General features: G+C 35.0%; 119 protein-coding genes, 1 tRNA gene and 7 pseudogenes (2 of these 127 running past the window's edge). 78 read left to right on the top strand and 49 right to left on the bottom strand.

Going from position 1 to position 115,343, the window contains the following annotated elements:
- The 16 genes from rplF to ABWU48_RS04095 all read left to right on the top strand — a co-directional run.
- Positions 1 to 420, top strand: the 3' portion of a protein-coding gene (gene rplF / locus ABWU48_RS04170) for a 50S ribosomal protein L6 (protein WP_007551152.1). It extends 126 nt beyond the left edge of the window; only the last 420 of its 546 coding nucleotides appear in the window; the start codon falls outside the window, past its left edge; the stop codon is at positions 418 to 420.
- Between the two features lie 5 nt (positions 421 to 425).
- Entirely contained in the window at positions 426 to 797 is a 372-nt protein-coding gene (gene rplR, locus ABWU48_RS04165) for a 50S ribosomal protein L18 (protein WP_006279867.1), read from the top strand.
- A gap of 12 nt (positions 798 to 809) precedes the next feature.
- Positions 810 to 1,322, top strand: a complete 513-nt coding sequence (rpsE, locus tag ABWU48_RS04160) for a 30S ribosomal protein S5 (protein ID WP_010962748.1) — start codon at positions 810 to 812, stop codon at positions 1,320 to 1,322.
- Between the two features lie 3 nt (positions 1,323 to 1,325).
- Positions 1,326 to 1,796 carry a 50S ribosomal protein L15 gene (gene rplO, locus ABWU48_RS04155; RefSeq protein WP_006279863.1) on the top strand — a complete coding sequence of 157 codons (471 nt, stop codon included), beginning with the start codon at positions 1,326 to 1,328 and terminating at the stop codon, positions 1,794 to 1,796.
- Between the two features lie 3 nt (positions 1,797 to 1,799).
- Positions 1,800 to 3,128 carry a preprotein translocase subunit SecY gene (secY, locus tag ABWU48_RS04150; protein ID WP_010962747.1) on the top strand — a complete coding sequence of 443 codons (1,329 nt, stop codon included), beginning with the start codon at positions 1,800 to 1,802 and terminating at the stop codon, positions 3,126 to 3,128.
- Positions 3,125 to 3,766, top strand: coding sequence for an adenylate kinase family protein (locus ABWU48_RS04145; protein ID WP_007550178.1), 642 nt, complete (start codon positions 3,125 to 3,127; stop codon positions 3,764 to 3,766). Before secY ends, ABWU48_RS04145 begins: the two co-directional genes overlap by 4 nt.
- Positions 3,767 to 3,825: 59 nt before the next feature.
- A complete protein-coding gene (gene rpsM, locus ABWU48_RS04140; RefSeq protein ID WP_010962745.1) occupies positions 3,826 to 4,194 on the top strand; it encodes a 30S ribosomal protein S13 in 369 nt (122 codons plus the stop codon).
- A 24-nt stretch (positions 4,195 to 4,218) separates the two neighbouring features.
- On the top strand, positions 4,219 to 4,605 hold the full coding sequence (gene rpsK / locus ABWU48_RS04135) for a 30S ribosomal protein S11 (RefSeq protein WP_015589137.1): 387 nt from the start codon (positions 4,219 to 4,221) through the stop codon (positions 4,603 to 4,605).
- Positions 4,606 to 4,626: 21 nt separating this feature from the next.
- A complete protein-coding gene (locus ABWU48_RS04130; RefSeq protein WP_353288276.1) occupies positions 4,627 to 5,694 on the top strand; it encodes a DNA-directed RNA polymerase subunit alpha in 1,068 nt (355 codons plus the stop codon).
- A gap of 7 nt (positions 5,695 to 5,701) precedes the next feature.
- The gene (gene rplQ / locus ABWU48_RS04125; protein ID WP_007550873.1) at positions 5,702 to 6,130 is read left to right on the top strand and encodes a 50S ribosomal protein L17; all 429 of its coding nucleotides are present in this window, start codon (positions 5,702 to 5,704) and stop codon (positions 6,128 to 6,130) included.
- A gap of 23 nt (positions 6,131 to 6,153) precedes the next feature.
- Positions 6,154 to 6,504 carry a YraN family protein gene (locus tag ABWU48_RS04120; protein ID WP_012673177.1) on the top strand — a complete coding sequence of 117 codons (351 nt, stop codon included), beginning with the start codon at positions 6,154 to 6,156 and terminating at the stop codon, positions 6,502 to 6,504.
- Positions 6,505 to 6,545: 41 nt separating this feature from the next.
- On the top strand, positions 6,546 to 7,106 hold the full coding sequence (gene atpH, locus ABWU48_RS04115) for an ATP synthase F1 subunit delta (RefSeq protein WP_010962742.1): 561 nt from the start codon (positions 6,546 to 6,548) through the stop codon (positions 7,104 to 7,106).
- A complete protein-coding gene (atpA, locus tag ABWU48_RS04110; RefSeq protein ID WP_182320407.1) occupies positions 7,103 to 8,644 on the top strand; it encodes a F0F1 ATP synthase subunit alpha in 1,542 nt (513 codons plus the stop codon). The genes atpH and atpA overlap by 4 nt, the downstream gene beginning before the upstream one ends.
- A 9-nt stretch (positions 8,645 to 8,653) precedes the next feature.
- The gene (gene greA, locus ABWU48_RS04105; protein ID WP_007549342.1) at positions 8,654 to 9,148 is read left to right on the top strand and encodes a transcription elongation factor GreA; all 495 of its coding nucleotides are present in this window, start codon (positions 8,654 to 8,656) and stop codon (positions 9,146 to 9,148) included.
- A gap of 6 nt (positions 9,149 to 9,154) precedes the next feature.
- Positions 9,155 to 9,799 (top strand): 3,4-dihydroxy-2-butanone-4-phosphate synthase, encoded by a 645-nt coding sequence (ribB, locus tag ABWU48_RS04100; protein WP_353288275.1) that lies wholly within the window; start codon positions 9,155 to 9,157, stop codon positions 9,797 to 9,799.
- A gap of 71 nt (positions 9,800 to 9,870) precedes the next feature.
- Complete coding sequence (locus ABWU48_RS04095) at positions 9,871 to 11,151, top strand: M48 family metalloprotease (RefSeq protein WP_174515763.1); 1,281 nt, start codon at positions 9,871 to 9,873, stop codon at positions 11,149 to 11,151.
- A gap of 27 nt (positions 11,152 to 11,178) precedes the next feature.
- On the opposite strand, the gene ABWU48_RS04090 is transcribed toward ABWU48_RS04095, so the two are convergent.
- A complete protein-coding gene (locus tag ABWU48_RS04090; RefSeq protein WP_155968336.1) occupies positions 11,179 to 11,508 on the bottom strand; it encodes a TrbC/VirB2 family protein in 330 nt (109 codons plus the stop codon).
- Positions 11,509 to 11,596: 88 nt separating this feature from the next.
- Positions 11,597 to 12,331, bottom strand: a complete 735-nt coding sequence (fabG, locus tag ABWU48_RS04085) for a 3-oxoacyl-[acyl-carrier-protein] reductase (RefSeq protein ID WP_015589136.1) — start codon at positions 12,329 to 12,331, stop codon at positions 11,597 to 11,599.
- A 266-nt stretch (positions 12,332 to 12,597) separates the two neighbouring features.
- Between fabG and ABWU48_RS04080 the strand changes: the two genes are divergently transcribed.
- Both ABWU48_RS04080 and ABWU48_RS04075 read left to right on the top strand, forming a co-directional pair.
- Positions 12,598 to 14,118 (top strand): HlyD family type I secretion periplasmic adaptor subunit, encoded by a 1,521-nt coding sequence (locus ABWU48_RS04080; protein WP_174516815.1) that lies wholly within the window; start codon positions 12,598 to 12,600, stop codon positions 14,116 to 14,118.
- 142 nt (positions 14,119 to 14,260) lie between these two features.
- Positions 14,261 to 14,563 carry a transposase gene (locus tag ABWU48_RS04075; RefSeq protein ID WP_264339442.1) on the top strand — a complete coding sequence of 101 codons (303 nt, stop codon included), beginning with the start codon at positions 14,261 to 14,263 and terminating at the stop codon, positions 14,561 to 14,563.
- A gap of 131 nt (positions 14,564 to 14,694) precedes the next feature.
- On the opposite strand, the pseudogene ABWU48_RS04070 reads toward ABWU48_RS04075, so the two are convergent.
- Positions 14,695 to 15,527: pseudogene (locus tag ABWU48_RS04070) on the bottom strand (IS5 family transposase).
- A gap of 41 nt (positions 15,528 to 15,568) precedes the next feature.
- Between ABWU48_RS04070 and ABWU48_RS04065 the strand changes: the two are divergent.
- The 5 genes from ABWU48_RS04065 to ABWU48_RS04045 all read left to right on the top strand — a co-directional run bounded on the left by ABWU48_RS04065 (position 15,569) and on the right by ABWU48_RS04045 (position 19,010).
- Positions 15,569 to 16,099, top strand: a complete 531-nt coding sequence (locus ABWU48_RS04065) for an ankyrin repeat domain-containing protein (protein ID WP_353288274.1) — start codon at positions 15,569 to 15,571, stop codon at positions 16,097 to 16,099.
- Positions 16,100 to 16,283: 184 nt separating this feature from the next.
- On the top strand, positions 16,284 to 16,865 hold the full coding sequence (locus ABWU48_RS04060) for an ankyrin repeat domain-containing protein (RefSeq protein WP_319803536.1): 582 nt from the start codon (positions 16,284 to 16,286) through the stop codon (positions 16,863 to 16,865).
- 43 nt (positions 16,866 to 16,908) lie between these two features.
- Positions 16,909 to 17,343, top strand: coding sequence for a DUF2924 domain-containing protein (locus ABWU48_RS04055; protein WP_264705707.1), 435 nt, complete (start codon positions 16,909 to 16,911; stop codon positions 17,341 to 17,343).
- Positions 17,337 to 18,839 carry a recombinase family protein gene (locus ABWU48_RS04050; RefSeq protein ID WP_209473001.1) on the top strand — a complete coding sequence of 501 codons (1,503 nt, stop codon included), beginning with the start codon at positions 17,337 to 17,339 and terminating at the stop codon, positions 18,837 to 18,839. The genes ABWU48_RS04055 and ABWU48_RS04050 overlap by 7 nt, the downstream gene beginning before the upstream one ends.
- A gap of 12 nt (positions 18,840 to 18,851) precedes the next feature.
- A complete protein-coding gene (locus ABWU48_RS04045) occupies positions 18,852 to 19,010 on the top strand; it encodes a hypothetical protein (protein ID WP_209472999.1) in 159 nt (52 codons plus the stop codon).
- Positions 19,011 to 19,043: 33 nt separating this feature from the next.
- Here the strand turns inward: ABWU48_RS04045 and ABWU48_RS04040 are convergent, their stop codons facing one another.
- From ABWU48_RS04040 to ABWU48_RS04030, 3 genes are all read right to left on the bottom strand, one after another.
- Positions 19,044 to 19,337: a hypothetical protein gene (locus tag ABWU48_RS04040; RefSeq protein WP_209472997.1), complete on the bottom strand. Its 294-nt coding sequence runs from the start codon at positions 19,335 to 19,337 to the stop codon at positions 19,044 to 19,046.
- Positions 19,338 to 19,509: 172 nt separating this feature from the next.
- Entirely contained in the window at positions 19,510 to 20,313 is an 804-nt protein-coding gene (locus tag ABWU48_RS04035) for a hypothetical protein (RefSeq protein WP_353288273.1), read from the bottom strand.
- Positions 20,297 to 21,643, bottom strand: a complete 1,347-nt coding sequence (locus ABWU48_RS04030) for an IS110 family transposase (RefSeq protein ID WP_353288272.1) — start codon at positions 21,641 to 21,643, stop codon at positions 20,297 to 20,299. Before ABWU48_RS04030 ends, ABWU48_RS04035 begins: the two co-directional genes overlap by 17 nt.
- A 328-nt stretch (positions 21,644 to 21,971) precedes the next feature.
- On the opposite strand from ABWU48_RS04030, the gene ABWU48_RS04025 reads away from it, so the two are divergent.
- A complete protein-coding gene (locus ABWU48_RS04025) occupies positions 21,972 to 22,556 on the top strand; it encodes a hypothetical protein (RefSeq protein ID WP_264705745.1) in 585 nt (194 codons plus the stop codon).
- 121 nt (positions 22,557 to 22,677) lie between these two features.
- On the opposite strand, the gene ABWU48_RS04020 is transcribed toward ABWU48_RS04025, so the two are convergent.
- Both ABWU48_RS04020 and ABWU48_RS04015 read right to left on the bottom strand, forming a co-directional pair.
- Positions 22,678 to 22,845 carry a hypothetical protein gene (locus tag ABWU48_RS04020; protein ID WP_167471207.1) on the bottom strand — a complete coding sequence of 56 codons (168 nt, stop codon included), beginning with the start codon at positions 22,843 to 22,845 and terminating at the stop codon, positions 22,678 to 22,680.
- A gap of 40 nt (positions 22,846 to 22,885) precedes the next feature.
- Positions 22,886 to 23,827, bottom strand: coding sequence for an IS5 family transposase (locus tag ABWU48_RS04015; RefSeq protein WP_208571731.1), 942 nt, complete (start codon positions 23,825 to 23,827; stop codon positions 22,886 to 22,888).
- Between the two features lie 34 nt (positions 23,828 to 23,861).
- Between ABWU48_RS04015 and ABWU48_RS04010 the strand changes: the two genes are divergently transcribed.
- Positions 23,862 to 23,996 (top strand): hypothetical protein, encoded by a 135-nt coding sequence (locus ABWU48_RS04010; RefSeq protein ID WP_256433050.1) that lies wholly within the window; start codon positions 23,862 to 23,864, stop codon positions 23,994 to 23,996.
- Positions 23,997 to 23,999: 3 nt separating this feature from the next.
- Here ABWU48_RS04010 and nusB read toward each other — a convergent pair whose 3' ends face one another.
- The 3 genes from nusB to yidC are packed head-to-tail and all read right to left on the bottom strand — an operon-like array spanning position 24,000 to position 26,597.
- Positions 24,000 to 24,482 carry a transcription antitermination factor NusB gene (gene nusB, locus ABWU48_RS04005; protein ID WP_007549265.1) on the bottom strand — a complete coding sequence of 161 codons (483 nt, stop codon included), beginning with the start codon at positions 24,480 to 24,482 and terminating at the stop codon, positions 24,000 to 24,002.
- The gene (locus ABWU48_RS04000) at positions 24,482 to 24,910 is read right to left on the bottom strand and encodes a 6,7-dimethyl-8-ribityllumazine synthase (protein WP_353288271.1); all 429 of its coding nucleotides are present in this window, start codon (positions 24,908 to 24,910) and stop codon (positions 24,482 to 24,484) included. Before ABWU48_RS04000 ends, nusB begins: the two co-directional genes overlap by 1 nt.
- A complete protein-coding gene (gene yidC, locus ABWU48_RS03995) occupies positions 24,888 to 26,597 on the bottom strand; it encodes a membrane protein insertase YidC (protein ID WP_264705747.1) in 1,710 nt (569 codons plus the stop codon). The genes ABWU48_RS04000 and yidC overlap by 23 nt, the downstream gene beginning before the upstream one ends.
- A gap of 134 nt (positions 26,598 to 26,731) precedes the next feature.
- Between yidC and ABWU48_RS03990 the strand changes: the two genes are divergently transcribed.
- Positions 26,732 to 27,247, top strand: coding sequence for a TIGR02281 family clan AA aspartic protease (locus ABWU48_RS03990; protein ID WP_006279648.1), 516 nt, complete (start codon positions 26,732 to 26,734; stop codon positions 27,245 to 27,247).
- Between the two features lie 6 nt (positions 27,248 to 27,253).
- Here the strand turns inward: ABWU48_RS03990 and secF are convergent, their stop codons facing one another.
- From secF to ABWU48_RS03970, 3 genes and pseudogenes are all read right to left on the bottom strand, one after another.
- Positions 27,254 to 28,129 (bottom strand): protein translocase subunit SecF, encoded by an 876-nt coding sequence (gene secF, locus ABWU48_RS03985; RefSeq protein ID WP_010082185.1) that lies wholly within the window; start codon positions 28,127 to 28,129, stop codon positions 27,254 to 27,256.
- A 200-nt stretch (positions 28,130 to 28,329) separates the two neighbouring features.
- Positions 28,330 to 30,539, bottom strand: a pseudogene (locus ABWU48_RS06305) (hypothetical protein).
- A 174-nt stretch (positions 30,540 to 30,713) separates the two neighbouring features.
- A complete protein-coding gene (locus ABWU48_RS03970; protein WP_022626230.1) occupies positions 30,714 to 32,717 on the bottom strand; it encodes a heme lyase CcmF/NrfE family subunit in 2,004 nt (667 codons plus the stop codon).
- Between the two features lie 22 nt (positions 32,718 to 32,739).
- On the opposite strand from ABWU48_RS03970, the gene ABWU48_RS03965 reads away from it, so the two are divergent.
- The 11 genes and pseudogenes from ABWU48_RS03965 (at position 32,740) to ABWU48_RS03915 (ending at position 49,862) form a co-directional block, all read left to right on the top strand.
- Positions 32,740 to 32,928: a hypothetical protein gene (locus ABWU48_RS03965; protein WP_022626229.1), complete on the top strand. Its 189-nt coding sequence runs from the start codon at positions 32,740 to 32,742 to the stop codon at positions 32,926 to 32,928.
- An 80-nt stretch (positions 32,929 to 33,008) separates the two neighbouring features.
- On the top strand, positions 33,009 to 34,250 hold the full coding sequence (locus tag ABWU48_RS03960) for a hypothetical protein (protein WP_006279654.1): 1,242 nt from the start codon (positions 33,009 to 33,011) through the stop codon (positions 34,248 to 34,250).
- Positions 34,251 to 34,372: 122 nt separating this feature from the next.
- A complete protein-coding gene (locus tag ABWU48_RS03955) occupies positions 34,373 to 35,698 on the top strand; it encodes a dihydroorotase (RefSeq protein ID WP_022626228.1) in 1,326 nt (441 codons plus the stop codon).
- Positions 35,699 to 35,896: 198 nt separating this feature from the next.
- Positions 35,897 to 37,081 (top strand): dicarboxylate/amino acid:cation symporter, encoded by a 1,185-nt coding sequence (locus ABWU48_RS03950; RefSeq protein WP_010082165.1) that lies wholly within the window; start codon positions 35,897 to 35,899, stop codon positions 37,079 to 37,081.
- 3 nt (positions 37,082 to 37,084) lie between these two features.
- Positions 37,085 to 37,681, top strand: coding sequence for an orotate phosphoribosyltransferase (gene pyrE / locus ABWU48_RS03945; RefSeq protein WP_006279657.1), 597 nt, complete (start codon positions 37,085 to 37,087; stop codon positions 37,679 to 37,681).
- Between the two features lie 105 nt (positions 37,682 to 37,786).
- Positions 37,787 to 39,616, top strand: coding sequence for a translational GTPase TypA (typA, locus tag ABWU48_RS03940; protein ID WP_264705752.1), 1,830 nt, complete (start codon positions 37,787 to 37,789; stop codon positions 39,614 to 39,616).
- Between the two features lie 62 nt (positions 39,617 to 39,678).
- Positions 39,679 to 39,924 (top strand): annotated as a pseudogene (locus tag ABWU48_RS03935) (PD-(D/E)XK nuclease family transposase); the annotation flags it as partial.
- Between the two features lie 969 nt (positions 39,925 to 40,893).
- A complete protein-coding gene (clpB, locus tag ABWU48_RS03930; RefSeq protein ID WP_353288268.1) occupies positions 40,894 to 43,455 on the top strand; it encodes an ATP-dependent chaperone ClpB in 2,562 nt (853 codons plus the stop codon).
- A 27-nt stretch (positions 43,456 to 43,482) separates the two neighbouring features.
- The gene (locus ABWU48_RS03925) at positions 43,483 to 48,207 is read left to right on the top strand and encodes an NAD-glutamate dehydrogenase (RefSeq protein ID WP_353288519.1); all 4,725 of its coding nucleotides are present in this window, start codon (positions 43,483 to 43,485) and stop codon (positions 48,205 to 48,207) included.
- 4 nt (positions 48,208 to 48,211) lie between these two features.
- On the top strand, positions 48,212 to 48,508 hold the full coding sequence (locus tag ABWU48_RS03920) for a hypothetical protein (protein WP_209472739.1): 297 nt from the start codon (positions 48,212 to 48,214) through the stop codon (positions 48,506 to 48,508).
- Positions 48,480 to 49,862, top strand: coding sequence for a PleD family two-component system response regulator (locus ABWU48_RS03915; protein WP_353288267.1), 1,383 nt, complete (start codon positions 48,480 to 48,482; stop codon positions 49,860 to 49,862). Before ABWU48_RS03920 ends, ABWU48_RS03915 begins: the two co-directional genes overlap by 29 nt.
- Before the next feature lie 122 nt (positions 49,863 to 49,984).
- Here ABWU48_RS03915 and ABWU48_RS03910 read toward each other — a convergent pair whose 3' ends face one another.
- The 4 genes from ABWU48_RS03910 to ABWU48_RS03895 form a co-directional block, all read right to left on the bottom strand.
- Positions 49,985 to 50,149, bottom strand: coding sequence for a hypothetical protein (locus ABWU48_RS03910; RefSeq protein ID WP_010962440.1), 165 nt, complete (start codon positions 50,147 to 50,149; stop codon positions 49,985 to 49,987).
- 172 nt (positions 50,150 to 50,321) lie between these two features.
- On the bottom strand, positions 50,322 to 51,044 hold the full coding sequence (gene recO / locus ABWU48_RS03905) for a DNA repair protein RecO (protein ID WP_010082260.1): 723 nt from the start codon (positions 51,042 to 51,044) through the stop codon (positions 50,322 to 50,324).
- On the bottom strand, positions 51,028 to 51,174 hold the full coding sequence (locus tag ABWU48_RS03900; RefSeq protein ID WP_007548499.1) for a hypothetical protein: 147 nt from the start codon (positions 51,172 to 51,174) through the stop codon (positions 51,028 to 51,030). The genes recO and ABWU48_RS03900 overlap by 17 nt, the downstream gene beginning before the upstream one ends.
- 76 nt (positions 51,175 to 51,250) lie before the next feature.
- Complete coding sequence (locus ABWU48_RS03895; protein ID WP_353288266.1) at positions 51,251 to 52,282, bottom strand: YhcG family protein; 1,032 nt, start codon at positions 52,280 to 52,282, stop codon at positions 51,251 to 51,253.
- 172 nt (positions 52,283 to 52,454) lie between these two features.
- Between ABWU48_RS03895 and ABWU48_RS03890 the strand changes: the two genes are divergently transcribed.
- Both ABWU48_RS03890 and ABWU48_RS03885 read left to right on the top strand, forming a co-directional pair.
- Positions 52,455 to 53,075, top strand: coding sequence for a hypothetical protein (locus ABWU48_RS03890; RefSeq protein ID WP_353288265.1), 621 nt, complete (start codon positions 52,455 to 52,457; stop codon positions 53,073 to 53,075).
- A 437-nt stretch (positions 53,076 to 53,512) separates the two neighbouring features.
- Positions 53,513 to 53,641, top strand: coding sequence for a hypothetical protein (locus ABWU48_RS03885; RefSeq protein ID WP_255325705.1), 129 nt, complete (start codon positions 53,513 to 53,515; stop codon positions 53,639 to 53,641).
- A 131-nt stretch (positions 53,642 to 53,772) separates the two neighbouring features.
- On the opposite strand, the gene ABWU48_RS03880 is transcribed toward ABWU48_RS03885, so the two are convergent.
- Complete coding sequence (locus ABWU48_RS03880) at positions 53,773 to 54,111, bottom strand: outer membrane protein assembly factor BamE (protein WP_006279908.1); 339 nt, start codon at positions 54,109 to 54,111, stop codon at positions 53,773 to 53,775.
- A gap of 131 nt (positions 54,112 to 54,242) precedes the next feature.
- Between ABWU48_RS03880 and ABWU48_RS03875 the strand changes: the two genes are divergently transcribed.
- From ABWU48_RS03875 to tsaB, 3 genes are all read left to right on the top strand, one after another.
- On the top strand, positions 54,243 to 55,232 hold the full coding sequence (locus ABWU48_RS03875) for a ribonucleotide-diphosphate reductase subunit beta (RefSeq protein ID WP_006280119.1): 990 nt from the start codon (positions 54,243 to 54,245) through the stop codon (positions 55,230 to 55,232).
- Positions 55,233 to 55,360: 128 nt separating this feature from the next.
- The gene (locus ABWU48_RS03870) at positions 55,361 to 56,491 is read left to right on the top strand and encodes a cation:dicarboxylate symporter family transporter (protein WP_209472733.1); all 1,131 of its coding nucleotides are present in this window, start codon (positions 55,361 to 55,363) and stop codon (positions 56,489 to 56,491) included.
- Positions 56,491 to 57,066: a tRNA (adenosine(37)-N6)-threonylcarbamoyltransferase complex dimerization subunit type 1 TsaB gene (gene tsaB / locus ABWU48_RS03865; RefSeq protein ID WP_010962437.1), complete on the top strand. Its 576-nt coding sequence runs from the start codon at positions 56,491 to 56,493 to the stop codon at positions 57,064 to 57,066. Before ABWU48_RS03870 ends, tsaB begins: the two co-directional genes overlap by 1 nt.
- Here the strand turns inward: tsaB and ABWU48_RS03860 are convergent.
- Positions 57,061 to 57,684 (bottom strand): hypothetical protein, encoded by a 624-nt coding sequence (locus ABWU48_RS03860; protein ID WP_353288264.1) that lies wholly within the window; start codon positions 57,682 to 57,684, stop codon positions 57,061 to 57,063. The two genes, tsaB and ABWU48_RS03860, sit on opposite strands and share 6 nt — an antisense overlap.
- A gap of 280 nt (positions 57,685 to 57,964) precedes the next feature.
- Here ABWU48_RS03860 and ABWU48_RS03855 point away from each other — a divergent pair, with 280 nt between their 5' ends.
- The 8 genes and pseudogenes from ABWU48_RS03855 to ABWU48_RS03820 all read left to right on the top strand — a co-directional run bounded on the left by ABWU48_RS03855 (position 57,965) and on the right by ABWU48_RS03820 (position 62,277).
- Positions 57,965 to 58,675: a class II aldolase/adducin family protein gene (locus ABWU48_RS03855; protein WP_010082280.1), complete on the top strand. Its 711-nt coding sequence runs from the start codon at positions 57,965 to 57,967 to the stop codon at positions 58,673 to 58,675.
- A gap of 105 nt (positions 58,676 to 58,780) precedes the next feature.
- Positions 58,781 to 58,915, top strand: a complete 135-nt coding sequence (locus ABWU48_RS03850) for an IS3 family transposase (protein WP_007548354.1) — start codon at positions 58,781 to 58,783, stop codon at positions 58,913 to 58,915.
- A complete protein-coding gene (locus ABWU48_RS03845) occupies positions 58,912 to 59,046 on the top strand; it encodes a hypothetical protein (RefSeq protein WP_007548509.1) in 135 nt (44 codons plus the stop codon). Before ABWU48_RS03850 ends, ABWU48_RS03845 begins: the two co-directional genes overlap by 4 nt.
- A gap of 59 nt (positions 59,047 to 59,105) precedes the next feature.
- Positions 59,106 to 59,252, top strand: coding sequence for an IS3 family transposase (locus ABWU48_RS03840; RefSeq protein WP_080717648.1), 147 nt, complete (start codon positions 59,106 to 59,108; stop codon positions 59,250 to 59,252).
- 255 nt (positions 59,253 to 59,507) lie between these two features.
- Positions 59,508 to 59,678 carry a DDE-type integrase/transposase/recombinase gene (locus tag ABWU48_RS03835; protein ID WP_080717647.1) on the top strand — a complete coding sequence of 57 codons (171 nt, stop codon included), beginning with the start codon at positions 59,508 to 59,510 and terminating at the stop codon, positions 59,676 to 59,678.
- 256 nt (positions 59,679 to 59,934) lie between these two features.
- A complete protein-coding gene (gene rmuC, locus ABWU48_RS03830; protein WP_038199773.1) occupies positions 59,935 to 61,266 on the top strand; it encodes a DNA recombination protein RmuC in 1,332 nt (443 codons plus the stop codon).
- A gap of 84 nt (positions 61,267 to 61,350) precedes the next feature.
- Positions 61,351 to 61,544 (top strand): annotated as a pseudogene (locus ABWU48_RS03825) (IS256 family transposase); the annotation flags it as partial.
- A 589-nt stretch (positions 61,545 to 62,133) separates the two neighbouring features.
- Positions 62,134 to 62,277: a hypothetical protein gene (locus ABWU48_RS03820; RefSeq protein WP_153296793.1), complete on the top strand. Its 144-nt coding sequence runs from the start codon at positions 62,134 to 62,136 to the stop codon at positions 62,275 to 62,277.
- A gap of 27 nt (positions 62,278 to 62,304) precedes the next feature.
- Here ABWU48_RS03820 and ABWU48_RS03815 read toward each other — a convergent pair whose 3' ends face one another.
- Positions 62,305 to 63,477, bottom strand: a complete 1,173-nt coding sequence (locus tag ABWU48_RS03815; RefSeq protein ID WP_010962676.1) for an NADH-quinone oxidoreductase subunit D — start codon at positions 63,475 to 63,477, stop codon at positions 62,305 to 62,307.
- A gap of 275 nt (positions 63,478 to 63,752) precedes the next feature.
- Between ABWU48_RS03815 and ABWU48_RS03810 the strand changes: the two genes are divergently transcribed.
- The 5 genes from ABWU48_RS03810 (at position 63,753) to folD (ending at position 68,013) form a co-directional block, all read left to right on the top strand.
- Complete coding sequence (locus ABWU48_RS03810; protein ID WP_353288263.1) at positions 63,753 to 64,931, top strand: aspartate aminotransferase family protein; 1,179 nt, start codon at positions 63,753 to 63,755, stop codon at positions 64,929 to 64,931.
- An 88-nt stretch (positions 64,932 to 65,019) separates the two neighbouring features.
- Entirely contained in the window at positions 65,020 to 66,303 is a 1,284-nt protein-coding gene (locus ABWU48_RS03805) for an HlyC/CorC family transporter (RefSeq protein ID WP_010962674.1), read from the top strand.
- A gap of 13 nt (positions 66,304 to 66,316) precedes the next feature.
- Positions 66,317 to 66,583, top strand: a complete 267-nt coding sequence (locus tag ABWU48_RS03800) for a DUF2312 domain-containing protein (RefSeq protein ID WP_010082293.1) — start codon at positions 66,317 to 66,319, stop codon at positions 66,581 to 66,583.
- Entirely contained in the window at positions 66,576 to 67,151 is a 576-nt protein-coding gene (locus tag ABWU48_RS03795; RefSeq protein ID WP_010082294.1) for a UbiX family flavin prenyltransferase, read from the top strand. Before ABWU48_RS03800 ends, ABWU48_RS03795 begins: the two co-directional genes overlap by 8 nt.
- Entirely contained in the window at positions 67,135 to 68,013 is an 879-nt protein-coding gene (gene folD / locus ABWU48_RS03790; protein ID WP_353288262.1) for a bifunctional methylenetetrahydrofolate dehydrogenase/methenyltetrahydrofolate cyclohydrolase FolD, read from the top strand. Before ABWU48_RS03795 ends, folD begins: the two co-directional genes overlap by 17 nt.
- Before the next feature lie 523 nt (positions 68,014 to 68,536).
- On the opposite strand, the gene ABWU48_RS03785 is transcribed toward folD, so the two are convergent.
- The 4 genes from ABWU48_RS03785 to ABWU48_RS03765 all read right to left on the bottom strand — a co-directional run bounded on the left by ABWU48_RS03785 (position 68,537) and on the right by ABWU48_RS03765 (position 69,580).
- Positions 68,537 to 68,701 carry an IS3 family transposase gene (locus ABWU48_RS03785; protein ID WP_353288252.1) on the bottom strand — a complete coding sequence of 55 codons (165 nt, stop codon included), beginning with the start codon at positions 68,699 to 68,701 and terminating at the stop codon, positions 68,537 to 68,539.
- Positions 68,691 to 68,855, bottom strand: a complete 165-nt coding sequence (locus ABWU48_RS03780) for a DDE-type integrase/transposase/recombinase (protein ID WP_265037971.1) — start codon at positions 68,853 to 68,855, stop codon at positions 68,691 to 68,693. The genes ABWU48_RS03785 and ABWU48_RS03780 overlap by 11 nt, the downstream gene beginning before the upstream one ends.
- A gap of 3 nt (positions 68,856 to 68,858) precedes the next feature.
- Entirely contained in the window at positions 68,859 to 69,155 is a 297-nt protein-coding gene (locus tag ABWU48_RS03775) for an IS3 family transposase (RefSeq protein WP_094189604.1), read from the bottom strand.
- Between the two features lie 122 nt (positions 69,156 to 69,277).
- Positions 69,278 to 69,580, bottom strand: coding sequence for a transposase (locus tag ABWU48_RS03765; protein ID WP_353288253.1), 303 nt, complete (start codon positions 69,578 to 69,580; stop codon positions 69,278 to 69,280).
- A gap of 651 nt (positions 69,581 to 70,231) precedes the next feature.
- Here ABWU48_RS03765 and fsa point away from each other — a divergent pair.
- Entirely contained in the window at positions 70,232 to 70,873 is a 642-nt protein-coding gene (fsa, locus tag ABWU48_RS03760) for a fructose-6-phosphate aldolase (RefSeq protein ID WP_353288261.1), read from the top strand.
- Positions 70,874 to 71,209: 336 nt separating this feature from the next.
- A complete protein-coding gene (locus ABWU48_RS03755; RefSeq protein ID WP_209472768.1) occupies positions 71,210 to 72,319 on the top strand; it encodes an ankyrin repeat domain-containing protein in 1,110 nt (369 codons plus the stop codon).
- A gap of 9 nt (positions 72,320 to 72,328) precedes the next feature.
- Here ABWU48_RS03755 and secA read toward each other — a convergent pair whose 3' ends face one another.
- Positions 72,329 to 74,989, bottom strand: a complete 2,661-nt coding sequence (gene secA, locus ABWU48_RS03750) for a preprotein translocase subunit SecA (RefSeq protein ID WP_353288260.1) — start codon at positions 74,987 to 74,989, stop codon at positions 72,329 to 72,331.
- Positions 74,990 to 75,208: 219 nt separating this feature from the next.
- Here secA and ABWU48_RS03745 point away from each other — a divergent pair, with 219 nt between their 5' ends.
- Positions 75,209 to 77,878 (top strand): tetratricopeptide repeat protein, encoded by a 2,670-nt coding sequence (locus tag ABWU48_RS03745; protein ID WP_353288259.1) that lies wholly within the window; start codon positions 75,209 to 75,211, stop codon positions 77,876 to 77,878.
- Positions 77,866 to 79,338, top strand: a complete 1,473-nt coding sequence (locus tag ABWU48_RS03740; protein ID WP_353288258.1) for a tetratricopeptide repeat protein — start codon at positions 77,866 to 77,868, stop codon at positions 79,336 to 79,338. The genes ABWU48_RS03745 and ABWU48_RS03740 overlap by 13 nt, the downstream gene beginning before the upstream one ends.
- 38 nt (positions 79,339 to 79,376) lie before the next feature.
- On the opposite strand, the gene odhB is transcribed toward ABWU48_RS03740, so the two are convergent.
- Complete coding sequence (gene odhB, locus ABWU48_RS03735) at positions 79,377 to 80,549, bottom strand: 2-oxoglutarate dehydrogenase complex dihydrolipoyllysine-residue succinyltransferase (RefSeq protein WP_010962667.1); 1,173 nt, start codon at positions 80,547 to 80,549, stop codon at positions 79,377 to 79,379.
- Positions 80,550 to 81,428: 879 nt separating this feature from the next.
- On the opposite strand from odhB, the gene hemC reads away from it, so the two are divergent.
- Together hemC and murB are read left to right on the top strand one after the other, a co-directional pair.
- Positions 81,429 to 82,307, top strand: a complete 879-nt coding sequence (gene hemC, locus ABWU48_RS03730; protein ID WP_010962666.1) for a hydroxymethylbilane synthase — start codon at positions 81,429 to 81,431, stop codon at positions 82,305 to 82,307.
- Positions 82,298 to 83,185 (top strand): UDP-N-acetylmuramate dehydrogenase, encoded by an 888-nt coding sequence (murB, locus tag ABWU48_RS03725; protein WP_209472776.1) that lies wholly within the window; start codon positions 82,298 to 82,300, stop codon positions 83,183 to 83,185. The genes hemC and murB overlap by 10 nt, the downstream gene beginning before the upstream one ends.
- A gap of 174 nt (positions 83,186 to 83,359) precedes the next feature.
- On the opposite strand, the pseudogene ABWU48_RS03720 reads toward murB, so the two are convergent.
- A pseudogene (locus ABWU48_RS03720) lies at positions 83,360 to 84,192 on the bottom strand (IS5 family transposase).
- Between the two features lie 302 nt (positions 84,193 to 84,494).
- On the opposite strand from ABWU48_RS03720, the gene ABWU48_RS03715 reads away from it, so the two are divergent.
- Positions 84,495 to 86,093 (top strand): hypothetical protein, encoded by a 1,599-nt coding sequence (locus ABWU48_RS03715; protein ID WP_264374374.1) that lies wholly within the window; start codon positions 84,495 to 84,497, stop codon positions 86,091 to 86,093.
- 10 nt (positions 86,094 to 86,103) lie between these two features.
- Here the strand turns inward: ABWU48_RS03715 and ABWU48_RS03710 are convergent, their stop codons facing one another.
- The gene (locus ABWU48_RS03710; RefSeq protein WP_353288257.1) at positions 86,104 to 86,250 is read right to left on the bottom strand and encodes a hypothetical protein; all 147 of its coding nucleotides are present in this window, start codon (positions 86,248 to 86,250) and stop codon (positions 86,104 to 86,106) included.
- 34 nt (positions 86,251 to 86,284) lie between these two features.
- Between ABWU48_RS03710 and ABWU48_RS03705 the strand changes: the two genes are divergently transcribed.
- Complete coding sequence (locus ABWU48_RS03705; RefSeq protein WP_209472359.1) at positions 86,285 to 87,241, top strand: IS5 family transposase; 957 nt, start codon at positions 86,285 to 86,287, stop codon at positions 87,239 to 87,241.
- 19 nt (positions 87,242 to 87,260) lie between these two features.
- Here the strand turns inward: ABWU48_RS03705 and ABWU48_RS03700 are convergent, their stop codons facing one another.
- Positions 87,261 to 87,407 (bottom strand): hypothetical protein, encoded by a 147-nt coding sequence (locus tag ABWU48_RS03700; RefSeq protein WP_353288256.1) that lies wholly within the window; start codon positions 87,405 to 87,407, stop codon positions 87,261 to 87,263.
- Positions 87,408 to 87,440: 33 nt separating this feature from the next.
- Between ABWU48_RS03700 and ABWU48_RS03695 the strand changes: the two genes are divergently transcribed.
- A complete protein-coding gene (locus ABWU48_RS03695) occupies positions 87,441 to 88,382 on the top strand; it encodes an IS5 family transposase (protein WP_209472548.1) in 942 nt (313 codons plus the stop codon).
- Positions 88,383 to 88,694: 312 nt separating this feature from the next.
- Entirely contained in the window at positions 88,695 to 89,198 is a 504-nt protein-coding gene (locus ABWU48_RS03690) for a protein-disulfide reductase DsbD domain-containing protein (RefSeq protein ID WP_015589109.1), read from the top strand.
- 156 nt (positions 89,199 to 89,354) lie between these two features.
- Here the strand turns inward: ABWU48_RS03690 and ABWU48_RS03685 are convergent, their stop codons facing one another.
- The 4 genes from ABWU48_RS03685 to ABWU48_RS03670 all read right to left on the bottom strand — a co-directional run bounded on the left by ABWU48_RS03685 (position 89,355) and on the right by ABWU48_RS03670 (position 91,601).
- Positions 89,355 to 90,008, bottom strand: coding sequence for a transposase (locus ABWU48_RS03685; RefSeq protein WP_138264789.1), 654 nt, complete (start codon positions 90,006 to 90,008; stop codon positions 89,355 to 89,357).
- A gap of 37 nt (positions 90,009 to 90,045) precedes the next feature.
- Positions 90,046 to 90,252, bottom strand: a complete 207-nt coding sequence (locus ABWU48_RS03680; protein WP_182309225.1) for a hypothetical protein — start codon at positions 90,250 to 90,252, stop codon at positions 90,046 to 90,048.
- A 238-nt stretch (positions 90,253 to 90,490) separates the two neighbouring features.
- Positions 90,491 to 90,637: a hypothetical protein gene (locus ABWU48_RS03675; protein ID WP_190321476.1), complete on the bottom strand. Its 147-nt coding sequence runs from the start codon at positions 90,635 to 90,637 to the stop codon at positions 90,491 to 90,493.
- Between the two features lie 7 nt (positions 90,638 to 90,644).
- Positions 90,645 to 91,601, bottom strand: a complete 957-nt coding sequence (locus ABWU48_RS03670) for an IS5 family transposase (protein WP_353288255.1) — start codon at positions 91,599 to 91,601, stop codon at positions 90,645 to 90,647.
- Between the two features lie 40 nt (positions 91,602 to 91,641).
- Here ABWU48_RS03670 and ABWU48_RS03665 point away from each other — a divergent pair, with 40 nt between their 5' ends.
- From ABWU48_RS03665 to ABWU48_RS03650, 4 genes are all read left to right on the top strand, one after another.
- Positions 91,642 to 91,776: a hypothetical protein gene (locus tag ABWU48_RS03665; RefSeq protein ID WP_256437683.1), complete on the top strand. Its 135-nt coding sequence runs from the start codon at positions 91,642 to 91,644 to the stop codon at positions 91,774 to 91,776.
- Positions 91,777 to 91,976: 200 nt separating this feature from the next.
- Positions 91,977 to 93,320: an alanine:cation symporter family protein gene (locus ABWU48_RS03660; RefSeq protein ID WP_038198671.1), complete on the top strand. Its 1,344-nt coding sequence runs from the start codon at positions 91,977 to 91,979 to the stop codon at positions 93,318 to 93,320.
- A 35-nt stretch (positions 93,321 to 93,355) separates the two neighbouring features.
- On the top strand, positions 93,356 to 93,514 hold the full coding sequence (locus ABWU48_RS03655) for a hypothetical protein (RefSeq protein ID WP_153296804.1): 159 nt from the start codon (positions 93,356 to 93,358) through the stop codon (positions 93,512 to 93,514).
- Positions 93,515 to 93,666: 152 nt separating this feature from the next.
- Positions 93,667 to 96,345: a hypothetical protein gene (locus ABWU48_RS03650; RefSeq protein WP_209472823.1), complete on the top strand. Its 2,679-nt coding sequence runs from the start codon at positions 93,667 to 93,669 to the stop codon at positions 96,343 to 96,345.
- On the opposite strand, the gene ABWU48_RS03645 is transcribed toward ABWU48_RS03650, so the two are convergent.
- The 6 genes and pseudogenes from ABWU48_RS03645 to ABWU48_RS03620 all read right to left on the bottom strand — a co-directional run bounded on the left by ABWU48_RS03645 (position 96,337) and on the right by ABWU48_RS03620 (position 102,125).
- Complete coding sequence (locus tag ABWU48_RS03645) at positions 96,337 to 96,933, bottom strand: Maf family nucleotide pyrophosphatase (protein WP_010082554.1); 597 nt, start codon at positions 96,931 to 96,933, stop codon at positions 96,337 to 96,339. The genes ABWU48_RS03650 and ABWU48_RS03645 overlap by 9 nt on opposite strands.
- Positions 96,911 to 97,174, bottom strand: a complete 264-nt coding sequence (infA, locus tag ABWU48_RS03640; protein WP_007550159.1) for a translation initiation factor IF-1 — start codon at positions 97,172 to 97,174, stop codon at positions 96,911 to 96,913. The genes ABWU48_RS03645 and infA overlap by 23 nt, the downstream gene beginning before the upstream one ends.
- Before the next feature lie 112 nt (positions 97,175 to 97,286).
- Complete coding sequence (locus ABWU48_RS03635) at positions 97,287 to 98,129, bottom strand: hypothetical protein (RefSeq protein WP_264706055.1); 843 nt, start codon at positions 98,127 to 98,129, stop codon at positions 97,287 to 97,289.
- Positions 98,130 to 98,249: 120 nt separating this feature from the next.
- The gene (locus ABWU48_RS03630) at positions 98,250 to 99,764 is read right to left on the bottom strand and encodes a hypothetical protein (RefSeq protein ID WP_264706054.1); all 1,515 of its coding nucleotides are present in this window, start codon (positions 99,762 to 99,764) and stop codon (positions 98,250 to 98,252) included.
- Between the two features lie 251 nt (positions 99,765 to 100,015).
- A pseudogene (locus ABWU48_RS03625) lies at positions 100,016 to 100,744 on the bottom strand (IS5 family transposase).
- Between the two features lie 103 nt (positions 100,745 to 100,847).
- Entirely contained in the window at positions 100,848 to 102,125 is a 1,278-nt protein-coding gene (locus ABWU48_RS03620; RefSeq protein WP_070357042.1) for an adenylosuccinate synthase, read from the bottom strand.
- A 180-nt stretch (positions 102,126 to 102,305) separates the two neighbouring features.
- Between ABWU48_RS03620 and ABWU48_RS03615 the strand changes: the two genes are divergently transcribed.
- Entirely contained in the window at positions 102,306 to 103,910 is a 1,605-nt protein-coding gene (locus ABWU48_RS03615) for a hypothetical protein (protein ID WP_353288254.1), read from the top strand.
- A gap of 51 nt (positions 103,911 to 103,961) precedes the next feature.
- Here ABWU48_RS03615 and ABWU48_RS03610 read toward each other — a convergent pair whose 3' ends face one another.
- Positions 103,962 to 104,378: a GNAT family N-acetyltransferase gene (locus ABWU48_RS03610; RefSeq protein ID WP_264705717.1), complete on the bottom strand. Its 417-nt coding sequence runs from the start codon at positions 104,376 to 104,378 to the stop codon at positions 103,962 to 103,964.
- An 8-nt stretch (positions 104,379 to 104,386) separates the two neighbouring features.
- Complete coding sequence (ccmC, locus tag ABWU48_RS03605; protein ID WP_010962525.1) at positions 104,387 to 105,097, bottom strand: heme ABC transporter permease CcmC; 711 nt, start codon at positions 105,095 to 105,097, stop codon at positions 104,387 to 104,389.
- A gap of 135 nt (positions 105,098 to 105,232) precedes the next feature.
- Between ccmC and ABWU48_RS03600 the strand changes: the two genes are divergently transcribed.
- From ABWU48_RS03600 to ABWU48_RS03565, 7 genes are all read left to right on the top strand, one after another.
- Positions 105,233 to 106,063, top strand: a complete 831-nt coding sequence (locus ABWU48_RS03600; RefSeq protein ID WP_006280267.1) for a pyruvate, water dikinase regulatory protein — start codon at positions 105,233 to 105,235, stop codon at positions 106,061 to 106,063.
- Between the two features lie 49 nt (positions 106,064 to 106,112).
- Entirely contained in the window at positions 106,113 to 106,241 is a 129-nt protein-coding gene (gene ykgO / locus ABWU48_RS03595; RefSeq protein ID WP_006279631.1) for a type B 50S ribosomal protein L36, read from the top strand.
- Between the two features lie 49 nt (positions 106,242 to 106,290).
- Positions 106,291 to 106,605: an FtsB family cell division protein gene (locus ABWU48_RS03590; protein WP_010962526.1), complete on the top strand. Its 315-nt coding sequence runs from the start codon at positions 106,291 to 106,293 to the stop codon at positions 106,603 to 106,605.
- A gap of 79 nt (positions 106,606 to 106,684) precedes the next feature.
- On the top strand, positions 106,685 to 106,987 hold the full coding sequence (locus ABWU48_RS03585; protein WP_353288253.1) for a transposase: 303 nt from the start codon (positions 106,685 to 106,687) through the stop codon (positions 106,985 to 106,987).
- On the top strand, positions 106,972 to 107,406 hold the full coding sequence (locus ABWU48_RS06300; RefSeq protein WP_144078574.1) for an IS3 family transposase: 435 nt from the start codon (positions 106,972 to 106,974) through the stop codon (positions 107,404 to 107,406). The genes ABWU48_RS03585 and ABWU48_RS06300 overlap by 16 nt, the downstream gene beginning before the upstream one ends.
- Before the next feature lie 3 nt (positions 107,407 to 107,409).
- Positions 107,410 to 107,574, top strand: coding sequence for a DDE-type integrase/transposase/recombinase (locus ABWU48_RS03570; RefSeq protein ID WP_265037971.1), 165 nt, complete (start codon positions 107,410 to 107,412; stop codon positions 107,572 to 107,574).
- Positions 107,564 to 107,728: an IS3 family transposase gene (locus tag ABWU48_RS03565; protein ID WP_353288252.1), complete on the top strand. Its 165-nt coding sequence runs from the start codon at positions 107,564 to 107,566 to the stop codon at positions 107,726 to 107,728. Before ABWU48_RS03570 ends, ABWU48_RS03565 begins: the two co-directional genes overlap by 11 nt.
- Positions 107,729 to 107,828: 100 nt before the next feature.
- Here the strand turns inward: ABWU48_RS03565 and ABWU48_RS03560 are convergent, their stop codons facing one another.
- The 7 genes and pseudogenes from ABWU48_RS03560 to ABWU48_RS03530 form a co-directional block, all read right to left on the bottom strand.
- Positions 107,829 to 108,911: an efflux RND transporter periplasmic adaptor subunit gene (locus tag ABWU48_RS03560; protein WP_174515936.1), complete on the bottom strand. Its 1,083-nt coding sequence runs from the start codon at positions 108,909 to 108,911 to the stop codon at positions 107,829 to 107,831.
- A 201-nt stretch (positions 108,912 to 109,112) separates the two neighbouring features.
- On the bottom strand, positions 109,113 to 109,955 hold the full coding sequence (locus ABWU48_RS03555; RefSeq protein WP_353288251.1) for a Fic family protein: 843 nt from the start codon (positions 109,953 to 109,955) through the stop codon (positions 109,113 to 109,115).
- A pseudogene (locus ABWU48_RS03550) lies at positions 109,948 to 110,780 on the bottom strand (IS5 family transposase). Before ABWU48_RS03550 ends, ABWU48_RS03555 begins: the two are co-directional and overlap by 8 nt.
- A gap of 314 nt (positions 110,781 to 111,094) precedes the next feature.
- Positions 111,095 to 112,015, bottom strand: a complete 921-nt coding sequence (locus ABWU48_RS03545) for an Rpn family recombination-promoting nuclease/putative transposase (RefSeq protein WP_213862864.1) — start codon at positions 112,013 to 112,015, stop codon at positions 111,095 to 111,097.
- A 307-nt stretch (positions 112,016 to 112,322) separates the two neighbouring features.
- Positions 112,323 to 114,143: a glutamine--fructose-6-phosphate transaminase (isomerizing) gene (gene glmS, locus ABWU48_RS03540; protein WP_353288518.1), complete on the bottom strand. Its 1,821-nt coding sequence runs from the start codon at positions 114,141 to 114,143 to the stop codon at positions 112,323 to 112,325.
- 80 nt (positions 114,144 to 114,223) lie between these two features.
- Entirely contained in the window at positions 114,224 to 114,595 is a 372-nt protein-coding gene (gene yajC / locus ABWU48_RS03535) for a preprotein translocase subunit YajC (RefSeq protein WP_010081840.1), read from the bottom strand.
- Between the two features lie 137 nt (positions 114,596 to 114,732).
- Positions 114,733 to 114,809: transfer RNA gene (locus tag ABWU48_RS03530), tRNA-Asp, on the bottom strand.
- Positions 114,810 to 115,000: 191 nt separating this feature from the next.
- Between ABWU48_RS03530 and rpsB the strand changes: the two genes are divergently transcribed.
- On the top strand, positions 115,001 to 115,343 hold the 5' portion of the coding sequence (gene rpsB / locus ABWU48_RS03525) for a 30S ribosomal protein S2 (protein WP_010962661.1). 506 nt of this gene lie beyond the right edge of the window; only the first 343 of its 849 coding nucleotides appear in the window; the start codon lies at positions 115,001 to 115,003; its stop codon lies off the right edge, out of view.

Genomic DNA, 115,343 nt, shown 5'->3' with positions numbered 1-115,343 from the left:
TGTCAGATTATTGATAATCAGCTATTGCTTTCTGTTGATCAAGATAAAGATAATTATGATAAAATAAAGCCTATGTGGGGCACTTATAGGAGTAATATTAATAATATCATTAACGGCATGGTTGATGGTTTTTCTGTTAATCTTGAGATTAACGGTGTGGGATATAAGGCAGAGTGTGATGGTAAGTATTTGACTTTATATCTTGGTTATAGCCATAATGTTAAATATAAAGTGCCTAAAGATGTTGAGATTAAGTGCATAAAGCCAACTCACTTAGTAGTTAGTGGTATGGATAAGCAGAAGGTCTATATGGTGGCGTCTGATATATGCAAAATTAGAAAATATGATCCTTATAAAGGTAAGGGTGTTGTAATAAAAGGCAAATTTATGCTGCGTAAGGTTGTAAGTAAAAAGAAGTAATAAAAATGAAAAGATCGTATAATTTTTTAAGTAATTCTGAAAAAAGGAAGTTACGTAATAGAGCGAAGCTTGACAAGAGCGCTGAACGTTTACGTATATCCATATTTAAATCTAATAGGCATTTTTATGTCCAGTTAATTAATGATGTAAAAGGAATAACTCTCACTTCAGCTTCTACTTTGGATGCTAAAATTAAGGATGTATGTAAAGGGAAAGTCAACGCTGAAACTATAAAACAGGTTTCTTCTTTAATGGTTGAGCGTCTGTCTGGCATGAAATTAGAGCAGCAGCTTACGTTTGATCGTGGAGCGTATAAATACACAGGATTAGTTTCTCAATTTGCTGAGGCTTTAAGAAGTTCTGGATTTGAATTTTAGAAGGTTTTGAATATGGCTATAAAGAATTTACAAAATAATAATGATTTATCAGAGCTTTTAGTTTCGGTACGAAGAGTGACAACGGTTACCAAAGGTGGTAGAAGATTTTCATTTTCAATTTTGGTTGTTGTTGGCGATGAGAAGGGTAGGGTAGGGTGTGGAATAGGTAAGCACGCAGAAGTTGCTGAAGCAAGAGTCAAAGCTGTAAATGCTGCAAAGAAATCAATGATTAGAGTGTACTTGCGTGAAGGTAGAACTTTGCATCATGATATTAAAGCTAAATTTTGTTCTGGTGAGATAGTTTTAAGAACCGCAAGAGCCGGAACAGGTATTATTGCTGGTGGAGCGATTAGATCAGTTTTTGAGGTGTTAGGTATAAAGGATGTGGTAGCTAAATCCACTAGATCAAATAATCCTCATAACGTTATATGTGCGGTGTTTAAGGCTTTTGATAGTATGTTATCTCCTCGTCAGGTAGCAAGCAAAAGAGGCAAAAAGATTAGCGAGATAGTTGGAAACAGGTAAAGTATGAATAATGCTGTAAAATTAAACTCTATATTTACTAAATTATCTAAGAAAAAGAAGCCTAAGTTGCTGGGTAGAGGTATCGGTTGTGGTAAAGGTAAAACATCCGGTAGAGGGCATAAAGGGCAGAAGGCTAGAAGTGGAGTTTCTATAAATGGTTTTGAGGGTGGACAACAGTCTATATATACTCGTTTGCCTAAAAGAGGTTTTAAGCCTATACGTAGGAGCATATACTCTATAATTAATGTTGGCGATATACAGCGCTTAATGGAAGCTAAAAAAATAGTGAAAGACTCTGTTATAGATAAGGAGAGGCTGTATAAATTAGGTTTTATAAAGTCTATTAAGGATAAAATTAAACTTCTTAATAAAGGTAAGTTGAGCGAAAAATTTGTGTTTCATGTTGATTTTGCGTCAGAAGCTGCAAAAAAATCTGTAGCTTCAGTTGGTGGTAGTGTGGAAATACTATCGTAAGTCATGGGCAATAAATCAGCATTTAATAGCTTGGATCCTACGTTGTTATATAAAGGCGATTTATTAAAGCGTATATTTTTTACGCTAATAGCTTTAATTTGCTATCGCTTGGGTACTTATGTGCCTATTCCTGGAATTAATCTTGATGTAATTAATGATATATTTCCCAAAGATGGCTCAGGCGTTTTTGGAGTATTTAATTTATTTTCTGGTGGTGCATTGGCTAGAATGACAATTCTAGCATTGAACGTTATGCCATATATAATGGCTTCTATCATTATTCAGTTACTTTCTTCTGCGATTAAAGGAATGAAGGAAGTTAAGAATGATGGAGAGTCAGGCCGTAGAAAGATGAATTCTTATATACGCTATCTGACCATAGTAATTTGTGTATTTCAATCAATTCCAATTTTGGTTGGATTGGAAGGGATGAATAGGGAAGGGGTATTGGTTGTAATCGAACCTGGTGTTATGTTTCGTACAATAGGTGTTTTCAGCCTTTTAGGTGGAACTATGCTTTTAATATGGCTTGGTGAACGAATCAGCGCTAGCGGTATAGGCAATGGTATCTCATTAATCATTTTCACGGGTATAATATCAGAGTTACACAGCGCTTTGTCATCTTTGTTAACGTTAAATAAAAACGGTAGCGTATCGTTATTTATTATCCTTTTTGTTTTGGTATTGTTTTTTTTGCTGCTACTCTTAGTCATTTTTGTAGAGTCTTCTTATAGAAAGGTTATTGTTCAACATCCTAAAAAGCAATTTAAAAGATTACATAATGACGATTTTACTTATATTCCATTGAAGATTAATTTATCTGGTGTAGTACCAACCATTTTTGCTAATGCAATTTTATTGACACCTATTTCAATTGCAAATTTCTATAAGGGGCACGCTTTTTCTGATTTTATTTTGAATTACTTTATGGCAAATAAAGTAGTATATATTGTAGCCTATTTGGTGCTGATAGTATTTTTTAATTTTTTCTATACCAATTTTATATTTAATCCAGAGGAAAACGCAGATTTTCTTAAAAAAAATGGTGGTTTTATACCTGGTAGAAGGCCTGGGAAACATACTTCTGATTACCTTCAAGATATAGTTTTTAAGTTGACATTCATTGGCTCTGCGTATTTGGTAGTCATATGTACTGTACCTGAAGTTATGAGATATTATTATGATATACCATTTATTTTTGGTGGGACGAGCTTACTGATTATAGTGAACGTTATTACTGATACTATTATGCAAATACAATCTTATATTTTTTCAAATAGGTACGACAACTGGATAAAGAAATATGAGTCTAAAACGAGGAAAGTAAGATGATCATTACGATTTTTGGTCCTCCAGGTTCTGGTAAAGGTACTCAGTCAAGCTTGTTAATAGCAAAATATAATTTAAAATTAATTTCAGTAGGGGATTTATTAAGGAATATTATATCTAGCAGTAGTGAGTTAGGTAAAAAAATAAAGGGTACCGTGGAATCTGGTAATTTAATTCAAGATGAAATTATATGTGGATTATTACGTGACCAGCTTGCATTAGTGGATGATAATTGCTTATTAGATGGTTTTCCGAGAAATTTAAACCAGGCTCATTTTTTGACTCAAGTTTTGCAAGAAAAATATAATAGGGATGTTGACATTGTAGTTGAGCTGCAGCTTGACGATAATATTGCAATCGATAGGTTAAAAAATCGTCTCGCGTGTTTGGACTGTAAAAGCATATATAGTGTATCTTCTTTTAAGAGTACTACTTGTGCTAAATGTAAAAGTACGAGGTTAGAGAAAAGAATTGATGATGCTGATATGTCTGCAATTAATAAGAGAATAAGTGAATATCACCTTCAAATGAAAGGTTTACGCGAGTATTATAAAGGCAAATTATTAACAATTGACGCTAATTTGAGTGTTGATGAGGTAACGCAAGAGATTGAAAGTAAAATTTCTTGTAATTTGGTTTGACTCTGAGTTGTTTTATGGTATAAATTAAGAGTTGTTATTAATAAAGTATCGAGGTACCAGTGGCACGTATTGCAGGCATAAATATTCCAGTGAGGAAATGTGTTCCTTTTGCATTAACTTATATATATGGTATAGGTATTGCTACTGCGAATGTAATTTGTCACGCTTGCGAAGTTGATAAGCGCAAACGTGTTTCAGAATTACGAGATGAAGATATAGAAAAGATCAGCGGTTTCATTAGACAAAATTATGTTATAGAAGGTGAGCTCAGAAAAGAAGTGGCTATGAACATAAAATCTTTAGTGGAAATGGGATGCTATAGAGGGGTGAGACATAGAAAAGGTTTACCTGTGAGAGGGCAAAGGACTCATACTAATGCTAAGACTCGTAAAGGTAGATCTCGGTTGCCTATTGCTGGGAAAAAATAAAATTTATTATTATTGTGAGTTTTAATGAAAAAAGTCAAAACGGTTAGTAAGAGTAAGAAGGAGTTTATTACTGGTGTTGTCCATATTCGTGCAACTTTTAATAATACTTTTGTAAATGTAACTGATGTTCATGGTAATACGCTATGTCAAACTTCTGTGGGTGCATGTGGTTTTTCAGGTTCGAGAAAATCCACACCTTATGCTGCAGGTAAGGCTGCGGAGTCTGCTGCGAAGAACGCAATGGAGAGATTTGGTATGAAGGTTGTCTCTGTAATAATTCGCGGCCCTGGCTTTGGTACCGAAGCTGCGGTTAAAGCACTTCAGAGCTGTGGGTTGACTGTGACTTCAATTGCAGATAAAACCGCAATTCCTCATAATGGGTGCAGGTTAAGAAAAAAAAGAAGAGTATAGGATATTTGAAAAGGTTGTTTTATGTATTATAATAATGATGTTTCTCTCTGTAGCAATTTAGATAAATTGATTAAACCTAGTTCAGTTAAGGTAATATCAGATGATTCAAGTGAAAAAAGTGATATAGTGCTAGAACCGTTGGAAAGTGGTTTTGCTTTAACATTAGGCAATGCATTAAGACGTGTAATGTTATCTTCTCTTAAAGGTAGTGCTGTTTATGGAATAAAAATTGAAGGTGTAACTCATGAGTTCACTTTAATTCAAGGGGTGAGAGAAGACGTAACTGATATAGTATTAAATATGGGTATGTTGAGGTGTAAATTAAATGGTGCTTCTAATAAATGCTTAAATTTAAACGCTAAAGGGCCTTGCCAGGTATTAGCTGGGATGATAGAAACTGATGATCAATGCTCTATTGTTAATAAAGATTTGTTAATATGTACGCTGGGGCAAAATGTGGAGCTTAACATGACCATATATGTGGCTAGCGGAAAAGGTTATCTTCCTGTAACTAAATATAAAGAAAATGAACTTTTGAAGCTTATGAGTGAACAGGATTTAATTGGTTTTATTCCAGTTAATGCTTTGTATAGCCCTGTCAACAGGGTTTCGTACAGGGTAGAGAACAGTCGTGTTGGCCAAGTGACTGATAAGGATAAGCTGATATTGTCAATTGAAACTGATGGTACAATTTCTCCGAGTCAAGCTGTTGACTCTGCTGCAAGAATATTACAGGAGCAACTTCAGCCCTTTATTAGTTCTGATGTAAGTTATAAAAAATCGCAGGTTTCTTCGTCTAGTGGTGCTAAAGATTTGGGTTATGACCCTGTCTTATTGCGTAAGGTAGATGAAATGGAATTATCTGTCAGGTCTCATAACTGTCTGAAAAACGAAAACATCACTTATATAGGTGATCTTGTACAAAAGACAGAAGGTGAAATGTTAAGAACTGCTAATTTTGGCAGAAAGTCTTTGAATGAGATTAAGGCAGTTTTGACTAATTTTGGCTTGTCTTTGGGTATGAATGTGCTAAACTGGCCACCTAAGGATATAGATGAGTTGGCTAAACAACATACTGATGAAGATTAGGTGATATATGAAACATGGAATAAAAAAACGTAAACTATCTCGTTGTACTGAACATAGATTATCGACGTTAAAGAATCTATCTATCTCATTAATTAACCATGAGCAGATTGTAACTACTTTACCAAAAGCTAAGGAACTTCGTCCATATGTCGAAAAGTTTATTACAATTGCTAAGAATAAGAATACTTTACATGGTAGAAGACTTTTGCTTTCACGCCTTCATAATAGTAAGTTAGCAGTTGATAAGTTATTAAACGTCTTAGCCAGCCGTTATCAAGATCGTAAAGGTGGGTATTCTAGAATAATAAAATTTAGCACTCGAAAGGGTGATTGCGCTTCAATGGCAGTGATAGAACTGGTTGATAGGGATATTGCAGCAAGAGGTAAGGTTTATAGTAAAAATAAAGAAGGAGGCAAAGTAGTTACACAAAGTTAATTGTTATCATAATTGTTCTTCTTGTGGTAAGTAGGTTACGCTACTTTGTAGGTTACTTTGGCGAGTTATTAGTTTTAGTATATTTAAAACTGAAATGGTATAATGTTATAAAACGCCGTTACCGTTGTAAGTTCGGTGAAATTGACTTAATTGTATCTAAAAAAAAGGAGCTGATTTTTATAGAAGTTAAAACAAGTTTACTTGGAAAAGAAATACCGATATCTCATCTTCAATGTCAGTCTATTATAAATTCTTCTAAGTATTTCTTAAGTAAAAACCTTAGTTTTTTAGATTATTCAGTCAGATATGATTTATATTTTCTTTCCTTAAAGAGAAGACCTGTTTATATAAAAAATGCTTGGATTGAAGAATGAAAGATTTGTAGCTGAATTAATTTAGATTTACTGGATTTAATATGAAAAAGACCCAATACAATAATTTAGTTTCATCTTACGCTAGAGTGCTATTTCATGTCTCAGGAAGCAGGTTAGGTATTATAAGGAAAGAAGTAGAATTTTTGTTGGCTTTTTTTAAGGATCAACGTGATGTTTTTGTGTACCTATCTCATCCTATGATTTCTTTTGCACACAAAAAAGAAGTGATGCTTTCTATAAATGAGCACTTGAGTGAGAATTTAGTAAAATTTATTATGGTTATATTTGCAAATAAACGCTCTAGTTTATTGATCCTTATATTAGAAAAATTCTTAAGTCTTGCAAGAGAAAATGAAAATGAATTCGAAATTACTATAAAGTCAGCAGAAACTTTAAAGGAATCTGATATAAAAATAATTACTGAATCTTTGAGCTTTCTTGGTAAAATAATAAAAGTAAGCAATGTGGTTGACCCTTCTATACTAGGTGGCTTCGTAGTTAGGTATGGTTTTAATTTGATCGATGCTTCGCTAAAAAGTTACTTGGATAGGTTAGTTGACTTAAGTAAAATGGAAATATTAAAAGTAAGGAATTTTGTATGAAGAACAGTATGAATGTTTCTGAGATAGCAAGTATAATAAGAGAAAAGGTTGAGACGTTTGATAATCCTATAAAGCGGGAAAATATAGGTGAAGTAATTTCAGTAACAGATGGTATCGCATTGGTTTATGGGCTGGAAAAAGCAAAATTCGGTGAAAAGGTATTTTTTGCAAGTGGTGTAGAAGGAATAGTTCTCGATTTAGATCATAATACGGCTGGAATAGTTGTGCTTGGTAATGACCGTGATGTGAAAGAAGGGGACGTTGTAAAATGTAGTGGTGATGTTGTGCAGGTGCCTGTAGGGCATGAATTGTTAGGGAGAGTTGTAAATGCGTTGGGCCATCCTATGGACGACGGTGGGGAAATTAGAGCCAAAAACAGAATGGATATAGAATCTAAAGCGCCAGGCATTATTGATCGTAAGTCTGTGCATGAGCCACTGCAAACAGGAATTAAAATTATAGATTTGCTAATTCCAATAGGTAGAGGGCAGCGTGAATTAATTATTGGTGATAGACAAATTGGTAAAACTACTATTGCGCTTGATACTATTATCAATCAGAAGAAGATTAACGATGAGGTAAACGAAAATCAAAAAGTTTACTGTGTTTATGTTGCTATTGGGCAAAAAATTTCAACAGTAGCAAAAGTGGTAAATAAGCTGAAAGAAAGCGGAGCATTAGAGTATACAACTGTAGTTGTGGCTAGTGCATCTGACTGCGCGCCTATGCAATTTTTAGCACCTTATGCTGGTTGCACTATTGGGGAATTTTTCCGTGACAATGGAATGCATTGTTTGATTATATATGATGATTTATCTAAGCATGCTGTGGCATATAGGCAGATGTCTTTATTGCTCAGACGTCCTCCTGGTCGTGAAGCTTACCCTGGAGATATATTCTATGTACATTCTCGCTTGCTTGAAAGAGCTGCTAAAATGTCTGATAAAAAAGGGCAGGGTTCTTTAACTGCTTTGCCAATTGTCGAAACTCAAGCTGGTGATGTATCTGCATATGTGCCAACAAATGTTATTTCAATTACCGATGGGCAGATCTTTCTTGAGTCTGAATTATTTTATAAAGGATTTCGACCTGCAGTAAATATAGGTTTGTCAGTTTCACGGGTTGGTTCTGCTGCACAACTAAAGTCTGTGAAGAAAGTTGCTGGTTCTATAAAGCTAAGCTTAGCTCAGTATAGAGAATTAGAAGATTTCGCAAAATTTGGTTCTGATCTTGATGCTAGTGTTCAATTATCCTTGAATAAGGGTAAATATCTTGTCGAGTTATTAAAGCAAAAACAACATTTACCTATGTCAATAGAAGAGCAAGTAGTGCTGATGTATATTTTTTCTAACCTATATAATCAGTTAAGTAAAATACAAATAAGTTACATTAATAAATTTGAACATGATCTTATTAATTATTTTCATACTGTACACCCTGGGGTTTTAAAAAAGTTGTCAAATGACATGAGTGATGATATAAAAGGTGATATTTTTAACATTGTGAGTAATTTCGTTACTCAATTTAATTGCGTTTAGGTGGTGATTATGGCTTCATCCATTATTAATAAATTTCCTATGACGAGGGAAGGTTTTGAGAATATGCAAGCCGAACTTGAAAAATTAAAGGAAGAAAAACCTTCTGTGATACAGGCTATTTCTGATGCTCGTGATCAAGGTGATTTGTCTGAAAACGCAGAGTATCATGCAGCACGGGAAAGGTTAGGTTTTATTGAAGGCCGTATAATGGAGATAGAAAGTAAGCTCTCACATGCGGAAGTAATAGAAGTAAAAAATTTGTCTGGTGATTCAGTAATGTTTGGTGCAACTGTGACATTAAGCATGTTAAGTGATAATAACGGTGAAGTGGAATATGTTTATAAGGTTGTAGGCGAATATGAAGCTGATGTTTCAAAGCAGTTAATATCTACTAGTTCACCACTTGGGAGTGCCTTAATCGGCAAAAAAGTCGGTGAATATGTGGAAGTGACAGTGCCAAATGGAGAGAAATTGTATAAAATAGTTAAGATTGAATTTAAGTAAATTATTATGGTACAGGCCACTTATGCTTCAATGAGTCTACCAGGTATTTCTTCTGTGGAAGATGTATTAGAGGATGCTCGTTCCGGTAAATTATTCATTTTAGTTGATGATGAAAATAGAGAAAATGAAGGCGATTTGATTGTCTTAGCTGAGAAAATAAAGCCGGAACATATGGCTTTTATGGTTAGGTATGGTACAGGGGTTGTTTGCTTAGCAATGACTAAATTTCACATGAAAAGGTTGGGCCTTAATTTCATGGAAAAGAAAAATATTGGTGAAAATCATACCGCATTTACTACATCAATTGATGCACGTTATGGCATTACAACCGGTGTTTCAGCAGAGGATAGAACGAAAACTATACATGCTGCTATCAACAAGGATGGTACTCAGGATGACATCATAACTCCAGGTCATGTTTTTCCTGTAATTGCACATAAAGGTGGGGTGGCACAACGTGCTGGTCATACTGAAGCGAGTGTTGAAATGGCGAAGTTAGTAGGGTTTGATCATTCAGCAGTTATTTGTGAATTAGTGAATGATGGTGGCTCTATGATGCGCTTACCTCAGTTACTTAAATTTGCTGAACAACATAAAATTAAGTTAACTACCATCGACAAACTTATCAGTTACGTTAAAAATTTAAACTAGCGTTTATAAATTTGTATAATTTAAGTGTTAAAATATAGAATTTCTATAAATTATACAAGCACAGAATTTTCATGTTTAGAGTTGCTAAGTTTTTGACCTTATTGTTCTTTTTTGCATATTGTAATAATGCTTACTCTATTAACATTATTAGAGATAGTGAAGTGGAAGCAATAGTGAAAGAGCTAGCGCAACCTTTATTTTCTGCTGCGGATATTGATCATGAGCAAATAAAAGTTTTTATAATTAATGACAATTCGATTAATGCTTTTGTAATTAACAATAACAGTATTTTCATTCATTTAGGACTTTTACAATATTCGGCTAAACCTTATGTCCTGCTTGGTATATTAGCACATGAGATTGCTCACATATCTGCTGGTCATATATTGCAAATGAGTAGTGCTATGGGTTATTTTCAATCGATAGCAATGATTAGTTATATGGTAGGATTAGTTTCTAGTATTATCATTAACCCTCAGGTTGCTGGTGCAATTTTGCTTAGTGGTGTAGCGTTTAGTTCAAGGCTATTTTTTAACTATTCTCAAGAGCAAGAAAGTGTAGCAGATAGCTATGCTTTAAGGTATCTTGATGAATCTGGCTATGATAATTCAGGTATGAAAGAGATTTTTGATTATTTTAAAAGTATTGAGCATGAGAACACCGAGGAATATTTCCGCACTCACCCACTTAGTGAGAAACGTATATTTGCTGTACAAAATTATAAGGTTAAAAACAACGTAAAACCAATTTTTGCGGATAAGTTACTAAAGTTTGAGCGTGTGGTTGCCAAGCTAGACTCTTTCTTTGCTCCTATTCATGTGTTATCTAATAAATATGAAAATAATTCTGAGTATGTAAATGCTATAGTTTGCTATAGGCAAGGAAAGATAGAAGAGGCTATTGCTAAAGTTAATTCATTGATTCAAGAGTCACGCAATGACCCATACCTATATGAATTAAAAGCAGAAATGCTATACAAGGCCGGAAATTTAAGTGAAGCAATAAAAATGTATGAGGAATCGCTTAGGTATTTATCTGAGAAAAACAGTTATTTAGTGAAACTTGCATTATCTCATACTTTATTATTACACGGTGATGCAAAAAAGGCGATTTTTTACCTGGAGCAGATTTTGAATGTAGAACCAGATAACGCTTTTGTCTGGAAGTATTTAAGCATTGCATATAAATGTGAAGCTGATACGGCAATGCATTATTTTGCCTTGACAAAAAAGGCTTGTATTGAAGGTGATTTAAAGCAATTTACAAAATATGCTGAGCTAGCTGTTAAAACTTTACCAAAAGATAGCCCTTATTTGTTGCAAGTTGAAGATATGAAGCGGTTTAATGGATAACAAAAAAGCATTTCTGCACTTTTTGGATTATTTTTGTCCACACTTTTCCAACATAGTTTTTGCTTCATCGCTTACGTTGGGCATAATTTTCGTTATGATAGTTTTAGCGCCAAAAAATACACCACAGAACATGCCAAGAGCAAAGAGGGCTGGCCACGGCATCCTGCCAAATATTGCAAGCAAAGCTGCACCAATTATTACTACCGTCATAAGTGGACCGCCTATCCCCCAAACATAACCAATAATATTGCATATTACTTTAGTTGTGTCATCCATATCAGGGTCAGCTGCATAACCTGAGAAAGAGAAAAGCAATACTACGCAAAAAACACTAAAAAATTCCATTATAGAGCTCATTTTTTTGCCTCTAAGTAATAAATTAACCTAAACCTACACATTTTTTATTTTAAAGTAAAAATTATAATTTGTCCATACATAAGTGTTGCTACATAAATAACCCACCATTAATATTGAGCACATGCCCTGTTATATATTTTGCTTCATCACTTGCTAAAAACAAGACCCCTGCTGCTATTTCTTCCCCTGTTCCCATTCTTTTCATTGGAATATTATCTAATATTTTTCCCTTTTGTCCTTCATTTAAAACTTCAGTCATTTTAGTATCTATAAACCCAGGAGCAATACAATTTACTGTTATATTACGACTTGCAACTTCTTTTGCTATGGATTTGCTCATAGCTATTATTCCAGCTTTAGACGCCGCATAATTTGCTTGCCCGGCGTTTCCTGTCAGCCCTATTATTGAGGAAATATTTATAATTCTTCCCCAATTATTCTTAATTAGTTTTCTGCATGCTTCTCTACTCAGCTTAAATGTAGAGCTCAAGTTAATATCAATTACTTTTTGCCATGCTTCATCTGTCATTCTCAATAATAAACTGTCTCGCGTAATACCCGCATTGCATACGAGCCCGTCAAAGCCTTCCATCAGCTCACTTGCTCTATTTATTAGTTGATTTACTTCCTCAGCATTTGATAAATCACAAGGGAGTACATGCATGTTTTTTTCATATTGTTTAGCAACTTCTTCGAGCACTTCTTTTTTTGTGCCAGAAATACATAAAGTTGCTCCGGCTTTGTGCATAATTTTTACAATTGCTTGCCCTATTCCGCCTGATGCGCCAGTAATCAGGAACTTTCTGCTTTCCAATTTAAGCATAATAACTTTATATTATCTTAATTCCTAACAGAATATTGACTAGTTGGCAATAGATTTCTTACATAATATAAGTAACTCAGATATTCACAAAATAAAGAAAAAGTTATAATAAAGTTAAACGTCAAAAAATTTTAAAAACATAGTTGATGCAGGAATTGTTACTAAATAGTTTATTCTGGTGCTCTACAGTCTAAATGGAATGCTTAAATTATAGATTCTTTGTTTTTGTGTGTTATCTTGAGTTAACACAAATTCACAGTAGTATTATGATAAGTAAGTTAAAAAAGCTTAGCGCTGGATTTTCTTTGACAGGCTTGATTGGCCATGGTGATAATATAAATATGCAAGGAGCAAAAAATAAAAAGAAGAAGTACCCAAAATTTTTGGATAAGACGTTTGCATTGATTGATGCAGTGATAAATTTTATTTTAAAACGCGAAAGTAATAACGTAAATGAAGTCCTGAAAGTAACATGGGGACCACTATTTTTTGGTCTGGTAGTAATACTCATCTTTTTTGGGATAGGTGGTATTTGGTCGGCTATAGCTCCAATTGACGGTGCGGTGCATGCAAGTGGAGAAGTTATTGTATCTTCAAATAGAAAAATAGTTCAACACTTGGGCGGAGGAATAATAAGCAAAATTTTAGTAAAAGAGGGTCAAGCAGTTAAAAAAGATGAGCCTCTAGTTTTGTTGAGTGATGTTAACGAGAAGGCGAATTTAAGTATCATCAAAGAGAAGCTCTTATCATTTTTAGCAACAGAAGCAAGGCTTCTTGCAATCAGAGTAGATTTGGACACGCTCGAGTTTCCTGATGAGGTTAAAAAATTATCTCACGATGAACTTGTAAATAAAGCGATAAAGAATCAAGTAAAGTTGTTCAACTCTCAGAGAAAGAGCATATTGGGAAAAACAGACATACTGCAACAACGTATAAAGCAGTTAAATGATGAATTAGCGGGGCTAAACTTTCAACTAAATGCAGCTCATAAGCAATATGACTTGATAACTGAGGAGTTGGAAACAAAAAGACAATTACTTGATAGTGGCCATATAAGCAAACCACACATTTTAGCTTTAGAAAAGCAGTTTGCTGAAATTGAAGGCAGAGTTGGACATTACCGTTCTGCAATATCTCAAGTGCAGCAAAAAATTGGAGAGAACGAATTAGAAATTATAAACGTGAGAAATGATTCTCAAGAAAGAGCAAACGCTGAACTTAAGGAAGTTAGTACGTCTATTGCAGACTTGAAAGAGAGACTGATGGTTGCTGAAGATTCATTAGCACGTACAATAATTAAATCGCCTCAAGATGGGATAGTCACAGATATAAGATACCATACTGAAGGTGGTGTTATACAATCTGGAGTTCCGATCATGAGCGTAGTGCCATCGGATGATGACCTAATAATAGATGCTAAAATTCAGACCAGAAACATAGAAGAGATACTGTCAGCACAAAAGAAAGATAGCAACATAGTCTCTATTGATGGGCTAGAAGGGCTAAAGGTTAAAGTTCGTTTAAGTGCTTACAGTGCACGTCGTTTAAGTTTAATTAATGGTATAGTAAGCAATATTTCTCCCGATGCCCTTGATGATCCAAGGCTAGGGCGTTATTATTCAGTACGTGTAGTGATACCAAAACCAGAGCTTGCTCAGTTTAAAAACGTATACCTATACCCTGGTATGCCAGCAGAAGTGTACATAGTTACTCAATCTCGTACTCTTTTATCATTCTTGTTTACGCCTATAATTGCAACAGTCGATAGGTCTTTTATAGAAAGGTAGCTCACTCGTTAAAGTAGTAGTGAAAGTGCCGTAATAAAATTTAGGTACATAATTAGACAATAGGCTTCTTGACCTTACCCAGAAAAAGTGGAGAGAAAGAAAGGAGTTTTTTCGGGTAAAATAAAATTTTTGAGGATTAGAAATGGCAAGAGAATATACGGCAGAATTCAAATTGGAAGCTGTTAAGCTGGCAAATGAACAAAGAAAGGCAGGTCAAACAATTACGAAAATAGCAAAGGATTTAGGAATAAAGGGTGGTTTATTAGGAAAATGGATAAAGAAACACAACGAAAAAAAGTCGGCAGCAGATGCATTTCCAGGTAGAGGTAACATGGCTCCTTACGACAAAGAGAGGTTTGATTTACAAAGCAAGAGTAACAAGGGAAAGAGACATTTTAAAAAAAGCCCTGGCCAGTCAAAAAGAGTAAAATATTTTTTTATATAGTAACTGCTATAAAGTACAGGAATTATGTAGGATTTTCTGCTAGTGGCTACTATAAGTGGACCACAAGAAAAATAAGCAGTAGAGAATCAGCAAATAAAGAGTTATTAGAGGTTGTCCGGAAACTAGTAAATTCAAGCATATTCCCTCTTTAACATAACCCTACTCATAGCTAGGTATATGAAATTCTCAGTGGATGTTGTGAGTAAATCATACTCCTTCGATAGCCTTCTATTCCTATTAACCCAAGCAAAAGTCCTTTCTACAACCCATCTTCTTGGCTGTACTTTAAACCCTTGTTCTCTTGTTGGTAGTAGCTCAGGTGGCGTATCTTTGTGCACCCAAAATCTACATGGAGGCCTTTTAACAATTTCAATATCTATGTCATATTCTTCCTTTATGTGATTCTTTAAATTTCTTCCTTGGTATCCCATGTCAGCCCACATTTTTTTAACTTTAGTATATTTTGTTCTCATATTGTTTAATGCTATTTTAATACCATCTCTATCATTTTCGTTAGCAGCGCCTACGTAACAACCTAGTATAAAACCCTGAGTGTCTGTAATTATATGCCTTTTTCTACCCTTTACTTTTTTACTTCCATCATAGCCTTTGATCCCCCCTTTTCTGTAGTCTTTACAGATTGACTATCTACTATACAGGCACTCGGCTGCTCATTCCTTCCTATTTTTCTTCTACTATATTTTGTAATTTCATAATTCATTTTCTCAAAAATTCCCTGCTTCTTCCATTGCCTGAACTGCTCATACACAGTCTTCCATAGCGGAAAATCATTTGGTAAATACCGCCATTGACACCCTGTACGCAATACATAGAAAATTGCTTCTAATATTTCTTTTTTGCTATACTTTGGCGGCCTTCCTCCTTTCTTGTATGATACTCTGAAGTGTTTTTCTATTCTTGCCCATTCCCTTTCGCTTAGATCTGTTGGATACTTTTTTCTCATCTTTACCCCGTACTAAAATTTCAGATATTATAGCCTTTTACTTGTTTCCGGACAACCTCTCAGAAGAAAACATAAAAGGAAAAGATTCAGGTGGTTGTACGGCATTGCACCGAGCAGCACAAGTGTCAAACCCAGAAGTAATAAAGTTATTAATAGAAAAAGGTGCAGGTATAAACGATAGAAACAATAGAGGCGAGACACCGTTGCACCTAGCAGCATTTTTAGGAAAGAGAAAGAATGTGAAAGCACTGATAGAGAAAGGAGCCGAGGTAAATGCAAAGTCGAACAACAAAGCAGTACCACTACACTTAGCCTGTTTAGCAGGGAGGAAAGGAACAATAGAAGAGTTAATGAAGGCGGGAGGAGATCTTGATACAGTAGATAAATTTGGATGTAGTCCACTAAACTATGCGAAGATTTACCAGAAGGTAACGAATTTTCTAGAGAAAAGGGGAGTGAATATGAGAGATGTGGCGGTGATGTATGGAGAAGCAAACAAGGCAATAGAGGAGATAATGGAGAAACGAAACGTAAATGAATTACAACTGCAGGAGGTAGATTTAACAGATTAAACATATAGATTTATATCTTAATATAATATGCTGAAAAAATATGTATATTTTGTAAAAAAAAACTTGCTTTTTATGCCAAAATAGCCCTAAGTGAAAAAGTAGCTAGTAAACAAACAAGATTTGCTAAGCGCTAAAGTGAGCCAAATTGGAGCCACTTTATATTGCATTAATAGCTGAGGAACTTATGGTAAAATTTAGTAAGAAAGAAAGAGAAGAATTTAATAAGTCATGGAAAGAAGTATTAGATAACTCAATAGAAAATATTAATAAAAAAGACACGAAAGGGAGGACGATATTGCATTACGCGGTGGGAATGCCAGATCCAAAAAAAGTGAGGTTATTAATCAAGAAAGGAGCAGATATAAATGTGGCGGATGCGGGACAATATAGACCACTGCACTTAGCAGTCATGGGGCAACGTGTAGAAAACACAAAAGAGCTGATAAAGGCAGGAGTGGAGGTAAACGCAGTGGAACGAAGTAGCAAATTTGCCGCGTTACACCTTGCGTGCATGGTAGCAGAGATAAAAATAGTAGAAGAGCTAGTAAAAGCGGGAGGGAATGTGGAACAAAAAGATAAATTTGGCAAGACCCCAATGGATTATGCGAGAAATAATAAAGAGATAAAAGAAGTGTTAGAGAACGTAAAAATGGCAAATAAACAGAGAGAGTTCATAGAAAGAATAAGGGTTGTATCGGAAAGTACGACAGCAGGTGTGATAGTGGCAAAGGAAGAGCTAGAAACTGTGGATGAGAAAGTGCTATAGCGTTTTAAAAATTCAGAAGGGCTGTGTTTGAAAAGGTGATTATATGGAAAAAAAAGTAGAAAAAGAGGTAAAATGTTTAGAGAAAAAACCACTAGCAGAACTGAAAAAAATATGGAAAAAGGTATTTGGGGAAGAGGCACCTAGACACTCAAAGAAATACCTGATACCAAGATTGGCGTATAGGTTGCAGGAGAAAACGTATGGAGAAATATCAAGAAAAGGAGCAAAAAGACTAGAATACCTGGCAAATCGGCTAGAACAGGGGAAAAGAATAAGTAGTGATAAACTGCCAGTGGAGGGAACGGAGTTGATACTAGAAAGAGGTGAGGAAACGCATGCGGTATTGGTAACAGATACTGGTTTAATCTACCGAGAAGAGTTTTATACGTCATTATCAGCAGTAGCAGGGAAAATAATGGGAATGAGTTATAACGGACCGCTCTTGTTTGGAATGAGAGAAAAGGAGAAAAAATGCTAAAAGAAGTAAGATGCGCAATATATACGAGAAAATCAAATGAGGATGGACTAGAACAAAAGTTTAATAGCTTGGACGCACAAAGGGTAGCATGTGAAAAATACATAAAGAGCCGAGAAGGGTGGATAGCATTAGCAAAAAGGTACGACGATGGTGGATTTTCAGGAAAAAATTTAGAAAGACCAGCGATAAAGGGATTGTTTGAAGATGTAAAAGCCGGAGAGGTAGACTGCGTGGTAGTATACACGTTGGACAGGTTATCAAGGGAAACGAAGGATTGCATAGAAGTAACGTCATTTTTTAGAAGGCACCGGATAAGTTTTGTAGCAGTGACGCAAATATTTGATAACAACACACCAATGGGAAAATTTGTACAAACAGTGTTATCAGGAGCGGCACAGCTAGAAAGAGAAATGATAGTAGAGAGAGTAAAAAATAAAATAGCAACATCGAAAGAGGAAGGATTATGGATGGGAGGGAATGTGCCACTAGGGTATGATGTAAAAGAGAAGGAATTAATAATAAATGAAAAAGAAGCAAAAGTAATAAAGCATATATTTGAGAGATATATGGAGCTGAGATCAATGGCAGAATTGGCAAGAGAGTTAAATAGCCAAGGGTACCGAACGAAATCAGATATTTTTAAAAAGGCCACGGTAAGGAGGATAATAACAAATCCGATATATATGGGAAAAATACGGCATTATGAGAAGCAGTATAAAGGAAAGCATGAGGCAATAATAGAAGAAGAAAAATGGCAAAAAGCGCAAGAATTGATAAAGAATCAACCATATCGAAAAGTAAAATATGAGGAAGCGCTGCTAAAGGGAATAATAAAGTGCAAGAGCTGTAGTGTAAACATGACGCTGACATACTCAAAAAAAGAAAATAAAAGGTATCGATATTATATATGCAATAACCATTTAAGAGGAAAAGGTTGCGAGTCGATGAACCGAACAATAGTCGCTGGAGAAGTGGAAAAAGAAGTAATGAAGAGAGCTGAACTCTTATATGAAAATTGGGAAGAAAGGGGAGAAAGAGAATGGAAAAATTTAAGTTTCAGAGAACAGAAAGAAGCAGTGAAAAAATTAATAAAGGGAGTAATGGTGAAAGAAGATGGAATAGAGGTGCATTCTGAGTCAGAGAAGACATTTATAGCAATGAATTTAAAGAAGAAAGGAAACAAATGCACGGTAGTAGAACCAGAAGGCAAAACAAACAATGCGCTACTGAAAGCAGTGGTAAGAGCCCATCTGTGGAAACGGCAGCTAGAAGAAGGAAAATATAGAAGTGTGAAAGAGCTGAGCGTTAAAATTAATATAGGTACAAGACGTATACAGCAAATTTTAAGGTTAAATTATTTAGCTCCAAAAATTAAGGAAGACATAGTAAATGGGAGGCAGCCAAGTAGTTTGAGGTTGGTTGATTTAAGGGAAATACCGATGCTGTGGAGTGAGCAGTTGGAGAAGTTTTATGATCTTAATTTACAAAAGAAATAGGAGAAAAACATTATGAGAACACCGAAAAAAATATGGAAAGATATTGCTGAAAAGCTTAGAAATAAAAAAGGTACCACTACCGCAAAAGGAGCTGATATGGAGATGCCGGCAGATGTTGAGGAAGTTAAAGTTGAAATAAAAAAGCAAACCAATACAGTTTACAGAAACTGACACTAAATTATGTAATATAAATAGTGAAGATCTTCAACCTATATGTGAAAACAGCGAAAAAGCGCAAGTAGAAACTACTGTAGAGCCAACTTCCGTTGATAGAGCTGACAGCCCATCTTCCGCTGAACCATGTTTTAATGGTGATGCTGCAGACAAAAACCTATCAGCAAAAGCACTGCAACAAAGGCAAGCAATCATATTTGGTAGTGTTGGTGCGGTGTTATTGGTAAATTGTGTTGCATTGTATATCATGAAAATGCCTGTAGTAGCAGCGGTTGTGGGAATAGTTGGATTAGCGTGTATAGGTTTTGCGCTGTATAATATCATAAATCCCAACACCAAGCTCGAGAAAGTGGAAGATGTAGAACAACTGGATCCACAAAATCTTAAAGCTAGTGGTATGCTTGAAAGATCATAAACATCAAGATAATTTCTTTAGAAAATCTCTTAAGCTGTTAACTTAACATCACCATGAAATTTTGAACATTTCCATTTCACCCTAAGCACGGCTTACTGTTTCTTCGAGACTTGGGGCTCTTCTCCTTTCTTCACGCTCTATCCAAGAACTCTTTTTTGTTTGGCCATTAGATTGACTCATAGCCTCAGAACGTATCAATTTTCCAGACCTTTCAAAATAGCCTTGTTCAATAGCATTGTAGACCAGACACCCACCAAGCGAGCAATTCTCACCTAATTCTTCTTTACAATTTTTGAACTTTTCCAGTATTTCCTTTTTATTACTCACTTCTACTATTATTTTATCTTTATCTTGTTTGTCAGGGTACAAATTAACTTCTAATTCTCCTTCACTGGTGTAGAAAGTCAATGCTATATCACTATTATCCGCAAGGTCTGTGTAATTCCTTATACCATTTTTCGTTATAATTTCTACCTCACTTTTACCGATCTTTATTATATCTCTTCCGTATTCTATTTCTCCTTGAGTTAGCCATAAACCCCTTGCTCCATCTGTAATCTTCGCAATATCTATTTTGCTGTTCTCTGAGTATTCTAAGTAAAAAGTAGAATTATCCATTTTTACATTTTTTACTCTACCATTAGCTGCACTTTTAACAATTTTCATAAACTTTAAAGTATTATTGATATACTTGCCACAAGCTTCTTTCACATTGGTTGTGTGGTCTTTAAATTCTGACTCCAGTGTATTGATTACATCTATACTACTTAAGTTATGAAACACTGCTCCTCTTGATAACAATTTATATACTATATCACTAGTAACTTCTATCTGATTTGCAATTTTAGAACTCTCTTCTAAGAAACTCCTAAGAACCTTCTTCATCTATCGGCTCCTCTTTCATTAGTATATAACCAAATTCCTTTGCTTTTTTAGTCAAATTTTTGACTACTCTCTCTTTGTAGAGTGTTTCATAATAGTTCATTCCTTTTTCTACATATTCTTGTCCATATTTTAGCATATTATAAAAAATACATGCTAATTTCCTTGCTGTAGCAGTGATCGCTTTTGGTATCCCTAGTCGCTTCTTTAACCTCCTGCAGTATGCACCAAGTGCAGTGTTGCTTCTTGATACACAATGAGCAGCAAGTCGCAAGGCAGTTGCAGCACGATTAACAACTTTACGAGTTCTTGTTCCAATAATTTTCCCTCCTGTAATTTTATTAGCAGGACTTAATCCGAGCCAGGAAGAAAAATGCTTTTCTGTCCTCCATTTATTGTGATTTATACCTGTTTCTGAAATGATAGCCTGTATACTTAATACATCAAGTCCTGGAACTCTAGTAAAATCCATCCCCGTTATTCGATATAAATCTTCATCTACGGCAAAATCTGGACTATTCTTCTGTTTTCTCTTTCGTGTCTTATTCAATGCCCTGTTCTCATTCGACTTTGTTTCAAATGTTTTATAGTAATTTTCTATACTTTTATCACATCCCGTTATTTGCTCTTGAAAAAAAGTATATGCTGCATATTCTTGTTTTAGCACAAACAAGTGTTCCTCTCTATAATCACCAGCTAACGCTTTTGCTATAGTAGACTGATCATTTTTTATTCGTGCATCCCTGAATTTAGCCAATTTCTCAGGATCTCTTTCGCCTTCAATTATAGCTTCAATGATTTTCATACCAGTTATCCCAGTAATATGACTAATAACCTTGTGTAATTGAATATTCATTTGAATTAGCGCTTTTTGCATACGTTGAGTATGTTTAGCTGCATTTTCAATTAGATTAGCACGTTGTCTAACGTAACTACGCAGTACACACATTTGATTATCCGGTCTAAATGATCCTTGAAGCAGTCCATAGCTGTGCAATTGTTGCAGCCATTGATAATCTTGAACATCAGACTTTCTACCAGGCACATTTTTGACATGTCGCGCATTTACTAATTTTACTTCAAATTTATGTGATTCTAATATTTGAAATAAGGGAATCCAATATACTCCAGTTGACTCCATGGCTACAGTTCTAACCTGACACTTTTTTAACCACTTTGCTAAGTTGTGTAGATCTACTGTAAAGCACCCAAATTTTTGGATACGTTGTTCATCTCTTCCTTCAGGTACACATACATAATGTACAGTCGAGCCAATATCAATCCCTGCTGCATCAAGGTTTATTGTTTTTAATTTACTTTTTGCTTCTGCCATATAAAATCCCTCCTATATTATTATGATAAGAAGCACTTCAGCTTGGGACGGTTAGGTTATACAATCTTCTAAACGAGGTAGCCCAAAAAGAACTCCATCAATGGTTTTACCATTTCCCCCAAAACCATGCTTTCAAACGGGCATTTATAGCACCATTGATTGTTTCGGTTATAGCTGCAGAAGCGCTTCTTCATAACACTATACCCAAAGAACATAAAATAAAGAGGGAGTTTCTTTTTGGTTTTACAGATTTTATCTGTTCTGGGCTTCCAATAATCACTGTGGTCAATTCCACAAAACAAATACTGCACTTGTTGCACTTACTTCTTTGTATGTCATAGGCGCAGCAGTAGCACTTTCAGCACCATATTGGGTGTCTTCAACTTGCACGCTTGCTCCACTTGCAGCTTTTGCAGCTACACCACTTGGAATCGGTATATTAGCAATTGTTGCTGTTGCACTGGTTAGTTCAGCAATGTACGCTATCAGCAAAAACAATGAAATATCTGAGTTGAGAGCTCCGAAGATTGTTGTTAATAACGATAGAAAAAACGGTAAAGAAACAGCATTGCTAGTAACAAAAGACACATTTAAGGAAATGGCAAGGAATAACCAAGTTAAAGATGAAGAAGGTAAGGTAGAAAAGGGTAAACATTATATAGCCTTCAGCTTAGAAGGCAAGAACTACCGTACTATTGTTGATATTAATCAGCTTACCAATACGCTAGGCAATACTTTACTCTTCGAGATAGGTTCACTAAAAGAGAAAAACGATGAAGGTAAGTTCGAGGCAGTAAATGAAACAAAGTGGAATAAAACATTAGGTTTAGACAAAGATGGTGCTAAAGGGGTTAACACTTATTTAGGCTCACTTATTGTTGAACAAGTTGCTTCTCAACAACAGACAGTATAGCCAAGTGAAATAAAAGAGGTAGATTAAGTCTGCTTCTTTGTTTTTTTTGATTTTTAGTGTTACGCGCATAACTGCATGGATGTTGCGATTCTCAAGGCAACGTATCTGTTTAGATGCATGGCTAATGCTGAAACAAAAATTCCAGTGTTCCCTTTCTTGTCATCCCAGTGCTTGACACATAACTGTACAAACATTCATTTTTGAAGGTAAATTGCACAACAGATAATGTCATTCCAGTGCTCCCTTTCTTGTCATCCAAGTAGCTGACACTGGGATGGCTTTGTTGCATCACACTTTATGAGATGGTGATTTATGGTAAATTCATGTAACTATCTCAAATTTAGCCATACCAATATCAGTGAATTTATTAAGCAAATAGCATTTAGTTCTTTTTCTCGATTTATCTCAGATTTATTCCTAAAACTAAATCCGAATATTTGCTTTAATCTTGAGAAAAACCCTTCAATATAAGATCTTTTCCCATAATTTACTTCTTTTTTCCATTCTTTCATGCCATCTTCACCGTATAATTTTATTAACCTAATAGCAGCATTCCTGTCAGACATATAATCTATTTCTGGATGTTCTGCCGCATTGTTTATTGGTGGAATTTTTGTCTTTATATCATATTCGTTACACAACTTATAAAACTTGTGCCTATCACATGCCCTATCTGCATATAGTACTTTTATGACATACTGAAAATCGACTTCTTTTAGCAAATCACAAGCTCCATAGTGATCAGAGTAGACACCGTTACTGTATTTTACAGCTATGGCTTTTTTGCTGTTTGTATTCAACATTACATGCAATTTTCTTGTCTGTTCATAGCTGCGATACTTTCTATCTTCGCTATTTTCTTTGCTATGACCAGGAGTGTTGTTGTATATACTAATTCCTGTACTGTCTATAGCAATTTCGATATCTTCCATATTATTTTTATCAATTCTGCAATCATTGATCTTAATATTGAGTTTCTTAAACCTTCTTGATGATTGTGAATAGCTGATAACTTGCAAATTTTTCCCAATTTGCTCAAGGTATCCTGCTATAAACCCAACTGTTTGCCTCAGGCCTATTCTAAATAAACAAGTTATTATGTGCACCAAAATTACAACTTTATCGCTATAAATATTGTTGCCACCTGGTATTTTTGGACCATTCTCGTACCACTTTTCTATGGCTTCGTTGATATAATGAAAAATATTTCCTCTTTTTTCTAGAAATTTGTTATATTCGCTATGGTTACTGACCCTCATTTTTTGTGGCATATTTTTTCTTTCAAGGTTAAATGGCTATTTTATAATGAATTTTGTCAGTAGCCACCAGATTTTTTCAGTTGCTATGCAACAAAGCCATTCCAGTGTCAAGCACTGGGATCTGGTAGACAATGTTCATACAGCAGCTACTCGGATGACACCTTGTGCTTGCTGGCTATAATTGCTAAGGATTTTTATTTAATTTAACTGCATCTTTTGCCTTATCCAATAACCCATTAATAAAACCAATTTCGCTTGGTTTATCAAGTAAATCAGATGCAATGTTAGTATATTCATTAATGACAACTGGAACTGGCGTATCACAATTAGCTAACTCACATATTGCAACACGCAAAATAGATAAGCTTATAAGATTTAACCGTGAAAGGGACCAACTTGGGTGTAAATAAGACTCTATTATTTTATCATATTCTTCACTGCTTTTTATAACCTTATATAACAAGTTTTCTAAGAACTGATGTTCAAATTCTTCACATTCAAATATATCTTTCAACTTATTTATGTAGTCCTTAAGCTCACAATTTTCCAGTTTAAAAGTGCTTTTGTTGTAACCTACGAAAATATTTGAATAAGCAATTTGTACAGCAAGAAATCTTGCCGTGCTTCTTTTTATGCGCCACTTTTTATCTACTGGTTTTTCCTCCATTATTTTAATTTATTGTGTAAATCTATCATACGCAAAACAGTTGAGGCTGCATGGCCACCAACGTTCTTTTTGTTTTTATCAGCTCTAACTAGTGCTTTATCTTTCCTGTCAGCGGTAATTACACCCATACCAAGGGGTATTGCATAATGCATAACAACCTCATTTAAGCCTTCAATTACTCCTTTACAAACATATTGATAATGATCGGTTTCACCGCGAATTACGCACCCAAGAGCTAAATAACCATCATAATTAGTATGCCCACTCTTGACTGCAAAAAGAATTGTAGCTGGTATCTCAAATGTACCAGGAACCTCAACTACATCGTAACTGGCATTACTGCCTTTTAATTTATCAATTGCACCTTCAAGCAAAAGGTTCGCTATTTCAGTATAATAAATCGAATTAACTATTAGTATTCTCGACATTTACTACCACTTTTTTTGTTAAAAACAACTTTATTAATGACTGTTGAATTAGAGTTATAATATTACTAAATATCCAATATATTACCAGGCCGGCAGGAAAAGAAGAAAAAATAAAGACAGAAATGTAAGGTAAAAACTTCATAACATTTACTTGAATATCATCTTTACTGGTTTGATCTTTCTCACTTAGCTTCTGCTGAATTATCATGGTGGCACCGAAAATTATAGGTAAAATGGCTATAGAAATAGGAAAGTTATAATTAAACAACCCAAATAATGTAAAGATGTTCGTTGGGTCAGGAGCTGAAAGATCCTTAATCCATAAAAAAAAAGGAGCATGCCTCATCTCTATAGTAACAAATAATACTTTATATAGAGCAAAAAATACCGGTATTTGTATTAGCATGGGAAAAATGCTCGACATTGGATTTACGTTGTTTCTCTTAAACAATGCAATTGTCTCTTTATGCTGCTTTAAGCTGTCATTTTTATACAACTCTTTTATACGAGTTAATTCAGGCTGCAGGCTTTTTACCTTAAACATCGAAATATATGATCTATTAAATAAGGAAAGCATCAAAAGTTTGATTACTAAAGTCAGCAATAATATTGCTAAGCCAAAATTTTTTAAAACGAAGTTAAAATATTCAAGCAGTAAAAACACTGGTTTAGTTATAAAGTAAAGAACACCAAAATCTACAGCTTTATCAAACAGGGGTATATTGAGAGTGTCCTTATAAGAATCCAGTAAATTCAACTTTTTTGCTCCAGCAAAAAAATAATTCACATTAGAAACGCTTGCACCAGGAAGTATGCTCTTGTAAGGTTTGACAAAATCTACTTGGAATTTATCAGTATTATTAACGTTTGTGTGTTTAATGCTTACATTTATTTTATCAGATTTTTCAGGTATGATGGCTGTGAGCCAGTATTTATCAGCAAAACCAAACCAATTTTTTTCACTCGTGCTTGCTTTTATTAAATGTTTTTTGGAAATATCCTTATATGTCCACTCCTCTAGTTTATTATCAAATGCACCCAGTACTCCTTCATGGGATATCCAATAAGATTCGTTGATATTGTCACGTTTACGGTTAATTTTACCATAAGGAACCAAAACTACATTATCCTTTGTATTATTTTCAACAACTTGCTCAACTTTAAACATGTAATTATCGTCGAGGTTAATTTTCATTCTAAATAAAATGCCATTCTCATTGTCCCAAGATAAATTGACCTCTTTTTGATTAAGTTTATCTGCTCGCCAGACTGCTTTAGAATCTGGAACTTTAATCTTGTTACTCGGATCGAGCCACCCAAATTCTGCAAAATATACATCTTTTGATTCTGCAGGTGACAGTAACACCACTTGTGGAGAAGAAGAACTCGGTTCTAAGTGGTAATTAGTTAAAATTAAGTCATCAAACCTTGCACCTTTCAGAGAAATTGATCCTTTAATCATGTTATTGGTTAAACTAACCCTCTGTTCTCGAGTAGAATTAATAATTTCAGAACGATTTTGGTATATTATAGGAGCAAGGTCGTTAAAAGATTCGATATGTTCAATATTTTCAATCAATGGCTGGTTTTGGTTTGTACTAAAAAAATTATCATAAATAATACGCCAAGACACCATGATTAACATGGAAAGGATAGCTGCCAAAATTAAACTTTTTGCTTCTGACATAAAATTAAATCAAACATATCTTCTTAAAGTGTATACTAAATATTGTACTAAAACAATGAAATTTACTTATTTTTAATAATAACTTTTAACGCTGATCTTTAAAATTTATTTTAATAGCTTCAAATTTTAACAATATGAACGCGGTGAAAAATCTAGTTATTTGGTTGCTAATAATAGCCACTACTGCAATGCTTATTGATTCACAAAGGGACAAACTAAGCGACAGATTTCTCAGTACTTTTTTACCATATAAAGGAAGAATTCAAAATAGCGGTCAGAATAGTGGAAGTATTGAATTTACGAAGTCATATGATGGACACTTTTATATTCAGGCTCAAGTCAATGATCGCAATATAACGTTTTTGCTTGATACTGGAGCAACCGATATTGTTCTATCACAAAAAGACGCATTACATGTTGGTATTAACTTACAAAATGTTCAGGATTTTAAAATATATGAAACTGCGAAAGGTCAAATAAAAGCTGGAGTGGTTCAAATACCTCAAGTTAAAATAGGAAATTTTTTGATTAATGATGTACAGGCAAGCGTTAACACTCATTCTATGTCTCATTCACTACTTGGAATGAGCTTTTTAAGGTATTTTCATTTCACTATAAGAGATAATAAGTTGATATTATACCGCGACTAAACACTTCTACAATCTACTTATCAAAGCTCTGTAGGTCAATATAGGAGCAGAAATAAATATTGCAGAACAAGTGCCAATCAAAATACCAAAAAAAATGATCAAGCTGAAGTCTCTCACTGCATCTGTGCAGATTAATACCAAAGGAAGAGCAGCAAGAAGGGTTGTACCAGAAGTTAATATAGTGCGAAATAATGTAGCGTTGATACTTGCATCTACTACCTCACTCATCCGCCCACTTTTACCACTCCTGCGATACTCTCGAATCCGATCATATATAATTACTGAGTTATTGATTGAATAACCAATGACAGTAAGGAGAGCTGCAACTGATGAAATATTAAACTCAATGCCAGTTAGGCTAATAAAACCAACAGTTAAAATCACGTCATGAATCAGTGCTGTTATTCCACTGAATCCACATTGCCAATTAAATCTAAACCAAACGTAAAAAAATATTCCAACAATCGCGATCAACATGGATAACATTCCTTCAAATATTTGTGTTGAGCTTATTTGTGGGCCAACATAGTCTATTTTACGATAGCTTATTGAGCTCCCCAGCTTTTCTTCTAGTATGCTTTTTATCTTTTTGATTTTATCTTCATCTCCTTCATCTTTAAAACGCATGACTAAATTATCACCCGCTTTTGAACTCTGCACTGTAAAACCATTTTCTTTTAATGCATCGAGAATAGAGTGATTCTCATCTGAAGATTTTATCTCTATCAAAATTCCGCCTGCAAAGTCTATGCCTAAGTTCACTCCACGCAGCACAACAGTGAATATTGAAAAGATGATAAGAATAATGCTAATTAATGCAGTCAAATCCCTATATTTACTAAACTTGATATCGAGGTTGTCTGGAATGAGTCTAAGTGCCATGCTATTTACTTAAACTTGAATTTTATATACTTTTCAAAAAATTCACTAGTTTATTCTGTGATTGTTTGATTATGTCAATTTTTCCATCAGTTAATTCTTGTCTGTCAATTAAGTTCTATCTAGCTTGCATACTACCATTTTGAAGTACATTACAAAAGCGAAATACTGCCAATTTGGCCCATCATTTTATCTCTGCAAGCTTATCCCCCCCTTGCTATGTTAGCAACGCAACCTAAGCTAGGTTCCTTCATAGCAGTGTTAGGTACACTGCCATATCTTTCAAAACTTTCATGCTCTATAGCTTCCTCAACACTTTTTCCTCCTAAAAGACAGTTTTCCCCTAAACTTTTTCCCCTATTTTTTAACTCATTAAGCCTTGCTCTGTTTTCCCCATCAATCTCCACTTTTATTTTATTGCTGCCTTTCTCACTAGGACTTAGATAAATACTTATCTCTCCTACCTCAGTAGTAAAAGACATTTCAATACCACCTTTTGAGACATCCATGTAATTTCTTTTTCCCCCTATTTCTTCTACATTTTCAACTCTTACTATACTTTCTCCAATTTTGAGTATGCCAACTCTTAAATTTAAGTCTTTGGCTTTTTCATTGTTTAGGATTTCTGCAACTTCAACAATACTATCTTGCGAGTACTCTATACAAAAATATCTATTATCCTTGTCTACTCCTAATACATTTTGAGTCTGCTTGCTTTTGTTTACAATACTTTCATATGCTAAACCTTTTAGCTTGCTTTCAATTTCCTTACATTTCTCAGAAAGACCATCATCAAATCCATTACAAGTAACTATCTGCTCAAACTCATTCCCATCGAAAAAATTATGGCGTTTTACTTTCCCACCTTCTAACAATAAATTACTAACAATGCTTTTGATAATGTCCTCTTCGGACACTTCATTTTTTTTGTTACAGTTTTGATCTTCACTTTCTTTATTACAGTTTTGATCTTCACTTTCTTTGTTACAGTTTTGACCTTTACTTTCTTTGTTACAGTTTTTATCTTTACTTTGATAGGGAAAGTTATCAAATACAAAAGTGTTACTTCTGTTACTTATATGACTACCACTAGTAAGATCTTTTATTTCTTCAAATACTGTATTTGTTACAGTTTTGTTACAACAACTACATTTTAAATTTAACATTACTTCTTTTTCTAAGTATTTAGCTACTATGCACTTAATACTTTCTGGAGTATTTTTATATCTTTTTGTTCATTTTGTTCTGTTATACCTCTCACCTCCCCACAGCATTTATCAATCAGATCCTGTTTACTTTGAGTTAACGACATTTTTAGTTTCATAAAAAGTGAGTCTTTTAGAAAAGGATTATCATCTTCTAGGTCCCGATCATTTTCTGAATCCAAATCATCTGTTAACTCCATTGAATCAAGATTACCTGAACTATAGTACGAACCCTTTTTTGAGTCCGAACTATCTTCTGAGTTCCCATCACTATCTGACCAATTGTCAACTTTCGGAAATTCTGAGCTTTTCTGTTCACCTTCAAAAGTCTGATTACTACCACCAGCGCCCTTTGTCAAATTTTCTTTATTTTCACAAGAACCACCTAAAGAATAGCCTTGACCCTCTTCTTGATCTGAAGCACTTAATTTACTATAAGTTGCTTGACTATAACCATTGAAGTTATAACCTAAACCATTACTACCATGCTGTAAAGGATCGCTTTCAAAAGTTTGTGGATTATCACTTTCACCTAACAAACCACCATTTGTTGGATTACATACATTTTCTGTATATTTTTGATTATTTTGTGCTTCTATTTTCCTCTTCTTGTACAACGGTTCAAACTGATCAATTTCAATCGATCGTACTCGTTTCCTTGAAGGAAAGTCCTCTGGAATCTGATCCTCATCGTCAGAATTGTGACCTGAATCACAAATTACATGATCATTGCAGGTAGAATTATGCTCTTGACTAATCAAGGAAAGCTGAATTAGATTGCTAAAAACAATATTATCTAGCTGTACTGAATCAGTACTTTCAAAAATTTGTGGATTATTACTCACGTCTGGCAAATCACCTGATAAACCAGTCTGATGATTATTTTCACCTACCCAACCATCAGTTGGTGTTGGAATGCATATTCCTGTATATCTTTGGCTATCAAGAGAATCATTAGTTAATTGTACTGCTGTATAAGTTGTCCGGTCATCCTCATCATCGGAACTAATACCTGAATCATGGCCATCACCTTCTTCAATCTTTTGAGTTTCTATATCGTGTTCATTTATTTCGCTCGACGAATCATAGTTGGAAGGGTTATACTGTTGATTAGGACGTTTAAAAATTTGACGCCAATCGCTGTAAGGCTCCTTAAAATCGAAAGGAGTGCGTATAACTTTTTCCTTGCCTGATACCCCACCATTCATATTGTATAACCATTACTCACTAATCCCTTAGTGAATATCGTAATATATAGGTCTGTCAATAAAAAAATATAACTTTCTTTGGTTCTAACCTTTGCAAATCAGTATCTATAGCTCGGTAATTTCTCATACGTTGCACTCTGGACCTAGGAGCGTTGTTAATAAAATCCACGACAGCTAGACAATCCTTGCTCGTCCACTAAAAGGAAAAGCAGCAAGGAGCGAACCAAAAGCGATAAGAAAGGATCCAAGCCAGATTATAGACATTCCAGGTTTATAGTGCACTTTGGCTGCGATTTTGCTCTTACTCTTATCAATCTCTCCAATTACAACATAAATATCAGAAAGCAAATTGTGGTAGATACTGCTTTCAACATTTTTCTGACCTTCCGCAAGGTAAAATCTATATTCAGGAGTTACTTCACCTAATATCTTATTATTCAGCAAATTCCTGATATCCATTGTACCCCTCACTGCATGGAAATTTTTTTCTTTTATTAGCTCAATATTGCGTAAAGTAACTTTAAATTTATTGACTGTTATGCTATCCCCTATTTTTAAGTAATTTTCTTTTTTCTCCTGCCAACCAACTGAATAAGCTATACCAAGCACTAGAATTGCCACTCCAGCATGAGCAAGCATCATTGCATAGTAGGACTTAGAAACTCTTCTTGCTAATAAAATTGATTCACCAAATGCTACCTTAAATAAACGAATTCTTTTACTGTATGCTTCTAAAACAAAGATTAATAATGCTATGGAGATAGTAATTGATAGCACAATTATTAGCTCCATGTGAAAGATAAACGGCAAAATAGCTGCAGCACTGCAGAATGAAAATCTATATTCACGGAATATTGGCAATAGACTATTTCCCTGCCAACTGCAGTATTGCCCGATCATGGTGAGCACTAGAATAGCTAGTGCAATAGAGTTAAATAAAGAATTGTAATATGGTGCTCCAACTGAAATTAATTCACCGGTTAAATACTCAAGCACTGTAGGGTATAAAGTGCCAACGAACACGATGAAAAAGGCAGTGATGAATAATAAATTGTTCATCAGTATCATCGTAAAGCGTGAAAAGAATCTTCTACCCTCTGTCACTTGAGTAGCAAGTTTCTTTCTGGATTCCAGTGTCAAGCATTGGAATGACATCGCAGGCGTGTGATTTTTTCTCGTAAATACTACAAATATTACTAAGCTACTGACTGTAATTACACCAAGTAGAGCTAATATATATAGTCCATATCTTGGGTCATCTGCAAACGTGTGCACTGAGGTAAGTATTCCTGAGCGGACTAGAAATGTTCCAGTCACACTCAATATAAAAGTTGTAAGCGTAAGTAAAATAGCAAAGTTCCTTAAAACATTGAAATTCCGTACCACGAGCAACAAATGTGTCAGCGCTACTGCAATTAGCCACGGCATCAAAGAAACGTTTTCCACTGGATCCCAAAACCAAAATCCACCCCACCCAAGTTCGCGATATGCCCACCAGCTACCCAAGCTGATGCCCAAAGTGAGCAGCGACCAAGAAATAAGTACCCAAGGCCTGACAATTTTAGCCCAAACATTTCCTTCAGTATTTAAAATTAATCCAGCTATAGAGAGCGAAAAAGGAACGCTAAATCCAAGGTACCCCAAATATAATATCGGTGGATGAATAGCAAGGCCTATATCCTGCAATATCGGATTAAAACCCAATCCATCTGTTTCAATGCCTGGCATTTTAGTGAAGGGGCTGGATTCAATTAAAGTGAACAGCAAAAAACAAAAGCAAATCAGCCCATGAGTGATAAGAGATATTTTTTTTAATTTACTACCATTAGTTCGTTCTGGTGTCATTCCAGTGCTTGACACTGGAATCCAGTTTTTATTACACTGCCATTTGATGTACTCATTTGCAATTAAATTGTCTGGATCCCAGTGTCTGGGCACTGGGATGACAGAAGAAGAGACTGGGATGACAGAGGGGGAAACTGGGATGACAGAAGGTATATAAATATCCATTAGTAATAAATACATGACAAGCACTAAGGTCCAAAGCAACATGGACCCTTCTTTGTTTCCCCAAACACCACAAATCTTGTAGATCAAAGGTTTTGTTGTGTGTGAGTGGTAGTATACGTTTTCAAGTGAAAAATCATTTGTAATGTGGCAGTAGATCAAAATAGCCATTGACGCTGATACACAAAAAAATATGGCAGTGGTAATAAACCGACAAGAACTAAGCGGTAAAAACAAATATGTCAAAGACAATAAGCAGGCTAGCAATAGCAATATATTCCCAAGTTCAGGCATAAAAAATTATAGTTTTTATATAAACAATATTACTGATGACAAGTTAGAAGTTAAAGTGTTAATTGATGCTAGCATAATGCTCCCGTAGTTAGCTGTGCTAGTATTAATTAAAAATTAAATATTAAATCTTTATACTTTTATAGATAGCGTTAATATTGAGGTAACATTGTGGGTACAACTAAGATTAGTAAATTTCCATTCAATATAAAAGGTAAAGTGGCAAAACAACATGCCGAACCAATAATCGAAAAAAATCTCTATACTATTTTAGGATTCAAAGATATAGAAGATTTTGAAAATAAGACAAGTAAACTTGTTAATAAAAAAGTTTGGCAATCATTTGTTGACTGCTTTGCAAAAGAAATAGATTATGCAGCAACCGAAGAAGTTGTAAAAAACATCGTTTGTAACATTGCAAAGAGTGATCAAGGTAATGCTTTTACCAAAACTGAACATCTCATATTAAATGAAAAGCAAGATAATAAAAAGAGAGAAAAAGCGATTAGAAAAGCTATTAGTATTTTGAGAAAAATCAATCCAGAAAAAGCCTTTAATGAACTTTCAGTAATAAAAAAACAAGCTGAAGATTTTTTACAAACTGATTTTTGTAAAGCACAGAGTAAATCACTTCAAGGATTTGCTCCCTCTGGTGGACAGCTCTTTGCGGAAACTCTGAAATATATAGAAACACTAGAAAGATTATCCGAAGTAAAAAAAGAAGGGCTAGTTAGAGATTTCTTGTTAAATCATGTTAGTTTATTGAATAAAAAGTATCCTAAATCACAAGGTAAAAGGGAAGATGCTATAACAATACTATCAAGTGATGAGTTGAAGAATTTTTACAATAAAGGTGTAAAAGAAGGAATGTTACAACCAATGGCATCTTACAAAGGATGCAGAAACCTGTATGACAAAATGAACCAGATAAAAAATGAATCCAAAAGTATAATTAAAAGAGAAGAACGGGAAGAAAATTTAAAGAAAATAGATAAGTCGATAATCAGCGCAATTAATGACATAAAAAAACATAGAGAAGCAATCCTTAACTGTAAAGACTTTCAAAATTCTTACATAAAAGAGAAAAAAGAACATCCATTTAGAGGCAACGCATGTCAAAAAATGATTGATATATATCAAGAGAGAATTGTTGGATATCAGGAGAAAATTCGTCAAAACTTAAACCAAATAAAAGCGATATTAAAAAGTGCGCCGCAAGAAATGGATGATGTGGAAGAATTCGAGGAAATAATTGATGATATACATGAAGCAAAGCAGTGTGATGAAATTTTTGATTCAGCTTTAATTTGTTTATCGAACATACAGAATGAGCTAGATATTCAGCTGGAAAATCCTTCAACAGAACTCAGAGCTTCACACATTAACGTTAAAACTGAGCTAACTAGGTTATAAGAACCAAATCTTTAGGATAATGAAAGCACTTTAATTCAAGACAGCTCTTAGTCTGTGTTTTAATTTGGTTGTGTTTTATTAAAAAAACTTTAGATTTATTTTATAATCGATACTCAAATATAATGACTCAAACTTGGGATTTGTTGCAAACAGGGCAAAAGGAAGGCTATAAAATTGCGTATACTAATGCTCGTATTATCGACCCGGAAACTAAACTTGATATAAAAGGTTCATTATTGACTGAAGGGGATAAAATTGTTGACTTTGGTGAATCATTATTTTCAACAAGTGGAGTTGATGAAACAATAGACTGTAAAGGGCTTGTTCTAATGCCAGGCCTTATTGACATTCACGTACATTTTCGTGAACCAGGCCAGGAACATAAAGAAACTATATATACAGGCAGCAAATCTGCAGCTGCGGGGGGAGTTACAACTGTAGTTTGTCAGCCAAACACTGTTCCAGCAATTGATAGCGTTATTTTGGCTAAATATTTGAAATATAGAGCACTTGAAACTTCACATGTAAACGTTGAATTTTACGCTAAAATCACCACTTCGGAAGAACACCTGACTGAAATGGCACTTTTAAAGGAAGCAGGTGCGGTTGGGTTCACCGATGATGGCATGCCAGTTATGAACCCAATGATTATGAGACAGGCGCTGCTTTATTCAAGTATGCTGAATGTTCCTATTGCTCAACATGCAGAAGATTTAAATTTATCTGCTGGTGGCGCAATCAACGAAGGTAAAATTTCTGAAGAATTGGGAGTAAAGGGGATCTTGAGTGCGTCAGAATCGGTTATGGTAAATCGTGATATACTGCTAATGAAGGATATGGAAAATGTGCACTACCATATTCTACATGTCTCTTCAAAAGATTCACTTGATGCTATTAAACGTGCAAAAGATTTGGGATTAAATGTTACGTGCGAAGTAACCCCTCATCACTTCACTTTGACTGAAGATATAGTAAAACAACATGGAGCAATTGCAAAAATGAATCCGCCGCTTCGCACTGAAGAAGATCGTTTAGCTATGGTTGAAGGTTTAAAGACAGGTGTGATTGATTGCATTGCAACTGATCACGCTCCGCATGATCGTAGTTCTAAAGATCTACCACTTGAAAATGCTGCATTTGGTATTGTTGGTCTTGAAACAATGCTGCCCCTTTCACTTGAACTCTATCACAGTGGGCAAATGGGTCTACTTGATGTGCTTGCAAAATTGACATATAAGCCTGCAGATATAATACACATACCACGTGGTCGTATACAAAAAAACCTTGCTGCAGACTTAATTTTAGTTGACCTCAATCATGAATGGGAAATTAAAACTGACAACTTTGCTAGTAAATCAAAGAATTCTCCTTTCGATGGTCGCAAAGTAAAAGGACACGTAGTACGTACTGTTGTGTCCGGCAAAACTATATACTCGCAGAAGAGTTAGTTATCATATCTTATCTATTCCAATTTGTTATCACCAGAATGGGCTAAGTGCACCTAAATTTAAATTAAGAAATCTTACACTGTCTCCGAATAAACACATCCTCTTATCTTTCCCTAATCTGTAAAGTTATTTTGTCTATCAATCTGATTCCAAAACAGCAAAATTATTGTATAATGTTACTTTGAAGTTTTATTTTCAATGCACAAGTTTGCAATACTTTTTTCTATACTGCTTGCAATAGTTGCTTACTACCTAAACAATGAAATCATATTTGAAATAGCAAAGCTATTTAGTGATATCTTTATCAGCTTGCTCAAATTAATAAGCTTACCTCTGGTTTTTTTATCCATAGTTTCCACAATTTCCGGGCTCAAAGACTCAATTGAAATCAAAGTCTTAGTTAAGAAAACACTATTTTATACTCTGCTTACAACTATTATAGCTGCGTTTGTTGCATTATCGTTTTATTTGTTAATAGATCCAGCAAGAAAAAATTTCATAAGTAATACAATAGGGAGTATTAACAGCAATAACCACAGTTATTTTTCATATTTAAAATCACTCATTCCTTCTAATTTTGTGCAAGTTTTTCTTGAAAATAATATGATTGGTAGCATATTAATCGCTTTTTTGATGGGTGGAGCTATTGTTTCACTTTCAAAAGAAAAGCAGGATATATTATATCAAGTATTCTCTGCACTTTTTGATACGCTACTTAAAATTGCTCAAGGGTTATTAAAATTTATTCCGCTTGCTGTTTGGTCTTTTATTACATGTTTTTTGCATGAATTAAAAGGCGGTAGTGAGTTCTACAATCTTTTATGGTATTTTGTTTGCATAATGTCTGCAAATTTTGTGCAGGCATTTCTGATTTTACCGCTATTTATGTGGTATAAAGGCATATCACCAATTCAAACGCTGAAAGGGGTTATGCCAGCACTCACACTTGCGTTTTTTTCTAAATCATCCAGTGCAACATTGCCAACAACTATAGAATGTGTGCAGAACAAGCTAAAGGTGCCAAAGAAATTATCGTCTTTTATTTTACCAATATGCACAACAATTAACATGAATGCATGTGCTGCATTTATACTAATCACTGTAATGTTTGTTGCAGAAATGAACGGATACGTATTTTCCTTAAGCGAAATGTTGATATGGATTTTTTTAGCTACAGGGGCTGCAATTGGTAACGCTGGAGTGCCGATGGGGTGCTATTTTATGGCAACCAGTTATCTCATGTCGATGAATGTTCCTCTGCATATTATGGGACTGATTTTGCCTATTTATACAATCATCGATATGTTTGAAACTGCAATAAATGTGTGGTCTGATGTTTGTATCACTCAGATAATTAATAAAGAATGTAATAGTGAAACTTAAAAAATGATATTAGACGAAAATAACCTAATAATAAAAGAATTTAAAGAAGCAGAAGCAATTTTGCATGGGCATTTTGTTTTATCATCCGGGCTGCATAGTGACACATACATACAGTGTGCGAAGATTTTTGAAAATCCAAGCAGAGCCATGAAAGTTTGCGCATTATTAGCAGATAAAATAAAAAAAGAATTAAATAGCTCCATAGATTTAATATTATCTCCTGCAATTGGTGGAATAATTGTGGGTTATGAGATTGGCAGGCAGCTTGGAATAAAGACAATGTTTTGCGAGCGCGTTAATGGTAAGTTTGAATTACGCCGTGGATTTAAGATCAAAAAGGGTGAGAAAATATTGCTCATTGAAGATGTAATAACCACAGGTAAATCTTCACTTGAAGCAGTGGAATGTGCAGAAGGGGAAGGAGGTAAAGTTGTTGCTGAAGCTTCTTTGATAAAGAGAAATAGTGAAACGAAACTGCCTTTTCCTGTCATATCTTTGATTGAACTGAACATCAAAAACTACAGCGAGGAAGAACTTCCAAGTGAATTAAAACAACTACCCATAACAAAACCTGGGAGTAGGGAATATTTAACAAAGTAATCCTATAATATCTTGGAAACACAGCATTTATACACAGCTTTAGTTATTTACTCCAAGTGTATTTTATGTATACTTATTACTAAATTAATTTTGAAATGATAGAAAATGAACGAATTTAAATCGATCCGAAATATAGCAATAATCGCACACGTTGACCACGGTAAAACTACTTTACTTGATAACATGTTAAAACAAAGTGGCACATTCCGCGAGAATCAAGAAGTTCAAGAACGAGTGATGGATAGTGGTGATCAAGAGCGTGAACGCGGAATTACAATACTTGCAAAATGTACATCAATAATGTGGGGCGATGAAAAGATCAATATTATTGACACGCCAGGGCACGCGGACTTTGGTGGGGAAGTGGAAAGGGTATTGTGCATGGCAGATGGTGTGTTGCTGCTGGTTGACGCTGCAGAAGGTCCCATGCCACAAACAAAATTTGTGCTCTCAAAAGCACTAAAAGCAAATTTGAAGCCAATTGTGATAATCAATAAGGTCGACCGACCAGATAGCAGAATTGATGAAGTATTAAATGAAATATATGAGTTATTTTTTAACCTTGATGCAACCAACGAGCAGCTAGATTTTCCAGTGTTGTATGCTTCAGGTAGAAATGGCTGGTGTGCTAAGGAGCTTTCTGATGAAAGAAAAGATTTAAGCCCATTATTTTCAACGGTTATAGATTATATAAAACCTTCTGTTTATAATCAAAATGCACCTTTTGCTATGTTGGTCACTCTACTTGAGTCTGATAAGTTTCTTGGCAGAATATTGACAGGAAAGGTTTATCAGGGCATTGCAAAAGTCAATTCAGATCTTAAGGTGCTTGACCTCGATGGCAAAGTAATTGAACGAGGAAGATTAACTAAGTTGCTCTCATTTTCTGGCTTGAAACGCATTCCAGTAGAACAAGCTGTGGCGGGAGACATAATTGCAATTGCAGGACTTGAGGAAGCTTCGGTTTCAGATACTATAGCAGCACCAGAAGTTACAACTGCAGTAAGCTCAACTCCAGTTGATCCGCCAACAATGGCGATTACTCTGAGCGTTAATGATTCACCTTTTGCTGGGCAAGAAGGTACAAAGCTTACTTCAACTGCTATAAAGGATCGTTTATATGCGGAAGCAGAAACAAATGTTGCAATTACTGTGACTTTGGCACCAAGCGGTGAAGCATTTGAAGTAGGTGGGCGTGGTGAGTTACAGCTTGGAGTGTTAATTGAAAATATGAGGAGAGAAGGTTTTGAGCTTTCGGTATCACGCCCTCGCGTGTTATTTAAAGAAGAAGGCGGTAAAAAACTTGAACCTATAGAGGAAGTAGTAATTGATGTAGATGATGAATATAGTGGAATCATCATGGAAAAACTCAGCTTCCGTAAAGGTGAAGTAACTGACATGAGACCTTCTGGTAATGGCAGGACAAGATTAACGTTTTTAGTTCCATCAAGAGGATTAATCGGTTATCAAGGAGAGTTTTTAACTGATTCTCGTGGCACAGGCATAATTAACCGTTTATTTCACAGTTATGCTCCACATAGAGGTCCAATTTCTGGAAGGCGCAATGGAGTTTTAATTTCTACAGATAAGGGTGAGGCTGTGGCATATGCAATTTTCAATTTGCAAGACAGGGGAATTATGTTTATTAAGCCACAGGATAAGGTATATTGTGGCATGGTTGTCGGCCAGCATAGCCGTGACAATGATTTGGAGGTAAATGTGTTAAAGGGTAAGCAATTAACAAACGTAAGAGCTTCAGGTAGTGATGAAGCTATAAAGCTCACTCCACCAAAGATAATGACACTGGAGGATATGATAGCGTATATAGATGATGATGAATTGGTGGAAGTAACTCCAAAATCTATACGTTTACGCAAGAAATTCCTTGATCCAAATGAACGTAAGCGTGCAGGAAGGGCAAAGAATAAGGAGTAATCAGAGGTTGAACATTTGCGAAAAATAGTGTATAATTATTCGTCTCCTAATTGTATTTAATTATGGCCTTTTCGAAATTTCTCGATCCAAAAAACAATTTCGCGTTCAAGAGAATATTTGGCACTGAGAAAAATAAAGATATTCTCATTCACTTTCTCAATGATATATTGGGCTTCGCTGGCAAAGATGAAATAGAAGAAATAGAATTTCTCAGCACTATCATGGATGCTGAGATTGCCTCTAAAAAACAAAGTATTGTTGATGTTTTCTGTACTGATTCTGCTGGAACCCAGCTAATTATTGAAATGGTGCGACCTGAAAGTCTTCGGTCATATTGTTTAAAAGGAGAGGAATTCCTTCAGAAAGAAACTAAAAGAGTTCTAAAACTTATTAAACCAGATGTTTTGCCATCTGAGTCTATGCATCAGTGCGAATCGGGTAACCGGTTGGTGCCAAGCGATGCGGACAATGAACCTCCTCTTGAAAAAGAAGATGCTCAATCGTGAAAGGAGCATAAACTACAAGCATCATGTGGTTGGAGAGCTAGGCTTAGTGGTATGGTGAACGTAAGTGAAGCTTCATAAGTATCGTAACGATTAAAGAGCTAAAGATGCTGATAAGCTCCGACCAAAAGGTAATGTGACATTTTTCATTTCTGGATGTACGCAAATCACCGGTATAGAGAAGTCACCTAACCCACTGTTGTATGACAGAAGGAACAGGGTAAGCCTGTATTTCCGCCTATATGGCAAGCAAACCGCAAGGAACGCTGATGAAAATGCAGGTAAAGGATAATGGAGAAAGCGAATGCCATTTTGTAACGAAATGTATAGAATTTGTAACATTAATTCGCGTGAAAACGAGCAGATTTCCATTTGGTCCCTCGTGACAAGAAACTTTGTTAACCACTTGAGGTAGAGAAGCAGATGACCTTACCCACAGAAATGATGAAGAAATTAGGAATATTTTTTACAAAAAGGACAATACTAACAAAAGAACTTTATTCTATTTAAAATATAAAGTTACAATAAATTTTCCTGTCATCTCCAAATAAATTACATTAACTTAGTATTGTATATTGTTAATAACTTAAATAATACAACCATTTTCAGCAACAAAAACCAAAGGTCTTGAGATACAAGATATTTGTATGGTTACTATGATAGTTCCTTTTTTAAGAAAGTTTTAAATTTCATACCTAACAATAAACAACTTTAGGTTTAAATTTATGAAATCAGTTGTTATATACATCAGCAAATACGAATTTAACTGGTGTTATGGACTTAAATAAATTTACCGAAAAAGCAAAAAGTCTAATTCAAAGTGCTCAAATGAAAGCGTTGGGAGCTGGGCATCAGATTTTTATGCCTGAGCATTTACTAAAAGTGATGCTTGAAGATGAATCAGGTTTAGTTCAGGATTTGATAAACGCTTGTGGTGGAAGTGTGCAAAGTATTTCTGATGCTGTGGATAGCGCAATAAAAAAGTTGCCAGTAATTGAAGGTCCAGGAAGTGGTGGCCTTCAACTTTCAAGAGAAATAGCAAAAGTTTTTGAAGATTCAATTGGTATTGCAAAGAGAAATAAAGATTCATTTGTTGCTGTCGAGCGTTTACTGCAGGGCCTCACTGCACAAAAAGATGATACTGTAGGCAAAATTCTGGCAGAGAATGGTGTGACTCCACAAAAACTGAACTCAGTTGTTGCAGAAATGAGAAAGGGCAGCAGTGCGGACTCGCCAAACAGTGAGGAAAAATTAAACGCGGCAAAGAAATATACAAAAGATGTTACAGAGCTTGCTATGCAAGGAAAGCTTGATCCTGTAATTGGTCGTGATGAAGAGATCAGAAGAACTATGCAGGTATCACTGAGGCGGACAAAAAATAATCCAGTGCTGATCGGTGAACCTGGTGTTGGAAAAACTGCAATAGTTGAGGGGCTTGCAAATAGAATTGTTGCAAACGATGTACCACTTGGTTTGCATGATGCAAAGGTCTTAGCTTTGGATCTTGGTGCATTAATCGCTGGAACAAAGTTTAGAGGAGAATTTGAAGAAAGGTTAAAAGCAGTTATTAATGAGCTTTCGAAAGCGGAGGGAAAAGTTATCTTGTTTATAGATGAGCTTCATACTTTAGTTGGAGCAGGAGCAACAAGTGGTGCAATGGATGCCTCGAATCTGCTGAAGCCTGCTCTTGCGCGTGGAGAAATTCGCTGTATAGGAGCCACAACTTTAGATGAATATCGTCAGCATATAGAAAAAGATCCTGCGCTTGCAAGGCGTTTCCAGCCTGTGTTTATTTCTCAACCAACTGAAACTGATACCATTTCAATACTCAGGGGTTTGAAGGAAAGATATGAGGTGCATCATGGTATAAGAATTACAGACGGTGCAATAATTGCTGCTGCAACGTTGTCCAATAGATATATAACAGATAGGTTTTTACCTGATAAAGCAATTGATTTGATTGATGAAGCAGCAAGTAGGGTGAGAATTGAAATGGATAGCAAGCCTGAAGTTATTGATGAACTTGAGAGAAAGGTTATACAGCTAAAGATTGAAGCAGAGGCTTTAAAAAAAGAAAGTGATGAAAATTCTAAACAGCGTTTAAAAAAGATAAATGAGAAGGTTGAAAACCTAAATAGCAAATTTGCTGACTTGAACAGCAAATGGCAGATGGAAAAGAATAAAATAGCTAGAATACAAGAAACAGCCGAAAAATTAGATAACGCTAGAAAAGAGCTGGAATTGGCTCAGCGGAGTGGAAATTTAGGAAAAGCAGGAGAGCTGATGTATAGTGTGATCCCTCAGCTTGAGAATGAATTAAAAAATCAGGAAAAGGTTACTGATAGTTTCTTAAAGAAAGAAGTGACTGGAGATGATATTGCAAACATTGTTTCAAAGTGGACAGGAATTCCAGTTGATAACATGATGCACAGTGAAAAGGAAAAACTTCTTAACATGGAGAATGAAATAGGAAGAAGAGTAATAGGGCAGAAAGATGCAATAGAAGCGATAAGTAATGCAGTTAGGCGCTCCCGCTCTGGGGTGCAAGATACTAATCGACCTTTTGGTTCATTCTTATTCTTAGGCCCAACCGGGGTTGGTAAAACCGAACTTGCGAAAGCCTTAGCTGAATTTCTGTTTGACGATCAATCAGCGCTTCTGCGTTTTGATATGTCAGAATATATGGAAAAACATTCTGTTTCAAAGCTAATTGGCGCGCCTCCAGGGTATGTTGGCTATGAACAAGGTGGCAGATTAACTGAAGCGGTAAGAAGAAGGCCATATCAGGTTATTCTGTTTGATGAAATCGAGAAAGCAAATCCAGATATATTTAATCTATTGCTGCAAATCTTGGATGAGGGTAGACTCACTGATAGTCATGGTAAATTAATTGATTTTCGCAACACCATACTGATTTTAACTTCTAACCTTGGCGCTGAGATAATGCTAAAAGGGAATGTTGATTCTGTAAGAAATGAAGTGATGCAAATAGTTAAATCAGCATTTCGTCCAGAATTTTTAAACAGGCTGGATGAAATTATTATATTCCACAGTTTAACCAGAGATGACATCTATAAAATTATAGATGTTCAATTTTCTTATTTACAAAAAACACTTGCTAAGCGTAAACTGAGTATAAGTTTGTTGCAGGAAGCTAAAGAACTAATAGCACAAACTGGCTATGACCCTGAATATGGAGCAAGGCCCTTAAAAAGGGTTATACAAGAGTGTATTCAAAATAATTTAGCTAAATTAGTTTTATCAGGGGAAGTAGTAGAAAATGATGAGCTAATAGTGTACGCTCTTGATAATGAAATCTTAGTTAAAAAGGTTTAAGTTCACTGTGTATTTTTGTTAAAAAAAATGTGTATAGATCATAATGTTGACACTGAGTCTTTATTTAAGTTAGCTGATCAAGAAAATCAGCAAGATAAAGAAAAAATTAAAAAATTTATTAAGTATTTTTATAGTTTTGTTTATAAAAGCGACCTAAAAGCCAATGATAAGTTTTTGCTATATATTGTAAACGATGCTTACAATTTTGTTTCTCAAAAAGAGAAAGATGAAAGTAAGTTAGTAGTAAGCAATATAGATGATATACCAGGAATAGAAGGCGATTTTACCACGATTAAGATAACAAACGATGATATGCCATTTTTGGTTGACTCCGTTATTGCAACTATTAAGTCGCACGATTTAACCATATGCTATTACAGCAACAGCATAATTAACATTAAAAGAAAAGATGCCCTAATAGACGAGATTTACTCTTTGGAAGAAAGCAATGGAGTCAAAGAGTCAGTCATATATGTAATTATCAAAGGTATAAGTGACAGCTTTGTTGATACATTAAAAGAATCTCTACAGAAAACGCTGAAAGCGGTTAATTGCGTTGTGAAAGATTGGCACTTAATGCTCAAGAAACTTGATGAGGCAAGTCTTTCTGTCATCCCAGCTGGGATCCAGGAAAAGGACACGTGGATTCCAGTGTCACGCACTGGAATGACACCAGACCGAAATCAAGAGCAAAAAGATTTTCTAGTTTGGTTAAAGAATAATAACTTCGTATTTCTAGGTTATCAAGAATATATTGCTGGTAAAGATGAAAAACTCGTCTGTGACAGCAAAAAGGACCTTGGCCTGATGAGAGTAGGTCAAAGTACGTTGATTCCTTCTGCAAACCTTGATTCCCTATACATATTGAGATCAGATCTAATCTCAATAGTCCATCGGCGTACATACATGAATTGTATAGGAGTAAAAGAATTTGATGACCAGGGTAATGTGGTAAAGGAACGGCGTTTTTTCGGGCTATTTACTTCTGTAGCGGAGGTCCAAGATATTAGAACTATTCCAATAATAAGAGATAAAGTTAAAGTTATAGAAAAAAATGCAGGGTTTGTAACCGGGGGCCACAATAACAAAGCTCTAATTTATATTTTACAAGTATTCTCATGTGATGAATTGTTCCAGTCTAATGAGGAAGAATTATTTCAAATTTGTACTTCTATTATGTCCCTTGCAATAAGACCAAGAGTCAAGTTATGCTTAAGAAGTAAGGGAGCGTTTACTAGTTGTATAGTGCTGATACCGATGCGTTATGCTAGCTCCAGGCTAATGCTCAAGATAAGCAATATATTGAAGGATGAGATAAATGCAGAAAGTTCAGATATTTATAACCACCACATTATAAACGAATATGACTTAATGAAATTGCACGTGGTGCTAAAGGCTAAAAACGCTAGTGTTCCTGATGATGAAGTTTTGCGTATCGAAAACAAATTAAGGAACATTACGGAAAAATGGGAAGATCGTTTTATAGACAATTTATATAATACTTTTAGCACTGTTGAGGATATATTCATCCGTTATTGCAAGGCATTTCCAATAAGCTATCAAGAGAGTTTCGAACCTCATGACGCATATTACGATATGAAAAAATTGGAGATAGTGAGGAAAAAAAGAGTTAGCGAGGTCGATTTAAGACTTACTCGTGACAATCTTAATTATCAATTAAAGGTTTACACTTCGAGCAATGGAGGTCTAGAATTATCGAAGATATTAAGAATTACTAAGAATTTGGGAGCTAAGATTCTATCTCATAATGGCTATTACATAGAAATTAACGGCGGAATATGGATACACCATTTTGTGTTGTCAAGAGTCGATGAATTAATAGACAACATTACTCTAAAAGAGCAATTTGAAATAACACTTGCGAAAGTGTTTAGCAAGGAAATTAAAAATGACTATTTCAATAGTTTGATCATTATTGCTGGGCTCAAGTGGAAAGAAGTGCTTCTGGTTAGAGCGTTAAGTGCTTACCTAAAGCAGACGTCATTTAACTACAATCCAGAATATATCCAAAAGGTAGTCTCAGAGCATCCAAAAATAGTAAAGTATTTGATACAACTATTTCATGCAAGATTTGATCCTAACATAGACATTGATAGAGCAGAAACTACGGACATTGTCAGAGAAAAAATTGAGGAACTTCTAAAAGAGATCAGCAATGTTTCACATGATTACGTTTTGCGCTCGATATTTAACTTGATAATGGCTATTTTAAGGACCAGTTATTATCAAGACGATAAACCATATTTATCTACAAAATTTGACTCAAGTAAAATAAATGGTTTACCTGATCCTCGTCCGTATCGTGAATTGTATATTTATTCAAACCTTTTTGAGGGAATACATCTAAGAGGAGGGAAATTAGCCCGTGGTGGCTTAAGGTGGTCGGATAGGACGGAAGATTTTCGCACTGAAGTTTTGGGGCTCATGAAAGCTCAGATGACAAAAAATGCGGTTATTGTCCCTGTTGGTGCAAAGGGTGGGTTTGTAATAAAGCAAGCTTATAAAGATAAGAATATTTTAAGAGAGAAAAGTGTTGAGTGCTATAAGAGTTTTATCAGAGGAATGCTTGATATTACTGATAACGTGGTTGATGGTAAAATAATTCCACCAGAGAATGTGATTAGGTATGATGAAGATGATCCATATCTCGTGGTTGCTGCTGATAAAGGAACTGCTTCATTTTCTGATTATGCCAACCAGATAGCCTCTGAATATAACTTTTGGCTTGGCGATGCATTTGCATCTGGTGGATCAGTAGGTTACGACCATAAGAAAATGGGTATTACAGCAAGAGGTGCATGGATTGCAGCACAAAGGCATTTTTGGAAAATGAATAAGGATATTTACCAGGATGCAACTGTTATTGGAATTGGAGATATGGCTGGCGATCTATTTGGAAACGGTATGCTGCTTTCAAAAAATATACATTTAATCGGCGCATTTAACCATATGCATATTTTTGTTGACCCAAATCCTGATGCAGAAAAGAGTTTCACAGAACGTAAACGTCTCTTTAAGTTACCATTTTCAACCTGGATGGATTATAACAAAGATTTGATCTCTCAGGGTGGCGGGGTATTTGAGCGTAGCAGCAAGCAAGTAAATCTTTCTCAAGAAATGAAAAAATGCTTTGATATAACAGAAGATATGCTACCTCCAAGTGATTTGATTAGATATCTGTTGAAAGCAAAAGTGGACTTCATATGGAATGGAGGAATTGGCACGTTTGTTAAGGCAAAGAGTGAAAATCATAGCATGGTCGGTGACAAAGCAAACGATGAGCTGAGAGTAAATGGTAAGGATATTAGAGCTTCTATGTTTATAGAGGGTGGAAATCTTGGTTGTACACAGCTTGGAAGAATAGAATATGCTGAAAGAGGTGGATATATCAATGCAGATTTTGTTGATAATTCAGCCGGAGTGATATGTTCAGACCTTGAAGTTAACATTAAGATTGCATTTGTTTCAGCTATGAAAGCAGGGGGTATTTCTTTAGAAAAAAGGAATGAAATACTGGCAAGTATGGTGGATGAAGTTGCATCCAAAGTGCTTGAGAACCACAACAAAATTGAAACAAAAGCATTACTTCTTGAGTGTTTGCAAGCTAAAGAGAGATTGGAGCAGCACCACAGGTTACTGCTCAGTTTAGAAAAATCTGGGCTGTTAAACCGAAGCGTAGAATTTCTTCCAACTGAAGAAGAGATAGCAAGGATGTTAACTGGTGCAGAAGGTTTCAGTTCTCCTCAGCTCTCTGTTCTAATGTCTTATGCTAGAACAGCAATAAAAAATGAAATTATACATTCCGATCTGTCTGAAAAAGATCTTATATCTCATGACTACTTGCTAGGTTATTTTCCTAAAAAGATGGTAACAAAGTTTAAGGATTTCATATTAAAACACCAACTTCGTAGAGAAATTATCTCTACTTGCATTGCAAATGATGTAGTGAATAGAATGGGCTGTATATTCATCAATAATTTGGCTGAGAACACTGGAATTAAGATACAAGAAGCGGTTAACATATATATTGTTGTTAACCACCTGTATGATTTAAACAGCCTGTGGCAGAAAATTGATGAATTGGATGGAAAAATTGATGTTAACTCATACTTACAAATAGTGAGGAACGTGCAGAAATTTATTGGCAGAGTATCGTTTTGGTTAGTAAAAAATCTTAGCTTTGTAGAATTGGATGATGTTACAAAATTTAAAGATGCAATTGAAACTTTAGGCCATGATGTTTTAGATGAACACCTGTTAAAGGTCTATAATCATGGATACACTTCTTTAGTGGAACTTAATATAGATAAAGATCTAGCAAAAAAAATTGCTGACCTGTGCGTTCTTGCTTATGCACTGGATATTATATCTGTTGCTGAACAGACATCTTTGTCCATTCTTGATGCTGGTAAAATATACTTTGAGTTAAAGTCGCTGTTAAGATTCGATCTGATTAGAACAATTGCCATCAAGATGAAAAGCCGCTCTTCTTATTGGGATCGCAGCTTAGTTAATGATTTATTGGACGATTTAAGCAATTACCATCACAAGCTAACTGTTAAAGTCATAAAAGCTACTGATAACCCCGAAGATAAGGTTCAAACCTGGGCTTGTAATGATAAGGACTACATAGAACGTTATAATAGTTTTTTAGATGAGATGGTTACTTCTAAATTTGATTTAAGCAAATTAATATTTATAATCAGAAGGATTAAAGTACTTGCTTCATAGGAAAATGTTCAATATAGGTCTTTCAGAAATTTTAGTTGTAGCTTTAGTGAGCATAATTGTTCTTGATAAAAATAAGGTACCTGTATTTATTGATTTTATTAAGACTATATATAGGTATTTTATAATTGTAAAGTTAAAAGCTAGGAGGTTATTGAAGGATGCCGGAATTGAAGACTTATATAAAGAATGTAATGCTGAGAAAGTAAATTACATAATTGGTAAAAATGGTAAGCTTTATCCTACTTATGATATAGATAATACATCTAAAGATAATGACAGCAAAGATTCTGGTAGTAGATGATGTACTATCTAATGTCAAGCTTTTAGAAGCTCGACTAAAAGCAGAGTACTATACGGTTATCGTAGCTCATGATGGTGAAGAAGCTATAGATTTAGTAGCAAAGCAGCAGCCTGATATTATATTACTTGATATCATGATGCCAAAGATGAATGGCTTTGAAGTTTGTAAGGAGCTAAAAAATGATCCCTTGACAACCCATATTCCAATAATTATGGTAACTGCGCTGCATGATACTCATGATAGAGTGCAAGGTATTAATGCTGGCGCGGATGATTTTCTGACTAAACCAATAAACGAAACTGCTTTATCTGCACGAATTAAGTCTCTCACACGCTTAAAGATGATTATCGATGAATTGCGTTTGAGAGGAGAAACTAACGCTGAGATTGGTGGAGTCGCAGGAAACAGTATTATGGATTATTCCAATCAGATTTTTGATGCTAACATACTTGTTATAGATGAGGATGTTCATCAAGCAGAGCAGATATATAATATATTAAAGCAACACTTTAGGTCAATTAAAATACTGAGTGATCCAATGGAAGCATTGAAGGTTGGTATTGAGAATGGTTACGACCTGATCATTTCTGATATGCAATTTTCAAAAACTGACGGCTTGCGTTTGTGTTCTGAGTTTCGTAGTAAGGTGGAAACACGTTATACACCAATTCTGATTCTTTCTGAGGATTATGATAAAAACAATTTAGTAAAAGCACTTGATGTAGGTGCTAATGATTATTTAACAGTACCTTTGGATGAGGGTGAGCTAATAGCAAGGGTTAATTCGCAAGTAAAACGCAAAAGATATCAAGATGCCTTGAGAATGAATTTATTTAATAATGCGGAAATGTCTATAAAGGACCCATTAACTAACTGTTATAATAGAAGATATTTTGATGCACACTTAAGAAACATTGTTAAGGACTCTGTGGAAAAGGATAGAAGGTTGTCTCTTATGATACTTGATATAGACTATTTTAAGATAGTGAATGACAGTTTTGGGCATAGTGCTGGAGATGAACTTTTAAAGCAAATACAGAAAAGAATTTCTGAAAATATCAGAGTGACAGATTTACTAGCTAGGTTTGGTGGTGAGGAGTTTGTTGTTGTAATGCCAGATACCAATGTATCAGATGCGTATACTATTGCGGAGAGAATACGAAAAATTATTGCTAAAAAACCTTTTATACTTGCGGATAAAAATACAACCCACGATGTAACTGTGAGCATTGGAATTGCAGAAATGCAAGAATCTGACCTTGACAATATTAAAGAATTTATAGTACGTGCCGACAAATATTTATATAAAGCAAAAAACAGTGGTAGAAATAGAGTGGTTACTGGCTATAGCTAAAGTGGCTTAAGTTTGCCGACAACCGTCATTCCGCTACTAGTTAGCGGAATCTATGCTGAGATACCGCGAATGAATCGCGGTATGACGGTTCGCGGCAGCATGACGATAAGGTTTATACCTTGTCATTCCAGTGCTTGACACTGGAATCCAGTTTTCCATATAATCTCATCGAAAACGTTGTAACCACTTTCCATGCTAGTTTGCTTGTTCACAAGCAAACTTTTCTGGATCCCAGTGTCTGGGCACTGGGATGACATCATAGGGGCGCTGGGATGACACCCTGACAACCGTCGTCCCGCTGCTTGTTAGCTGGATCTATGCTAAGAGATACCGTGAATAAATCACGGTATGACGGTTCGCGGTGGCATGACGATAAGTTCGTCATCCCGCTACTTGTTAGCTGGATCTATGCTAAGAGATACCGCGAATGAATCGCGGTATGACGTAGGACTGCTAAAATTAAAGCGACAACATGAGGTTTCTCAGCTCTGGAAATTTCACGTTTAACTGCAAAAATAGATACTTATTTAAAAAATATCCTGTGACTTTCAGTCCTAACTGAAATTCTTGGAATGAGTAGCTGTTTTGTAGGTTATTATTGTATACATCATGTAACATTTGTGGAAAAGGTAGGAGTTTATCTGCATAATAATCTCCTACTTTTTTTGACACTGCTCTACCAGTTTTTGGAGAAATAAATTGTAAATTTTCCTTAACACCTGTTACAGCGCATTTGGATAAGTCTAACTTGAATCCCAATTGCGTAAGAAGCAGAAGCTCTAAGTTAAGATAATGGCTTTGCCAAGACTGATTGTTGTGTTTAATTACATCGATGAAATATCGAAAATTGTCATACAGCATGGCACAGGGTTCACTTTCTGGAAGCACTTTTTCTAAAATAGAGGAGAAAGAAACAATAGTAATGCTTTTTAACCTATCTTGAAAGAAATGATGGAATGGAGATTCGATTAATTCGCACTTAAAAAAACCTAGATTTTCAGGTAACTTAGCACTCCATTCTGCATGTAATAGATTACTTATCTGAAACTTATAATTGCTATTGTTTGTTAGCTTAGTTAATCCCCTGCGCTTTCCATGATTTTTTGTAAACAGAGAAAGAATTAAGTTTTTATCGCCGTATTTTTTAGCAGCTATAATGATGCCTTCATCTTTCCATCTCATTTAGAGTGTATTGACCGTATGATATATAGGATAGTGCACCTAGAGCGTGTAATCCATAAAAATCACTTACTCCGTTACTGTTTGCTTCCAAAGTTTCAAGGCTATGAGAGAGTAAGTTATTGGCTGCCACTCTTCTTCCTGAGCCTGATGCATTTCATACTGAGCTTTTGGTTTGCTAAATAATTGTTTGAATGATTTTAGTAACATTACTTTTCCTCGTCTGAAATTTTGGATAATTCAGCTTCTAATTCTTCTATCGTCGGTAAAGCTGTTTTTATGTTCTCTGGTAGATTTTCAGTTATTCGATATTCTGCTAGCCCTATTGGCTTGTTCATGTCTCGGAGTGTATATTTAGCAAGTACATCGTCTTTAGATTTACATAAGATTAACCCTATAGAAGGTTGATCTGTCGAGTGCTTCAGTAAATCATCAACTGCAGAAAGATAAAAATTCATTTTACCAGCATATTCCGGCTTAAAATCCTTATCTTTTAGTTCAATCACTACGAAGCAACGTAACTTTAAATGATAGAATAATAAATCAATATAAAAGTCTTTATTACCAACATCTAAATGAAATTGTCTACCAACAAATGCAAATCCTTCACCGAGTTCTAACAGAAATTTTTCCATATGCCCTACGAGTCCTTTTTCTACTTCTCTTTCATGAGCATCCTTACCTATACTTAAAAAATCAAAAATATACGGATCTTTTAATGTGTAATGTGCTAGATCGGATTGTGGAGATGGTAATTTTTCTTTAAAATTAGTTATTGCTTTTCCTTGACGTTTATGTAGTCCAAGTTCTATCTGCATCACCATAATGTTACGTGACCAGTCATGTTCAATAGCTTTTTTTACATAAAATAATCTTATTTCATGACTTTCTATTTTTTCCAAAAGAGTGATATTGTGATACCAAGTTAATTGTGCAAGAGGCTCCTGCACAAATTCAACATCAGGATATTCTTCGGCAAACTTACGCATATACTTCAGATTTCTCATGCTAAAGCCTTTCATTTCTGGAAATGTACTTCTCAAATCCTTACTTAATTGATCAATTACCTTAGCTCCCCAGGTATGTTCTTTTTGGCGTTTTAGGATCTCTGTACCAATATGGTGGTAAAGCAAAATAAGCTTACTATTTACTGCAAGTGCTGCTTTATAACGGTTTGTTGCAATATGATCCTTCAATTGCTCTAAAAATTCTGTATATTCTTTTGCTATAATTTTTGTCATACGGTTCCTTTTAATCCATTATACAATTCCTTTGTCTGTCGAGAAGACAATCTTCCGCTTGCCTTCAGCTTTGAAGGGATTCCTTATTGACTTCAAACTCGTCCATCAACTAAAATATATTGACTTTACGTGCAATATTAGCTTTAAACCAGTAAAACAAGCTGCTTAACATATGCGTTTTTTCTATTCGAGTTATATTCTTTTTTTGTCTTTATGTTGTTTTTTGCTTTTTTCGTTATCTTCAACAAAAGCCCAAACGAATGATACGTTAGCTGTTCCTATACCACAAAGGAAAAAAGAAATAGTTGAGCACACTGTTGTAGCACAACCGAGGCAAATTATCGAAATGCAAGAAGAAGTCATTATTAACGAGGGTAAAGAATTCATTCCAATTCCAAAAAGAAAAAAAAGTGTAGAGAAAAAACTAAGAAGGGATGTTAGAGGGGCAAAAAATGAAATAGGAAACGAAAAAAGCATTGAGAGCAAAAAGGATGAATTAGTTGTAACAGAAATTATTAACTCTATAAGAGACAAGCTCACAAAATGCTGGAGCATTCCTGAAAGCATAGCTTACAAAGAAAATTTTAATATAAAAATTAACTTATTGTTATCCAGTCAAGGCGAGATAATTATGGCGGATGTAGCAGACAGTGATTCCTATCGAAATAATCCACTTTTCAGGTCGATAGCAGATAATGCAATGCGTGCAGTATATAAATGTAGCCCATTGACCGGCTTGCCTACTCAGCACCACCACATTTGGCGTGAAGTAACACTAGATTTTATTCTATAGCTAAAGTAATTCTATAATTTAATAAGCCCACTGTATCCGTTCAGGATAGCAGCAAGGTAGTATAACCATAGAGTAAAAGTGAGTTTACAACAAATGGTGTCATCCCAGTGCTTGACACTGGGATGGCTTTGTTGCATCGCTACTTATGAAAGGCTAACTATAGTTAGGATTATAAGCAACCTATTGAAAATCTTGTTTTTTTGCAATCAATCTGATCAAATTTAAGAATAGTAATTTGTTATTTATATTAATAAATTTAATTCTATTGAAAATAGCTAAAGCATTGAAATTCTTGAATTTTAGCCGGATTGGTAAATGGTAGTGAAATTTCTTTTACTCAAATTTAGGTATTCATTGACCGTTCTTGTTATAAATACCAGAATAATAAGCTACTGATATTCCCTATCTTTTTTATCTTTAATCCATCATAGCTAGCGATGCAACAAAGCCCACTGGGATCCAGTTTTCTTTACAAATTCACCAAAAGTGCTTCATTCTATAACGCAAAACCCATACTTACCAAACCCAATGCATTACTTGCAATTAAGTTTCCTGGATCCAAGTAGTCTGGGCACTGCCGTCATAAAGGAACTAGTGTCAGCTACTTTCATGACACCCTTCTGGTAGGCCCAAATCGCAATGTTCGTACAGTTATGGAATGAACCGCGGTATGACGTAGGAAGATCTGAGCAAACTTTCAATCAGAAACAGCCAAAGATCTCTCTAAGATGTCAGTTTCTTTTGTATCTTCAACTTTACCGTCCTGGTCGAATGAAATTTGCAGAGACTTACTACTATACTTCCTTTTTCCTAAAAAATTGGCTTGTTTAATTTTATATGAGACATAGTACCAAACATTGTCATCGAACTTTGATACTAATGTTGGTGATCCTAAAGTGTGAACCACTTTTTCTTTATCGTCACCTACTTTTATCTTGCTCCACAATTCAACACTAATGCCAGGAGCTCCGTGATTGTGAATAGTGTGAGTGCAGCTCACTGTAAATAATAAAATAAAAGATATTAATACTCGCATTTCTGTTGATAAATTACTTGAAGCTATAATACACTAATAAATTATCTGCCGTCAAATTTCAAAAAAGTTAAATTGACTGATTCTCAATATCACTTAATATAATATTTACTTTAGAAAATAATAGGTGTCTTATGTCATTGTTAGAAGCAGATCCAATATACAAACCTTTTAATTACCCTTGGGCGTATGATGCGTGGCTGCAGCAACAAAGAATCCATTGGATACCTGAAGAAGTTCCGCTCGCTGATGACGTGAAGGATTGGAAAACTAAACTTTCAAGTGTAGAAAAAAATCTACTAACCCAGATCTTTAGATTTTTTACTCAGGCAGACATTGAAGTAAATAACTGCTACATGAGGCATTATTCAAATATATTTAAGCCAACAGAAATATGCATGATGCTTGCAAGCTTTTCCAATATGGAAACCATACACATTGCAGCTTATTCTTATCTTTTAGACACAATTGGCATGCCAGAAAGTGAGTATCAAGCATTTTTAAAGTATGATGCTATGAGAAAGAAATATGAATATATGTTGGAATTCGAGGAAAGCAAAAAACACGATAAAAAACATGTAGCTAAAACTCTAGCAGTGTTTGGTGCATTCACTGAAGGGTTGCAGTTATTTGCATCATTTGCAATTTTGCTCAATTTCCAACGTTTTGGAAAAATGAAAGGAATGGGGCAGATAATCGCCTGGTCAGCCCGTGATGAAACTTTGCACACCAATTCAATTATCATGTTATTTAATACATTTATTAAAGAGAATAATGAAATTTGGGACAACGAGTTTAAAGAGGAATTATATTCTGCATGTCGCACCATCGTTGAACTTGAGGACGAATTCATAAAGCTTGCCTTTGATTTAGGAGATGTTGAAGGACTATCCGCAGAAGAAGTGCGCAATTACATACGCTACGTAGCAAACAGACGGTTAATGCAATTAGGTCTTGAGTCCATATATGATGTCAATGATAATCCTATTCCGTGGCTTGATGAAATACTAAATGGCGTTGAACATACGAATTTCTTTGAAAATAGAGTAACAGAGTATAGCCGCGCAGCAACTCAAGGCACGTGGGAAGAAGCTTTTACTGAAAATGACACGAATAATAAGTGAATGCTAATTTCACTCTTTTTTGTCATTCCACTTTCATTACACCATTTGCTGTGCAGTTTAGACAGTTTTGCTTTACTTAACAACTAACTTACCATATATATGTCCATAGGACATTGGTATATAAGAACGTGCTACAACTATTAATCTTACTCACGGTCATCACTTCAGCTGCATTCTTTGGTCATTTAGTTCCAATGGAAGTAAAAACCTTCTTGTACTCAACGAGCCTTAGTATAAAAGAGGTTTTGCTATTTATAATGCCTTTTATTATTTTTGCGTTAATCTTTAGCAGTGTTAACAATCTTAAGCAGTCAGCTATAAAGTTCATATTGTTACTTATTATAATGATCTTCTTATCGAATCTGGCTTCAAGTTTAATAGCTTATTCTGTTGGGCATTTTATCATACAAAACACTTATTCAATACAAGATATAACGTATGAAGAAACAATTGTTCCCTTATGGTCGTTTAGACTGCCTGCATTGCTTTCTAATTTTTATGCCCTTGCTTGTGGATTTGTGTCCAGCATAGTAGTGTCCACACTGCTACCCAAAAAAAGCAGAGAGCTTTCGAACAAAATGTTAGATTTAACTCTCTTTATTTTGAAGACGTTTTTGACGCCGATTATTCCAATATTTGTACTTGGGCTTGCTTTAAAAATGCAGCATGATCAAGTTTTATCTATAATATTTAAGGATTACTCAATAATTTTCATTATTATAGCATCTGCAACCTACCTTTATGTTTTCCTCTTATATGGAGCAGCAAATTCATTCAAGATCACAAGCTGGATAGCTAGTATAGGCAATATGATACCGGCATTTATTACTGCAATGAGCACAATGTCTAGTAATGCAACTATGCCGCTTACTCTTGAAGGAAGCAAAAAAAATGTAAAGCAACCTGACATAGCATCGTCTGTTGTGCCAATAACTGCTAGCTTTCATTTAGTAGGTGATTGCTTTTTTATTATAATATTATCAATGATAATTGCCTCCGGTTATTCATTGTGCACAACAGACTATGTAACTTTCCTTCTCTATTTTTTGTTATTTAAGTTTGCTATCGTGGCAGTTCCGGCAGGAGGAATTATGGTAATGCTACCTATTCTTGAGAAATACCTCAAATTTTCTCCAGAAATGCTTTCGTTAATCACAGCACTGTATATAGTGTTTGATCCAATAATCACTTCAGCAAACGTTATAGGTAATGGTGCCTTTGCTATAATGTTTACAAAACTCTATGATAAGCTTAAGTAATGTCTATTTTAGCGATTGATACTGTAGGTATTGGTAGTTCAATAGCAATAGTTGATTATGATGGTAACTGTTTTGTAGAGCACAATTCCGCCAGCAACAATCATGCAGAATCATTTTTTCAAATTCTGAATACTTTGTTTGATAAGCACAACTATAATTATGATAAAATAGATCATTTAGTGGTAGTAGTTGGACCAGGAAGTTTCACTGGAATTAGAGTTGGTATATCAGCTGCACAAGGTATAAATCTTGCTACAAATAAGCCATTATACGGAGTTAGTGCGCTGGAAGTTCAAGCCTACGCAATATCTTTGCTTTGTACGAATAACAAAAAAAATATCAGAGCTATAGTCAAAAATGCTCAAGGGTTTTATACGCAGTTATTTGATTTCAATTTATTGCCACTATCTGCACCTGGATCCCAGTGTCACGCTACAAGCAGTACACATATGGATTGCAATTTAAATGCTAGCCATGCAGGGCTATTAGTCCGTTATAGATTAGAGAACAAGCAAAAATTAAATGAAGTTGAAGCTCTATATTTAAATGAGCCTCAGTATATGAAATCATTATAGACTATTCTTTCGCGTACATGCAATGTTACTAAGCTTGTGCATCTGGTTTACTATCTCTTGAGCTACTTCTTTTATACTCATATCTGAATTTTCTATCTCTATGGCACTTGGTAGTATAAATAAATCGTCAGTCCTAAATTTCTCTACAATGCTATTTAGATTAATCACCTTCCTATTTTTTCTTTGCCTTTTTAATGCAATACGCTTTTGTAATGTCGGTAGATCACACCTAAGTACCACAGGAAGGATTTCTGTGTTCATTTTTTTACTAAGCCTTACTATTGAATCATACATCCTCATGTTCTGGTCATTATTTTCCATCAACTCATCAATAAATATGTAATTTTTTGAGTGAATCGGATAATTTTCTATTACCTGAAGCATAATTTGCATAATGCCATATATTCTATCTTGAACTTCTTTAGGTATTTGATCACGTTCAAAGACACCATCGTATATAGAGCAAGCTTGAACATTGTTATAGAACTTACTATTTACAATTAATGCGTTTATCATATTAGATAATTCTATTGCTGTGGAAAGTTTACCACTTCCCGAAAGACCAGAGAGATATATGAAAAATCCTGCTGGCTGTTTTTTTGTGTTAATATTTACCATATTATTTTCAATCTTGAAACTTACATTTATAATAACATAAAAATGAAGCTTTAAAACATATGAAATATTATATAGAAAATTATTTTTGTAGTTGAGATATTATGTAATTTAAAAACATAAATTCTGTATATAAACTCTATAATAACGATAACTATTTTTAAGCAAGCTACAACACAAAAGTGTTTGGTATTCAGAAAGCAAGACAGAGTGGCATAGACTTATTAGTTTACTACAAGTCTCTTTTCGCGTATAAACCTTCAGAAGATTCTAACAGAGGATTGTGTTGTTAACAAAGAGCAGAGTAAAAAGGGATCTAGTCTATGCCTATCAGATTTTGTCCTACCTTAAGTTCGATGATCATACATATACTCACCTTTCAGTGCGTTCTGAAGATCAAAAGTCGTTTTATATTTATCCATTTGGTATGCGTTTTGATGAAGTAGATGAACGTTCGTTAATGAAAGTATCATTTGATGGAGATGTAATTGAAGGCAAAGAATATCAATATAATAGAACTGGCTATATAATTCATGGTTTTGTTTATCAAGCAAGGAAAGATATTCAAGCAATTTTTCACTTGCATACACCTTCTATTGTAGCGGTTTCTTCTCTCAAAGATGGGCTGCTTCCTATAAGTCAATGGGCACTGCACTTTTACAATAAAATCTCTTACCATAATTATAATTCCCTAGCACTTAGCGATACAGAAGGAAAGAGGTTAATAGCTGATCTGAAAGAAAATTTTGTCATGTTAATGCGTAATCATGGATCTATAACGTGTGGTCGGACTATACAAGAAGCAATGTTTTACTCGTATCATTTAGAACAAGCGTGCAAAACTCAATGTTTAACGTTAGCAATGAATAAGGAGTTATCAATTCCAAGTGAAGAAATTTGCTCAAAAGCTGTAAAGGATCTCCTATCTTTTGAAAGCAATCTTGGTGAGAGGGATTGGCACGCATGGGTTAGACTAATTAAAAGTAAGTTGTAAGAGACTTTCGCACTACTATCTGTCATCCAAGTAGTGACCTTACCCAGAAAAAGTAGAGAGAAAGTTAAGACGTTTTTGGAGTAAAATAAAACGTTTTTTCAAAATATGACAAATAGAAGAGAATATACAGCAGAATTCAAATTAGAAGCTGTTAAGCTGGTTAAAGAAACAGGTCAAGCAAGTACAAAAATAGCAAAAGATCTAGGTATAGATGGCAGTATGTTAAGTAAGAAAATATGATGGAAAAATGTCTGGAGCATACGCATTTCCAGGCAAAGGCTCCTTATGACAAAGAAAGATTTGATCTAAAAAAAGAGCTAATAAGAGAAAGAGACATCTTAAAAAAAGCCCTGGGCAAAGAAAAAGAGTAAAGTATTCTTTTATATAGAAATTGCTATAAAACACAGGAACTATGTAGGGTTTTGTACTGGTGGTATGGGTTGCTAAGGAAAAAAGCAGTAAAGAATTAGCAAAAGAAGGGCTTCTAGCAGATATTCAAAAAATACATCAAGCTTCTAAATGCAGATATGGAGCCCCTAAAATTCACGCTGAATTAAAAGCTTTAGGCAAAAATTAAAACAGTACAAAGTGTTATGCAAGAAAATGGCATTAAAGCTAAGTTTAGACGAAGGTTCAAAAATAAAAAACAGCAAATAAGCAACCGAGTTGTGGCTCCGAACACATTGGATCAAAATTTTACTACTGATCAGCCAAATAAAGTTTGGGATTACCTACATAAAAACTAAAGAAGGTTGTTGGCGGCAATAATTGACCTATATTCACGCATGGTGGTTAATGAGTAACATGATAATTAGTTATAGATTCTTTATTGATGGCCGTTGATAAACGCAAACCCGATAAAAATCTGCTGTTACATAGCGATCAAGGGTCACAGTATACCTCTCAAAATTACCAATTTCTATTGAATACAAAAAACATCATTTCCAGCATGAGCCATAAGGGCTGTTGTTACGATAACTCTGTTGCAGAAAAGTTCACTTAAAAGGGAGCTGCTTATTGATACTTCTCGCTCAACAAACCAGAACTACCATATTTGAATACATAGAAATCTTTTATAACAAATAACGTAGACATTCTACTATTAACTATTGCATTCCTGCACAATTTATTCTCATGATAAAAACGTCTTAACTTTCTCTCTACTTTTTCTGGGTAAGGTCACCTCTTTAGGTGCTCCTTTTTTCTTTCTTATACACACAAAAATCATATAGAATTGTAAATACAGCTTTTTTATTCTGATGCTTTTCAATTCTATAGCTCTGGTTGTCTCTCTATTACTATTTTTCTACATTATCGTAAAAAAACTGAGCGAAAAGAAAGCAAACCTTGAGGGTAATTTATGTAAATTAGAGCAAGAACTTCAAGAAACAAAGCAAACTTTGCTTACGAAGAATGAAGAAATAGTTGATTTAAGGGTCAAAAAAGCAGAACTTGAAGTAACTCTGCAAAAAGAACGTGAGGAAAAGAAAAAGGAAATAGAATTACTAACAAAAGCAGAGGAGAGATTAACAAACACTTTTAAAGCGCTCTCTCTTGATGCTTTGCAGACAAATAACAATAATTTTCTGAACTTAGCAAAGGAAGTAATCGATAGTAAATTAAAAGAAACGGAAAGCGATTTCAAAAAAAGACAAGCAACGATCAACGAAGTTGTAACTCCAATAAAAGAAAAATTAGAAAAATTTGATAATGAAATACGCGAGCTGGAAAAAGAGAGGGTAGGGGCCTATGAAGGTTTAAAGGAGCAAATTGGAGCGCTGATGAACCAAACTTCCAGCCTTGCTAATGCCTTGAGAAAGCCTCACATCAGAGGAAAGTGGGGTGAAATGCAACTCAAAAGGGTGGTAGAAATGGCGGGAATGATTGAATATTGCGATTTTTTTACTCAGCCGTCAGTGGTTGATAAAAACGAGGATAATTTATTGCGTCCTGATTTAATAATCAAAATGCCATCTGGAAAGCAAATAATAATAGATGCTAAAGTGCCGCTTGATTCTTACATGGATGCTATATCACAAAATGATTTGCAAATACAAAAGGAGAAATTAAAGAATCATTCCCTGGCAATAAAAAAACACATAAATGATTTGGGTAAAAAAGAGTATTGGAATCAATTTGAAAATACGCCAGAACTTGTGGTGCTTTTCTTAACAGGGGAGGGGGTTTTTAGCGCAGCACTGGAATATGAGCCTGCTTTGATAGAGATTGGAGTGGAAAAAAAAGTGATCATTGCAACACCGATCACTCTAATTGCGTTGCTGAGAGCAATAGCGTATGGATGGAAGCAAGAGATGATAGCTGAAAACGCAAAGAAAATCAGTGAACTAGGTCATATTTTATATGAGCGCATTTGCACAATGGGTGAAAACTTTGATAATTTGCGCAGGAGCTTAAAAAGTGCTGTTGATCATTATAATAAAACTGCTGGCTCTCTTGAAGCAAGGGTGTTTCCTGCTGCTCGAGAATTCAATAAGCTTGGTATACATGCAAAAAATAAAAGTTTAAGTGCTGCAAAGGAATTAGAGTCTTTACCACGCAGTTTACATACTGAGGAGCTGAAAGTAGATTAGGCATCTTAACAGGGAATGTTCAAAAAAGTGTGTCAAACCAAAAAAAAAGTAATAAATTGATATAAAAAAAATGGAGGTTTGACAATGAGTCAGAAAGTAGTAAACAGAACTACCGGTTTGGTAGATTACAAAGAACTGGAACAAATATACTGTCATCAATAAGGGAAGGCAGACCATTAACAGGAAGGGATGGAGCATTTACACCATTTATAAAAAAGCTGCTGGAGGCAAGTTTGGAAGGTGAAATAGAAAATCACTTATTAGCTGAAAGTGAAGAGAGGGTTTGGTTGGAAGAAGTGGAGTAGCGAATGGATATACAAAACGCTGGGTCTATATTCAGACTATAGAATAAGGTATTACAAACCGAAAGCATCACCAGCACAATATGTTATAAACTTTGGTAAAGAATCTGCTAGGAAAGCGTAGTGCGGATGCTGCGTTTGACGAGGCGGGAGCTGGAAACGTTAACATGGGAATTTGGATTGAGGCCTATTGTGAAAACAATGGATCAGCCACCAAACCCTAAAGTAGGCGCGCCAGTTCTTGACCCTACATATTTTTTTGAAGGTTAAATCCAGCTTAGGGTCGAGAAACTTAGATAAAGCCATAGCCAAAGTGTTTAAAAATATTAATAATTATACACACAATTATTCAACCATATTTTTGAAGATAGCTATGCCGCCGCGGTATCTCTTAGCCGCTAACAAGTAGCGGGATGACGATTGTTGGTAAATCTAAGTCAGTTTAGCTATAGGCAGCAATTTTCTGTATTTATTTTAAATTGAAGGAAGCTCAAATGAAAGATCATGTTTTGCTAAAAATCACAGAATGCAGTCTAACAGTGAACGGTTACGCTTTTGATCAAAAATGTTGTATAGTACACAATCAATTTTTCTGGATCCAAGTAGTCAAGGCACTGCCTTTGTGTTTGAGGCAAAATCGGCTATAACACTTAACATACTGCCTTTGCAAACAAATGTTCGTACAGTTATGTGTCAGCTACTTGCATGACGCCATTGCCTGAACGGGTACCAATGATTACCTATCAATCTCACCAAAAACTATATCGAGTGAGCCAATAATTGCTGCAACGTCAGCAAGCATGTGTCCTTTTGCCATAAAGTCTAAGGCTTGTAAATGCGCAAAGCCAGGTGCTCTTATTCGGCACCTATAAGGTCTATTGGTACCATCTGAAACTATATACACTCCAAACTCACCTTTTGGTGCCTCAACAACTGCGTAAGCCTCACCTTCTGGTACGTGATATCCTTCTGAATAGAGCTTAAAATGGTGAATCAGAGCTTCCATAGATTTTTTCATCTCTGCTCTTGACGGTGGAGAAATTTTTCTATCTTCAGTTTTTATTTGCCCTTCAGGCATTTTCTCTATGCACTGCTTCACCAAACTGATAGATTGCCTAATCTCTGCCATTCTAACTAGATAACGGTCATAACAGTCGCCATTTTGGCCGATCGGTATATCAAAATCTAGTTGATCATATATCTCATATGGCTGGCTTTTTCGCAAATCCCAAGCAAGCCCAGCAGCGCGCAACATTGGGCCACTAAAGCCCCAATCAAGTGCCTGTTTAATTGATATTTCACTAATTCCTACAGTGCGTTGCTTCCATATCCTATTTTCTGTTAAAAGTTCATCAACATCGTCTATATATTTTGGAAATTGCTCTATAAACTTTGCAATATCCTCAATCAAATCTTCTGGAACATCTGCTGCAATTCCACCTGGCCTGATGTAAGCTGCGTGAAACCTTGCACCTGAAGCTCTTTCGTAAAATTCCAGTATTTTTTCTCTTTCTTCAAAGAGCCATAAAAGAGGGGTCATTGCTCCAACATCAAGTGCTTGAGAAGAAACGTTCAGTAAATGATTTAGTATTCTCGTCAGTTCACAAAACAAGACACGTAAATACTTTGCCCTAATTGGCACTTCACATTGCAACAATTTCTCCACACAAAGTGAATATGCATGCTCTTGTGACATTGGTGATACGTAATCAAGGCGATCAAAATAAGGCAAAGCTTGAAGATACGTTTTATGTTCTATTAATTTTTCAGTACCGCGGTGCAAAAGCCCAATATGGGGATCTGCCCTCTCGATCACTTCACCATCCATCTCTAAAACAAGACGCAACACTCCATGTGCAGCTGGGTGCTGAGGTCCAAAATTTAACATCATTGTCTTTAGATCGGGCATGTCCAGTAGTTTAAGATATTAAAATTGTATAGGCTAAAGTGCGCTCAAAGTCAATAAACTTCTTGCATAGGCTACAACTATCATTCAATAGAAACAAAAACTTTTACAATGGCTAATAAGTGTTGGTAAAACCAAGTCACTTTAGCTATAGAATGACAAAAAAGGTTTGCATTAGCCAAATTTTTAGTTGAAGTAGCATAAGAGGTTAAAGGAAAAGCTTTGTGTTAATGGATTCATTTCAGGTATAGTATAGATAATACCACAATACTTATAAAATGGATCATGTTGTTAATGCGTATAATAGACTTGACACTCCTATAGTCAGGGGAGAAGAGGCATATCTTTTTGATAAAGATGGTAAAAAATATTTAGATTTTGCTGCAGGTATTTCTACAACTTCTTTAGGGCATTGTCATCCATACATTACAGATAAGCTGAAAGAGCAATCGAGCTCATTATGGCACTGCTCTAACATTTTCACTATTCCCGAGCAAGAAAGGCTTGCCGAGCGTTTAACAACCCTTACTTTTGCAGATAAAGTTTTTTTCTGCTCAAGTGGGCTTGAAGCAACAGAAGCTGCAATTAAGTTTATTCGTCGTTACTTTTATTCAAAAGGGCAAGCAAAACGTAATCGTATTATTACAATTGAAGGAGGCTTTCATGGCCGCAGTATTGCTGCAATTTCTGCTGGAGGCAATGAAAAATCACGCGAAGGTTTTGCTCCGCTCCTTTCTGGTTTTGATAAAGTGCCAAGAAATGACATTAAAGCATTAGAAGAAAAAATCAACAATGAAATAGCTGCTGTATTTTTAGAGCCCATACAAAGCGAAGGTGGAGTATATCCACTAGACGTAGAATATCTTCAAAAAGTAAGGGAAATAACAAAAGCTCAAGGAATAATTTTGTGCTTTGATGAAGTGCAGTGCGGATATGGACGCATCGGTTCTTTATTTCATTATCAAAATGTCGGCATTGAACCTGATATGCTAACCTGTGCGAAGGCTATGGGTAACGGTTTTCCTGTAGCTGCATGTTTAGTGAAAGATTATATAGCAGAAGCAATTACTCCAGGAACTCATGGATCAACCTATGGTGGCAATCCACTTGCCATGACTGTTGGTAATGCAGTGCTCGATATAATGCTAAAAGAAGGCTTTTTTGATCATGTTAAAAGAATTAGTAAATATTTAAAAGAAAAGCTGTTGCTTTTAGCTAAAGAATTTCCTGAGATGATTTTAGAAGTTCGTGGAGAAGGGTTACTAATGGGAATAGAACTAGCAACTCTTGTAGCTGATAAAATTATTAGTCGATCTCTTGATAAAGGTTTAATAATAACTAGGGTTTTAAACAACAAAGTAGTAAGGGTAACCCCACCACTTATCATTGAGGATGAGCATGTGAACGCAGCGTGTAATATGCTTTATGATTTGTTTTTTAAGATTAAAGGTATATAAAATTCGGCAATATAAATTCAGGCTTGCAAATGCCTCTCATAACATGTAAAATTAATTTTATTTTTTATCACAATAACATCGTACTTTAATGGATTGGTTATTGGTCTTAGTATCATCAGCAATTTTTGTTTTGTTAGTTTTATCGTTTTTGTTCTCAGGAGCAGAAATAGGCTTAACCTCAATTAGCCGTTCTCGAGTTAATAAGCTAAAGCTAGACGGTAACAAAAAAGCCAGGGTAATAGATCGCTTATTAAATAGGAAAGAATTGACAATAGGAACGGTATTGCTCGGCAATACAATTATTAATATTACTTGCTCTGCTTTATTTACAGCAATATTTATCAATCTTTTTGGAAATGAGGGCATTCTCCTATCAACAATTATAATGACATTTTGTATTTTATTGTTCTGCGAAGTTCTACCAAAAACTTATGCTATTCAAAATCCTGAAAAATTTGCATCATTTTCTGCTTATTTTGTATTGTTTTTTGTAAAGATTTTTTCTCCATTGACACTAGGTATTCAATTTATTGTTAACCTCATCCTAAAATTATGTGGGCTGCATAAAGATAAGGAAGTGATATCTGCAGCGGATGCAATGCGTAATATGATTACTCTTCACCGCAGTGAAGGAACTATGTTGCAACAGGATTTAGATATGCTAAGCAGCATACTTGATTTGGCTGAGACAGAGATATCACAAATTATGACCCATAGAAGAAACCTATTTTCTCTTGATATAGATCGGAATAAAGAAGAGTTAATAAGAGAGATTTTAACCAGCAGTCACAGTAGAGTACCTTTATGGCAGAAGGAACCAGATAACATTGTAGGTGTAATTCACGTGAAAGCTCTAATAAATGCTTTGCGTGAAAAGAATAATAAAGCGGAAGAAGTTGACATTACCCAAGTTATGTCAAGGCCTTGGTTCATACCAGAAAGTACACCGCTCAGCGTGCAACTTCACAACTTCCGTAAGAACAGGAAACACCTTGCATTTGTTATTGATGAGTATGGAGCACTGCAGGGAATTGTAACTCTTGAGGATATACTGGAAGAAATAGTTGGAGAAATTTCGGATGAACATGATTTGATTACGGAGAATTTTATAAAGAAAATATCTGATAATATGTATCACATAGAAGGAAAATCTACTATTAGGGACATTAACAGGCAGTTATACTGGAATCTCCCTGATGAAGAAGCTACAACTCTAGCAGGTATGATTGTGAATGAAATAGAGCGCATTCCTGACGAAGGCGAGGAGTTTTCCATGTATGGTTTTCGCTTTAAGATTTTAAAAAAAGATAAAAATATTATTACTGTTGTTGAAGTGCAAGTAAAAATTGGTAATATTAGTGGCAGCAATTAATTAGTCGAGTTTCATGGAAGATACAGTAAAAATAACGGCTGAAGAGTTGAAGGGTTACATAGAGAGAATCGAAAAACTTGAACAAGAAAAGAGGGATGTGCAAGATCACATTCGTGATGTATATGCAAAAGCCGCAGATGAAGGTTGGGATATAAAAGTGATGAAACAAATTATTAGGCTGAGGAAGATGGATGATGATGACAGAGAGGAACAAGAAATATTGCTTGATACCTATAAACGTGCATTGGGAATGAGCTACGAAGAAGAGTTAAGTGAATAGCAGAATTGTAATTGGAATAAGTGGAGCATCTGGTTCTATTTACGGTGTGCGTATTTTAGAAGCGTTGAAAGACGTCGATTATGAAACTCATTTAGTGATAAGTCGTGCTGGGAAAGTAACTTTAGCTCACGAGATTAAAGAAAAACTTGAAGATATTACATCACTTGCAGATTTTTACTATTCTGAAGAAAAGATTGGAGAAAAAATAGCAAGCGGCTCATTTAAAACCTCAGGGATGATTGTAGCACCATGCTCTATGAAGACAATGTCTGAAATCGCATCAGGTGTTACTTCCAATCTATTGACAAGGGCTGCAGATGTAACGCTAAAAGAAAGAAGAAAGTTAGTTCTTATGGTGCGAGAGTCACCACTGCATCTTGGGCATTTACAAAATATGTTAAAATTAACGGAGATGGGAGCAATTATTGCTCCACCAGTGCCTGCTTTTTATATTAAACCGAAATCGTTGGATGATATTATTAATCATTCTGTTGGCAAAGTATTGGATTTATTTGATATCAAATTACCCGACTTTAAGGAGTGGCAAGGAAGTGACAATTATTATTGATGGTAAAAAAATAGCAAACGACCTATGTGAGAGGCTATCACAAAAAATTGATATTTTAAAGAGAGAGTATAACATTTTTCCTTGCCTGAAAGTAATTCTCATGGGTAGCAATCCAGCAAGTCAGGTTTATGTTCGCAACAAACAGAAAAAAGCAGAATCAATAGGCATAAGTTCTGAGACCATTGTTTTGCCTAATAATATTTTAGAAGATGAATTAATTGAAAAAATCAATGAATTAAATGAAGATCCATCTGTGCATGGCATTTTAGTGCAATTGCCTTTACCAAATCATATTAGTGCAAGCAGAGTAATTAACACAGTAAGTGTTGAAAAAGATGTAGATGGCTTTCATGATGAAAACGTTGGCAAATTAGTTAAAGGTGAAAAAAACTGCCTTATACCTTGCACTCCTAAAGGTTCTTTGCATTTAATTAAGTCAATTGAAGAGAACCTTTCCGGTAAAAACGCAGTGGTAATTGGTAGGTCAAATATCGTGGGCAGGCCAATGTTTTACCTGCTATTGCAAGAAAACTGCACTGTCACCATCTTGCATTCACAAAGCAAGGATTTAGCTGAATATTGCTCTAAAGCGGATATAGTAGTTGCAGCAGTCGGAAAGCCAAATTTTGTTCAAGCAGACTGGATAAAGAAAGGTGCAATAGTGATCGATGTTGGCATAAATAGCGTTAACGTAGGAAAGCTTGTAGGTGATGTTGACTTTGAAGGAATAAAAGGGAAAGCCAAAGCTATGACCCCAGTACCCGGGGGCGTTGGCCCAATGACCATTGCATTTCTAATGATGAATACTGTTATTGCTGCTTGCTTGCAAAAGGGAGTTGATGCTTCTGATTTCATTGGTTGAGGTATGAAGAGGAAAGCTATATGAAGATAGAATGTACCATATCACAATTAATAAAAAATTGAGATTTTTGAAATTCCTCAGTAGTCAAATTTATTAAATATTTAGGATCATCATCTATTCTTTTTTCTCTACAAGTATAGCTAAAGTGGCTTAGGTTTACCTACAATTTGAAAAACAACAAATTCGTCATTCCGCTACTCGTTAGCGGAATCTATGCTGAGATACCGCGGCGGTATGACGTAGGGAAACCTTTCTTGGGTTAGCTATAGTTAGTGGAATTGCAAAGTTTCTAGGCATAAAAAGCTTTGAACCTAATATATGAGCCAAACTTGATTTTCCAACCGTAGATACACCTGTAATAAAAATAATAGTCTTCATTTTGTGAATTTACTTGCTATATGAACTATCGGAGAAATTTTTTTATAGTTTATAGTATCTGACCTTACCCAGAAAAAGTGGAGAGAAAGTTTGGAATGTTTTTCACAAAGAGAATGATGAATCAAAATGCTCAGGAATGCAATAGTTAATGGTGACGTTGTTTGTTATAAAAAATTTCTATATATTCAAATATAGCAGTTTTGATATGCTGTTTAGAGTGCCGAGAGGTGTCTATTGGTAACTCCCTTTTTAGAGAACTGAAGAAGCTTTCCACAACAGAATTGTCGTAACAACAACCTTTATAACTCATCTATGTTTTTTATGGATAAGAGATATTGATACCCTTGCGCAGTATATTGTGAACCTTGGTCACTGTGCAGCAGTAGATTTTTAACAGGTTTACGCCTATTAATGGCCATTAATAAAGAGTTCATAACCAATTGTTTATTTATTGCACTACTCATTAACTACCATACGTGAGAATTATTGCTGCCAAATATAGCCATCCCTCCTTGGTTTTGATGTAAGTAATCCCATACTTTATTTGGTTGATCAACAATAAAGTTTTGATCTAGTATATTGGGAGCTACAGCTCTATTATCTGTTTGTTGTTTTTTAATTTTAAACTTTCTTCTCAGTATAGCCCTGATGTCATTTTTCTGCATAATACTTTGCACCGTTTTCAAATTGCAACTTTTACCCAAAGCCTTCAATTCAGCATGAATTTTAGGAGCTCCATATCTACATTTAGAAACTTGATATATTTTTTGAATAGCTTCGAGTAGCTCTTTATTTGCTGATTCTCTACTGCTTATTTTTCTTGTGGTCCACTTATAGTAGCCACTAGCAGAAAATCCTACATAATTCCTGTACTTTATAGCAGTTACTATATAAAAAAATATTTTACTCTTTTTGACTGGCCAGGGCTTTTTTTAAAATGTCTCTTTCCCTTGTTACTCCTGCTTTGTAAATCAAACCTCTCTTTGTCGTAAGGAGCCATGTTACCTCTACCTGGAAATGCATTTGCCGCTGACTTTTTTTCGTTGTGTTTCTTTATCCATTTTCCTAATAAACCACCCTTTATTCCTAAATCTCTTGCTATTTTTGTAATTGTTTGACCTGCCTTTCTTTGTTCATTTGCCAGTTTAACAGCTTCCAATTTGAATTCTGCCGTGTATTCTCTTGCCATTTCTAATCCTCCAAAATTTTATTTTACCCAAAAAAACTCTTTTCTTTCTCTCCACTTTTTCTGGGTAAGGTCAATATACCAGTGCCGAAAATAGTTGACAAAGATTGTGTATACTTATTACAATTGTTTGGGTACCAGAAGTTTTTACGGCAACAAAGTATGCACTAACTATAAGTAAGGAAGACTTTAAGCAGGCAATAAAAAAAATGAAGTAACGTTTAAAAGAGATTGAAGGAGAGAAGAAAAAGGTAAAAGGGAATACGGCAGAAAATGAATCTTATTACAAATAGCATAAAGGGCTTTTATTCTAGTGTTAAATCGGACCTAGATTGGCAAGCCAAACGTAGTCTTATTAGAACATTAGTAAAAGAAGTCAACATTGATCTTGATAAAGTAGATGTAGTATTTAAGATCAAAGAACTTGAAAACCACGCCCAGAATGGACAAAATCAAAAGATGGTACATTGTCTAAGGGGTCTGGGCACTGGGATGACATCTTTTTTCTTGGTACAAATTACTCTTATGTCTCAATATTTGTACAGTTGTGTTATCGGCTGTTTGATGTTTACAACGCAGAAAGTTCATACGGTTGTAAGTCAAGCGGTAGGATGACAAGATTTTGCAAGGGTATTTTTTTTATAGGAGATGAATATGGAAATTTTTCTTGATAGCGTTGATTTAAATGAAATTAAAGGACTAAAGGAGTTCATTGACGGCATAACAACTAATCCTTCTTTAATAGCAAAGTCCGGGCGTAAAAATAAATACGAGGATTTAGTGCGTGAAATATGCTCTATTATAAAAGGGCCTGTTAGTGTTGAAGTTGTTGCAGATAGCCATGAAGAGATGATCACAGAAGGTCTGAATTTAGCAAAAATTGCTGATAATGTTGTGATCAAATTACCTCTTACACATGAAGGATTAATTTCTTGTAAAAAGTTATGGACAGAGCATAAAATACCTGTTAACATCACATTATGTTTTTCTCCTGGACAAGCACTGCTTGCCGCTAAGGTCGGTGCTTGTTTTATTTCCCCCTTTGTTGGTCGCCTTGATGATATAAGCTATGATGGCTTATCGCTAATAGAAGATATATGTACTATATATTCTAATTACGGTTTTGATACTAAAGTTCTTGTTGCATCAGTGAGAAGCCCAGCGCATGTAATAGAAGCTGCAAGGCTTGGTGCTGATTCAATTACTGTGCCAGCAAAAGTACTTAGACAATTAATTAATCACCCACTTACTGACCAAGGGCTAGCAATATTTGAAAAAGACTGGGGTGTAAAATAATAGACGGTTACAAATGAACATAAAAATTGGCGTATCCGTTCAGGCAATGGCGTCAACTTAAGAGCCTTCATTAGCAAACTCTCCTAAAGACATGATGGCGTTTGCTACCTTATTGCGGCTGCCCTGGTCGAATTTTAACTTTATAGCTAACCCAAGAAAGGTTTCCCTACATCATACCGCCGCGGCGCTAACGAGTAGCGGAATGACGAATTTGTTGTTTTTCAAATTGTAGGTAAACCTAAAGCTATAGAAAAAAAGAAGAACCAGTTTCTTAGTTCTTCATTGACATAATCCACTCCATATGCCATAATAAAATTTTATATCTTGGAGAAGGAAATGACATTAAGGTTAATACTACAAGAAGTCAACAGTAGTCCAGACCTGAGTGCAGAAAATGTAGTTGAGAAAATCAAAGATGAACTACAGCAGAAGCTTCCAGATATCTACAGTGAGTGGGAAAGTAACCAGTTTGATATAAATCACACATTTGAAGTACTTAATTGTGGTTTATTACTTATAGCAGCTAAAAATGGTTGTGGAAAAGTAGTAAAACACCTAATAAAAAGCGGGGCTAATGTTAATGTACAAGATGTATGGAAAAAAACCTCTTTACATTATTCTGCTCAGTATGGGTATACGCAAGTAGTAGAAGTTTTGCTAGAAGAGGGAGCAGACGTTAATGCACAAGATGAAGATAAAGAGATTCCTTTACATGTAGCTGCTGGCAAAAGAGATATAGAAATAGTGCAAATGTTATTGGAGAAAGTGGCAAATGTTAATCTACAGGATAAATCTGGAGGAACTGCTTTGCACTATGCTACATGTAATGCTAACATATGTACTCCTATGAAGGATGATAGTGCAGCAAAGATAGCGGGACTTTTATTACAAAGAGGAGTAGATGTTAATATAAAAGACGAGGATGGAAAAACTCCTTTGCATTATGCTATTGGTTATGAACTTATACAAACAATAGAAATGCTATTAAAAAAAGGTGCAGATGCTAATATAAAAGACAAGGATGGAAGGGCACCTTTATACTATGCTACTCTTAATTATAGTTACCGCAATATAAGGTTAGGAGGAAAACTGCTACTAGATTGTGACACAACTTTACTAGGTAATTTTTATGAACCTTACAAACCTAGTCCAAGGATGGCAAAACTCCTGCTAAATTATGGTGCAAATCCATCATGCATCCATAGACCTAAAGCTATAACAGCAGGAATTACTGTGGGTGTTATATCTGCTGTTGTAGTTCCACTAGTACTTGCCTATGCCACTGCATTACCTGCACTAGCAATAATTGGAATTACTGTAGCATCTGTACTGATAGTTGGTGGTATTACCTATGGAGTTGCATATAAGTCATCAGAGCATTCATTAAACAGTAAGCTAAGTGAGGTTAGCTGCAGTAATGTTGATGGAAATAAACAAACTGTATAACCATAATTATTAGTTCACCACAGTAACCGCACCATGGCAGTGTTTGTATTTCTTTCCGGAGTTGCAAGGACATTTGTCATTTCTTGAGACTTTGGGAAGTCTTCTATTTCTAGCAGAATGTAACCTATTGCCTATCTCTTGGTTGTCTGCCAACTTAAAGTGTGCTAAGCGGTGAATGGTGAGTTCCTTCCATTTTTCAAGCATTGACTCAAACATCAAGAAAGCTTCGCGTTTAAATTCATTCAGTGGATCTTTCTGCCCCATAGCACGTAAGCTTATGCTTTGTCTTAGGCTCTCTAGAACTGAAAGGTGTTCCCTCCATAAATGATCAAGTGTCATTATCATCATTTGCTTCACGATCGTATTCCACAAATCTGTAGTGTGCTGACTGTTGAAATATTTTTCTTTCTCAGTAAAAAATTCTTGTATCTTATCATTTATATAATTCAAAGCTTCTTGTTTATTCAAAAACTTTGCCAAGTCTTCTTTATCAAGCGTTATTCCATACCTTGTATGGAATTCTTTGGCTATATCTTCAACATAATCTTCGTAATAGCCACTTTGGATTATACCTTCTACTACGCTCTCATTTACTTCGCTATACACTTCAAATATATCATTAATTTCGTTGCCTAAGATATTGTTTCTCTGCTTAAAAATAACTTTACGTTGGTTATTGATTACGTCATCAAACTTAAGTAGAGATTTCCGCACGTCATAGTTTCTAGCTTCAACTTTCTTTTGCGCTTTCTCGAGTGCCTTATTGATCCATGGATGATGAATAGCTTCGTTATTCTTTAACCCTACTTTTTGTAAAAAGCTTCTCATTCTATCAGAGCCAAATATTCTCATTAGGTCATCTTCGAGCGATAAAAAGAACTTAGAAAGTCCAGGATCCCCCTGACGACCAGAACGGCCGCGTAATTGATCATCTATTCTCCTGCTTTCATGTCTTTCGGTTCCAACCACACATAAACCACCAGCTTTTATAGCAATTTCCTTATCTTTTTTTACTCTTTCAACTATTTCTTGGTATTTTTTTTCTCTTTCATCAGCATTTTTTATCTTCTTTAGCTCCACCTTTGCAATCATTTCAGCATTTCCACCAAGCTGAATATCAGTTCCACGTCCTGCCATGTTAGTTGCTATAGTGATACTACCTGGCACTCCAGCTTGCGCTATTATGTACGCCTCTTGTTCATGATAACGAGCATTTAATACTGAATGCTTAAGAGAATGGCTTTGCAAAAGCGCAGAAAGCTTCTCAGAGTTTTCGATGCTCACCGTGCCAACAAGGACCGGTTGAAGGCGTTTGTAGCATTCTTCTATAAACTTCAACACAGCATTAAATTTTTCCTTTTCTGTACCGTAAATTTCATCATCAATATCAACTCTTTTTACAGGTATATTGGTTGGAATTTTTACTACATTTAATCTGTATATATCACGAAACTCTTCTGCCTCTGTTGCTGCTGTTCCCGTCATTCCGGAAAGTTTATTGTACATACGAAAGTAATTCTGAAATGTGACCGATGCTAAAGTTTGGTTTTCATGCTGAATTTCAAGATTCTCCTTCGCTTCAAGTGCCTGATGAAGACCATCGGAATATCTTCTGCCCTCCATCATACGCCCAGTAAATTCATCAATAATCACTACCTTGCCATCCTTTACTATATAATCTTTATCAGCAGTAAACAGCTTATATGCACGTAATGCTTGGTCTATATAATGAGTCATTATCATGCTGTCAGTATCATAGAGCGAGGAATTTTCAGGAATGAGATTGTATGACCTTAGTAGTTCCTCCACTCGTGAAATACCATCTTCAGTCAAGAATACCGTTCTACCTTTTTCATCTACTTCATAATCGGAGTCAACTAATTTGGTTACTATTTTATTGATATGCTTATATATCTGATTGTTTTCCTCAACCGGGCCAGAAATAATAAGCGGAGTGCGAGCTTCATCAATGAGTATTGAGTCCACTTCATCAACTATTCCGTAGTGAAAGCCTCTCTGAACCATGTCTTCTTGAGAAAATTTCATATTGTCTCGCAGGTAATCAAAGGCAAGCTCGTTATTTGTGGAATACACGATATCTGCACTGTAAGCCTCTTTCCTCTCTTCGTCTGTCAAGTTATTCGTAATAAACGCAACAGAAACCCCAAGAGAATTATATAATTTGCTCATCCACTCTGTGTCTCGTTTTGCAAGATAGTCGTTAACAGTTACGACATGTACGCCTTTCCCTTCTAAGGAATTTAGATATGCTGCTAAAGTTGCAACGAGTGTCTTTCCCTCTCCTGTTTTCATTTCTGATATCATGCCATTGTGGAGCACCATTCCACCAATCAGTTGAACATCAAAGTGCCTCATGTTAAGAAATCTTCGAGAGGCTTCACGCACAACTGCAAATGCAGGTACGAGAAGATCATTTAACGTTTTCCCATTTTTCAATTCTCGATTGAATTCTTCAGTTTTACCAGCAAGCTCCTCATCAGATAAGCTCTGCATTTCTGTTTCTAATGCATTTATTTGCTGAACAATTTTCCTAAAGGATTTTATTATCTTCTTGTTTGTTGATCCAAATATCTTTCTTATAAAAAAGAATGACAACGTAAAAATAAAAAATATAAGAATGGCTGTCAAAATTAGCGGAGAATCTAGCATAAACTTAAGTAAAGTCTTATTTAATATGAGATTATATTACTAAATGCAGCCTACAGCAATGACATATTAGATTCGGGGAATCTTTATGCTTAAGACAGCAAACAAAATTGACCCTGTTCGGCACTGTTATTACAATGTTAAAGAATCTGTTGCATTATCTTAGGCACTTGGTGACTTTCATTTTTTATAGAAAGAAGTTATTCGTAGGTTTAGTAGGGTATGAATGTAGAAAACAAACAGTCTGAAGTACTTAGTAATCGTACATTTAAGAAGAGAGATGGCACATCAACAGGTGATCATGGTCGCAAGTATGAAGTAAAATTATTAATGCTGTATCTACTTCATGGGTTAAGTAGTAAAATTGACTTTTGGTTAGCATCAAACATAGAAGGTTTTGGAGCCTTTGATGATATTTTTTTTGAGTATAAAGATCAGAAGAACAAATCGAGAATTATCTTGGTTCAAGCTAAGTACTGCAATACACATCGCTCTTCGAAGAATATTACTTTTGAAGATTTGTTTATTGATGGAAATGATAGAAAGCAACAGAAAGAAGATTTCGGGTTAAACAAATATTTTGAATCTCATCCTGAGATTAAGCAAAACCCTGAGTGTAAGAACAGTGATATTACGCTTGTCATTCATACTAATGTCAATGTGAACCTAAAAAAAGGTACAGAGAAACAAGGAAGCGTAGAAACATTAGAGAAGTATCTGGAAGAGTCAAAGTTAACAAATGATAACACTTTAAATATTTATGAAGGTCAAAAAGGAACGTGCTACAAAATAAAAAATCATACTGAACTGAAAAAATACTTCAGTTGTGGTAGTGACGATGAAATAGAAGATTTTTTACTTAGAATAAGGTTTGTAGTTGATCAACCTAATCATTCAAAATTAGATGATATTATTAAGAAAGAAATAGGGAATATATACAAAATATCAGGGGAAGAAGATATTGATACAGTTTTTGTCCGTGTATATGACAAGGTAGGGAAATGGTGGGCACAACAGGGTAGCAAAGTTTCTTATCTAACAAGAAAAGACGATTATTTTAGGGAAGTTATAGAACATCTTTATAGTCTCAAACCTAGAGAAGATCTATTTGAACGGTGGAACATTCCACCTAAAATAGCTAGTGGAAATTTCATTGAACGAGAATATCTCAATGAAGAAATAGTAAATCATCTAAAGACAAAAAATGAGCCAGTTATATTAACTGCTTTGTACGGGTTAGGTGGAGTAGGTAAAACACAGTCAGTGCTAGATTTTATTCAAAAACATGGGAAAGAATACAAGGCAATATGTTGGTTTAATGCAAAAGATGAAGATCAACTACTCAGTGAATATGTTAATTTAGGAAGAAAATTAAATATTATTCACGATGAAGACAACATTTCTATTGCACAGCGAGCTTATTATGTGAAAAACTGGCTAGAAGATTCTAAACGTGAAGGCTGGTTGTTGATTTATGATAATGTATCAAATTATGAAGTCATTTCTAAGCTCAGACCTACAAAAGGCGGCAAAATAATAGTTACGTCTCGTAATACTGAATGGCCACAAGGGAGTATAGGTGTAGACGTTTTTACTCCCCCAGAATCAGAATTATATGTTAAGAAAATTCTAGGCCAGGTTTCAGAAAGCGATAGGCCAAATATAGGTATATTGGCAGAAAAGTTAGGTAGATTACCTTTGGCATTAGCTCAGGCTTGCGCTTACATCAAAGAAAACAAAATGACTATCTCACGTTACTTAGAAATTTATGCAGAAAGGAAGCTTTATTTATTATCTCATAAAACACTACCTAAGGATTCTAACCATGAGCCTGTGTTTATTACTTGGGATATTACAATGGACGCAATTCGTAATGAGTCTAAACTAGCAAGCAAGTTGTTAGTAGCTTGTGCATATTTAGACAATGATATTCCTAAAGATTTGTTAAGAATATTTCCTGAGATTGTAGAGAACAATTCTGAAGAAAAACCTTTTGAAGAAGTATTAGGTATATTATTGAGATATTCGATGCTAGTGTCCAATGAGCAGAGTAGTAGTGTTTCTATTCACTGTTTAGTACAAGATGTAATTAGGCTAAAGTCAAAGGAAAGTGGAAAAATTAAAAAAGATATAAAAACCGTTTTTCAATTATTAAAAGAAAGCTTCCCTGACGACAGTGACAAATTAGAAGATTATGCTAAGAAACGACAGTTGTTACCACATTCAGAAACGTTCTTATCACATATAGATGATTGGCTAGGAAAAAATCCTTTAGAAAAGCAAACAATAGAGAAGGATTATCTTGTGGATTTGTTAATACGAATGAGTGATGGATATTATTACTTGGGTAATCCTAGAAGACAAAAGGAGTCGCTTGAACGGGTTTTACCTATCTTTAGAAAACATTATGGATCTGATCATTTTATAGTCGCCACGGCACTGACAAACCTCGGTATCGCTTGCGGGGATTTAGGTGATCACAAGAAAAAAAAGACGTTGCTTGAACGGGCTTTACCTATTTCTGAGAAACATTATGGCCCTGACCATTTCGAAGTTGCTGCCATACTGACAAACCTAAGTAGTTCCTACGGGACTTTAGGCAATCATGATAAACAAAAGGAGCTTCTTGAACGGACTTTAACAATTAAAGAGAAACATTATGGCCCTGACCATTTCGAAGTTGCTAGGACACTGGCAAACCTTGGTAACTCTTATAGGGCTTTAGGTACTCCTCAAAAAGCAAAAGAGTTGCTTGAACGGGCTTTACCCGTCCTTAAGAAACACTACAGTCCTGATCATCCTGAAGTTGCTATACCACTTGCAAATCTTGGTATTGCCTATGGTGCGTCAGGTAATCATGAAAAAAAAAGGAGTTGCTTGTGCGGGCTTTAATAATTCAAGAGAAACATTATAGCTTTGGTCATTCTGGAGTTGTTAAAACACTGATAAATCTAGGTAATGCTTATGGAGATTTAGGTGATCACAAGAAAAAAAAGGAGTTGCTTGAACGGGCTTTACCTATTTCTGAGAAACATTATGGCCCCGATCATTTCACAATTGCTATAGCACTAACAAACCTCGGTATCGCTTATGGGGATTTGGGTGATCATAAGAAACAAAAGGAATTGCTTGAACGGGCTTTAGCAATTAATGAAAAACGTTATGGCCCTGACCATTTCGAAGTTACTGCCATACTAACAAATCTCGGCACCGCTCATTATGCTTTAGGTGATCCTCAGAAAGCAAAAGAGTTGTTTGAACGGGCTTTAGTTATCTTTAAGAAACATTACGATTCTGACCATTTTGAAATTGTTAAACCACTGGCAAACCTGGGTATCGTTTATGGTACTTTAGGTGATCCTCAAAAGGCAAAAGAGTTGCTTGAACGAGCTTTAGTAATTCAAGAGAAATATTATAAACCTAATCATTTTGAGGTTGCTAGGACACTAGTGAATCTAGGTAATGCTTACAGGAATTTAAGTGATCCTCAGAAGGCAAAAGAGTTGCTTGAACGAGCCTTAGTAATTCAAGAGAAACATTATGGCCCCAATTATTTTGAAGTTGCTATTACACTAACAAACCTTGGTGTCTTTTATGGGGATTTAGATGACTACGAGAAACAGAAGGGGTTACTTGAACGGGCTTTAGCAATTAATGAACAACATTATGGCCCCGACCATTTCGAAGTTGCTAGGACACTAGTGAATCTAGGTAACGCTTACAGGGATTTGGGTAATCCTCAGAAAGCAAAAGAGTTGCTTGAACGAGCCTTAGTAATTCAAGAGAAACATTATGGCCCCGATTATTTTGAAGTCGCTATTACTCTGACAAACCTTGGTATCTCTCATGTGGATTTAGGTGACTATAAAAAACAAAAGGAGTTACTTGAACGGGCTTTAGCAATCAAAAAGAAACATTACAGGCCTGACCATTTTGAAGTTGCTAGAACACTGGCAAACCTCGGTAATTCTTATAGGGTTTTAGGTAATCCCCAGAAGGCAAAAGAGTTGCTTGAACAGGCTCTAGCAATTCGAAAGAAACATTACGGCCTCGACCATTTTGAAGTTGTTAAATTACTGGCAACCCTCGGTATCGTTTATGGCACTTTTGGCGATCATCAGAAAGCAAAAGAGTTGTTTGAACGAGCTTTACCTATTTTTGAGAAACATTATGGCTCTGGTCATGTTCAAGTTGCCAAACTACTGGCAAATCTTGGTATTGCCTATGGCGCTTTGGGCGATCACAAGAAACAAGAGGAATTGCTTGAACAGGCCTTGCCTATTTTTGAGAAACATTATGGCCCTGATCATCCGGAAGTTGCTAAACTGCTGGCAGAACTAGATGACATTTAGGTTTTTAGCAATACTGGATTAACAACAATTCATTTGAGCTACACTTCCAAAACTAATCTATTTGGATCTTCTATATAATTTTTTATTTTAACGAGGAAAGTTACTGCTCCTTTGCCGTCAACTATTCTGTGATCGTAAGAGAGAGCAATGTACATCATAGGTCTGATTTCTACTGCATTACCAACAGCAACTGGCCTGTTTTGTATTGAATGCATTCCAAGTATTCCAGATTGCGGAGGGTTTATTATCGGAGTGGAAAGAAGTGAACCGTATACTCCACCGTTTGAGATGGTAAATGTTGCACCTTCCATTTCTGATACTTGTAATTTACCCTCACGAGCTTTTTTGCCAAGAGCAACTAAAGTCAACTCAATTTCTGCAAATGACATCTGATCGGCACCCCGAATAACTGGTACAACAAGACCTTTATCGGTGCCAACAGCAACACCTACGTCATAGTAATGTTTATATATGATTTCATCGCCTGAGATTTCAGCGTTAATTTCAGCAATTTCTTTCAATGCTTGCACCGCTGCCTTTATAAAAAACGACATAAAACCAAGTTTTATTCCATATTTTTTTTCAAAGGCGTCCTTATATTTTGCTCTTAGATCCATGACATTCTTCATGTCAATTTCATTGAACGTGGTCAGTATTGCAGCAGTATTTTGCGATGCTTTCAAACGAGCGGCAATTACTTGCCTTATTTTGCTCATTTTTACTCGTTCCTCTCTTTGCTCTCCATTTACTACACTTTTTGGCAATTCATATTGTTTTATTGCAGGTTGTTCAGCTTTGTTCATATGGCCTATCACATCTGCTTTTGTTATTCTGCCTCCCATGCCAGTTCCTTTGACGCTTTCTGCACTGATTGCATTTTCTTCCATAATTTTACGAGCTGATGGAGCATCTTTTTTAGCAGCACTTTCGCTTTTATCTTCTTTTCTCGCTTCCTCTTTTACTTCTCCCATGGAAAGCTTCGCTAACAATTGATCAGGACTTATTACATCATCTTCTTTTATAAGAAATTCAGTTATTTGCCCTGAAGCTTCTGCAGTTAATTCGAGTGCTGTTTTGTCAGTTTCAATTTCAAAGATCAAGTCATCTACTTTTACTGCTTCTCCAATACCCTTCTTTATTTTTACTATACCTTCTGTAACTGATTCACCACCAAGAGTTTTTGGTGCTCTGATTTCTATAATTTTGCTCATAAAACAACTTCCGTATAAAACTTTCTATAGATTTATACATGAAAAGAGACATGTAATAAACTAATAAATTCATTGAGGCTCTTATCATTTAGAAGTGACAAACGGATAACATATTCCCAAATGTCATTCCAGCACGTGACGCTAGGCCATAAAAATTCCTTGACAAGCTTTGCCATCCCCCCTATCATGAAACTGAAGCTATTTATTTATCTTCGCAATCTGTGCAGGTTAATGACAAAAAACTTAGGGTATTTGGCGTCTCATGTTTAATTTTTCGCACTACGTGCATCGCATGTCTTTAAAAATTTTTAGGTTTTTACCTATATAAGCCGAAACGCGCTTACAAAGCGTTTAAGACAGCAAAAAACGTCAAATTGACAAGGGAGAATTTGAATGCTAGCTACTACGGGGTTTCTTTGCCTTTTTTCCTGCTTAGTAAATTTCTTAAACACTTGCGATGTAGGTTAGTTGCAAGTTAAAAGCAGCTAAATCGCTCTTAATCAAGCGTTTTAGAATAAAAAAAACGCCGATATTTTAGTACATAGTAAATAGCCAACCACCACGGGGCTTCTTTTGCCTTTTTTTTCGCTTGGTAAATTTTTTAATATTTATAGCTAAACGACAACCGTCATCCCGCTGCTTGTTAGCGGGATGACGGTATGACGGTTCGCGGTGGTATGACGATAAGGTTTATACCTTGTCATGCAAGTACTAGAATCCAGTAAGCTTATTTATTCATATAAAAGGTTATTATTTTGTAAAGTCAAAGTTGCTTTTGGTTTTAAGTTAAAGTACAATAAATGCAAAGGTTTATATAATGAATTAAACTGGATCCAAGTAGTCAGCTACTTGAATGACATCAGACAAACAATCGTACACATGCTAGTCAAAATAGGTACCAGAGGAAGCAAGCTTGCAGTTGCCCAGGCTTTGGAAGCAAAACAAAAGTTGCTGGATTCTTTTCCTAACTTATCTATTGAAATTGTTAAAATAAAAACTTCTGGAGATAAGTATGCAAACGCAAATCTTGCTGAAATAGGAGGCAAAGGATTATTCATTAAAGAAATTGAGACTGAATTGCTCGAAAATAATATAGACATGGCAGTTCATTCGCTAAAAGATATGCCTGCGTTTTTCTCAGGGGGTTTAACAATTCCTTGTGTTTTAGAAAGGCTAAGTTCATGCGATGCGTTTATTTCTCATAAACACAATAGCCTTGAGTCTTTGCCACAGCAGGCTACTATTGCCACTTCTTCAATAAGAAGAAAAGTTCAGTTGTTAAATGTTAGACCAGATTTAAATATAGTACCGCTACGTGGAAATGTAACAACCAGATTGCAAAATCAAAGTTTTGATGGAATAATTCTAGCTGAAGCAGGACTCATAAGATTAGAAAAACATCACTTGATTACAGAGGTATTGCCACCAAAAGTTATGTTAAGTGCAGTGGGGCAGGGGGCGGTTTGTATTCAATGTAGAAGGAATGATGTAAAAATTATCGATCTTTTAGAGAAAATTAATAATAATATGTCTTTTATAGGAGTGAAATCAGAGCGCAGTTTTATGAAGACAGTGAATGGTTCATGTTTTACACCACTTGCAGCTTTGGCTGAATATGTGAGCGAAAATATGCTACACCTTCGTTGTATGTTAGCAAGTGGAAAAAATATATACTTCACTGAGCGCACTTCATTTATAGAAGATGCGGAGAAAATGGGTATGGATGCAGGATTAGAGTTGAAATCAAAATGCTTATAAGCTTACCTAAAGTACGTGGAATCTATCGTTATGATGTCTTAATGTCTAAAGCGACGTGGTTAAATGTTGGTGGACGAGCTGATGTATTATTTAAACCATGTGATATTGAAGATTTAACATACTTGATTAAAAATACTGAACTGCCAGTTAGCGTTATTGGTGCAACATCCAACATAATAGTGCGAGATAGTGGCATTCGAGGAATAACAGTAAAATTAGGTAAGGAGTTTGCATATATTAAAAGTAAGGGTAACAACTCTATTGTAGCTGGGGGAGCTGTGCTGCTCAGCAACCTTGCTCACTTTGCGGGAAATCAGCAGATTAGTGGGTTGGAGTTTCTAGTTGGAATTCCAGGAACAGTTGGTGGCGGAATAGAAATGAATGCAGGTGCATATGGTAGTGATATCGCAAGTGTTGTACAATCCATAAAAGCAGTGAATCTAGAGGATGGAAACCTATATGAGTTCTCCAACGAAGAAATGGGGTATTTTTACCGTGGACATAGCCTAAAAGGAAATTGGATTTTTGTTGAAGCTGAGTTTAAAGGAGTAAACTCAGAGTATGAGCTTATACTGCAAAGGTTAAAGGAAGTTATTGAGAGGAAAAATAAAAGCCAGCCAATAAGAGGAAAAACTGCTGGGTGCATATTCAAAAATCCAAAAAACTACCGAGCATGGGAGTTAATTGATAAATCTGGCTGCCTAGGGTTAAATATTGGTGGAGCTAGAATCTCTAAGAAACATTGTAACTTCTTGCTCAATTACGATAATGCAACTGCATCTGACTTGGAAAACCTTGGCAACAAAGTAAAAGATGCAGTAAAGGATAAATTTAATGTTGAACTTGAGTGGGAAATAAGGGTTTTGGGTAGCTATTAGATAGTTTTTATAGCTTATGTATATTCGTTCAGGAGAACAGCAAATAAGGTAAACAAGTAATCTAAAAAAATAATCATAGAGAAACCGTGAGGTAATGTGGTTAATCTTGTAGAACTTTGCAAGAATCTAGAGAGAAAAATAGCAAAGTTAGAGGTTGTCCGGAAACTAGTAAATTCAAGCATATTCCCTCTTTAACATAACCCTACTCATAGCTAGGTATATGAAATTCTCAGTGGATGTTGTGAGTAAATCATACTCCTTCGATAGCCTTCTATTCCTATTAACCCAAGCAAAAGTCCTTTCTACAACCCATCTTCTTGGCTGTACTTTAAACCCTTGTTCTCTTGTTGGTAGTAGCTCAGGTGGCGTATCTTTGTGCACCCAAAATCTACATGGAGGCCTTTTAACAATTTCAATATCTATGTCATATTCTTCCTTTATGTGATTCTTTAAATTTCTTCCTTGGTATCCCATGTCAGCCCACATTTTTTTAACTTTAGTATATTTTGTTCTCATATTGTTTAATGCTATTTTAATACCATCTCTATCATTTTCGTTAGCAGCGCCTACGTAACAACCTAGTATAAAACCCTGAGTGTCTGTAATTATATGCCTTTTTCTACCCTTTACTTTTTTACTTCCATCATAGCCTTTGATCCCCCCTTTTCTGTAGTCTTTACAGATTGACTATCTACTATACAGGCACTCGGCTGCTCATTCCTTCCTATTTTTCTTCTACTATATTTTGTAATTTCATAATTCATTTTCTCAAAAATTCCCTGCTTCTTCCATTGCCTGAACTGCTCATACACAGTCTTCCATAGCGGAAAATCATTTGGTAAATACCGCCATTGACACCCTGTACGCAATACATAGAAAATTGCTTCTAATATTTCTTTTTTGCTATACTTTGGCGGCCTTCCTCCTTTCTTGTATGATACTCTGAAGTGTTTTTCTATTCTTGCCCATTCCCTTTCGCTTAGATCTGTTGGATACTTTTTTCTCATCTTTACCCCGTACTAAAATTTCAGATATTATAGCCTTTTACTTGTTTCCGGACAACCTCTAGTAGCGGAATGACGAATTTTTGTTTTTCAAATTGTCAGTAAATCTAAGTCAGTTTAGCTATATAAAACATAGTATAAAAAGAGCTATTTTAGCAAAATTTTAAACAAATAAAGTTAATTACTTCACAATTGATACCTTACGAGAAAAGCACATTTGATACAGATTTAAAATACAAGTTAACGAATTATTATGATTTTTACCAAGATAATAATATAGTAAGGTTTGGTAGTGAGGTATCAAAATGGAAAAATACACCAACGCATGGTTTAATAAGAAAGATAATCATGATTGTGCAAATGATGGCACTTGCGGGCAATCTATAAAGGATTTTAGGATTGGTAATTCTGATATTTCTTTTTTTGATAGTAACAAAAACTTAATTGCCAAAGTACCTAAACTACCAAAGTATTCTAGGGATAAATATGGGCATCAATTGTATAAGGAAGCTGAGTCAAAGCAGTTCAATTATTTTTCCACAAATATACATGATGTTTTGTCTAACAGCTTTACCGTTAAATACGGGTATATAAATTGTACTATAAAATACGACAACTTATCTGAGCAGGAACAAAACCAAATAGAAACAGACATTAAAACTGCCTATGAAGCATTTAAAGAAAAGTTTTGCTTGAAAAATAGTAATGCAAGTTACAATATAACGGTTCACATTTTTAATAATAGAAGCGATTATACAAAGTATAACAATCTTCTCGGCTTAGATGAAGATGGTGGTCCAGGATATATTACACGAGGAGTAACAGATTGTCAGAATATTCTGACATATAAGCAAAGTGCCATGGATTTTGTTCTAGGTCATGAGCTAGGCCACATATTTCAATTGTGTTTTTCACCATCGGCAACAGTCCAAACTTTGAGTATTCTGGATACTGAACTCATAGCAAATGTTGTTGGACGAGAAGTAGAAGAAAAAAATTATAAAGCTATTTGCAAGCAGATGGGTGTAGATGAATATAAATACGATGGATGGAGTTTTATTTTTAAATACATAGGTACAACTGGTAGTGTATACCGCCTAAACCTTTCAGAAGAAGAGAAATTTCAAATTATACAACGTGTCAAGAGTTCTGGACTAGATGAATATGAAGACCATGGATGGATGTTTAAATTTAAATATAAAGATACAACTGGTAGTATATACCTCAAGGACCTTTCAGAAGCAGAGAAATTTCAAATTATACAACGTGTCAAGAATTCTGGACTAGATGAATATGAAGATCGTGAATCAATGTTTAGTTTTAAATACAAAGGCACCACTTATAGAGCAGAACACAGAGATTATCTTTCAGCAGAAGAAGAAAAACTTCAATTTATCAAAGACATTAAGAACTCTCATGAATCGCTCGTTAGTGAATGTGATGGATTGGGGAATGAGAATACAACTTTAGTGATTTACGTTGATGAAAATAAGGAGATAAGTCAAATGTATTTTCATAATCTAGACAAGAATATATTCAAATGGTTAGATAAGACACTTATAAGCAGAAGTAAACCTGAAGAAGATGTGGATGACACAGCAGGAAAAGAGCCTGAACCAGAATCAGCCGAAGAGGATACTCAGCAACCCAGTAATTTCTTATCCAATATTTTTTCAACAATTAAATCCATTATTGATTCTATCTCATCACTCTTTTCATGGTTATTTGGGTCGAAAGAGAAAGAGTCTAATCAACAATCTGATGATAATCCTTCTTTGTTTAAGCTCGATGCTAATGAGTTAGATCACGAAGTTAAGCCTGATGCCAATGAGTTAGGTCACGATGTTAGAGATCACTTATCAGACAATTATAACCATTACAACTCATCTGATGGGCTAATGTAATATAGCTAATTTACAGTATCTGTTCAGATGCATGGCTAATGTACAAATATTGAAACAAAAATTCCAGTGCCCCTGTGATGTCATTCCAGTGCTTGACACTGGAATGGCTTTGTTGCATAGCAACTGAAAAAATCTGGTGGCTACTGACAAAATTCATTATAAAATAGCCATTTAACCTTGAAAGAAAAAATATGCCACAAAAAATGAGGGTCAGTAACCATAGCGAATATAACAAATTTCTAGAAAAAAGAGGAAATATTTTTCATTATATCAACGAAGCCATAGAAAAGTGGTACGAGAATGGTCCAAAAATACCAGGTGGCAACAATATTTATAGCGATAAAGTTGTAATTTTGGTGCACATAATAACTTGTTTATTTAGAATAGGCCTGAGGCAAACAGTTGGGTTTATAGCAGGATACCTTGAGCAAATTGGGAAAAATTTGCAAGTTATCAGCTATTCACAATCATCAAGAAGGTTTAAGAAACTCAATATTAAGATCAATGATTGCAGAATTGATAAAAATAATATGGAAGATATCGAAATTGCTATAGACAGTACAGGAATTAGTATATACAACAACACTCCTGGTCATAGCAAAGAAAATAGCGAAGATAGAAAGTATCGCAGCTATGAACAGACAAGAAAATTGCATGTAATGTTGAATACAAACAGCAAAAAAGCCATAGCTGTAAAATACAGTAACGGTGTCTACTCTGATCACTATGGAGCTTGTGATTTGCTAAAAGAAGTCGATTTTCAGTATGTCATAAAAGTACTATATGCAGATAGGGCATATGACAGAGAAAAGCTCTATAAGCTGTGTAATCAATATGGTATAAAAACGAAAATTCCTCCGAAAAACAACGCAGCAGAGCATCCAAAGTTAGACTATATGGCTGAGAGAAATTCTGCAGTCAAGCTCATAAAGTCATATGATGAAGATAGTATAAAGAAGTGGAAAAAAGAGATGAGTTATGGAAAAAGATCTTATATAGAAAGTTTTTTCTCGCGACTGAAACAAACATTCGGGTTTAGTTTTAGGAATAAATCTGAGACAAATAGAGAGAAGGAACTACTTGTTAAATGCTATTTGCTCAATAAGTTCACTGATATTGGTATGGCTAAATTTGAGATAGCTTCATAAATTTATTGTGCGTTACCTACTATCCGAAGAGCGATGCAACAAAGCCCACTGGAATCCAGCTTTTAATCGAAAATGTTGTATAGTACACAATCAAATTTTCTGGATCCCAGTGGGCTTTGTTGCATCGCTCAAGTGAAAAGAACTGGCAGTTACTGACAAAATTCATTATAAATAGCCATTTAACTGTTGAAGAAAAAATATGCCACAAAAAATGAGAGTCAGTAACTGCCATGAATATAACAAATTTCTCCAAGAAAGAGGAAGCATTTTTTGTTATATCAATGACGCCATAGAAAATTGGTACGAGAATTGTCCAAAAATGCAGGGCGGCAACTATATTTATAGTGATAAAGTTGTGATTTTGGTGCATATAATCGTCAGTTTCTTTAGAATTGGTTTAAGACAAACAGTCGGGTTTATAAAAGGGTATTTGCAACAAATAGGAAGAGATTTGGCAGTTATCAGCTATTCACAAGCATCAAGAAGGTTTGAGAAACTTAATATTAAGATAAATGATTGCAGAATTGATAAAAATAATATGGAAGATATCGAAATTGCTATAGACAGTACAGGAATTAGTATATACAACAACACTCCTGGTCACAGCAAGGAAAATAGCACTGACAGAAAATATCGTGGCTATGAGCAAACGAGAAAATTGCACGTAATGTTGAATATAAACAACAAAAAAGCCATAGCTGTAAAATACAGTAACGGTGTCTACTCTGATCACTATGGAGCTTGTGATTTGCTAAAAGAAGTTGATTTTCAGCATGCCATAAAAGCACTATATGCAGATAGAGCATGTGATAGGCACAAGTTTTATAAGTTGTGTAACGAATATGATATAAAGACAAAAATTCCACCAATAAACAATGCGGCAGAACATCCAGAAATAGATTATATGTCTGACAGGAATGCTGCTATTAGGTTAATAAAATTATACGGTGAAGATGGCATGAAAGAATGGAAAAAAGAAGTAAATTATGGGAAAAGATCTTATATTGAAGGGTTTTTCTCAAGATTAAAGCAAATATTCGGATTTAGTTTTAGGAATAAATCTGAGATAAATCGAGAAAAAGAACTAAATGCTATTTGCTTAATAAATTCACTGATATTGGTATGGCTAAATTTGAGATAGTTACATGAATTTACCATAAATCACCATCTCATAAAGTGTGATGCAACAAAGCCATCCCAGTGTCAAGCACTGGGATGACACCCTCCTTATGGGCCAAAATCACAATGTTCGTACAGTTGTGGATTCATTCGCGGTATCTCGGCATAGATTCCGCTAACAAGTAGCGGAATGACGAATTTGTCGTTTTTCAGATTGTCGTAAGTCAGTTTAGCTATAGCATAATGCTATATTAATAAATAATCTATATAATACTATTAAATATAATAATTAAAATCTAAATTACTTTCTCTATAAAAGGAGAAATTTACCTTAATGAAAATATATATATATTTAATATTATTTTTATTTTTTTCTTGCGCTCAACTATATGCTGACGAGGAAATTGCAAAATTTGATTTACTTATTGGCGAGATAAATGAAGCAAGCTTCACTCTTAAAGGTGCAATAAAGGTTACAGTAGAACCAGGCTGGCACATATATTATAAAGATCCTGGAGATTTTGGCCTTCCCACGTCTATTAGTTACAAAGGTAATGCATCAGATATAAATATTCACTGGCCTATTCCAAAGGAACATAAAGATAAAGTAGGGAGAGAGACGTTTGTAAGTAACGTATATGAGGATATGGTATTATTTCCCTTTAAGATGAATATATTTTTAAATCAAGGGTATATTGACCTTAACTTCCATATAAATTATGCGATATGTAAAGATAGGTGCATCCCTAAAAATGTTGAGATAAAAATCAGGCAACCATTAAAGGATTTTATAGATTCTGATATCAATAAACTTATAAATGAGTGGTATGAAAAATAGAGTTCTCATGGGGTAGGTGTCATTCCAGCGCGTGACACTGGAATCTCATTTACTTTTTTGTTCACTATGTGAGGAACTTGGGCCTACAAGTATATAAACATAATGGTTTCGCATAAAAAATTTAGATCCCAGATACTGTCTCTGCTGTCAAACAAATTATCCAACAAAATTACAATTAAATGGTTGATTATTTTTAAGAATACCAAAAAAGACATGCATTAATTTTCGCATTAACGCAAGAACTATGACTTTTGGACATTTGCCTTTACTTGCTAGACGCTGACAAAACTTTTGAAAATGATTATTATGGTTTTTGACTACTATAGCTGGCATATAAAGAGCTTTTCGAATACGCTCAGATCCTATTTTGCATATGCAACTTCTCTTACTTACTGACGATCCCGATTGATAATGTCCTGGATTTAGACCAGCAAAAGCTGTAAATTGTTTAGCATTGTCAAAGTTATCAACTGATGGCATTTCTGCGACAACAGCAACAGCAGTAAGATATCCTATACCTTTTATAGTCTTAAGGTTTTCCACCATATTTTTTAGATGTGGATAGTTATTTATATGCTCATTAATTTCTTTTTCGAGAACAATAATTTGCTCCTCTATTGCCAAAATTACTTTAGATATAGCTTCTTTGCAACTGGAATGCATATTTTTGTTTTCCAAGCGATTTGTCTGTTGCACCTTATCATCTTTTAGCGATTGCATGCAACGGTAAAGCTCCCTCAAATGCCTCATTTCAGGTGCAATGGGCTTCCAAAGAGCAGGTTTGTTGGCGATACAAAATCTAGCTATCATAGCTGCATCTGATTTATCTGTCTTATTTCTGAGCAGCTCACTTTTGCCAAAAGCTTTCTGGGTTTACTATACTGACATTATGTCCTAAATCGTGCATAAAAGTAGCCAAATCTTCTCCATACCAACTAGTTGCTTCAAGACATAAATGAGTAAGATTTGCTCCATGGCCATTGCACCAAACTACAAGTTTTGCAAAACCATCTTGATTATTTTGAAAGACTTTGTGTCGTTTTTTACTGTCCACTAACAAACATCAAATTTCTTTTTTGAAATATCCACACCCAAAATAGCATTTACTTGCATAAAATTGCCTCCAAGACTATAAATAAACTGAGAGTTTAGACTAACCTTGTAATACGGGATATAATTCCAAAAGATACTGTTCAGTCTTTAACTCTATGGGAGGGAAGCAAAATCTGGCTTAATGGCATTAGTGTCGCATCAGCTTCACCCTCCCTGTGAGGTATTTTAGCTCTAATGCCTCACATCATAAAGATACAAGTGTCACGCACTAACTGTACGAACATTGAGATATAAGAGTAATTTGTACCAAGAAAAAAGATGTCATCCCAGTGCCCAGACACTGGGATGGCTTTGTTGCATCGCTCTTCGGATAGTAGGTAACGCACAATAAATTTATGAAGCTATCTCAAATTTAGCCATGCCTATTTCAGTAAATTTGTTAAGCAAATAACATTTGAGTAGCAGTTCACTCTCACGATTCATTTCAGATTTGTTCCTAAAACTAAATCCAAATGTCTTTTTTAATCGCGAGAAAAAACCTTCTATATAAGATCTTTTTCCATAACTCATCTCTTTTTTCCACTTCTTTATACCATCTTCATCATATGACTTTATGAGCTTGACTGCAGAATTTCTCTCAGCCATATAGTCTAACTTTGGATGCTCTGTTGCGTTGTTTTTCGGAGGAATTTTCGTTTTTATACCATATTGATTACACAGCTTATAGAGCTTTTCTCTGTCATATGCCCTATCTGCATATAGTACTTTTATGACATACTGAAAATCGACTTCTTTTAGCAAATCACAAGCTCCATAGTGATCAGAGTAGACACCGTTACTGTATTTTACAGCTATGGCTTTTTTGCTGTTTGTATTCAACATTACATGCAATTTTCTTGTCTGTTCATAGCTGCGATACTTTCTATCTTCGCTATTTTCTTTGCTATGACCAGGAGTGTTGTTGTATATACTAATTCCTGTACTGTCTATAGCAATTTCGATATCTTCCATATTATTTTTATCAATTCTGCAATCATTGATCTTAATATTGAGTTTCTTAAACCTTCTTGATGATTGTGAATAGCTGATAACTTGCAAATTTTTCCCAATTTGCTCAAGGTATCCTGCTATAAACCCAACTGTTTGCCTCAGGCCTATTCTAAATAAACAAGTTATTATGTGCACCAAAATTACAACTTTATCGCTATAAATATTGTTGCCACCTGGTATTTTTGGACCATTCTCGTACCACTTTTCTATGGCTTCGTTGATATAATGAAAAATATTTCCTCTTTTTTCTAGAAATTTGTTATATTCGCTATGGTTACTGACCCTCATTTTTTGTGGCATATTTTTTCTTCAACAGTTAAATCGCTATTTATAATGAATTTTGTCAGTAATCACTAATTTTTCTGCTGCTATGCAACAAAGCTCACTGGGATCCAGATTGGACACTAAGTTGGTGAGTATAAAAGTAGCTAACCTTATGTTAAAACACAATATTTTTGGTGAGGGGTTGCATTAAAAGCTGGATTCCAGTGTCAAGCACTGGAATGACATCGTCTTAACATTGTACCATATTACAATGTTCGTACAGTTATGTGTCACGCTACTTGGATGACAAGAAAAGGTTTCTAGAATGACGGAAACGAAGTCATACATAGAAAATAGGTTAGGTATTTTCAATTTTTGTTGTATACTCAAATAAAAATCTCACTTTTACAGATGGATACAGTAAAGTTTGTTTTATTACTGCCAACAATATTACTCATGCTAGTTGCTGGTGTTTACCTATCGATTAAACTAAAATGGCTACAGGTATTTAGATTACCATACGCCCTTTCACTCCTTGGAGCTAAAAAAGGAGAAAATAAATTTTCTTCTATAGCCGCTCTGTTTACAATTTTAGGGGGAAATTTAGGAGTAGGAAATATTTCAGGAACTGCTGTTGCTCTAAAAACCGGAGGACCGGGCTCTATTTTATGGATGGCAATAATTATTGTTATCACTTCTGTGATAAAATATGTCACTTGTTATCTAAGTATAAAAACCAGAAAGGAAAAGAACGAACGGTTTATAGGTGGCCCTGTAGCCTACATGACTGATGCGTTTAACTCTAGGAAGGCCACAATTGTCTTTCTAGTTATCATGATGATGGTTTCAATAACAGTTGGTAACCTTGTTCAGGTAAATTCTCTATCAATACCACTTAATATGATAGATGTGCCTGTAGTTGTTGGTGGCATTGTAATGGCCATAATATTTTTTGTTGTTGCAGCTCTCAGCTTAAAAAAAATTAAAATTTTTATATCGGCTATGATACCGATAATGACGGTAAGTTACCTCACACTTTGCGGTATCATATTATTTAAATTTAGTGAAAATATTCTTCCTTCTCTAAAACTAATAACAAGCAGTTTTTTTACAACTAGTAGCTTTAACTCTGGTTTATCTCTAGGTTTGATTTTAGAAATGTTGACTATTATTCAAGTTGGAACTTTGCGAGGTATTTTTGCAACAGATATAGGGCTTGGCCTCGAAGGAATCGTACATTCTTCAATTGTTCCTAAGAAAAATAATAATAAATTTATTATTGAACAGAGCCTAATCACAATAATATCGCCTTTTATAGTTGCATTCATAGTGTTTATTACAACAATGGTACTGCTTGTCACAGATTCTTGGGTCACTGATTTAGAGAGTACTAACATGTGCATATTTGCTTTTAGAAAAGCTATGAATTGGCCCTATATTGACTATTTAATTATGGCCATAATGTTTTGTTTTGCCTTTACTACTATTTTTACTTGGTTTTTTTGCTCAAAACAGACAATACGCTATGTGTCTATGGATAATAAATACACTAAAATCTGGATTGTAATTTTTACCATGATCATTCCGCTTGGTGCGATAGGTAAAGTCCGGTTGCTATGGGATGTTGCTGATATCTCGATTGCTGCTTTGTTGTTTATCAACATACTCGCTATACTCAAGCTAACCTCTCAAGATCCAGAAGTGTTTACTATGAGTAGCAGATATTTGAAGTTGCAAAAACAGAGCTATAGCTAAAGCAATTTAGGCTATGCAGCTGTTGTGATATAAGAGTGATTTCCGCCAAGAAGGATGTCATCCCAGTGCCCAGACACTGGGATCCAGGAATCTTGATTGGCACTAAGTTAGTGAGCATAAAAGTAGCTAATCTTATGTTAAAACACAACATTTTTGATGGGGTTCGTGAAAGGCTGGATTCCAGACTGGAATGACAACTTAAATCGTTTGATGTTACCATAAAATAGCTTGTGTCATCACATTAGTAACACAACCTTCCTTAATAAAAATTCAACCAATGCTTGTGATAATTATATTAGCTAGTATTAGCTAGAACTAAAGGCAGAGGGTTATTAGTGAGGGATATATGGGCACTAACGATACACAACAAGAACACATTTATAATGAGCGCATTCAAGAAATTTTTCCTTTATTTGATAAAATAAAAAAGGAAGACGACCCAATTTATAATGCTAGAGTTGATTTTAACACAGTAAAGTTTTTAACAAAACACGCCAACTGGAATTGGGACGAAGAAGAAAACAAAGATAAAGCATATGGAGTTATTCTTCAGAAATGCGACAAGACAAAGAAAGCTGGACAAGACCTTGAAAGTGAAGTTAAAGAAAGGTTGAAAGAGTATGTTGATGATGTTGCAGGAGTTTCAATATACGGTAATCACGCAAGTATTACGCTGGGAAATAACAAAAAAGAGTTTAAAATCAGCGAATTTTTAAACAGTGATTTTTGTGAGAAGAATGAAATCTCGGGATTTTCAACATTGCATAGTGATGGAAAGAGCGGAATGCATGGTTTTGTTGCCGAGGAAGAAGGGAAAAAAATAAGACATTATGTCGTAACTGATGGTTCATATGAAATGACTTTAAAGTGGTATGCGGAGGGGAAGGAATGTAAGATCAAAATTAAGATTGATGCTAACGGTGTAGACCTTGTTAAAGGTGATGATTTTTCTCTAGAACGGTTAGAAGTAAACAGAGATGTAAAAATAGGTGGTTTATTCTTGCATGAAATACAATTCAGGGAGAAAGGACAAGGAAAAGCGAATGAGATGCAACATAATAAAGACAGTAACGAGCTATCATCTGAAACTACAACAAGAATTGATGTTAATAGAGGTGTTAGCGTTCAAGCTACTGATATAACTCAAAAAAAAGAAGACCACCATTCACATTTTGGACTACAATCTAACAGCAGAAGGCAGTCTTACGATAGCGGAATTGGAAAAGATTTTGACGATAAAATTAATTCTCAGGAGGCTAAAGAAAAGCGTGAGCTTAGACAAGCAGCACGAGAAGCAAATTCGGGAGGTCAAGTTTATAACCTACAATCGCTTTTTGAGGAGAATCCTCAGAACAAAAAAACTCCTCCGCCACTTCCACCTAGAACTAGTTCACTACCACCTAAAAAAGGTGTTTTCGATGAGCAAGGGGGAGCCAAATCTGGAAGCCAAAAACCAGATGACTTGCGCGAAAATGAGCAAACACCTAATAATCAGCAAAAAGGTGCAACTTCTGATTCTTCAGATAGTTCTACTTTCACCAAGTCTGTAAGCCACAATCAAGATAATAGGCAAGAAGATGAACGGTATGACAATCCTACATTTGGACATGCTGTACCTGGAAGCCAAAAACCAGATAGAAGTGAGCAAACACCTAATGATCAGCAACAACCTAAAACCCAGCAACAAGAAGGAAATAGCAAAGGCGATCTGTTACAAGACATCAGAAATTTCAAGAAAAACAACTTACGGCACATTGATGTTGATGATAGAAAAGCATCAATTGCAGGAAGTAGAAAAAATAACCCATCACCGTTAGAGACATTAAAGGACATAATTCCTTATTCATCTTCTCCAGATAACAGTGATAACCAAGATGCTAGTGATGCTAAGTGGAAAGAAAGTGAACAGCCGCTCTCTGCTACAGCACTCAATAATAAAAGTGACTCGGGCTATTCATCTCCAACTCATGACAATAATGAACAATCTCAAGTAAATCCTGAACAGTTAAAGAAGAGCTTAGAGAACATTGAACAAAGTGATCAAACTCCACCTGAAAATCTTCTTAAAGAAATCAGAGATAGATCACAGCAGGATAATAGAGGATTAAGGCAAGTTGATCCTACTGATAAACTGTCACAAGATAAAGAAGATGGATTGCAAAAAGACGATTTAGCAGATGTAAAAATAGTGGAAGGTCCAACTATTAGTGTCTCTGCTTCAACACCAAATAGTATAAGTGATTCAGGCTATATATCTCCAACTAATAGTGATAGTAAATCTCAAACAGATTTAAAACAGGTAGGAAGGAAATTAGAAGAACATATTAGACAAAGTAATCTAACTCTATTTGAAGAACTTAAAAATACATTAGGTCAAGAAAATCTCGGGTTAAAACCAGCTGATCAGAGTCAGATTAGCGAAGAAACTAAAAAACGCTTGAGAGAAGTTGGGTTGCTAAAAGACAGCTCAACAGACATAAAAGCAAACGATTCGGGCTATTCATCTCCAACTCATGACAATAATGAACAATCTCAAGTAAATCCTGAACAGTTAAAGAAGAGCTTAGAAAACATTGAACCAAAAGAAATCGGAGATACGAGTGAGTTAAAAGGAGCATTGGGAAACCCGGATAAAGGGTTAAGAGAACCGGCACAACAGGCTACTAAAGAAAATATTCCTAAAGATTCATTCTCAGAAAACATTTTAGAAAAGATAGGAGAAGGTAAACAATATGACCCTATACGTAAGTGGTTAGAAAAAACAGTGGCAGAACGAGAAAATAATGACACTAATCCAACTGTAGATAAAAATAGCGAACTATATAAATTACTAGAGAAAGATGAAGCACAACTGAAAGCTGGAGTAATAGAAGAAGAAAGAGGAGATACTTTAACAGAACACACTGATGGTTATGATCGCAATAGAATTGCATTAGCTAACAGAAATAAAAGACCACTAGATTGGGCTAAACAGGTTGCTGAGTCACAACAAAAAAAAGATACTAATAAAGGTATTTCAATATAAATTGAAGTTAAAATAATTGCTTAGCAAACAATAGGTTTCATGTAATGGTAACCCTATAACGGAAGAGTAGGAGCCGCGTAAGAACAATACGAACACTCCAGCTAGGCCTTGTATATTGCATCCCCCCGCCCTATTTTTCCACTCTTCTGATGCTAAATAATACTTAATTTCTTGTTCACTGAGACGTTTAAATTTCACTATTGTAACCACAGTCCTGATATGTTGTTTAGATTGATCGGGAGTTAATAGACATACACTGGTGTATACTCTATGCCTTCTTCCTGATAACAAGCGGATACATTTTTCTGCTTGCTCAACGTTTTCAGCTTTGAGCAATATCCTTCTACCACAAGCAACAACTGTATCAACACCAAGCACAAAATAATTTGGATTTAAACTTTGTATTTTCTCAGCTTTACTTTTTGCCATACGGATTGAGTAATCCTTCGGAAGTTCCTTTTTTAAAGGGGCTTCATCTATATCTGCTGGCAAAATTAAACCTGGCTCAATGTTTATTTGTTTTAGTAAAGCTATACGCCTTTTCGATGATGAAGCAAGAATAAGATTATTTAGAGATCGTTCTGTCACTTGTACCTTTAAGCCTTCTAATGATCCTACCCTTTCTCGCATTCCTATCGTAAATGCTCATCTCAACTAACACCCTATCCCCTATAATGATGCGTATTTTACTTCTTCTCACTTTCCCTGATACATGACAGATAATCTCATGTTCATTGTCCAGTTTCACTCTAAATTCTGCTGCAGGTAGTAAAGCAGTTACTGCCCCTTCCACTTCAAAAATTGTTTTCGATTTCTCGTCTTTTATCATATGTTATATTATAATTTAATAATCTTTTTTAGTCTACTATAGATTTTAAATTATTATCAACACAAAAGACCTTTTGCGCCCCACTTAAGTTGCAACTTAACCCCAACCATCTTCACAATGATACCCTACCTACGTTTCTACTCTCTGCCACCTTCTCAATAGAACTTATAGGACTTATGTTGAAAGATAAATCATTATCACAATTTTCTTCATCGCTATCAAGTCCACTATCAACGCTTAAAGATCTGAGTAATGTTGTCTTCTCTCTCAGTGGAACATAAGACTCATTATCAACGCTTGAAGATTTGGATAACCTTTTCTTCTGTCGTGGAGCATTACCAGACTCATTAGAAATTTCTCCCGTTAATTGATTGTTGAAGCTCCTTTGTTCATCAGCACGAATTTTTTCTTCCAGTCCATCAAGCATTCCTACCAATTCATCACCCCATTCATTTTCTTCTTCTAATAATTGTTTACACTTTTCTTTCTCACGCTCTAGCTCGTTTCTTAACTCTTCGACTTTATCTTCATCTTTAGTGAGTTCAAGTGTAAGCACCTTATCTCCTGGAAATTCCTCGTACTCGTTTTCTAGTTCTTCAATGTTGAGTTTTAGTCTCTCTTCTCCAAGTGTATCTTGTAAATCGCTATCCTGCCTATCTGATTCTTTAATCTTTTGCTCAATTTCTACTTGTACCTTATATTCCTGATCTAATTCTCTTAGCTGATCTTTCAAGCGCTCTTTCTGCTGGCGTCGTTCAACCATTATCTGTTCCGCATCTTCTCGTGCTTGATTTAGCTCTTTTTCCAAATTCTTCTTTCCTGCATTAACAATTTTCAGCTCTTCCTTTAGCTTTCTTTTTTCTTCATATACACCTTTAAGTTCTTGTGCTTTCCCTTGTAGCTCTTTTAACACACCTGCTAATTCTTCATTTTTTTGTGCCAGTTCAGTTTGCAATTCCGTGTTTTTTTGCTCCTCTTTTTCAAACCTGTCTTGTAAATTGCTATTCTGCTTCTCTAACTTTACAATTGTTTGATTAGCTTCTGCTTGGGTTGTTTCTAGTTTCTCCTGTAGTCGCTAATTTTCTTGTATTAATTCATGGTGCTTTTTATTTATCACTTGCAACCCTGCTTCTATTTCTTGCTTCAATTCAACAGCTTCTTTTTTCAAATTTGACATTTCTTGCTTCAATTCAACGTTTTTTTCGGACAGCATCTGATTATTTAAAATCAATTCATCCATTTGTTGTGAAGCAAATTCTGTCTGAGTTCCAGTGTGCTGTAAATTGACTTCCGTTTTAGTTTCAATTTGTTGTGAAGCAACTTCTGTTTGAGTTTCAGTGTGTTGTAAATTGACTTCCGTTTGAGTTGATGCATTGCTATTAATAGAAGGAGGAAGGCTATTGTCAGCATCAACTTTAGGGTCTAATTCCCCCTCTGGTTCCTCGCGATAGGCCGCTATAGACTCATTTTGAAAATTATTATTAGCAGTAGGTACAACATCAGCAGCCTTACCTTTTTCTAGTACAGCATCATATAAGGAGAGACCTTGAATATATAATTCATCGTTTTGCTTTATTAATTCTAAGATCTCATCCGATAGCACAAAATCTTCATCATTAAATTTTAGTACTTCAGTTATGCCATCGCTACTCACATTCATAATCATGGTACACATTTCGGATCCATCCTTTACAGGCCAAGTGCTTTTCATTTCATAATATGCGCCCTCTTTAAATTCATAATATCTTTCCTTACCTTTCCGATGAGCGTGTATTTCATGTTTTTTATTGCAATAGATATTCAGCTCTTTAATATCTTTCTCTTGCTGTAAAATGTCACTAATCCTGGTTGGCTCACTTCTATTGTAATTAATAGAGTTGATATTCAAAACTCTATAAGCGTTATCAGTTTCTGTGTAATAAGCTTGAAGCTCTACGCCTTTCTCTCCAAGATATTTACTTGCAGCTTCTTTTCCCTGCTCTGCCAACTTTATGCATTTATCTATATCTTCCTTAAAGCTCTTATTAGCAGACTCTGTTACTGCTTTATCTATGTACGTTTTTTTAAAATCTCCATCATTTATTAGGTCATAAAAACTCCACTTATCCCCAAAAGCCCTCTGCACGTAAGTGAAATTCTTTTTTTCCTTTAGTTTTCCTAAGAACCACACCTTTTCTTTCAGATTTTTCAGTTGAAAGCTTACCCTTGCCTTTACACTAGAGTTTTTGGCAGGAATACTAACTTCTTCTAATTCTTTAAGTAATTTGTTATTTTTTATAATTGAGGAGCAAAACTTTACAATAGCAGAATTTGCAAACGAAGGATCTTTTTTTATATCTTCATCAATAATTTCTTTAAAACGTGCAAATTGAGGTAGAACATAAAAATTGATTATTTCTTTTTCTGATCTTGTTTTATTAGCATAAGAGATATCACCTAATTGTGAATATAACTCTTTTAATGTATAGTAGATAAGCGTAGAGTAATAAACCTCCCTATTCAGTGAAGTTGGTCCAATACACTTTTCAAGTTGATCACCTGTTTTTCCTGCCTCTGCTGTTTTTTCTTCTTTAGCCAAACTTCCAATCATAATACACCTCCTTAACTATATTTATATTATACCAATTAACATATATTAAAAGAAATCAAACTGTATAACCTCGCCCTACACTAACTTTTATGATTACTTAATTGTGTAAAAATAACTGCAAGTGTTAAACTTGAGCTTTTATTTTTCATTATACATTTCTTACTACATGTTTATACTGCTGTCTTGCATAATAGACTATTCGAAGTTACACAAGTATTTTTTTTATTAGATAAGAGTTAGTAAGAGCCTGTTCATAATTTTTTCAGAAGTAAGGCAGTGAAAGCCAGAACTACCATTTGTAGGCTAGTATTGAGTTTTCGCTCACAATTTTTCCACAATCTTCTACATTTTTCTAACCAAGCAAAAGATCGCTCCACAACCCATCTTTTGGGCAATACAACAAAGGAACGTAATTCATTTCTTTTGATCACTTCAACGGTTGCACCAATAATCGTTTTTATTTGAGTTACAAAATTCTCTCCAGTATAGCCTGCATCAACCAGTACATTTTTAACTCCCGAGAGGTTTTCTTTTGCATTTTCGACCATTCTCACAGCACTGCTACGGTCAGTTATCTCTGCTGTTGTTGTATAAATTGCATGCTTGCGTATCTACTGCAATACGGCCCTGAAATCTTCTTGCCTGCATCATAGCTTCAGCAGTATCTGCATTTTTTATACTCTGTGCATCAATTATGCAGAAGCTTTTCCGACCATTGTTTTGTCGCAATTATTTTTTTTTAATACCAGCTCCAGAACACTTTCTTTATTTACATCTGGTTTTTCACTCCACTTCTTAAAATAGTCGTAACAATTGCGCCATTTTGGGAACTCTTTTGATACCATTCTCCACTGGCAACCACTTTTTAACACGTATAACACTCCACAAAATATATCATGTAAATCAAGTGTTCTTGGTTTTGTCTTCTTTCTGCAAGATTCCAGATCTGCTACAATAATCTCAAACTTTTCTCGACTTATGTCACTTGGTTATAAACTTCGCATATCCTACTTTATATACTTTATCCTCTCACTTTATCTCTTTTTTGAGATTACGTACAGGCTCTAAGATACAAAGACGTTTTCAGAAATCTTTAAGCTTAATAACATCCTCTCTCTTTGGACTAGTTGAGATTAGATGAATTGGTACACCTATTAATTTTTCTAACCCTTCTATATATTTTATTAAATTGATAGGCAATGTTTCAATCGACCTTTTACCTTGAGTGTTTTCTTTCCAGCCAGGAAACTCTTCATATATTGGCTCTAATTCCCCTTGTATTGAATGCGATGCGGGTAAATAATCATACATTTTTCCGCTATACTTGTAACCAGTGCATATTTTAATTGTATCAAAAGAATTAAGCACATCTAATTTGGTTAATACAATGCTTGAAACTCCAGAGAGTTGTACGGCCTGGCGCACTAAAACTGCATCGAACCATCCGCAACGCCTTCTTCTATTGCTCACTGTTCCAAGTTCCTTACCTATAGTAAACAAGCTATCTCCTACTTCATTTTTCTGCTCAGTAGGAAATGGGCCATTGCCCACTCTTGTTGTATAAGCTTTTACCACACCAATAATGTAAGCATTGGAGGATAACCCTGAGCCTGTTATTGCTTGCGATGCTACAGTATTACTTGAAGTAACAAAAGGGTAAGTTCCGTGGTCGATATCTAAAAATGCGCCTTGGGCACCTTCAAATATTATTTTCTTACCTTCTTTCATCAAGTCATTTAATATCTTCCACACAGGTTTTTTATATGAAAGAATTTTTTCTGAAATCTCTTGAATTTCCTTTAATATTTCTTCTTTTTTAACCACCTGGTAGTTAAGGCCTTTCCTGATAGCATTGTGGTAATTCAAAAGAGTATCCACTCTTTTATTGAGCTCATCTGCGTTTTCTAAGTCACAAAGGCGTATAGCTCTCCTTCCAACTTTATCTTCATAACATGGCCCTATCCCTTTGTTTGTTGTACCAATTTTGTGATTTCCATTTAAATCTTCAAATAGCTTTTCCTTGTCCTTATGTATGCTAAGTATTAATGGACAGCTCTCGGATACCATCAAGTTGTTATAGTTTACGTCTACTCCTTTAACTTTCAATGACTCTATTTCTGAGATTAGAGCGTGTGGATCAAGAGCAACGCCATTTCCTATGATAGATATTTTGCCTGGCCTCAAAACAGCAGAGGGCAGTAAATTTAATTTATAAACCTCATCATCTACTACTATAGTGTGCCCTGCATTATTTCCTCCCTGAAATCTCACAACTACATCTGCATTCTCAGAAAGATAATCTACTATTTTACCCTTGCCTTCGTCACCCCATTGCAGACCAACAATTACAATGTTATTCATCATTATTTTCTAGATTAATACATAAATATTAATGCAGTACGCTACAAATGGAAAGAGAAATCTACGCCTTTCCTACACCCCTTAAATAAAGAAATATACTGTCGATTTTCTTAATATATTACCAAATTATTCATCATTATATGATATAACTTACAGCATATTTACAGTAAGGTGTTATTTATGAAAGAGACAAAAGGAAAAAATAATAAGAGTCCAGTAGTTAGATTAAAGGCCACAGCTAAAGAGTTCAATTTTAGTAAATTAAGAGCAGATCAAGATAATAAATTAGCGAATTCCGGTGAAACAATGTTCTTAGATTTTCAAAGGATGAATTTTATTATTAACGGAAAAGAAATAGATAAAAATCTTATTATTGCATTTAAGGAAGGAGCTAAGCACCGCAAAAGCGAACTTTTTAATAGTGATGATATATATAATGACGAAATATTTAACAAAAAAGGAACAAGAGAAATAGATACGGATCATGGCAAAGCTTTTGTTGCTTCAGTACTCGAAGATATTGAGAAAGAGCTTGTAAGTAATGCATTGGGTGAGCTATGGAAAAATCACTGTGAAAATTCCAAAACTGCCAATCATCAAAAAACCGATTCATATAAGAAAGAATTTGAAGAATTTTACAATGCTGGCCAAAGGTATATCCATCTATTACCAACAGAGAAAGATGAAAACAAGGATTACCGTTCCTTTGCAAAAGAAGTTTTCAAAAAAATGTTCAGATACGCTGGGGCAGAAGTTCCAAGTGATGCTATTTTAGAAGAGCTAGTTACCAATTGTAATCAAGCAGGGTATGAGGCTGCTCCATTTATACAAACCCAACTTGCACTTGGACAGTCGTTCATAGTAGAAAATCCTAAAAAAGTAATAAATATTGATTGTGCTAACCAAAATAATGTGAGAATTAGATCTGATATGAGGCTACCAATACTCTCTGTTAAAAATCAAGTTATGCATGGCGATAAGATATGTAATCTGTCTAGTTCATTGGAATTTACAATTGAATCTCACAATGGTGAAGACTTTGTAACATACAGAGATGGTAAATTGTCACTTACTATTCCTAAAGAGTTAAAAAATTATAAAGATAATGGCAAGAGCTTGTTTGACATTATTAAAGAATATTTTCAGAAATTCTGTGCAAAATTAGGATTTAAACCTGAGACAAAAATACAAATAGAGCATGGCTTCGGTGCTCAAAGTAACTATTTAGATGGTACAATATCAACCACAGGATCAGATGCAAATGAAGAATTTATCAATCTTTTAAGCGAAAATCTCAGAGAGAGGTTATTGGGGTCAGGAGTTGCTCTAGAAGATGAAGATGTTGATGATGTTGTTGAAGTCAGAGTATCTACCGTTATAGATTTATTGAGTGATTATGCTAAATTGGAAGATAATAAAGAACACAGAGAGTTATTAATAAGTAAAGTAGCAGATAATTTAGGACTTTCCACTCAAGATAAAACAGCACCAGAAGTATTGATGGAATTAGGCTCTTTACCTTCTTTTACAAAAGGTCAGGTTAATCATAATCAAGTGCAGTCTGTTGTAAATACTTTTATTAAGTTCATTATTGAAGGGAAAAGCGAAGTATACAAAAAAGGAGGTGCGATTAATGCAATTGATGCAATTCATAAGGAGATAGATAAGGCAATTGTTGAGCAAGAAAAAAAAGCAACCAACAAACAAGATATAGAAAATGATAAATGGACAGATAGAATCAAAAAACAGAATTATTCTGCGGAATCACATGAACATTTACCTTAAAGATATTAGTAGGCTCTTTAAATATTTTAGAGTTCATGGTTACAACGGTTGCTATTTTACAGTGCATCTCACAACACTTTCTTCAAAAATATACATGTTAACATACCCTGGACGTACAAGATCACACTTATACTCAAGCTTTTCATAAAATACTTTCGCTTTTTGAAAATTCATGGTTGCAACGGTTGCTATTTTACAGTGCATCTCACGACCATAATCATGAACTTCTTCCATTAGCTGCTTTCCCATACCTTTTCTTCTATAATCAGAGTGCACCCAAAGCAAGTCAGTGTAAATTGAACCATAGATAACAAAACCGCTACAACCTACAATAATTTGTTCAGTATCATCGCGAATAAAAAAAGCAAATGGGTTACACGTACCTTTATCAACGGTTTCTTCATTAATCTTTTTGAGTAGGAATTCAATGTCTTTGCTACTTGGTGATGTGGTGTGTTCTATTTTCATCTCTCGGCCTAATACCGCATACTGATTTCTCTCTTTATCTTATATAAATTAATTAAGTAAAGTGAATACAGTATCCACACTACTAAAAAAAATGTGGCACAAAACATAAACATTGCAACCAGTGGCAACAGCAGGGAACTTTCTATTGCTATTCCACCTTTTCTCAAAATGCTTGCTGGCTGATGGAGAGTGGACCATAAATTCACGGAAAATTTTACTATAGGAATATTTATAGCACTAAAGATGGCAAATACTGCTGCTGATTTTTCTGCCCTCGCTTCATTATCAAAAGCGCTCCACAATGAAAGGTAGCCAACATATAGGAAAAATAAAATCAGCATTGAAGTAAGCCTTGCATCCCATACCCACCAAGTGCCCCAGGTTCCTTTTCCCCAGATGCTGCCTGTGATTAAGCATATTGCCGAAAAGACTGTCCCTGCAGGAGCAGCAGCATGTGCCAAGACACTAGCAATGCTATTGTTCCATACCAATGAAATGAAACCAAGTGATGCAATTAATCCATATATTCCAAGAGCAAGCCATGCAGAAGGCACATGAATGTACATGATTCGTACAATTTCTCCTTGTTTATAATCTTCTGGAGAGAAGAATAACGCCAAAGACATTCCAATTAAAAAACATGCGAAACAAATAACCCCAAGCCAAGGTAGAGCTTTCTTAGAAAAATAAGAGAAATTTGTAGGCTTTAATAAAAACATTCGTTTTGAGAATAATTGTGTTAAGAATTTACCAATTAGTTTGAGTTTTATCAACAGGATAGTTTTTCTATATTTACGTAGGTCAACAAATTAGCATAATTTCAGTAGCAGATTGCTAGCTATTATTTTTAGTATATGACCCTTAAAAAGCTTAATCTACACTTAGTATCAGATTCAAGTGGTGAAACTGTTATATCAGTTGCAAAATCAGCTCTGAAACACTTTCGTTCTGTAGAAACGATCGAATATGTTTGGTCTTTTGTAAAAGGAGAAGAGCAGATTGACAAAATTCTGGAGGAAATTAATAGGAAAAGTGATGAGCATAATTTTGTTATATGCACTATTACTGATGATGAGCTAAGAAAATATCTAAAAGATAACTGTATAAAGTTGAAAATTCCCTATAGAGCAATATTATCACATATTATTAGAGAAATTTCGTCTTATCTTGAAATTGAAAAAGACGAAAAGCTTGACTTGCATACTGAGATAAATAACGAATATTTTCAGCGCATTGAGGCAATAAACTACACTATTAATCATGATGATGGACAAAATATTCAAGATATTGATAAAGCAGATATAATTTTGGTTGGAGTTTCACGTACATCAAAATCTCCCACCAGTACGTATTTAGCTTACCGAGGCTATAAAGTTGCAAATATTCCTTTTGTTAGTGGAGTACCCTTTTATGTTGACTTGGCAAAATTAAAAAATAAACTAACGATAGGGGTAACAATAGACGTAAGTAGGCTAATAGAAATACGCAAAAATAGACTTACTTCAATTAACAACGAAGATAATAATATATATGCTAACCCTGAGAAAGTAGAAAAGGAAATTAAAGAAGCAGAGGAGCTCTTTAAACAGAATAACTGGCCAATTATCGATGTAACGCAAAAGTCGATCGAAGAAGTATCAGCAACAATTATACAATATTTTAATAAAATGTTATCAATTGACTAACTCTTGATAAGTGATTATAATGTAAAGTAATTTAATTCTTACTATAGATATGAAAGTCAAAGGGTCGCTAAAATCTCATCGTAACAGAGATAAAAATTGTAAAGTTGTGAAAAGGGGTGGTAAGATTTACATTATAAATAAGGTAAAGCCAAGGTGTAAAGCGCGTCAAGGTTCTTAGCTTTTTGTTCACCTTTTCATGTTATATATTTTTTATATGTGAAAGTACGGTGCTTATATCTAAAAAGAAGCAAAAGTTACTGTGTTTAAGCGCAGCCTTACTCATTTCTTCCCTTACATTATATTTCAGCATTAGCACAATTACAGGTAAACGTGGCTTATTGACGTTAATCGATTTAAAAAAAGAAATCGAGTACAATAAACTTTTGCTAAAGGATGTCTCTTCTGAAAAGGAAAAGTTGGACAACAAAGTATTTGGCTTATATGAAAAAAGCTTAGATTTAGATCTGCTTGATGAGCAAGCAAAAAATGCTTTAGGTTATGTGAACCCTAATGAACTTATGGTTGTTCTTGACGTGGAATAGCAGTAGTGACCTTACCCAGAAAAAGTGGAGAGAAAGAAAAGAGTTTTTTTGGGTAAAATAAAATTTTGGAGGATTAGAAATGGCAAGAGAATACACGGCAGAATTCAAATTGGAAGCTGTTAAACTGGCAAATGAACAAAGAAAGGCAGGTCAAACAATTACAAAAATAGCAAGAGATTTAGGAATAAAGGGTGGTTTATTAGGAAAATGGATAAAGAAACACAACGAAAAAAAGTCAGCGGCAAATGCATTTCCAGGTAGAGGTAACATGGCTCCTTACGACAAAGAGAGGTTTGATTTACAAAGCAGGAGTAACAAGGGAAAGAGACATTTTAAAAAAAGCCCTGGCCAGTCAAAAAGAGTAAAATATTTTTTTATATAGTAACTGCTATAAAGTACAGGAATTATGTAGGATTTTCTGCTAGTGGCTACTATAAGTGGACCACAAGAAAAATAAGCAGTAGAGAATCAGCAAATAAAGAGCTACTCGAAGCTATTCAAAAAATATATCAAGTTTCTAAATGTAGATATGGAGCTCCTAAAATTCATGCTGAATTGAAGGCTTTGGGTAAAAGTTGCAATTTGAAAACGGTGCAAAGTATTATGCAGAAAAATGACATCAGGGCTATACTGAGAAGAAAGTTTAAAATTAAAAAACAACAAACAGATAATAGAGCTGTAGCTCCCAATATACTAGATCAAAACTTTATTGTTGATCAACCAAATAAAGTATGGGATTACTTACATCAAAACCAAGGAGGGATGGCTATATTTGGCAGCAATAATTCTCACGTATGGTAGTTAATGAGTAGTGCAATAAATAAACAATTGGTTATGAACTCTTTATTAATGGCCATTAATAGGCGTAAACCTGTTAAAAATCTACTGCTGCACAGTGACCAAGGTTCACAATATACTGCGCAAGGGTATCAATATCTCTTATCCATAAAAAACATAGATGAGTTATAAAGGTTGTTGTTACGACAATTCTGTTGTGGAAAGCTTCTTCAGTTCTCTAAAAAGGGAGTTACCAATAGACACCTCTCGGCACTCTAAACAGCATATCAAAACTGCTATATTTGAATATATAGAAATTTTTTATAACAAACAACGTCACCATTAACTATTGCATTCCTGAGCATTTTGATTCATCATTCTCTTTGTGAAAAACATTCCAAACTTTCTCTCCACTTTTTCTGGGTAAGGTCAAAGGATCTTATGTCTTAAACCTTATCACCAGGCTTAACAAATAGGTGGCCCAATACTATTAACTTTATGGGTTTATCTTCGTTATTTGCTACTATCCAAACCCCATCGCTCTCATGATCAACAATTTCTATTGGTGCAAATACTACATAATTATTGTCATCAACAATCTTTATTCCAAGAGCACCCTCGTCACTTAAGCTCAGGGCTGAAGAAGGAACTTTATATGCAAATCTTTCGCCTGAAGGTAGCCTTACGTTGGCAGTTAGTCCCTGCAAGGATATCATTTTATTATTAGTTACCTTTACTTCTACCCTATAAGACCCAGTTTTAGGCTCAGCAATTTTACTAATAAAACTTACTTCACCTGCCAATTCTTTTCCGTCCAGCAAATTAATTTGAGCTGTGCTGCCTAGCTCTATTTTATTTACTTCATTTTCCGAAACGTATAACACTACAAGAATTTGATCGAAATTAACCACGTCAGCTATTTTTTGCCCAGCATTAACAAAATCCCCTTCGTTTGCATTGATTTTATCAATATAACCATCTATAGGAGATGTGACTGCAGTATTTTCTAAATCCAATTCTAGCCTTTTTAGGTCAGCTTTTGCACTTTGTAACGCAGTAAAAGCTGCTTCTACTTGTATTTGTGCCCCATAGCCTTTTTTATTCAGTTTGTGAGAGGAATCATACTCAATTTCACGCTGCTTTAATAAAGCTTTGGCTTTCTGAGCTTGCTCAATCCTGTCATAATCTTCTATCTTTAACACTACATCATCTCTTTTTACCTTTTCACCATCAGGTAAATAAATAGCAATAATCTTACCACTTATTTTTGAGACAAGGCTAGCTCTATGTAAGGGATTTACTGTACCAGAAAAATTTAAATATATAGTGCGGTTTTGCGGCGCACATTCTTGAGTTTTTACTGAAAAGCTACTAGTTGCATTATCGCTATGAACCGCCTGATCTTTTTTTAAAAATGCACTACTGATAAAAAACAGTAGAATAAAAGCAATACTGGAAATGATGATTACTTTATTTCTCATCTTTAAACAATAGAATTTGTTGACCAATCTTGTTAGAAACAACTGCATAAATTTTCGAATCAGAAATGTAAGTATAATACATGTACCATTGTCACTCCATAAATAGTTTTATATGAGAACAAACACAAGATTTTCCTATAATAAGTAAGTTTTTTATTGCTAAAATGCAATTTTTAATCGAATAAAATTGCAAACAAAGTTGTGCATAAGACTGGATTTAAAAAAATCTCGAAAAACATACTAAAACTTTTAAATAATAACTTTATATCTAGTGGCTTTGCCTTCTCCAAGACGCTGTAAGTATTTCATCCCTAGCAGTTTCTTTGTAATTGCCTCTACTGTTCTTGGAGGAAATCCTAGAGCTTCTATAGCATCTTTTCTACTAAATTCTTTATCTGCAAGGCTAAGTGCCCATTCCCAGAAGAATAATTGTTTTCTTGATAATAAATATTCAGTATTCTCCCTCTCAAGAATATAATGCGCCTCATTTGCTTGCGTTTTAAGCACATTAAGAAAAAATATTAACCATGGGGAAATATCTTCTTTGCTACTTTTCCAGCTACTTTGTGTTTTATTAAGCGCTAAATAGTAATCAAGTTTGTTAGTTTCAATTATCTTTTCATGTGATACAATAGATACAAAATCATAACCCTGCTGCAACAGCATTAAATTAGTCATCAATCTACTAGTTCTGCCATTCCCATCTTGAAAAGGGTGTATTGCCAGATACTCAAAAACAAAGTTAGCAATAATAATAAGAGGATGCTTCAATTTATTATTTAAGGACCAGTGATACCAATCAATAAGCTCTTGTACTTCCTTTCTAACAAGGTAAGGTGGTGTGGGATCAAAAATTATACCAACAACTTTTCCATTCTGATCTTTTGCCTCAACTCTATTAGAACTTGCTTTGTATTTTCCTCTATGATACAAATCTTTTTCACTATAAAGTAGCATCTGGTTGTTAATGTGCAATATTGATGACTCACTAATTGGAATATCCGTATAATCATGAAATATTAGTTTAAGCATTTCTAAGTAGCCAGCAATTTCTTGCTCAGAGGTTGTCCGGAAACTAGTAAATTCAAGCATATTCCCTCTTTAACATAACCCTACTCATAGCTAGGTATATGAAATTCTCAGTGGATGTTGTGAGTAAATCATACTCCTTCGATAGCCTTCTATTCCTATTAACCCAAGCAAAAGTCCTTTCTACAACCCATCTTCTTGGCTGTACTTTAAACCCTTGTTCTCTTGTTGGTAGTAGCTCAGGTGGCGTATCTTTGTGCACCCAAAATCTACATGGAGGCCTTTTAACAATTTCAATATCTATGTCATATTCTTCCTTTATGTGATTCTTTAAATTTCTTCCTTGGTATCCCATGTCAGCCCACATTTTTTTAACTTTAGTATATTTTGTTCTCATATTGTTTAATGCTATTTTAATACCATCTCTATCATTTTCGTTAGCAGCGCCTACGTAACAACCTAGTATAAAACCCTGAGTGTCTGTAATTATATGCCTTTTTCTACCCTTTACTTTTTTACTTCCATCATAGCCTTTGATCCCCCCTTTTCTGTAGTCTTTACAGATTGACTATCTACTATACAGGCACTCGGCTGCTCATTCCTTCCTATTTTTCTTCTACTATATTTTGTAATTTCATAATTCATTTTCTCAAAAATTCCCTGCTTCTTCCATTGCCTGAACTGCTCATACACAGTCTTCCATAGCGGAAAATCATTTGGTAAATACCGCCATTGACACCCTGTACGCAATACATAGAAAATTGCTTCTAATATTTCTTTTTTGCTATACTTTGGCGGCCTTCCTCCTTTCTTGTATGATACTCTGAAGTGTTTTTCTATTCTTGCCCATTCCCTTTCGCTTAGATCTGTTGGATACTTTTTTCTCATCTTTACCCCGTACTAAAATTTCAGATATTATAGCCTTTTACTTGTTTCCGGACAACCTCTTATACCAATTCTCATTATTAGTGAATCAAATAAGCGATATTGTAGAGTTATTTAATTGTGGAGTGAGAAAGAAAGGCAATAGTATGGCTTTTTTTCCATTGTTATCTATCCGTTTATTGTGCAGTGGGAATTGGTATTAGCTGAACGGACACTATTGTTATACTATATCTTATATACAATTGTGCAATATGGACAATGGCAACAAATTTACTAGCGAAATTCAGTGATTTATGATTGATAATTAAAGTTCTTAATTAGTAACCGTTCACACTTAATTCTTCAATCTCACTAATAGAAAGGCCAGTAAATTTGACAATAGTGTTGACATCAACATTGTTAGCCAGCATTGCTTTTGCGACTTCGATTTTTCCTTCAATTTTCCCTTCCTCTTTACCGATTTTGATGCCTCTTTCTTCGCCAATTTGGATGCCTTTTTCAGTAGCAAGGTCAAGTCTGTATTCAAGAATGGCTTCTTCTTTCCGTAGATCCATTATTCTTTCTTCATAAGCTACTAAATCTTTTTCATTCCAGCTAAACCTGTCTAATTCATCGTAGGCTAACTTTATTATTGGTGCTTTTTCTGCTATTTTCCTTAAGTCTTCTTCCGTAGTTTCATCTGCATATTTGAAGAAAAATAACCAACGATCCACTATGCTTTCTAGCTGTTCTTCCTTATTCTTAGGAAATTTAGGTAGTTCAATAAATACAAATTGAAAATCTTTTAAGTCATGCTCATTGGTTTTCTCATCTCTTATAGTGTGGCTGGATATATAATCAAGCTTATCAGGAAATAAATTACAATTAGAGATAGCAATAAAGAAAACCTTCTTTAAATCAATGTACTTACCAGATTTATCAGCTTGCCTTGAGTAAGCCTTAGCAGCATATAGTTGAGCTCGTTTTTCGAAGCCTTTATCGCGAGTGAGCTGCATTTCAATCACATACCTAGCCCCACTAGAGTCCCTGCAAAGAACATCAACTATACTTTGCTTATCAGAGGCAATTTCAGGATCCATTATAGTACTGAGGAATTCCACTTCTTGTATAGTATTTATCTCGGTAAACCCTAAAATATCATTCAAAAAATGTATGAGAATATTCTTATTTTTTTCAGTGCCAAATATTTTTTTGAAGGTTAAATCCAGCTTAGGGTCGAGAAACTTAGATAAAGCCATAGCCAAAGTGCTTAAAAATATTAATAATTATACACTATTATTAACAATTATTCAACCATATTTTTGAAGATAGCTATGCCGCCGCGAACCGTCATACCGCCGCGGTATCTCTAGATCCCGCTAACAAGCAGCGGGATGACGAATTACTTAACCGTCATACCACCGCGAACCGTCATACCGCCGCGGTATCTCGGCATAGATTCCGCTAACAAGTAGCGGAATGACGATTGTGTATCGTGTTTTGCTAAAAATCACAGAATGCAGTCTGGTTACCTTAATTAGAAGTTTAGCTTTAACTTTAAATGGACTACTCAACCGTGACAGACTTAGCTAAATTTCTTGGACAATCTGCATCTAACCCTTTTTTTGCTGCAGTAAAGTAAGCAAGGAATTGAATAGCAACACTGTAGATGATTGGAGAGATAAAATTATCAGTGTCTGGAAGTTGCACCACATCTGCGCAAACTCCCCTTAGGAATGGCGCTCCTTGTTTATCACTGAAGGCAATTACTTTGCCTTTTCTTGCAATAATCTCTTGTATATTAGATAGCGTTTTAAAGAATAAATCATCATAAGGGATAATTGCTATAACAAGCACAGTAGAGTCTATTAAAGCAATAGAACCATGCTTCATTTCTCCCGCTGCAATACCAGTTGTATTGATATATGAAAGCTCTTTTATTTTCAATGCGCCTTCCATTGCAACTCCGTATGAACTTCCTCTGCCGATTAAAATAACGTTATTGTGTTCTAATATACTGCCCGATATATGTTGTATTTTCATCACATTCAAAACGTGCTCAACATACTCGGGAATAGAGTTAATAGCGTTGCTTAGCTGTTTTATTCTCTCTCCACCCAGTACACCTTTTATTTTTCCAAGCTCCACGGCAAAGCATGCTAAAGTTGCAAGTTGCGCAGAAAAGGTTTTTGTTGAAGCAACACCAATTTCTGGCCCAGCAAGAGTATGTAACACAATATCTGAGATCTTTTCAATGCTGCTGCTAAATGTATTAGTTATACTAATGATTGTTTGCTTCTGTGATTTTGCATAACGCAGCGCTTCTATGGTATCTGCAGTTTCACCAGATTGAGAGATAAATAACCCAATGCTGCCTTCTTCCAGCTTGACGTTGCTATACCTAAATTCTGATGAGATTTCTAGATATACTCGAACTTGAGCGACATTTTCCAGCCAATACTTTGCTATTAGCCCAGCAAAATAAGATGACCCGCATCCAACTATAGTAATGTAACTCAGCTCAGAAAACAATTTTTTGTTAGCAAATATTACCTCTTTATATTGCTTGTAAAATTGATTTATTGTTTTGTTTAATGCACGCGGTTGCTCAAAAATCTCTTTTAACATGAAGCTAGGGTAACCATTTTTGCTAATTAGAAAATCACTTGGACTACTATTTTCTATACTGCGTTTAACTTGTGTACCATTGTTGTATATACTAACTCCACTAGATTTTATCACTGCAATGTCATCATCTTCCAAATGCGATATTCTTTCCACAAATGCACTTAAAGCATTAGAGTCAGATGCAGCAAACACTGTGTTACAGTTATAGCCTATTGCTAAAGGCAAATTTCTCTTCGCAACAAATAAGGCGTCTGGATATTCTGCAAATAATAAGACCAAGGCAAATGAGCCATGTAAGTTGTTTAAACACTTAAATAGAGAATCAATTGGCGACAATCCTTCATCAAGATATAAGGTTAGCATGTTTGGTATGATCTCTGTGTCAGTGTCAGTATGGAATGACATGCCCCTTTCTTCTAGACCCTTTTTTAGCAGATTGTAATTCTCAATTATGCCGTTATGAGCAACAACAACATTATTTGTACGAATGGGGTGAGCATTTTTAAGGCCTGGGACTCCATGTGTAGCCCAGCGAGTATGTGCTATACCAACTGTACTGTGAGACATCTTGCTGTCATCAACAACTTCACATAACCTTTCGACTTTACCTTCTGATTTTTTGACTTCTATCTCGCCTTCATTATTTATGATTGCTATACCTGAGGAATCATATCCCCTATATTCCAATTTTTGTAACCCAGTTAGTAAGGTTGGTATTACTGAATCACCGCTACTTACTACACCAAATATTCCGCACACAAATGGATGACCAAACAAACTTTTTTCTAAACATGTTAAGCATTTTTGCCTTTATTACTGGTTGATTTATATTCTTTTTATCATTCTTTCGATTTTACCTTTTTAATTGGTTTAGCTGCTACTTTTTGAGTTTCTTTGCTTAAAACCTCAGATATAGCGGACTTTAGAACTTTTATCTCAACTTTTGGTGCTATTTCTATTATAAATTGTGCATTTGCCTCATCAACTTTATTAACTTCACCTATTATTCCACCAGAAGTAATGACTGTATCACCACGTTTTATTTGATCTATCATCTTTCTATGTTCTTTTAGTTTTTTTTGTTGCGGGCGAATAATGAGAAAATAAAATACCACAAATATTAAAATCAGTGGAATAAAACTAGCAAAAGATGCGCCGATACTTGATGTATTGCTAGTTGCATCTGCTGCAAAAACTTCAGAAATGAGCATATTTAATCCTAATTGTTAATGATAAAAACAAACCTATTTAAGTATTAATTACAATACCATGCCATGTCAAGTTTGGTGAAGGCGTTTCTCAATACCGGCAATAATACTGCGAATTCTAAGTTATGCTAAAACTAATATGGCGGGAGTGATGAGACTTGAACTCACGACCTCATGCGTGACAGGCATGCGCTCTAACCAACTGAGCTACACCCCCCTAATTTCTTTTTAGCATTTTCGGGCTTCAACTTTAAAGCTAATAAACATGTTGCCCTTTGTCAATATTTTTTGTTTGCGCTTTGCTGTCTTTTCTATTACTATGTAAATAATTTAATTTCACACATGGCTTATACAAGTAGTCCCATTAGGGTTATGCCATGGAAGATAAACTATTTGGAGGAATGATATATGACAAATTTGCCTAAAGTCACTGTGCGTGATTTAGCTGAATCTGGTGTACATTTTGGTCACAAAATTAGTCGCTGGAACGCAAAAATGGCTCCATACATATATGGAGTGCATCAAGAAAATCGTATACATATAATTGATTTGCGAAAAACACTACCATTGCTACAGGTGGCCATGAAGGCTTTATATGACGTTGCATTTCAAGGTGGTCGCATTCTATTTGTTGGTACAAAGTTTCAAGCTTTTGATATTATTGCAAGTGAAGCGATTCGTTGTGGTCAATATTATGTGAATCATCGTTGGCTTGGTGGTATGCTTACTAATTGGGGCACTGTTTCTTCTT

It is taken from the genome of Wolbachia endosymbiont (group A) of Tromatobia lineatoria, from assembly GCF_964028565.1.
GTDB classification, from domain to species: Bacteria; Pseudomonadota; Alphaproteobacteria; order Rickettsiales; family Anaplasmataceae; genus Wolbachia; species Wolbachia pipientis.
The sequence above is the reverse complement of the archived record's forward strand: the minus strand, read 5'-3'. Positions and strand labels throughout refer to the sequence as shown.

What these genes read in the sequence shown, in the direction of transcription:
- rplR (WP_006279867.1), top strand. Translation starts at nt 426, where the DNA reads ATGAAAAGATCGTATAATTTTTTAAGTAATTCTGAAAAAAGGAAGTTA.
- rpsE (WP_010962748.1), top strand. Translation starts at nt 810, where the DNA reads ATGGCTATAAAGAATTTACAAAATAATAATGATTTATCAGAGCTTTTA.
- rplO (WP_006279863.1), top strand. Translation starts at nt 1,326, where the DNA reads ATGAATAATGCTGTAAAATTAAACTCTATATTTACTAAATTATCTAAG.
- secY (WP_010962747.1), top strand. Translation starts at nt 1,800, where the DNA reads ATGGGCAATAAATCAGCATTTAATAGCTTGGATCCTACGTTGTTATAT.
- ABWU48_RS04145 (WP_007550178.1), top strand. Translation starts at nt 3,125, where the DNA reads ATGATCATTACGATTTTTGGTCCTCCAGGTTCTGGTAAAGGTACTCAG.
- rpsK (WP_015589137.1), top strand. Translation starts at nt 4,219, where the DNA reads ATGAAAAAAGTCAAAACGGTTAGTAAGAGTAAGAAGGAGTTTATTACT.
- ABWU48_RS04130 (WP_353288276.1), top strand. Translation starts at nt 4,627, where the DNA reads ATGTATTATAATAATGATGTTTCTCTCTGTAGCAATTTAGATAAATTG.
- rplQ (WP_007550873.1), top strand. Translation starts at nt 5,702, where the DNA reads ATGAAACATGGAATAAAAAAACGTAAACTATCTCGTTGTACTGAACAT.
- atpH (WP_010962742.1), top strand. Translation starts at nt 6,546, where the DNA reads ATGAAAAAGACCCAATACAATAATTTAGTTTCATCTTACGCTAGAGTG.
- atpA (WP_182320407.1), top strand. Translation starts at nt 7,103, where the DNA reads ATGAAGAACAGTATGAATGTTTCTGAGATAGCAAGTATAATAAGAGAA.
- greA (WP_007549342.1), top strand. Translation starts at nt 8,654, where the DNA reads ATGGCTTCATCCATTATTAATAAATTTCCTATGACGAGGGAAGGTTTT.
- ribB (WP_353288275.1), top strand. Translation starts at nt 9,155, where the DNA reads ATGGTACAGGCCACTTATGCTTCAATGAGTCTACCAGGTATTTCTTCT.
- ABWU48_RS04095 (WP_174515763.1), top strand. Translation starts at nt 9,871, where the DNA reads ATGTTTAGAGTTGCTAAGTTTTTGACCTTATTGTTCTTTTTTGCATAT.
- ABWU48_RS04090 (WP_155968336.1), bottom strand. Translation starts at nt 11,508, where the DNA reads ATGAGCTCTATAATGGAATTTTTTAGTGTTTTTTGCGTAGTATTGCTT.
- fabG (WP_015589136.1), bottom strand. Translation starts at nt 12,331, where the DNA reads ATGCTTAAATTGGAAAGCAGAAAGTTCCTGATTACTGGCGCATCAGGC.
- ABWU48_RS04080 (WP_174516815.1), top strand. Translation starts at nt 12,598, where the DNA reads ATGATAAGTAAGTTAAAAAAGCTTAGCGCTGGATTTTCTTTGACAGGC.
- ABWU48_RS04075 (WP_264339442.1), top strand. Translation starts at nt 14,261, where the DNA reads ATGGCAAGAGAATATACGGCAGAATTCAAATTGGAAGCTGTTAAGCTG.
- ABWU48_RS04060 (WP_319803536.1), top strand. Translation starts at nt 16,284, where the DNA reads ATGGTAAAATTTAGTAAGAAAGAAAGAGAAGAATTTAATAAGTCATGG.
- ABWU48_RS04055 (WP_264705707.1), top strand. Translation starts at nt 16,909, where the DNA reads ATGGAAAAAAAAGTAGAAAAAGAGGTAAAATGTTTAGAGAAAAAACCA.
- ABWU48_RS04050 (WP_209473001.1), top strand. Translation starts at nt 17,337, where the DNA reads ATGCTAAAAGAAGTAAGATGCGCAATATATACGAGAAAATCAAATGAG.
- ABWU48_RS04045 (WP_209472999.1), top strand. Translation starts at nt 18,852, where the DNA reads ATGAGAACACCGAAAAAAATATGGAAAGATATTGCTGAAAAGCTTAGA.
- ABWU48_RS04040 (WP_209472997.1), bottom strand. Translation starts at nt 19,337, where the DNA reads ATGATATTATACAGCGCAAAACCTATACACGCTAATCCAACTATTCCC.
- ABWU48_RS04035 (WP_353288273.1), bottom strand. Translation starts at nt 20,313, where the DNA reads ATGAAGAAGGTTCTTAGGAGTTTCTTAGAAGAGAGTTCTAAAATTGCA.
- ABWU48_RS04030 (WP_353288272.1), bottom strand. Translation starts at nt 21,643, where the DNA reads ATGGCAGAAGCAAAAAGTAAATTAAAAACAATAAACCTTGATGCAGCA.
- ABWU48_RS04020 (WP_167471207.1), bottom strand. Translation starts at nt 22,845, where the DNA reads ATGCAACAAAGCCATCCCAGTGTCAGCTACTTGGATGACAAGAAAGGG.
- ABWU48_RS04015 (WP_208571731.1), bottom strand. Translation starts at nt 23,827, where the DNA reads ATGCCACAAAAAATGAGGGTCAGTAACCATAGCGAATATAACAAATTT.
- ABWU48_RS04010 (WP_256433050.1), top strand. Translation starts at nt 23,862, where the DNA reads ATGAATTTTGTCAGTAGCCACCAGATTTTTTCAGTTGCTATGCAACAA.
- nusB (WP_007549265.1), bottom strand. Translation starts at nt 24,482, where the DNA reads ATGGAGGAAAAACCAGTAGATAAAAAGTGGCGCATAAAAAGAAGCACG.
- ABWU48_RS04000 (WP_353288271.1), bottom strand. Translation starts at nt 24,910, where the DNA reads ATGTCGAGAATACTAATAGTTAATTCGATTTATTATACTGAAATAGCG.
- yidC (WP_264705747.1), bottom strand. Translation starts at nt 26,597, where the DNA reads ATGTCAGAAGCAAAAAGTTTAATTTTGGCAGCTATCCTTTCCATGTTA.
- ABWU48_RS03990 (WP_006279648.1), top strand. Translation starts at nt 26,732, where the DNA reads ATGAACGCGGTGAAAAATCTAGTTATTTGGTTGCTAATAATAGCCACT.
- secF (WP_010082185.1), bottom strand. Translation starts at nt 28,129, where the DNA reads ATGGCACTTAGACTCATTCCAGACAACCTCGATATCAAGTTTAGTAAA.
- ABWU48_RS03970 (WP_022626230.1), bottom strand. Translation starts at nt 32,717, where the DNA reads ATGGCTATTTTGATCTACTGCCACATTACAAATGATTTTTCACTTGAA.
- ABWU48_RS03965 (WP_022626229.1), top strand. Translation starts at nt 32,740, where the DNA reads ATGGCAGTGGTAATAAACCGACAAGAACTAAGCGGTAAAAACAAATAT.
- ABWU48_RS03955 (WP_022626228.1), top strand. Translation starts at nt 34,373, where the DNA reads ATGACTCAAACTTGGGATTTGTTGCAAACAGGGCAAAAGGAAGGCTAT.
- ABWU48_RS03950 (WP_010082165.1), top strand. Translation starts at nt 35,897, where the DNA reads ATGCACAAGTTTGCAATACTTTTTTCTATACTGCTTGCAATAGTTGCT.
- pyrE (WP_006279657.1), top strand. Translation starts at nt 37,085, where the DNA reads ATGATATTAGACGAAAATAACCTAATAATAAAAGAATTTAAAGAAGCA.
- typA (WP_264705752.1), top strand. Translation starts at nt 37,787, where the DNA reads ATGAACGAATTTAAATCGATCCGAAATATAGCAATAATCGCACACGTT.
- clpB (WP_353288268.1), top strand. Translation starts at nt 40,894, where the DNA reads ATGGACTTAAATAAATTTACCGAAAAAGCAAAAAGTCTAATTCAAAGT.
- ABWU48_RS03925 (WP_353288519.1), top strand. Translation starts at nt 43,483, where the DNA reads ATGTGTATAGATCATAATGTTGACACTGAGTCTTTATTTAAGTTAGCT.
- ABWU48_RS03920 (WP_209472739.1), top strand. Translation starts at nt 48,212, where the DNA reads ATGTTCAATATAGGTCTTTCAGAAATTTTAGTTGTAGCTTTAGTGAGC.
- ABWU48_RS03915 (WP_353288267.1), top strand. Translation starts at nt 48,480, where the DNA reads ATGACAGCAAAGATTCTGGTAGTAGATGATGTACTATCTAATGTCAAG.
- recO (WP_010082260.1), bottom strand. Translation starts at nt 51,044, where the DNA reads ATGAGATGGAAAGATGAAGGCATCATTATAGCTGCTAAAAAATACGGC.
- ABWU48_RS03895 (WP_353288266.1), bottom strand. Translation starts at nt 52,282, where the DNA reads ATGACAAAAATTATAGCAAAAGAATATACAGAATTTTTAGAGCAATTG.
- ABWU48_RS03890 (WP_353288265.1), top strand. Translation starts at nt 52,455, where the DNA reads ATGCGTTTTTTCTATTCGAGTTATATTCTTTTTTTGTCTTTATGTTGT.
- ABWU48_RS03885 (WP_255325705.1), top strand. Translation starts at nt 53,513, where the DNA reads ATGCAACAAAGCCCACTGGGATCCAGTTTTCTTTACAAATTCACCAAA.
- ABWU48_RS03880 (WP_006279908.1), bottom strand. Translation starts at nt 54,111, where the DNA reads ATGCGAGTATTAATATCTTTTATTTTATTATTTACAGTGAGCTGCACT.
- ABWU48_RS03875 (WP_006280119.1), top strand. Translation starts at nt 54,243, where the DNA reads ATGTCATTGTTAGAAGCAGATCCAATATACAAACCTTTTAATTACCCT.
- tsaB (WP_010962437.1), top strand. Translation starts at nt 56,491, where the DNA reads ATGTCTATTTTAGCGATTGATACTGTAGGTATTGGTAGTTCAATAGCA.
- ABWU48_RS03860 (WP_353288264.1), bottom strand. Translation starts at nt 57,684, where the DNA reads ATGGTAAATATTAACACAAAAAAACAGCCAGCAGGATTTTTCATATAT.
- ABWU48_RS03850 (WP_007548354.1), top strand. Translation starts at nt 58,781, where the DNA reads ATGACAAATAGAAGAGAATATACAGCAGAATTCAAATTAGAAGCTGTT.
- ABWU48_RS03845 (WP_007548509.1), top strand. Translation starts at nt 58,912, where the DNA reads ATGATGGAAAAATGTCTGGAGCATACGCATTTCCAGGCAAAGGCTCCT.
- ABWU48_RS03835 (WP_080717647.1), top strand. Translation starts at nt 59,508, where the DNA reads ATGGCCGTTGATAAACGCAAACCCGATAAAAATCTGCTGTTACATAGC.
- rmuC (WP_038199773.1), top strand. Translation starts at nt 59,935, where the DNA reads ATGCTTTTCAATTCTATAGCTCTGGTTGTCTCTCTATTACTATTTTTC.
- ABWU48_RS03820 (WP_153296793.1), top strand. Translation starts at nt 62,134, where the DNA reads ATGTTGTATAGTACACAATCAATTTTTCTGGATCCAAGTAGTCAAGGC.
- ABWU48_RS03815 (WP_010962676.1), bottom strand. Translation starts at nt 63,477, where the DNA reads ATGCCCGATCTAAAGACAATGATGTTAAATTTTGGACCTCAGCACCCA.
- ABWU48_RS03810 (WP_353288263.1), top strand. Translation starts at nt 63,753, where the DNA reads ATGGATCATGTTGTTAATGCGTATAATAGACTTGACACTCCTATAGTC.
- ABWU48_RS03805 (WP_010962674.1), top strand. Translation starts at nt 65,020, where the DNA reads ATGGATTGGTTATTGGTCTTAGTATCATCAGCAATTTTTGTTTTGTTA.
- ABWU48_RS03800 (WP_010082293.1), top strand. Translation starts at nt 66,317, where the DNA reads ATGGAAGATACAGTAAAAATAACGGCTGAAGAGTTGAAGGGTTACATA.
- ABWU48_RS03785 (WP_353288252.1), bottom strand. Translation starts at nt 68,701, where the DNA reads ATGAGTTATAAAGGTTGTTGTTACGACAATTCTGTTGTGGAAAGCTTC.
- ABWU48_RS03780 (WP_265037971.1), bottom strand. Translation starts at nt 68,855, where the DNA reads ATGAGTAGTGCAATAAATAAACAATTGGTTATGAACTCTTTATTAATG.
- ABWU48_RS03765 (WP_353288253.1), bottom strand. Translation starts at nt 69,580, where the DNA reads ATGGCAAGAGAATACACGGCAGAATTCAAATTGGAAGCTGTTAAACTG.
- fsa (WP_353288261.1), top strand. Translation starts at nt 70,232, where the DNA reads ATGGAAATTTTTCTTGATAGCGTTGATTTAAATGAAATTAAAGGACTA.
- ABWU48_RS03755 (WP_209472768.1), top strand. Translation starts at nt 71,210, where the DNA reads ATGACATTAAGGTTAATACTACAAGAAGTCAACAGTAGTCCAGACCTG.
- secA (WP_353288260.1), bottom strand. Translation starts at nt 74,989, where the DNA reads ATGCTAGATTCTCCGCTAATTTTGACAGCCATTCTTATATTTTTTATT.
- ABWU48_RS03745 (WP_353288259.1), top strand. Translation starts at nt 75,209, where the DNA reads ATGAATGTAGAAAACAAACAGTCTGAAGTACTTAGTAATCGTACATTT.
- odhB (WP_010962667.1), bottom strand. Translation starts at nt 80,549, where the DNA reads ATGAGCAAAATTATAGAAATCAGAGCACCAAAAACTCTTGGTGGTGAA.
- hemC (WP_010962666.1), top strand. Translation starts at nt 81,429, where the DNA reads ATGCTAGTCAAAATAGGTACCAGAGGAAGCAAGCTTGCAGTTGCCCAG.
- murB (WP_209472776.1), top strand. Translation starts at nt 82,298, where the DNA reads ATGCTTATAAGCTTACCTAAAGTACGTGGAATCTATCGTTATGATGTC.
- ABWU48_RS03715 (WP_264374374.1), top strand. Translation starts at nt 84,495, where the DNA reads ATGGAAAAATACACCAACGCATGGTTTAATAAGAAAGATAATCATGAT.
- ABWU48_RS03710 (WP_353288257.1), bottom strand. Translation starts at nt 86,250, where the DNA reads ATGAATTTTGTCAGTAGCCACCAGATTTTTTCAGTTGCTATGCAACAA.
- ABWU48_RS03705 (WP_209472359.1), top strand. Translation starts at nt 86,285, where the DNA reads ATGCCACAAAAAATGAGGGTCAGTAACCATAGCGAATATAACAAATTT.
- ABWU48_RS03700 (WP_353288256.1), bottom strand. Translation starts at nt 87,407, where the DNA reads ATGAATTTTGTCAGTAACTGCCAGTTCTTTTCACTTGAGCGATGCAAC.
- ABWU48_RS03695 (WP_209472548.1), top strand. Translation starts at nt 87,441, where the DNA reads ATGCCACAAAAAATGAGAGTCAGTAACTGCCATGAATATAACAAATTT.
- ABWU48_RS03690 (WP_015589109.1), top strand. Translation starts at nt 88,695, where the DNA reads ATGAAAATATATATATATTTAATATTATTTTTATTTTTTTCTTGCGCT.
- ABWU48_RS03685 (WP_138264789.1), bottom strand. Translation starts at nt 90,008, where the DNA reads ATGATAGCTAGATTTTGTATCGCCAACAAACCTGCTCTTTGGAAGCCC.
- ABWU48_RS03670 (WP_353288255.1), bottom strand. Translation starts at nt 91,601, where the DNA reads ATGCCACAAAAAATGAGGGTCAGTAACCATAGCGAATATAACAAATTT.
- ABWU48_RS03660 (WP_038198671.1), top strand. Translation starts at nt 91,977, where the DNA reads ATGGATACAGTAAAGTTTGTTTTATTACTGCCAACAATATTACTCATG.
- ABWU48_RS03650 (WP_209472823.1), top strand. Translation starts at nt 93,667, where the DNA reads ATGGGCACTAACGATACACAACAAGAACACATTTATAATGAGCGCATT.
- infA (WP_007550159.1), bottom strand. Translation starts at nt 97,174, where the DNA reads ATGATAAAAGACGAGAAATCGAAAACAATTTTTGAAGTGGAAGGGGCA.
- ABWU48_RS03630 (WP_264706054.1), bottom strand. Translation starts at nt 99,764, where the DNA reads ATGATTGGAAGTTTGGCTAAAGAAGAAAAAACAGCAGAGGCAGGAAAA.
- ABWU48_RS03620 (WP_070357042.1), bottom strand. Translation starts at nt 102,125, where the DNA reads ATGAATAACATTGTAATTGTTGGTCTGCAATGGGGTGACGAAGGCAAG.
- ABWU48_RS03615 (WP_353288254.1), top strand. Translation starts at nt 102,306, where the DNA reads ATGAAAGAGACAAAAGGAAAAAATAATAAGAGTCCAGTAGTTAGATTA.
- ABWU48_RS03610 (WP_264705717.1), bottom strand. Translation starts at nt 104,378, where the DNA reads ATGAAAATAGAACACACCACATCACCAAGTAGCAAAGACATTGAATTC.
- ccmC (WP_010962525.1), bottom strand. Translation starts at nt 105,097, where the DNA reads ATGTTTTTATTAAAGCCTACAAATTTCTCTTATTTTTCTAAGAAAGCT.
- ABWU48_RS03600 (WP_006280267.1), top strand. Translation starts at nt 105,233, where the DNA reads ATGACCCTTAAAAAGCTTAATCTACACTTAGTATCAGATTCAAGTGGT.
- ykgO (WP_006279631.1), top strand. Translation starts at nt 106,113, where the DNA reads ATGAAAGTCAAAGGGTCGCTAAAATCTCATCGTAACAGAGATAAAAAT.
- ABWU48_RS03585 (WP_353288253.1), top strand. Translation starts at nt 106,685, where the DNA reads ATGGCAAGAGAATACACGGCAGAATTCAAATTGGAAGCTGTTAAACTG.
- ABWU48_RS03570 (WP_265037971.1), top strand. Translation starts at nt 107,410, where the DNA reads ATGAGTAGTGCAATAAATAAACAATTGGTTATGAACTCTTTATTAATG.
- ABWU48_RS03565 (WP_353288252.1), top strand. Translation starts at nt 107,564, where the DNA reads ATGAGTTATAAAGGTTGTTGTTACGACAATTCTGTTGTGGAAAGCTTC.
- ABWU48_RS03560 (WP_174515936.1), bottom strand. Translation starts at nt 108,911, where the DNA reads ATGCAGTTGTTTCTAACAAGATTGGTCAACAAATTCTATTGTTTAAAG.
- ABWU48_RS03555 (WP_353288251.1), bottom strand. Translation starts at nt 109,955, where the DNA reads ATGCTTGAATTTACTAGTTTCCGGACAACCTCTGAGCAAGAAATTGCT.
- ABWU48_RS03545 (WP_213862864.1), bottom strand. Translation starts at nt 112,015, where the DNA reads ATGGCTTTATCTAAGTTTCTCGACCCTAAGCTGGATTTAACCTTCAAA.
- yajC (WP_010081840.1), bottom strand. Translation starts at nt 114,595, where the DNA reads ATGCTCATTTCTGAAGTTTTTGCAGCAGATGCAACTAGCAATACATCA.